This is a genomic window from Flagellimonas amphidinii, assembly GCF_013090115.1.
GTDB lineage: Bacteria > Bacteroidota > Bacteroidia > Flavobacteriales > Flavobacteriaceae > Flagellimonas > Flagellimonas amphidinii.
Genome location: NZ_JABFNN010000017.1, coordinates 1 through 115,343, shown reverse-complemented (window position 1 = coordinate 115,343; position 115,343 = coordinate 1). Strand labels below are relative to the sequence as shown.

At 39.6% G+C, this 115,343-nt stretch carries 99 protein-coding genes and 1 tRNA gene (1 of these 100 running past the window's edge); 59 read left to right on the top strand and 41 right to left on the bottom strand.

Translation table 11 applies throughout. The features are described 5' to 3' along the window. Together HJC33_RS00910 and HJC33_RS00905 are read right to left on the bottom strand one after the other, a co-directional pair. On the bottom strand, positions 1-941 hold the 5' portion of the coding sequence (locus HJC33_RS00910; RefSeq protein WP_313777721.1) for a SusC/RagA family TonB-linked outer membrane protein. It extends 2,080 nt beyond the left edge of the window; only the first 941 of its 3,021 coding nucleotides appear in the window; the start codon lies at positions 939-941; the stop codon falls past the left edge of the window. A 255-nt stretch (positions 942-1,196) separates the two neighbouring features. Next, positions 1,197-3,953 (bottom strand): helix-turn-helix and ligand-binding sensor domain-containing protein, encoded by a 2,757-nt coding sequence (locus tag HJC33_RS00905; protein WP_171656904.1) that lies wholly within the window; start codon positions 3,951-3,953, stop codon positions 1,197-1,199. A 327-nt stretch (positions 3,954-4,280) separates the two neighbouring features. Here HJC33_RS00905 and HJC33_RS00900 point away from each other — a divergent pair, with 327 nt between their 5' ends. The 16 genes from HJC33_RS00900 (at position 4,281) to HJC33_RS00825 (ending at position 24,011) form a co-directional block, all read left to right on the top strand. After that, positions 4,281-5,261 (top strand): formylglycine-generating enzyme family protein, encoded by a 981-nt coding sequence (locus HJC33_RS00900; RefSeq protein WP_313777720.1) that lies wholly within the window; start codon positions 4,281-4,283, stop codon positions 5,259-5,261. A 396-nt stretch (positions 5,262-5,657) separates the two neighbouring features. Next, the gene (locus HJC33_RS00895; protein ID WP_171656902.1) at positions 5,658-6,023 is read left to right on the top strand and encodes a response regulator transcription factor; all 366 of its coding nucleotides are present in this window, start codon (positions 5,658-5,660) and stop codon (positions 6,021-6,023) included. Positions 6,024-6,027: 4 nt separating this feature from the next. Next, positions 6,028-7,257: a sugar transferase gene (locus HJC33_RS00890; RefSeq protein WP_171656901.1), complete on the top strand. Its 1,230-nt coding sequence runs from the start codon at positions 6,028-6,030 to the stop codon at positions 7,255-7,257. Then, complete coding sequence (locus tag HJC33_RS00885) at positions 7,206-8,003, top strand: TolC family protein (RefSeq protein ID WP_171656900.1); 798 nt, start codon at positions 7,206-7,208, stop codon at positions 8,001-8,003. The genes HJC33_RS00890 and HJC33_RS00885 overlap by 52 nt, the downstream gene beginning before the upstream one ends. Before the next feature lies 1 nt (position 8,004). After that, entirely contained in the window at positions 8,005-10,236 is a 2,232-nt protein-coding gene (locus HJC33_RS00880; protein ID WP_171656899.1) for a GumC family protein, read from the top strand. Next, the gene (locus HJC33_RS00875) at positions 10,236-11,579 is read left to right on the top strand and encodes an oligosaccharide flippase family protein (protein WP_171656898.1); all 1,344 of its coding nucleotides are present in this window, start codon (positions 10,236-10,238) and stop codon (positions 11,577-11,579) included. Before HJC33_RS00880 ends, HJC33_RS00875 begins: the two co-directional genes overlap by 1 nt. Further along, positions 11,579-13,078, top strand: a complete 1,500-nt coding sequence (locus tag HJC33_RS00870; RefSeq protein ID WP_171656897.1) for an O-antigen ligase family protein — start codon at positions 11,579-11,581, stop codon at positions 13,076-13,078. Before HJC33_RS00875 ends, HJC33_RS00870 begins: the two co-directional genes overlap by 1 nt. 130 nt (positions 13,079-13,208) lie before the next feature. Further along, positions 13,209-14,099: a glycosyltransferase family 2 protein gene (locus HJC33_RS00865; RefSeq protein ID WP_171656896.1), complete on the top strand. Its 891-nt coding sequence runs from the start codon at positions 13,209-13,211 to the stop codon at positions 14,097-14,099. 15 nt (positions 14,100-14,114) lie between these two features. After that, the gene (locus tag HJC33_RS00860) at positions 14,115-16,091 is read left to right on the top strand and encodes an LruC domain-containing protein (RefSeq protein WP_171656895.1); all 1,977 of its coding nucleotides are present in this window, start codon (positions 14,115-14,117) and stop codon (positions 16,089-16,091) included. 119 nt (positions 16,092-16,210) lie between these two features. Then, a complete protein-coding gene (locus HJC33_RS00855) occupies positions 16,211-17,560 on the top strand; it encodes a UDP-glucose dehydrogenase family protein (RefSeq protein WP_171656894.1) in 1,350 nt (449 codons plus the stop codon). A 16-nt stretch (positions 17,561-17,576) separates the two neighbouring features. Beyond that, positions 17,577-18,545: a UDP-glucuronic acid decarboxylase family protein gene (locus tag HJC33_RS00850; protein ID WP_171656893.1), complete on the top strand. Its 969-nt coding sequence runs from the start codon at positions 17,577-17,579 to the stop codon at positions 18,543-18,545. Positions 18,546-18,555: 10 nt separating this feature from the next. Then, positions 18,556-19,761 (top strand): glycosyltransferase family 2 protein, encoded by a 1,206-nt coding sequence (locus HJC33_RS00845; protein ID WP_216366624.1) that lies wholly within the window; start codon positions 18,556-18,558, stop codon positions 19,759-19,761. Between the two features lie 9 nt (positions 19,762-19,770). Continuing rightward, positions 19,771-20,934 (top strand): glycosyltransferase family 4 protein, encoded by a 1,164-nt coding sequence (locus HJC33_RS00840; RefSeq protein ID WP_216366623.1) that lies wholly within the window; start codon positions 19,771-19,773, stop codon positions 20,932-20,934. Continuing rightward, the gene (locus HJC33_RS00835; RefSeq protein ID WP_171656892.1) at positions 20,931-22,136 is read left to right on the top strand and encodes a glycosyltransferase; all 1,206 of its coding nucleotides are present in this window, start codon (positions 20,931-20,933) and stop codon (positions 22,134-22,136) included. The genes HJC33_RS00840 and HJC33_RS00835 overlap by 4 nt, the downstream gene beginning before the upstream one ends. Before the next feature lie 10 nt (positions 22,137-22,146). Further along, positions 22,147-22,788: an acyltransferase gene (locus HJC33_RS00830; RefSeq protein ID WP_171656891.1), complete on the top strand. Its 642-nt coding sequence runs from the start codon at positions 22,147-22,149 to the stop codon at positions 22,786-22,788. 11 nt (positions 22,789-22,799) lie between these two features. Next, positions 22,800-24,011, top strand: a complete 1,212-nt coding sequence (locus tag HJC33_RS00825) for a glycosyltransferase family 2 protein (protein WP_171656890.1) — start codon at positions 22,800-22,802, stop codon at positions 24,009-24,011. Here HJC33_RS00825 and HJC33_RS00820 read toward each other — a convergent pair. Continuing rightward, positions 24,008-25,144, bottom strand: a complete 1,137-nt coding sequence (locus HJC33_RS00820) for a hybrid sensor histidine kinase/response regulator (protein ID WP_171656889.1) — start codon at positions 25,142-25,144, stop codon at positions 24,008-24,010. The genes HJC33_RS00825 and HJC33_RS00820 overlap by 4 nt on opposite strands. A gap of 122 nt (positions 25,145-25,266) precedes the next feature. Between HJC33_RS00820 and rfbB the strand changes: the two genes are divergently transcribed. Genes rfbB through galE form a run of 5 tightly spaced genes read left to right on the top strand, consistent with a single transcriptional unit; the run spans position 25,267 to position 29,708 of the window. Continuing rightward, a complete protein-coding gene (gene rfbB / locus HJC33_RS00815; protein WP_171656888.1) occupies positions 25,267-26,310 on the top strand; it encodes a dTDP-glucose 4,6-dehydratase in 1,044 nt (347 codons plus the stop codon). Between the two features lie 11 nt (positions 26,311-26,321). After that, a complete protein-coding gene (rfbA, locus tag HJC33_RS00810; RefSeq protein ID WP_171656887.1) occupies positions 26,322-27,182 on the top strand; it encodes a glucose-1-phosphate thymidylyltransferase RfbA in 861 nt (286 codons plus the stop codon). 3 nt (positions 27,183-27,185) lie between these two features. Further along, positions 27,186-27,746 carry a dTDP-4-dehydrorhamnose 3,5-epimerase gene (rfbC, locus tag HJC33_RS00805; RefSeq protein ID WP_171656886.1) on the top strand — a complete coding sequence of 187 codons (561 nt, stop codon included), beginning with the start codon at positions 27,186-27,188 and terminating at the stop codon, positions 27,744-27,746. 1 nt (position 27,747) lies between these two features. Next, a complete protein-coding gene (gene rfbD / locus HJC33_RS00800) occupies positions 27,748-28,617 on the top strand; it encodes a dTDP-4-dehydrorhamnose reductase (RefSeq protein ID WP_171656885.1) in 870 nt (289 codons plus the stop codon). A gap of 56 nt (positions 28,618-28,673) precedes the next feature. Then, positions 28,674-29,708 (top strand): UDP-glucose 4-epimerase GalE, encoded by a 1,035-nt coding sequence (galE, locus tag HJC33_RS00795; protein ID WP_171656884.1) that lies wholly within the window; start codon positions 28,674-28,676, stop codon positions 29,706-29,708. A 91-nt stretch (positions 29,709-29,799) separates the two neighbouring features. Here the strand turns inward: galE and HJC33_RS00790 are convergent, their stop codons facing one another. After that, entirely contained in the window at positions 29,800-30,054 is a 255-nt protein-coding gene (locus tag HJC33_RS00790; protein WP_171656883.1) for a CBU_0592 family membrane protein, read from the bottom strand. Further along, positions 30,054-30,656 carry a TetR family transcriptional regulator gene (locus HJC33_RS00785; RefSeq protein WP_171656882.1) on the bottom strand — a complete coding sequence of 201 codons (603 nt, stop codon included), beginning with the start codon at positions 30,654-30,656 and terminating at the stop codon, positions 30,054-30,056. Before HJC33_RS00785 ends, HJC33_RS00790 begins: the two co-directional genes overlap by 1 nt. 168 nt (positions 30,657-30,824) lie before the next feature. Here HJC33_RS00785 and HJC33_RS00780 point away from each other — a divergent pair, with 168 nt between their 5' ends. From HJC33_RS00780 to HJC33_RS00760, 5 genes are all read left to right on the top strand, one after another. Further along, on the top strand, positions 30,825-32,075 hold the full coding sequence (locus HJC33_RS00780; protein ID WP_171656881.1) for an alkaline phosphatase family protein: 1,251 nt from the start codon (positions 30,825-30,827) through the stop codon (positions 32,073-32,075). Between the two features lie 32 nt (positions 32,076-32,107). After that, a complete protein-coding gene (locus tag HJC33_RS00775) occupies positions 32,108-35,347 on the top strand; it encodes a SusC/RagA family TonB-linked outer membrane protein (RefSeq protein ID WP_171656880.1) in 3,240 nt (1,079 codons plus the stop codon). Positions 35,348-35,367: 20 nt separating this feature from the next. Next, on the top strand, positions 35,368-37,167 hold the full coding sequence (locus HJC33_RS00770) for a RagB/SusD family nutrient uptake outer membrane protein (protein WP_171656879.1): 1,800 nt from the start codon (positions 35,368-35,370) through the stop codon (positions 37,165-37,167). An 80-nt stretch (positions 37,168-37,247) separates the two neighbouring features. Continuing rightward, entirely contained in the window at positions 37,248-38,153 is a 906-nt protein-coding gene (locus HJC33_RS00765) for a metallophosphoesterase family protein (RefSeq protein ID WP_171656878.1), read from the top strand. A 12-nt stretch (positions 38,154-38,165) separates the two neighbouring features. Next, positions 38,166-39,089, top strand: coding sequence for an endonuclease/exonuclease/phosphatase family protein (locus HJC33_RS00760; RefSeq protein ID WP_171656877.1), 924 nt, complete (start codon positions 38,166-38,168; stop codon positions 39,087-39,089). A gap of 96 nt (positions 39,090-39,185) precedes the next feature. Here HJC33_RS00760 and HJC33_RS00755 read toward each other — a convergent pair whose 3' ends face one another. From HJC33_RS00755 to HJC33_RS00745, 3 genes are all read right to left on the bottom strand, one after another. Next, entirely contained in the window at positions 39,186-40,418 is a 1,233-nt protein-coding gene (locus tag HJC33_RS00755) for a type II toxin-antitoxin system HipA family toxin (protein WP_171656876.1), read from the bottom strand. Next, the gene (locus HJC33_RS00750) at positions 40,415-40,723 is read right to left on the bottom strand and encodes a helix-turn-helix domain-containing protein (RefSeq protein ID WP_171656875.1); all 309 of its coding nucleotides are present in this window, start codon (positions 40,721-40,723) and stop codon (positions 40,415-40,417) included. Before HJC33_RS00750 ends, HJC33_RS00755 begins: the two co-directional genes overlap by 4 nt. A 170-nt stretch (positions 40,724-40,893) precedes the next feature. Beyond that, positions 40,894-40,966: transfer RNA gene (locus HJC33_RS00745), tRNA-Met, on the bottom strand. 125 nt (positions 40,967-41,091) lie between these two features. Here HJC33_RS00745 and HJC33_RS00740 point away from each other — a divergent pair. The 3 genes from HJC33_RS00740 (at position 41,092) to HJC33_RS00730 (ending at position 44,949) form a co-directional block, all read left to right on the top strand. Next, the gene (locus tag HJC33_RS00740; protein ID WP_171656970.1) at positions 41,092-42,456 is read left to right on the top strand and encodes an alanine/glycine:cation symporter family protein; all 1,365 of its coding nucleotides are present in this window, start codon (positions 41,092-41,094) and stop codon (positions 42,454-42,456) included. Beyond that, positions 42,446-43,327 carry a GTPase Era gene (gene era / locus HJC33_RS00735; RefSeq protein ID WP_171656874.1) on the top strand — a complete coding sequence of 294 codons (882 nt, stop codon included), beginning with the start codon at positions 42,446-42,448 and terminating at the stop codon, positions 43,325-43,327. The genes HJC33_RS00740 and era overlap by 11 nt, the downstream gene beginning before the upstream one ends. Before the next feature lie 77 nt (positions 43,328-43,404). Next, on the top strand, positions 43,405-44,949 hold the full coding sequence (locus HJC33_RS00730) for a choice-of-anchor I family protein (protein ID WP_171656873.1): 1,545 nt from the start codon (positions 43,405-43,407) through the stop codon (positions 44,947-44,949). A gap of 66 nt (positions 44,950-45,015) precedes the next feature. Here HJC33_RS00730 and HJC33_RS00725 read toward each other — a convergent pair whose 3' ends face one another. Further along, on the bottom strand, positions 45,016-45,519 hold the full coding sequence (locus HJC33_RS00725; protein WP_171656872.1) for a GTP-binding protein: 504 nt from the start codon (positions 45,517-45,519) through the stop codon (positions 45,016-45,018). A gap of 76 nt (positions 45,520-45,595) precedes the next feature. Here HJC33_RS00725 and der point away from each other — a divergent pair, with 76 nt between their 5' ends. Beyond that, the gene (gene der / locus HJC33_RS00720) at positions 45,596-46,897 is read left to right on the top strand and encodes a ribosome biogenesis GTPase Der (RefSeq protein ID WP_171656871.1); all 1,302 of its coding nucleotides are present in this window, start codon (positions 45,596-45,598) and stop codon (positions 46,895-46,897) included. 3 nt (positions 46,898-46,900) lie between these two features. Here the strand turns inward: der and pbpC are convergent, their stop codons facing one another. Both pbpC and HJC33_RS00710 read right to left on the bottom strand, forming a co-directional pair. Further along, positions 46,901-49,285 (bottom strand): penicillin-binding protein 1C, encoded by a 2,385-nt coding sequence (gene pbpC / locus HJC33_RS00715; RefSeq protein WP_272620892.1) that lies wholly within the window; start codon positions 49,283-49,285, stop codon positions 46,901-46,903. A 1-nt stretch (position 49,286) separates the two neighbouring features. Continuing rightward, positions 49,287-54,845 carry an alpha-2-macroglobulin family protein gene (locus tag HJC33_RS00710; protein ID WP_171656870.1) on the bottom strand — a complete coding sequence of 1,853 codons (5,559 nt, stop codon included), beginning with the start codon at positions 54,843-54,845 and terminating at the stop codon, positions 49,287-49,289. A 223-nt stretch (positions 54,846-55,068) separates the two neighbouring features. Here HJC33_RS00710 and HJC33_RS00705 point away from each other — a divergent pair, with 223 nt between their 5' ends. After that, positions 55,069-55,485, top strand: coding sequence for a nuclear transport factor 2 family protein (locus tag HJC33_RS00705; protein WP_171656869.1), 417 nt, complete (start codon positions 55,069-55,071; stop codon positions 55,483-55,485). Between the two features lie 25 nt (positions 55,486-55,510). Next, positions 55,511-55,981 carry a nuclear transport factor 2 family protein gene (locus HJC33_RS00700; protein ID WP_171656868.1) on the top strand — a complete coding sequence of 157 codons (471 nt, stop codon included), beginning with the start codon at positions 55,511-55,513 and terminating at the stop codon, positions 55,979-55,981. 13 nt (positions 55,982-55,994) lie between these two features. Here the strand turns inward: HJC33_RS00700 and HJC33_RS00695 are convergent, their stop codons facing one another. From HJC33_RS00695 to HJC33_RS00670, 6 genes are read right to left on the bottom strand one after another with little or no spacing between them, the layout of a single operon-like run. After that, complete coding sequence (locus HJC33_RS00695) at positions 55,995-56,459, bottom strand: hypothetical protein (RefSeq protein ID WP_171656867.1); 465 nt, start codon at positions 56,457-56,459, stop codon at positions 55,995-55,997. 57 nt (positions 56,460-56,516) lie between these two features. Beyond that, complete coding sequence (locus HJC33_RS00690; protein ID WP_171656866.1) at positions 56,517-57,305, bottom strand: TPM domain-containing protein; 789 nt, start codon at positions 57,303-57,305, stop codon at positions 56,517-56,519. Beyond that, entirely contained in the window at positions 57,286-57,723 is a 438-nt protein-coding gene (locus tag HJC33_RS00685) for a TPM domain-containing protein (protein WP_171656865.1), read from the bottom strand. Before HJC33_RS00685 ends, HJC33_RS00690 begins: the two co-directional genes overlap by 20 nt. 3 nt (positions 57,724-57,726) lie before the next feature. After that, positions 57,727-58,326 carry a LemA family protein gene (locus HJC33_RS00680; protein ID WP_171656864.1) on the bottom strand — a complete coding sequence of 200 codons (600 nt, stop codon included), beginning with the start codon at positions 58,324-58,326 and terminating at the stop codon, positions 57,727-57,729. A gap of 29 nt (positions 58,327-58,355) precedes the next feature. Beyond that, entirely contained in the window at positions 58,356-58,685 is a 330-nt protein-coding gene (locus HJC33_RS00675; RefSeq protein ID WP_171656863.1) for a MerR family transcriptional regulator, read from the bottom strand. After that, positions 58,685-59,662, bottom strand: coding sequence for a M23 family metallopeptidase (locus tag HJC33_RS00670; RefSeq protein ID WP_171656862.1), 978 nt, complete (start codon positions 59,660-59,662; stop codon positions 58,685-58,687). The genes HJC33_RS00675 and HJC33_RS00670 overlap by 1 nt, the downstream gene beginning before the upstream one ends. 103 nt (positions 59,663-59,765) lie before the next feature. Between HJC33_RS00670 and alaS the strand changes: the two genes are divergently transcribed. The 3 genes from alaS to HJC33_RS00655 are packed head-to-tail and all read left to right on the top strand — an operon-like array spanning position 59,766 to position 63,955. Further along, positions 59,766-62,381, top strand: coding sequence for an alanine--tRNA ligase (alaS, locus tag HJC33_RS00665; protein ID WP_171656861.1), 2,616 nt, complete (start codon positions 59,766-59,768; stop codon positions 62,379-62,381). Beyond that, positions 62,381-63,328, top strand: coding sequence for a GSCFA domain-containing protein (locus HJC33_RS00660; protein ID WP_171656860.1), 948 nt, complete (start codon positions 62,381-62,383; stop codon positions 63,326-63,328). Before alaS ends, HJC33_RS00660 begins: the two co-directional genes overlap by 1 nt. Then, complete coding sequence (locus HJC33_RS00655) at positions 63,329-63,955, top strand: DUF4230 domain-containing protein (protein WP_171656859.1); 627 nt, start codon at positions 63,329-63,331, stop codon at positions 63,953-63,955. Here the strand turns inward: HJC33_RS00655 and HJC33_RS00650 are convergent. After that, positions 63,923-65,689, bottom strand: a complete 1,767-nt coding sequence (locus HJC33_RS00650) for an aromatic amino acid hydroxylase (protein WP_171656858.1) — start codon at positions 65,687-65,689, stop codon at positions 63,923-63,925. The genes HJC33_RS00655 and HJC33_RS00650 overlap by 33 nt on opposite strands. 10 nt (positions 65,690-65,699) lie before the next feature. Next, complete coding sequence (locus HJC33_RS00645; protein ID WP_171656857.1) at positions 65,700-66,164, bottom strand: DUF3291 domain-containing protein; 465 nt, start codon at positions 66,162-66,164, stop codon at positions 65,700-65,702. A gap of 142 nt (positions 66,165-66,306) precedes the next feature. Here HJC33_RS00645 and HJC33_RS00640 point away from each other — a divergent pair, with 142 nt between their 5' ends. Next, a complete protein-coding gene (locus HJC33_RS00640; protein ID WP_171656856.1) occupies positions 66,307-66,774 on the top strand; it encodes an Lrp/AsnC family transcriptional regulator in 468 nt (155 codons plus the stop codon). A gap of 32 nt (positions 66,775-66,806) precedes the next feature. Here HJC33_RS00640 and HJC33_RS00635 read toward each other — a convergent pair whose 3' ends face one another. Both HJC33_RS00635 and HJC33_RS00630 read right to left on the bottom strand, forming a co-directional pair. After that, positions 66,807-67,376: a DUF4136 domain-containing protein gene (locus HJC33_RS00635; protein ID WP_171656855.1), complete on the bottom strand. Its 570-nt coding sequence runs from the start codon at positions 67,374-67,376 to the stop codon at positions 66,807-66,809. 60 nt (positions 67,377-67,436) lie between these two features. Then, positions 67,437-67,598: a DUF5522 domain-containing protein gene (locus HJC33_RS00630; RefSeq protein ID WP_171656854.1), complete on the bottom strand. Its 162-nt coding sequence runs from the start codon at positions 67,596-67,598 to the stop codon at positions 67,437-67,439. Positions 67,599-67,774: 176 nt separating this feature from the next. Between HJC33_RS00630 and HJC33_RS00625 the strand changes: the two genes are divergently transcribed. The 4 genes from HJC33_RS00625 to hemL all read left to right on the top strand — a co-directional run bounded on the left by HJC33_RS00625 (position 67,775) and on the right by hemL (position 71,502). Next, entirely contained in the window at positions 67,775-68,104 is a 330-nt protein-coding gene (locus HJC33_RS00625) for a hypothetical protein (RefSeq protein ID WP_171656968.1), read from the top strand. 30 nt (positions 68,105-68,134) lie between these two features. Then, a complete protein-coding gene (locus tag HJC33_RS00620) occupies positions 68,135-69,019 on the top strand; it encodes a 1-aminocyclopropane-1-carboxylate deaminase/D-cysteine desulfhydrase (RefSeq protein ID WP_272620901.1) in 885 nt (294 codons plus the stop codon). Continuing rightward, positions 69,016-69,867 carry a glucosaminidase domain-containing protein gene (locus HJC33_RS00615; protein ID WP_171656852.1) on the top strand — a complete coding sequence of 284 codons (852 nt, stop codon included), beginning with the start codon at positions 69,016-69,018 and terminating at the stop codon, positions 69,865-69,867. The genes HJC33_RS00620 and HJC33_RS00615 overlap by 4 nt, the downstream gene beginning before the upstream one ends. Positions 69,868-70,224: 357 nt before the next feature. After that, a complete protein-coding gene (gene hemL / locus HJC33_RS00610; RefSeq protein WP_171656851.1) occupies positions 70,225-71,502 on the top strand; it encodes a glutamate-1-semialdehyde 2,1-aminomutase in 1,278 nt (425 codons plus the stop codon). On the opposite strand, the gene HJC33_RS00605 is transcribed toward hemL, so the two are convergent. The 4 genes from HJC33_RS00605 to HJC33_RS00590 form a co-directional block, all read right to left on the bottom strand. Beyond that, the gene (locus HJC33_RS00605; RefSeq protein WP_171656850.1) at positions 71,499-73,547 is read right to left on the bottom strand and encodes a M48 family metalloprotease; all 2,049 of its coding nucleotides are present in this window, start codon (positions 73,545-73,547) and stop codon (positions 71,499-71,501) included. The two genes, hemL and HJC33_RS00605, sit on opposite strands and share 4 nt — an antisense overlap. 188 nt (positions 73,548-73,735) lie before the next feature. After that, entirely contained in the window at positions 73,736-74,182 is a 447-nt protein-coding gene (locus HJC33_RS00600; RefSeq protein WP_171656849.1) for a DoxX family membrane protein, read from the bottom strand. Between the two features lie 38 nt (positions 74,183-74,220). Next, the gene (locus HJC33_RS00595; RefSeq protein ID WP_171656848.1) at positions 74,221-75,759 is read right to left on the bottom strand and encodes an HmuY family protein; all 1,539 of its coding nucleotides are present in this window, start codon (positions 75,757-75,759) and stop codon (positions 74,221-74,223) included. Positions 75,760-75,765: 6 nt separating this feature from the next. Next, positions 75,766-77,928, bottom strand: coding sequence for a TonB-dependent receptor plug domain-containing protein (locus HJC33_RS00590; protein WP_171656847.1), 2,163 nt, complete (start codon positions 77,926-77,928; stop codon positions 75,766-75,768). Between the two features lie 102 nt (positions 77,929-78,030). On the opposite strand from HJC33_RS00590, the gene HJC33_RS00585 reads away from it, so the two are divergent. Together HJC33_RS00585 and HJC33_RS00580 are read left to right on the top strand one after the other, a co-directional pair. After that, positions 78,031-78,957, top strand: coding sequence for a DUF6607 family protein (locus HJC33_RS00585; protein WP_171656846.1), 927 nt, complete (start codon positions 78,031-78,033; stop codon positions 78,955-78,957). Continuing rightward, a complete protein-coding gene (locus tag HJC33_RS00580) occupies positions 78,944-79,468 on the top strand; it encodes an FMN-binding protein (RefSeq protein WP_171656845.1) in 525 nt (174 codons plus the stop codon). Before HJC33_RS00585 ends, HJC33_RS00580 begins: the two co-directional genes overlap by 14 nt. Before the next feature lie 60 nt (positions 79,469-79,528). Here HJC33_RS00580 and HJC33_RS00575 read toward each other — a convergent pair whose 3' ends face one another. The 4 genes from HJC33_RS00575 to HJC33_RS00560 all read right to left on the bottom strand — a co-directional run bounded on the left by HJC33_RS00575 (position 79,529) and on the right by HJC33_RS00560 (position 82,901). Beyond that, the gene (locus HJC33_RS00575) at positions 79,529-80,287 is read right to left on the bottom strand and encodes a hypothetical protein (protein ID WP_171656844.1); all 759 of its coding nucleotides are present in this window, start codon (positions 80,285-80,287) and stop codon (positions 79,529-79,531) included. An 81-nt stretch (positions 80,288-80,368) separates the two neighbouring features. Next, positions 80,369-81,223 carry a helix-turn-helix transcriptional regulator gene (locus HJC33_RS00570; RefSeq protein ID WP_171656843.1) on the bottom strand — a complete coding sequence of 285 codons (855 nt, stop codon included), beginning with the start codon at positions 81,221-81,223 and terminating at the stop codon, positions 80,369-80,371. Between the two features lie 157 nt (positions 81,224-81,380). Further along, positions 81,381-82,265: an SDR family oxidoreductase gene (locus HJC33_RS00565; protein ID WP_171656842.1), complete on the bottom strand. Its 885-nt coding sequence runs from the start codon at positions 82,263-82,265 to the stop codon at positions 81,381-81,383. A 51-nt stretch (positions 82,266-82,316) separates the two neighbouring features. After that, the gene (locus HJC33_RS00560; RefSeq protein ID WP_171656841.1) at positions 82,317-82,901 is read right to left on the bottom strand and encodes a TetR/AcrR family transcriptional regulator; all 585 of its coding nucleotides are present in this window, start codon (positions 82,899-82,901) and stop codon (positions 82,317-82,319) included. A gap of 203 nt (positions 82,902-83,104) precedes the next feature. On the opposite strand from HJC33_RS00560, the gene HJC33_RS00555 reads away from it, so the two are divergent. Then, entirely contained in the window at positions 83,105-83,962 is an 858-nt protein-coding gene (locus tag HJC33_RS00555; protein WP_171656840.1) for a helix-turn-helix transcriptional regulator, read from the top strand. Here HJC33_RS00555 and HJC33_RS00550 read toward each other — a convergent pair. Further along, positions 83,952-85,016 carry an adenylate/guanylate cyclase domain-containing protein gene (locus tag HJC33_RS00550; protein WP_171656839.1) on the bottom strand — a complete coding sequence of 355 codons (1,065 nt, stop codon included), beginning with the start codon at positions 85,014-85,016 and terminating at the stop codon, positions 83,952-83,954. The genes HJC33_RS00555 and HJC33_RS00550 overlap by 11 nt on opposite strands. A 104-nt stretch (positions 85,017-85,120) precedes the next feature. On the opposite strand from HJC33_RS00550, the gene HJC33_RS00545 reads away from it, so the two are divergent. The 4 genes from HJC33_RS00545 to HJC33_RS00530 all read left to right on the top strand — a co-directional run bounded on the left by HJC33_RS00545 (position 85,121) and on the right by HJC33_RS00530 (position 89,198). Then, positions 85,121-85,528 (top strand): DUF5367 family protein, encoded by a 408-nt coding sequence (locus tag HJC33_RS00545; RefSeq protein ID WP_171656838.1) that lies wholly within the window; start codon positions 85,121-85,123, stop codon positions 85,526-85,528. A gap of 7 nt (positions 85,529-85,535) precedes the next feature. Further along, positions 85,536-86,027, top strand: coding sequence for an anthrone oxygenase family protein (locus tag HJC33_RS00540; protein ID WP_171656837.1), 492 nt, complete (start codon positions 85,536-85,538; stop codon positions 86,025-86,027). Between the two features lie 27 nt (positions 86,028-86,054). Then, the gene (locus HJC33_RS00535; RefSeq protein ID WP_171656836.1) at positions 86,055-86,891 is read left to right on the top strand and encodes an NmrA family NAD(P)-binding protein; all 837 of its coding nucleotides are present in this window, start codon (positions 86,055-86,057) and stop codon (positions 86,889-86,891) included. A gap of 567 nt (positions 86,892-87,458) precedes the next feature. Beyond that, positions 87,459-89,198: an alkaline phosphatase D family protein gene (locus tag HJC33_RS00530; RefSeq protein WP_171656835.1), complete on the top strand. Its 1,740-nt coding sequence runs from the start codon at positions 87,459-87,461 to the stop codon at positions 89,196-89,198. 59 nt (positions 89,199-89,257) lie between these two features. Here HJC33_RS00530 and HJC33_RS00525 read toward each other — a convergent pair whose 3' ends face one another. From HJC33_RS00525 to HJC33_RS00515, 3 genes are all read right to left on the bottom strand, one after another. Next, positions 89,258-89,704 (bottom strand): hypothetical protein, encoded by a 447-nt coding sequence (locus HJC33_RS00525; protein ID WP_171656834.1) that lies wholly within the window; start codon positions 89,702-89,704, stop codon positions 89,258-89,260. Between the two features lie 101 nt (positions 89,705-89,805). Beyond that, positions 89,806-89,997: a hypothetical protein gene (locus tag HJC33_RS00520; RefSeq protein WP_171656833.1), complete on the bottom strand. Its 192-nt coding sequence runs from the start codon at positions 89,995-89,997 to the stop codon at positions 89,806-89,808. A gap of 175 nt (positions 89,998-90,172) precedes the next feature. Next, positions 90,173-92,671 (bottom strand): zinc-dependent metalloprotease, encoded by a 2,499-nt coding sequence (locus tag HJC33_RS00515; RefSeq protein ID WP_171656832.1) that lies wholly within the window; start codon positions 92,669-92,671, stop codon positions 90,173-90,175. 268 nt (positions 92,672-92,939) lie between these two features. Here HJC33_RS00515 and HJC33_RS00510 point away from each other — a divergent pair, with 268 nt between their 5' ends. Then, a complete protein-coding gene (locus HJC33_RS00510; RefSeq protein ID WP_171656831.1) occupies positions 92,940-93,680 on the top strand; it encodes a hypothetical protein in 741 nt (246 codons plus the stop codon). Between the two features lie 357 nt (positions 93,681-94,037). Beyond that, positions 94,038-94,340: a hypothetical protein gene (locus HJC33_RS00505; protein WP_171656830.1), complete on the top strand. Its 303-nt coding sequence runs from the start codon at positions 94,038-94,040 to the stop codon at positions 94,338-94,340. A gap of 84 nt (positions 94,341-94,424) precedes the next feature. Here HJC33_RS00505 and HJC33_RS00500 read toward each other — a convergent pair whose 3' ends face one another. The 4 genes from HJC33_RS00500 to HJC33_RS00485 form a co-directional block, all read right to left on the bottom strand. After that, the gene (locus tag HJC33_RS00500) at positions 94,425-95,855 is read right to left on the bottom strand and encodes an SLC13 family permease (protein ID WP_171656829.1); all 1,431 of its coding nucleotides are present in this window, start codon (positions 95,853-95,855) and stop codon (positions 94,425-94,427) included. 46 nt (positions 95,856-95,901) lie between these two features. Beyond that, positions 95,902-97,593 (bottom strand): lysine--tRNA ligase, encoded by a 1,692-nt coding sequence (gene lysS, locus HJC33_RS00495; protein ID WP_171656828.1) that lies wholly within the window; start codon positions 97,591-97,593, stop codon positions 95,902-95,904. Positions 97,594-97,657: 64 nt separating this feature from the next. Then, positions 97,658-98,200, bottom strand: a complete 543-nt coding sequence (locus HJC33_RS00490) for a TlpA family protein disulfide reductase (RefSeq protein ID WP_171656827.1) — start codon at positions 98,198-98,200, stop codon at positions 97,658-97,660. A gap of 96 nt (positions 98,201-98,296) precedes the next feature. Beyond that, positions 98,297-99,346, bottom strand: a complete 1,050-nt coding sequence (locus HJC33_RS00485; RefSeq protein ID WP_171656826.1) for a response regulator transcription factor — start codon at positions 99,344-99,346, stop codon at positions 98,297-98,299. Between the two features lie 91 nt (positions 99,347-99,437). On the opposite strand from HJC33_RS00485, the gene HJC33_RS00480 reads away from it, so the two are divergent. From HJC33_RS00480 to HJC33_RS00440, 9 genes are all read left to right on the top strand, one after another. Then, complete coding sequence (locus HJC33_RS00480; protein WP_116183855.1) at positions 99,438-99,593, top strand: YqaE/Pmp3 family membrane protein; 156 nt, start codon at positions 99,438-99,440, stop codon at positions 99,591-99,593. A 10-nt stretch (positions 99,594-99,603) separates the two neighbouring features. Then, positions 99,604-100,341, top strand: a complete 738-nt coding sequence (locus HJC33_RS00475; RefSeq protein ID WP_171656825.1) for a hypothetical protein — start codon at positions 99,604-99,606, stop codon at positions 100,339-100,341. Positions 100,342-100,373: 32 nt separating this feature from the next. Next, the gene (gene lipB, locus HJC33_RS00470) at positions 100,374-101,090 is read left to right on the top strand and encodes a lipoyl(octanoyl) transferase LipB (RefSeq protein ID WP_171656824.1); all 717 of its coding nucleotides are present in this window, start codon (positions 100,374-100,376) and stop codon (positions 101,088-101,090) included. A 331-nt stretch (positions 101,091-101,421) separates the two neighbouring features. Continuing rightward, positions 101,422-103,299: a sialidase/neuraminidase family protein gene (locus tag HJC33_RS00465; RefSeq protein WP_216366621.1), complete on the top strand. Its 1,878-nt coding sequence runs from the start codon at positions 101,422-101,424 to the stop codon at positions 103,297-103,299. A 182-nt stretch (positions 103,300-103,481) separates the two neighbouring features. Further along, on the top strand, positions 103,482-104,255 hold the full coding sequence (locus tag HJC33_RS00460; protein WP_171656823.1) for an alpha/beta fold hydrolase: 774 nt from the start codon (positions 103,482-103,484) through the stop codon (positions 104,253-104,255). 39 nt (positions 104,256-104,294) lie between these two features. Beyond that, positions 104,295-105,125 carry a helix-turn-helix domain-containing protein gene (locus HJC33_RS00455; RefSeq protein WP_171656822.1) on the top strand — a complete coding sequence of 277 codons (831 nt, stop codon included), beginning with the start codon at positions 104,295-104,297 and terminating at the stop codon, positions 105,123-105,125. 125 nt (positions 105,126-105,250) lie between these two features. Next, on the top strand, positions 105,251-105,649 hold the full coding sequence (locus HJC33_RS00450; RefSeq protein WP_171656821.1) for a GlcG/HbpS family heme-binding protein: 399 nt from the start codon (positions 105,251-105,253) through the stop codon (positions 105,647-105,649). Between the two features lie 154 nt (positions 105,650-105,803). Then, positions 105,804-106,382, top strand: a complete 579-nt coding sequence (locus tag HJC33_RS00445; protein WP_171656820.1) for a Crp/Fnr family transcriptional regulator — start codon at positions 105,804-105,806, stop codon at positions 106,380-106,382. A 73-nt stretch (positions 106,383-106,455) separates the two neighbouring features. Beyond that, on the top strand, positions 106,456-107,478 hold the full coding sequence (locus tag HJC33_RS00440) for an aldo/keto reductase (RefSeq protein WP_171656819.1): 1,023 nt from the start codon (positions 106,456-106,458) through the stop codon (positions 107,476-107,478). Positions 107,479-107,527: 49 nt separating this feature from the next. On the opposite strand, the gene HJC33_RS00435 is transcribed toward HJC33_RS00440, so the two are convergent. The 4 genes from HJC33_RS00435 to HJC33_RS00420 all read right to left on the bottom strand — a co-directional run bounded on the left by HJC33_RS00435 (position 107,528) and on the right by HJC33_RS00420 (position 112,747). Beyond that, on the bottom strand, positions 107,528-108,211 hold the full coding sequence (locus tag HJC33_RS00435; RefSeq protein WP_171656818.1) for a TapB family protein: 684 nt from the start codon (positions 108,209-108,211) through the stop codon (positions 107,528-107,530). 2 nt (positions 108,212-108,213) lie between these two features. Then, the gene (locus HJC33_RS00430) at positions 108,214-109,545 is read right to left on the bottom strand and encodes an OmpA family protein (protein WP_171656817.1); all 1,332 of its coding nucleotides are present in this window, start codon (positions 109,543-109,545) and stop codon (positions 108,214-108,216) included. Between the two features lie 129 nt (positions 109,546-109,674). Further along, positions 109,675-112,122, bottom strand: coding sequence for a ribonuclease HII (locus HJC33_RS00425; protein ID WP_171656816.1), 2,448 nt, complete (start codon positions 112,120-112,122; stop codon positions 109,675-109,677). Positions 112,123-112,150: 28 nt separating this feature from the next. Beyond that, positions 112,151-112,747: a ribonuclease HII gene (locus HJC33_RS00420; RefSeq protein WP_171656815.1), complete on the bottom strand. Its 597-nt coding sequence runs from the start codon at positions 112,745-112,747 to the stop codon at positions 112,151-112,153. 111 nt (positions 112,748-112,858) lie between these two features. Here HJC33_RS00420 and HJC33_RS00415 point away from each other — a divergent pair, with 111 nt between their 5' ends. Next, positions 112,859-115,162, top strand: coding sequence for a putative porin (locus tag HJC33_RS00415; protein WP_246245448.1), 2,304 nt, complete (start codon positions 112,859-112,861; stop codon positions 115,160-115,162). Positions 115,163-115,343: the final 181 nt, after the last annotated feature.

Genomic DNA, 115,343 nt, shown 5'->3' with positions numbered 1-115,343 from the left:
AAACTATGGTTTTGAATAAGGGCCTGACGAAGGATTTGGTCGTACCAGTCTGTGTTAACATCGGGGATATTGGGATTGACCCGACTACGTCCGTAGCGTTGCATGGCATTCAAAATGAATTGAGCATCTGGGTCTGAGCCAGATTCCAAGGCCAAGGTTGTAAACTGCTCGGCATTGGCCATGGTCAATACATTTTGAGCTACTTGATACCCTGTGTATCCATCATATGTTATTTGTGGTTTTTGATTGAATTTTCCTGATTTTGTTTCAATAAGAACAACTCCATTAGCGGCACGAACACCATAAATAGCGGCAGCTGAAGCATCTTTTAAAACAGATACAGAAGCAATATCTGAAGGATTCAGGAAAGCAATGTCATTATAAAATGCCCCATCAACTACAAATAAGGGAGCACTTGGGTCGGAGTTGTCAAAGAGATTTGGGTCATATGAACCCACACCTCTTACTCTTACCGTAGGGGATTGTCCGGGACCTCCACTGTTTACGATTTGTAGACCTGCAACCCGACCTTGGAGTGCTTGCATGGGTTGGCCTACTGGCGCTAGGTCCAAAACTTCAGAATCTACAGTGGTAATAGCAGAGGTCAAATCCTTAACTTTTAGCTCACCATAACCTATTACAACAACTTCATCTAGCGCTTGGGTGTCTTCTTGTAGTGTTACATTAATGGTATTTTGACCATTAATAAAGACTTCTTGGGGCGAAAAACCGATATAACTAAAGATCAATGTGCCATTGCTGGGAACATTGTTTAGAGTGTAATTACCATCAAAATCGGTTTGTACACCCGTAGTAGTATTTTTAAGGATGACATTGGCACCGGGCATTGGGGTTCCTTGATCGTCCGTAACTGTTCCGGAAACCGTCATGTTGTTTTGGGCCACAAGTGCCATGGAAAACAACATTATAGGTATTGACAACAAGAGGTGTTTAAATTTCATAATTACATAAAAATTGAGTTAGATTTTTACCAAATTAATAATTCATGTGTTTGAAAGCTGAGCTTCACATTACATAAAAATTACATCATTGTGGAAATGAGTTTAGAAATAGGCCAGCAAAGGGTTTGCAGTAGTGAGATTGTTTATTTGAGAAATAAATTTTAACACATTGATGTAGTAATGAAGTAGTATGAATTAATGGAATAATAACGTTGATGATGTAAGATAATTCCTTTAAAATGTTATTAGAAAGTTGGATAGGTTTTTTGAATTATCAATTTGAAGCTTTTTTCTGAGTCGATAACGATGTATCTCAACGCCTCTAATTGAGATAGCCATCAATGGGGCAATTTCCTTTGTGGAAAGGTTCATTTTTAGATATGCGCAAAGTTTTAAATCCTTTGGAGTGAGATTGGGGTAGGTTTTGAGTAATCTTTCGAAGAAATCTTCATGGAGTTCCTTGAAATTCACTTCAAATCTTTTCCAATCTTCTGTGTCTTGAATGGAATTGTTCAGTTTTTTGATGAAAGATCTATATCGAAGCGAATTGGAAAACTTGTCCTTGTTCATCACCAACATATTTTTCAGTTCAAGAATCATTTCATTCTTTTTGGCAATATTTAAAGTGGTGCTTGCCAGTTCATTTTGTTTGAGTCTTATTTCCTTGGCCAGTTTTTCTTTTTCAAGGTCTGCAAGTTTCTCTTCTTGTTCTTTTTGCATTCTAAGCTCAATCTCGTGCTGTTTTCTCTTTAGCTTTTTTTGATTATAAAAACGAACTAGGAATATAGTCCCAATACCAAGGCCAACATATAGCGCAATCATTAAGTTGGATAAAAACCAGGGAGGAGAGATTTTAAATGCGATTGAACTAGTTTCGGAAATACGATTATCTATTCCCACAGTGGATATAGAAAATTGATATTGGCCATGAGGGAGGTTTTGAAATTCTATAAAACCATTTTCGGCCCTGCCTGAATATTCCTTGGCCCCTTGCAATTGATATTGGTAACGGGCTTTCATGAGCTGGGGGGCGGCCACTTCCAAAGTAACTATTCTCGAATCATTATATGGAATTAGAAGGTCATCTGAAGAAACATGACTTAAACTTGTCTCGTCATGAAGAGCCAATATTTCCGGAGCCGGTAGTACTTGGTTGATCAGCTGATTTTTCAATTCACTCTGGTCAATTTTGGCAAAACCATCATTAAGCGTAACAAAAAGAGTGGAGTCATTGATTCTTACCATTTTTTGAGAATCAGGAGCCAGACGTTCCCGAAGGGGTGTATCCGAAATCAATAAACTATCAGATTTAAGGTCGGTGTGTACAATTTCCTTGTTCTCATCACTATCCACAAACCAAAAATGCTGGTCATCAAAGAAGAAAAGCTCTTTGCCATTAAATTTTTGAAATTCATCAAAGCGTATGATACGATCTAAAATTGGGTCATATTTGAGCCATTTTCCCTCGCTATTGAAAATTATCTGGTTTTTAATGTTGAAGATTTTGATGTTGTATTCACTTGGAATACTATCCTTGGCTCCGTAGGCTTTAACATGAGATATTGAATCATAGTTTTTGGCCATATGAATTCTATACAATCCTTTGTAAGGATGAACGGCCCATAAGGTTTCTGGGTTTTCAAAACAGAACTGCTTGATGGGAAAATCAACTCCCCTTATTCTAGTGATGTCCCAAGCTTGTTGCCCTATCCTTTCAAATCGTGCAAGACCATTATAGGTGCCCTGCAGATAAAGCTGTTTCTGTTCGGGTACTTTTTTGATTTCATACCCTCCTGAAATATCCGCGATTCGGTTAAATGTATTTCCTTGGATTTTATAAGTGCCGGTATTGTGTCCGCAGAGCAAATCCCCATCTACTACTTCTAAATCCCAAACATGTCCTTGGGAAGCGTTCACAAAATTGAGTTGATTCTTTTCAAAATAAAACACCCCAGTATTACTGCCTAAATAGAGTTTGTTATCATGCCAAGCGATATCGTATACCATACCCAAAACTCCTGAATAATCTGTGTAATAGGTAATGGGATAGTCTAATCTAACTCTAGCAAGACCGTTGTCAAGACCTAACCATAGCTGGTCCTTAAAATTCAATAGAGAAAGTACCGTATTGTTTTGCAACCCGGATTCCCTATTGATGATTTTCGTGTTATTGGTACTGGGCTCATAAACATAGACACCGTTTTTAATGGTTCCCAAAATCAATTTGCCATCTTCCAGAGACAACAGCTTGTTCAATTGATGCAGTTTAAGCTCTTCATTAATGGAAGTTTCCCATGGAGTTGCATTATTTCCATCAAAAAAATAACATCCATTTAGTTTGGTGCCCAATAAAAGTCCACCATTATATTGAACGATATCTGTAATGGTTTTATCATGCAATAGTTCTTGATTGTCTAAAGGGATTATTTTATCCCCGTCGATTTTATAAAGACCCTTGTTTCCGGCAGCAACAATGACTTCTCCTTGGTAATCTATAAAGTCAGATATTACCTCTACAGGATCTAATACTTGGATTTTATCATTTTCATATTTATATATGGCCGAAAAGGAACGGAAATACACCGCATTTTCAACAGGTAATATTTCCCAAAATTCTTCGCTGGTAAACTCATGTTCTTGGATGAGATGGGTAAGGGATGTGTAGTGTAAATCACCTAAAGCATCTTTTTTCCAAATACCAAATTCTTCATAGGATCCCGTGTAAATATTGTCCCCTTGAACAGCAACTGAGCGAATTATGGTATTGTTGGGCAATTTGTTAAGCCTCCATTTTTCTCCATTATAAAATAAAAGCCCTTTGTTGTTGGCCACAAAGAGTTCACCTTTTTTGTTTACCGACAATCCCCAGTTTTTACTTCCTCCTTGATACTCGAGCAAGGTATAATTATAGATGGGGGGAAGAAGGTTTTGACCATGCAAAAAGTAAAAGCATGAAAATAGAAAAAAGGCCAATAATTTAAGGGTTCGCATTGTTTAATTAGTTCAGTGCTGCTTAGTTGATAGTTGTTTAATGAATATACAAAACTATGTCCATAGCTGAAAGAATCGCTATTTACAGGAATACATCATAAATACATCATCAATACATCATCAATAAACCATAGCTAAATATGGAACAATGCATTGTATCTTTAAATCGATGTTATAAGTTTTACAATGTTGCTCAAAAGATTCACTTTTTTTCTGACAGTTTTAGGTGCAGTTATGTATTCCTCGTGCAAAAAGGATGCAAAAAATCCAGTAAAAACTCAAAATGATGAACCAAAATGGTCAGTAATAGTTCAAAAACCTGATAGTGTGGCTACACCACTAGGAATGGTTTGGATTCCAGGAGGTGAGTTTGAGCAGGGAGCTGTGGATAATGATAGAATGGCCATGGGGCATGAAAGACCAATTCATGCTGTTGTGGTTGATGGATTTTTTATGGATACCACTGAAGTTACCAATGCACAGTTTGCCAAGTTTGTTGAAGCAACTGGATATGTCACCGTTGCTGAACGTCCAATTGATTGGGAAGAACTAAAAAAACAAGTTCCCGCAGGAACCCCAAAGCCCAATGATTCTTTGCTGCAGCCGGGGTCTTTAATTTTCAAGAACCCTAATATTCCTATAACCAACTTAAACGATTTTACCCAATGGTGGGAGTGGAAGGTAGGTGCCAATTGGAAACACCCTAAAGGATCAGAAAGTACTTTGGAGGGAAAAGAAGATTTTCCAGTTGTCCATATAGCTTTTGAAGATGCTTTGGCGTATTGTAAATGGTTGGGCAGAAGATTGCCCACTGAGGCAGAGTGGGAATACGCTGCACGCGGTGGTTTAACGGATGGAATTTTTCCGTGGGGAACAGATTACCAAAAGTTGGACCAAAATGCAAATACGTGGACAGGTACATTTCCTATGGAAAATAATTCAAGCGATGGCTATACCAATAAATCTCCTGTTGGTTCTTTTCCTCCCAATGCTTATGGACTGTACGATATGGTGGGCAATGTATGGGAATTTACCCAAGATTGGTATCATTCTGGGTATTATGCTGATTTGGCCCAAAAAGAAGCTACGATTATCAATCCACAAGGGGCAGAAATAGCTTATAATGCTTCTAATCCATTGGCAAAGGAAAAAGTAATACGAGGTGGTTCTTATCTATGCAATGCCAATTATTGTGCTAGTTTTAGGGTTTCGGCAAGAATGGCCAACTCTTTGGATTCTTCCCAAGAACATTTAGGTTTTAGAACCGTAAAATCTATTCCAGCTAGAGCAAGCGGCATACAAGATTAAACCGCTAATAATGCCTTTGCCAATTTTCTGTGTTCAACTGATTTAAGGAATTCAATTAAGAATCTCTCATCTGTGGTTTTCTAATAACTTCCGATATTCCATTTGTCGTTTCAAAAGCGTAATTCATCTACCCAAATACATCGTTTAAGCCAGATTGAGACCCAAAGAATATATGTGGATTTACTTTTAGCTGCAGGCGTTATCAACTTTAAAAACTAAAATCGAAAGGCAGTAGCTTATAGTATTTGTGGCTAACTATTGAGTGTCTTTTTGTAGGAAGGAGCACTTATATTTCTAAGCTGACAACAACTTAGAGTTGTTTTGCAACATTAACTACATAAAAAGTACTATTAATCTTACTTTACGTTACAAATAATACCACTAATCTTGTAAAAAATGGAAATCTTAGTTATTGATGATAAGAAATCGTTGAGTGAATTGGTCGCTCAATTTTTGGGACAATCTTATTCGGTTTCTACTGCTGAAAATGGCTTAAAGGCAATGGCCTGGATGCAATCTGGTAATCTCCCCGATTTAATCATTACCGATTTGGAAATGCCCGAAATGGATGGTTTTGAATTTATTGAGAAGACAAAACAAAGCGGTGTTTTTTCTGAAGTGCCCATAATTGTTCTTAGTTGTCGAGAAAGTAGCGGTGATAGAATTAGATGCCTAAAACTTGGAGCAGACGACTATTTGGTAAAACCATTTAATCCAGAGGAATTATTGATAAGGGTGGAAAAGCTTCTTGTAAGACAATAATACTATGGAGATAACTACTGAAAAGAAAATTGAAATACTATATATAGGTATAAGCGAAGAATTTGCTTCGGAGTTCCAAAGTGGAGGCCAATCGGTTGGCGTTACTATTGCTTCAACTGTTGATGAAGCTCTAAAATGGCTGCATAGTATCGCAGACTTTAATGATGGAAAATGGGTAAAAGCACCCCAATTGGTCGATGCAATTTTTTGTGAAAAATATATTGCTCCATCAGAACTTGAACAATTCAGACAATATCTTCATAAAGTATTTGATCCTGGAAAAAAGATTCCGTTTGTGCTTTTAACCCATAAAAAGCTCAAATCAGACAAATTGGAAGCCTTGGAAAAAGGATATGACGACATTTTTGTTCATCCTGTGAATATCGATAATGTATTGCAAAGAATCAGTTTTTTGCAGGACCTAAAAAAGAATTTGCGTGAGCAGGAAATAATTTCCCATTCGGCGAATATCAAAAAATACAAAATTGGCTTTTTTAAGCGCAGTTTTGATATTCTTCTTGCAGGCAGTGTTTTGCTTGTGGCAGCACCTTTTTTATTGCTTGTAATTCTTGCCATCAGGCTTGAATCAAAAGGTAAGGTGTATTACATCTCCAAAAGAGTGGGTACCAGTTATAAAATCTTCAATTTTCTCAAGTTGCGCTCCATGTATCCAGATGCGGATAAAAGGTTGAAGGAATTTGAGCACTTAAATCAGTATGCCCATGAAGATGAAAATACCATTGAAGAAGGAGCATTGGAAAATATAGTTCAGAAGAAGGGTGCAGTACTATTTGGTGATGAAGAAGAGGTGGATGAAAATACGCATAACCAAAAACGTCTTCAACAGGCTGAAAGGGCATTTGTCAAATTTGATAATGATCCAAGAATAACCAAAGTAGGTAAAATCATTAGAAAATTAAGTATTGATGAATTACCTCAGTTGATAAACGTATTAAAAGGAGATATGTCAATAGTGGGCAATAGACCACTTCCGCTCTATGAAGCAGAATTATTGACCACCGATGAATGGACCGAAAGATTCAATGGTCCGGCTGGGATTACAGGTCTCTGGCAAGTTGAAGCCCGCGGAAGGACATCAAAAATGTCCCCGGAGGAAAGAAAACAACTTGATGTGAAATATGTGGAATATGCCAACAGCAGGTATGCTTTTTTAATTGATATGTGGATAATTCTGAGAACGTTCAGGGCTGTATTCCAAAAAGAGAATGTGTAGAAGTAATGGTAAAAAGATTTGGACTCATATTAGCAATTATAGTAATTGCGAACCTTTCACACGCACAGTCTATTGATGATTTTATAAAGAAAGGGCTCGAAAAAAATGATATTTCCAAGAGTCTACCACCACTAGATAGTCTTATTGAAATTGCCAAGGATAATTCCCCTCGTCTCAAGTTTTTTGATGCGGACCATGAGTATTGGTCAGGAAACATAACATTGGCTAAGAGGGATTGGTTGCGCAACATCAATTTAGAGGCCGGTTACGGATATGGGATCTTTGATAATTTAAGCAATCAGCAAATTGCCGGTGACCCTGGCAGCCAAACTCTGTTTTCCACGGAGCAAAGTAGGTACACGGTCGGAGTGTCTTTAAAAATGCCGTTGGCCAGCATTTTCAATAGAAATAGAAACATTAAAAATGCCAAGGCAGAGGCTGATAAATCAAAATACAATAAAGAATATGCCATGTGGGAGTTGGAACAGCTCATTGTAAGGCAGTATAACGATTTGCTCAAAGCGCACCGCCTGTTTTTCATTTCCAATACCATTGTTGAAACCTATAAGGTTCAATCCCTCCGGGCAGAAAAAGATTTTACCAATGGGATAATTAATGTGGCCGAATATACGCGTCTGCAACAAATGTTGAACCAAGCAATAAGTTCATACGAATCACAACGGGCAGAATTTTTGATAGCGCTCAAGTCTTTGGAGGGTACTGTGGGCATCGAAATACCAATTTAGAATGAAAAAGTTCAACCTACTTTTTTTTATACGGCTTTTATTAAGGCATGTCACTTTGTTGATCATTGTGCCCATAATATTGGCGTTTTTGGTATTTCAGGCGACAAAGAATGAACCGAAAATTTTCAATTCCAAAGCTAGGGTCTACACAGGTATAGCATCTGGTTCTACCATTGAACTGGACAACACTAAATTAGATTTTCGAGCTACCAATACGGCCTATGATAATTTGCTGAACCTTATTCGGGCAAGAACCACTATTGAGACGGTTGCCCTTAAATTGTTTTCCCAGCACATGTCCTTGGATTCTGCAAATACGAGAATAATTTCACGGGATAAGTTTCAATTGTTGATGCAAGAGGTGCCAGCCGAGGTAAAAGCATTGGTGGTTAAGGGAGATGTTGAAAAAACCTATCAGAAATTCAAAGAACTCAAGGAATCCAATCACACCAATTACATATATCAATTGATCAATTTGGACCATCCAGATTACAGTATTGAAAAAATTGTTGGGAGGATTAAAGTAAAGCGGGTTTTGAGTAGTGATTTCGTGGATATTGAATTTGAAGCTGATGATCCAGGAATTTGTCAAAATACACTTTTGATACTTTCCGAAGTATTCGTAAAACTGAATGCGGATATAAAGGTCAACCAATCAGATGCCGTGGTAAAATACTTTGAGGGGCAATTGAATGAATCCACCAAAGACCTTCGGGATGCGGAAGATGATTTATTGGCATTCAACCAAACTCATAACATTATCAACTATTACGAACAAACAAAACATATAGCTTCAGAAAAGGAACATTTTGAGTTGGAGTATCAGAAAGTATATGTGGCGCATTTTGGTTCCAAAGCGGTTTTGGAGACTTTGGAATCTAAACTAAGCACACATGAATCAAAAAGATTATCCAGTGAACAAGTGGTAAAATTGAGGGATGAACTGGCAGAGGTCAACTATGATATATCCATGAAATCCATGAGTGCTCCAGATCAAGATGGAGTTGAGGAGAATGCTGATGAGATGGTGCAATTATCCAAAAGAGCAAGAGAACTTGAAAATGAACTCACTAAAGAAATAGGAAGAATATACTCCATTGATTACTCCGAAAATAGTTTGGCCGCGACCAAAATATTAGAAGATTGGTTGGCAAATACCATCGAATTTGAAAGTACTAAAGCCCAATTAAGGGTAATGGATCAAAAACGTCTGGAGTTTAAAAAACTCTACCAAGTATTTTCTCCACTAGGTGCTACCATGAAACGCTTGGAAAGGAAGATTGACATTGCGGAACGGGAATATCTAAGCCTTTTGCATAGTCTTGGGTTGGCCAAATTAAAACAACAAAATGTTGAGTTAAAATCCAATCTAAAACTTATTGAAGTCCCATTTTTCCCTATCAGCCCCAAACCAAGTAAACGAATGATACTGGTTTTGGTAGCTGGGTTGGCAGGTTTTATCATGGTAGCTTTCACGATTCTAATTTTAGAATTTCTTGATGGGAACATCAATACAGCACCGCGGGCGGAGGACAAAATTGGTCTCAAAGTATCTTCAATTTTCCCGGTAATAAGTACTAAAAACAAAAAAATTGATTATGCCTATTTGAAGAATAAGGCAGTGAATGCCATTTCTCGAAATATCATACTTAACCAATTCAAAAAAGAGGAAGATGGTATGCCTCAGGTGAATTTGATTTTCTCTACGCAAGAGAATGAGGGTAAAACCTATATCTGCAGACATTTGACTGAAAAGTTTTGCGAGCTTGGATACAAAACGCTTCATATTACTTACGATACGGAAGACTTCTCTCAAGATGGAACATGTTATAAAAAAATTGAATATGCCATTGATGATCAATTGTTCAGGATTTCTGAATTGAGCGAATTTGATGTCAACAATGAGATTGTTGACTATTCCATTTATGATTTTGTGCTGTTGGAAATACCAGGGATTATCAAAAACCCATTCCCTGTAAAATTGGCCTCAGTGGTAGATTATGCATTTCTGGTTACGAGGGCCAATAGAGCTTGGTCAGATGCAGATAAAAACGCATTGACTTTATTTAATGAAGCAACAACCGGCCCTGAGCCAACCATAATCCTGAACGGGGTAAAAATATTGGAGATGGAAACCGTAGTGGGCGATTTGCCAAAGGAACGCTCTTTCATCAGAGGTTGGATCAAAAGAATAGTTCAGTTCAGATTCTTCACCAAAAAATCGGTTGCCTAGTGATAAAAACGTTCAAAAATATAACCAAAGAAAAGAACATTTCGTCCTTGATTTCCAATATGGGCATTGCCGCTTTGGGTTTGATCAGCTTTATGTTGTTGACCCGGCAATTGTCAAAGGAAGATTTTGGTAACTGGGTCCTGTTCATCACATTGAGCACTTTTGTTGATTTGCTTCGGTTTGGCCTTACCCGCACTTCAGTTGTGCGATTATTGGCAGGGGCCGATAAAGAAGGATATAAGAGATTGTTGGGGTCTAGTTATAAGATTAACCTGATTTTACTGACTTTGATTGGGTTAGTGTGCTGGTCTGTTTTTACCATCACTTCTGGATTGGAAATTGAAATGAATTATGGCTACTTGCTTTTCTTTTCCTATTACCCAGTTTTAGCCCTTTTCAATTTAGGTTGGAACAACGCATCAGCACTTTTTCAAGCAGAACAAAACTTTAATAGAATGATGTATGTGAGGTTTTCCAACATTGGTGTTTTTGTGCTGTTCTTGATTTGTAACGGGTTGTATCTCAACTTAGGGTTATTGGAAATAGTTTGGGTCAATCTTGGGGTCAATCTTATTTCAAGTTTATGGTGTTCCATTAAGAAATGGGACGGTTTACTTTTTGTAAAACATGCTGATAGTGCTACAGAGAAAGAGCTCATCAACTTTGGCAAATACTCCATGGGAACTTTAATCGGTTCTAGCCTATTAAAAAGTGCAGATACCCTAATTATTGGATTAAGTCCAGTACTTGGGTCGGCAGGCATTGCCATGTATGCAATTCCATTAAAATTGACAGATTTGATTGGGATTCCTTTGAGAAGCTTCACCATGACCGCTTATCCCAGAATGTCCAAAAAAAGTATTGAAGGAGATAGAGAAGGTGTTCGCAAGACATTTTATGGATATACCGGAGCAATCACATTGCTTTTTGTTCCCATTGCCTTAGGCTGTTTCGTTTTTGCTGAGTATTTGATTCTGTTTTTGGGCGGTGCCGAATACAAAGATTCCTTACCCCTTTTGGTCACAGTTTTTAGAGTGTTTTCAATTTACATGCTCTTTTTGCCTGTGGATAGATTTACAGGGGTGTTACTTGACAGCATCAATAGGCCTAAGCTAAACCTATATAAGGTCATTGCCATGACTGTTGCCAATATTTTGATTGATTTGGTTGCGGTATTTGTATTCGAAAGCCTGGTTGCAGTTGCCATTGGAACCGTCTTTTTTACTTTTTTGGGAATTATCCTTGGATTTTACTTTCTCCGAAAAGAAATCGACCTACAATCCAGAAAAATCTTGCCCGAAGGCATTTTCTTTTTCAAAAACATTAAAACATATATCAGCTGATGAACCCTTTTGAAAGGACATATGGCCCTGATTTGTTGCATAAACCAATACCAATTGCGACACTCCTGTCCGTTGCTATTTTGAGTGCACATTTAACGGCTACAAAAGGACTATTGGCAGGTATGGCATTTATTATTCTACCTATTGCGGTCATTTATCTTGGAGTACTTTTTCTAAAACCAAAATTAGGTTTGTGGACCATTTTTGTGTTGAATTTTTTAATTCTGGGATTAGGTAGATATGTGCCTATGACTTGGGGTTTGCTTATTGATGGGCTACTGTTCTTGATGTATTTGGCATTGTTCTTTAAAGCTTTTAGAATTAAAATTCCGTGGAACAAAGCAAGTTCCCAATTAACAATTTTGGTTACGGTATGGATGGGTTATGCATTGTTTCAGGCAGTAAATCCAGAGGCTGTTAGCTTCGCTGCTTGGTTTTATGCCATGCGTGGACTGGCATTGTACCAATGGATGATAATTCCTTTGCTTTTTATACTGTATGATAAACCAAAAGATTTAAAACTGTTTTTTATCATTTGGGGAATCATGTCTTTTTTGGGTACTCTAAAGGGATGCCAACAATTGTTTTTAGGGCCAGATCCGTTTGAGCAAAGATGGTTGGACAATGGAGGTTCGCTCACCCATGTGCTCTTTGGAAAGCTTAGAATTTTCTCTTTCTATTCAGATGCTGGTCAGTTTGGGGCCTCCCAAGGACATGCAGGAGTTGTTTTTGGAGTATTGGCCTTGTTTGCCAAAAGCAAAAAATTTAGAATCTTTTGTGTCGTAGTTGCATTGGCTGGTCTTTATGGGATGTTGATTTCTGGAACGCGGGGTGCTATTGCGGTGCCGGCAGCAGGAGGAATTATGTTTTTGATACTTCGCAAGAACATCCCAATTCTGGTTGCTGGGGCTATCCTGGGTATAGGGGTCTTCGTGTTTTTCAAGCATACTACCCTAATGAACAACAATGCGCAAATAAGACGCATGCGTACTGCTTTTGATCCAAACGATGCTTCATTACAGGTGCGATTGGCAAATCAAAGAAAACTAAAAACTTATCTGGCGTCTAGGCCTTTTGGGGGTGGAATAGGTGCTACAGGGAATTGGGGACAACGATTTTCCCCCCATACTTTTTTGGCAAATACGGCCACTGATAGTTGGTTTGTTGCTATATGGGCAGATACAGGTATTGTTGGTCTTTATCTGCACCTGTTTATTCTCTTTTTTGTTTTGGTCACAGGAGCATACAATGTCATGTTCAAAATAAGGGATGGTTGGCTTCGGGGACAGATGGCCGCATTGGTTTGCGGCATGTTCGGTATTATGGGGGCTTCCTACGGGAATGGCGTTTTTGGACAATTTCCGACTTGCATATTGATGTACACCGGTATGGTTTTTATGTTCATCGCACCCAGAATGGATAGGGAACTCAGAAGAAGAGAAGGACGTCTTCATCCTGATGAACTACGGGAAACTAATGAAAATGCAATGAAATTTTAAACGAAAGAAAAAGTCCACTGATAAATGGTAACCAACCATTCATCGATAACCATCTCATCCATGAAATCTAATTAAAGAGATTTGAAGGAGAAAGGTGGGGAAGAACTTAAAATCCTAAAAAAAACAAAACATGGGTCAGCCTCTCGTTTCAATAATTACGATAAACTATAACGAAAGTAAAGTCACATTGGATATGCTGGCTTCACTTCGACATTTAACGTATGGCAATTACGAAGTGATTGTTGTGGACAATGCATCTCCAGATGATAATCCAGATGTCATAAAAGAGAATTTTCCAGAAGTTATACTTATTAAAAGCAATGAAAATTTAGGCTTTGCAGGGGGTAATAATCTCGGGACAAAAGAGGCCAAGGGAGAATTTCTATTGTTTGTGAATAACGATACGGAGCTTCCGCCCAATTTTATTGAACCTCTTGTGGGAACCTTGCAGAAAGATGAAACCATCGGAATGGTGAGTCCTAAAATCAAATTTCATTGGGACTCCTCTTTGATTCAATATGCGGGATATACGCCCATGAATCATTGGACCATCCGAAACAACAGTATTGGATACCATCAAAAGGATGATGGACGATTTGACAAAGAAGGTGAAACTGAATCCATCCATGGAGCAGCAATGATGGTGCCCAGAAGAGTAGTAGATGAGGTTGGCATGATGACGGAAGTTTATTTTTTGTATTACGAGGAGCACGATTGGGCAGAAATGATCAAAAGGGCGGGTTACAAGATTTACTATCAGCCAAAATCATACATTTTGCACAAAGAATCCCTTTCAACCGGAAAAGTAAGTCCGTTGAAGACGTATTATATATCTCGGAACAGAATTGTTTTTGCAAGACGAAACTTTAAGCCTGAACAACTTTTTGTTAGTCTGCTCTTCCAAGTTTTTGTTTCCATCCCCAAAAACAGTTTAAAATACTTGTTCAAGAAACAGTACAAACACTTAAAAGCACTTTGGCAGGCACTATTATGGAATGTGACACATTACAAACTTGTTTAATTAAATCTAGGTATTATGAAAACCATTAACCTGCCGATAATTCTCGTGTTTCTAATGCTCCTAATGGGATGCGTTAGTGAGAGTGATTTAGATGCTCCTAATATAGAAGATGTCTCTGATGCTACAGATGACGATACTGATAACGATGATAATTCAGTTTTGGCGAGCTTTGATGTTCCTGATGATTTCAGCTATAACACCTCCAAAAACCTTAACATCTCCTTGAGAGCACCTGATTTTCTGAAAAATGCTGTGTTTGACTTATACGCGAAAGTGGCCGATGAAGATAGTGTAGCCATCGGGAGAGGTACTTTTGATGATAACGGGCTATTTGAGCGTGAATTCACGGCATCTTCATTGGTAGATAGTGTGTTGATTTTCACGGATTATATTGGTTTAACAGATAACATCAGGCTACCTGTGGAAAACAATGCCATAAATTTTGACTATCGACCATTATATGAAAGAGATGGTGGAAGCGGAAAGGGCTATAAGAAGAAACCCGAAAGAAAAGGTTTTTCAATGACTGCAAAAGCTGATTATACCTATATTGATACCTATGATTCCAATGGGGTTCCTGAAAACCTTGCTTTTCCAGATGTCATTCAACAAAACCTACTGGATGATGTGAATGCATCTTTACCAGAAGGTTATAATGGAGGTATACCAGTTACACATCCTGAATATCTCGCAGATACCGAAACAAATATTATCCTTACACAAGAAGCAGACGTTTGGGTCACTTTTGTGTCTGAAGGAGCTGGGTATAGAAATGTATTGGGGTATTATTCGTATCCCATTGGCGAAGAACCTGAAAGTGTAGACGATATTGTGGAACATAAAGTGGTCTTTCCCAATGTTTCAATGTCTGGTTCAGGTGGTGGTTTAATACCTGGAGACCGTGTTTATTTGGGAAGGTTTCCTGCCAACACGGTAATCTCGTGGTTTTTGGCCTCGAACGGATGGAATGGTTCAAGCGTAAGTGATGGTAAAGGCTTGTATTATTCAAATTCAGATTTTAATCCAGAATCTACTGAGGCGAACCGAAGACATATGGTGTTGCTAAATGATGAAGCTAGAGAACTTAATATTTTAGGTTTTGAAGATCTTTTCCGTGATGGAGGTTCTGATGATGATTTTAATGATGCTGTCTTCTATGCCAAGGCTAATCCGCCAGAAGCAATTCAAGTTGGCAATTTGGCCAAAATTACAGCCTCCAACGATTCAGATGGAGATGGAATTAATGATGAATTGGATGATTTTCCATTTGATGTGAATAAAGCATTCAACAATTTTGGATCTTCAGCAAATTCTTCTGGAAAACTGGTGTATGAAGATTTATGGCCAAGCCAGGGAGATTATGATTTCAATGATTTGGTAATCGATTACTCGTTCAACCTAATTGCCAATTCAGACAATTTAATAACTGCCATCGACGGAGAGTTTACTGTAGAGCATATTGGAGCATCTTTTCATAATGGATTTGCTTTTGTTTTGCCCATTGACCCAAGTTTGGTTGAAAGTATTGAAGGGCAGCTGTTGAATGGTGATTATGAAGATGTGGCTTCCAACGGTGTTGAGAATGGAACCCTGTCTGATGAATCCGTTATTATCGTTGCTGGGGATACTTTTGGGATGACCGGGGAAACTGTATCGATTTCCATAGAATTTAATACGGCAATAGTAGCAGAAACGTTGGGAGCAGTACCTTTTAATGCTTTTTTGATTGCCAATGCAGATAGACAAAGAGAGGTGCATCTTCCAGATTTTGCACCAACAAGTAAAGCAAGTTATCTGGGAACATCAGATGATTACAGCGATGGGAATATGGGCAGGTATTACAAATCAAGCGAAAATTTACCATGGGCACTGAACATCTATGGGGATTTTGTAGCTCCGCCGGAAAGTGTGCCTATTTCACTGCAATATCCACGATTTGTAAACTGGGCAAATTCTGGGGGAACTCAAGACCGGGATTGGTATGTAAGATAAGCTCTTGCATCTAGTAAAAAAGGGCTCTTACAACGTAAATGTCCTTTTTTACAACATAATTTTCTATTTCACATTAATAGAGTTAATATTTACAAATATATTAAGTAAAAACCTACAAAATGAAAATAGCCGTCATTGGAACGGGTTACGTGGGACTAGTAACCGGAACTTGTTTTGCAGAAACTGGAGTTAACGTTGTCTGCGTGGACATTGATAAAAGAAAAGTGGAAATGCTTCGCAATGGTGAAGTTCCAATTTATGAACCTGGTTTGGATACACTTCTGGAGCGCAATATTGAAAAGGGGAGGATTTCCTTCACTACCAGCCTCCAAAAGGGAATTACAGATGCAGATGCCGTATTTATAGCAGTGGGCACCCCGCCAGACGAAGATGGTAGTGCAGATCTTAAATATGTTTTGGGTGTTGCCAAGGAAATAGGTCAGCACATGGAAAATTACAAAGTAATCATTACTAAAAGTACTGTTCCGGTAGGGACTTCTTACAAGGTTAAATCCGCTGTACAGGAAGAGCTGGATAAGAGAGGGCAAAACATTGACTTTGATGTGGCGTCAAACCCTGAATTTTTAAAGGAAGGTAGTGCTGTTGATGATTTCCTGAAGCCAGACCGTATAGTTGTAGGTATTGAAAGTAAACGTGCCGAGAAAGTGATGCGCCGTCTATACAAACCATTTCTAATGAATGGCCACCCATTGTTGTTTATGGACATATTCTCTTCAGAAATGACCAAGTACGCAGCGAATTCAATGCTGGCTACCAAAATCAGTTTTATGAATGACATTGCCAACCTGTGCGAATTGGTTGGAGCCAATGTTGATTTAGTAAGAAAAGGAATTGGCTCCGATACCCGAATCGGTAATAAATTCATTTATCCGGGTACCGGCTATGGAGGTAGTTGTTTTCCAAAAGATGTACAGGCTTTGGTGCGTACTGCTGATGAGTATGGACACTCTTTGGAAGTGCTAAAAGCTGTTGAAGCAGTGAATTACCGCCAAAAAACAACATTGGTTGAGAAAATTAAAGGTCATTTTGGCGAAGACCTAAAAGGAAAACAATTTGGAATGTGGGGCTTGGCTTTTAAGCCTAAGACCGATGATATGCGAGAAGCACCATCGTTGGTGATAATAGAACAATTGACTGCTTTGGGAGCAAAAGTTAGAGCATATGATCCTGTGGCCATGCATGAGGCCAAGCGCATTTTGGGAGACAAAATTGAATATGCACAAGATGAGTATGATGCTTGTATTGATGCAGATGCCCTTGTCGTGGTTACCGAATGGCCAGAATTTAGAATGCCAAACTATAGAATCCTTGAGAAACTGATGAATGAGAAAACCATTTTTGATGGAAGAAATATTTATGATCCAGAAGAGATGGAAGATGAAGGATTCAATTATTACAGTATTGGGCGAAAAGTGATTAAAAATACTGAAAAGGTGGCGATGGCCTAATCTTAAATCAATAACAATGAAACGAATCTTAGTTACTGGTGGTGCTGGCTTTGTTGGCTCACATTTATGCGAACGATTATTGAATGAAGGCAATGAAGTCATTTGTCTGGACAATTACTTTACTGGAAGAAAAAGTAAGATTATCGACCTTTTGGATAATCCTTATTTTGAACTTATCCGTCATGATGTAACCCATCCTTTTTTTATAGAGGTGGATGAAATATACAACTTGGCATGTCCTGCTTCCCCTATTCATTACCAATATAATCCCATAAAAACAGTAAAAACCTCTGTAATGGGAGCCATAAATATGTTGGGTTTGGCAAAAAGAGTGAAGGCAAAAATCCTTCAAGCATCAACAAGTGAGGTGTATGGAGATCCTGAGGTTCACCCGCAACGCGAAGATTACTGGGGCCATGTAAACCCCATTGGTATTCGTTCTTGTTATGATGAAGGAAAACGATGTGCTGAAACTTTGTTTGTCAACTATCATAATTCAAATGATGTTTTGGTAAAAATTATCCGAATTTTCAACACCTACGGTCCTAAAATGGAGCCAGATGATGGCAGGGTGGTGTCAAACTTCATTATGCAGGCATTGCAGGGTAAGGATATCACGGTTTATGGAGATGGTACGCAGACCAGAAGTTTTCAATATGTAAGCGATTTGGTGGAGGGAATGATTCGGATGATGGATACAGAAGATGAATTCATTGGCCCTATCAATATTGGAAACCCTAACGAGTTTACCATGTTGGAGCTTGCTGAAAATATTATCGATTTAACCGGGACAAGTTCAAAAATCATACATATGCCATTGCCGTCTGACGACCCTTTGCAAAGACAGCCGGATATTTCACTGGCCAAGGAAAAATTACATGGTTGGGAACCTACTGTTGAGCTGCGTGAAGGACTGCAAAAAACCATTGAATATTTTGATGGACTTCTTAAAGATAAGTCAATAAAAGAATTGATCAATTCTTAAAAATCTGGTTATGATGGAAACATTGCAAATTTTGGTAAATGTTCTAGAAGCTGTATTGGTAGCTTACTTCGGATTTGCCGCTTTTTATGTTTTCATTTTTTCTTTGGCAGGATTGTTCAAGGCTAAACAAAAGAGTTCCATTCAAACTGAAAAGCGAAAGTTTGCAGTTTTGATTCCGGGCTATAAAGAAGACAATGTTATAGTACATGTTGCCCAAAAAGCATTGGAGCAGAGCTATCCCAAAGATTTATTTGATGTAGTTGTTATTGCGGATTCATTTCAAGAAACAACACTTGATAAATTAAACAAGCTTCCCATAAAACTGGTTGAGGTTTCTTTTGAGAAAAGTACGAAGTCAAAAGCCTTGAACAGAGCCATGGCGGTAATTGGGGATGATTATGATGTTGCTTTGGTTTTGGACGCAGATAACATCATGGCATTTAACTTTGTTGAAAAGCTCAATGAAGCTTTCAATAAGGGATACAAAGTGGTTCAAGGGCATCGCATTGCTAAAAATACCAATACCCCTATGGCCATTTTAGATGCCATAAGTGAAGAAGTCAACAATCACATTTTTAGAAAAGGACATCGTGTTTTAGGACTTTCCTCTGCACTCATTGGTTCAGGGATGGCTTTTGATTACCACTTTTTCAAATCAACAATGGTGGAAGTCAATGCTGTTGGGGGTTTTGACAAAGAATTGGAGTTGAAATTACTTCGGGATAAAAATACCATTGAGTACTTGCACAATGCATTGGTTTTGGATGAAAAAGTTCAAAACACTGAAGTCTTCGCCAATCAACGAAAACGATGGCTATCTGCACAATTCGTGTATTTCAGACGTTTTGTGGTTTCTGGTCTGCGACAATTGTTTCTTAACGGTAATGTGGATTTTGCCGATAAGGTCTATCAAATGATTGCTCCGCCGCGGGTATTGTTATTGGGTTTGGTCGTATTGTTTTCACTAGGCTATTTCCTTGCTGATTTTTTTATGGAGAATTGGTTACTGGTCCAGCCTTGGGCATGGTATGTAACCGCCACATTGACTCTGGTGTCCTTTGCAATGGCAGTTCCCAGAAAATTCTACAACATTCAAACGATCAAGGCATTTCTTACCCTTCCAAAAGCATTTGCCATAATGTTCTTGTCCCTATTTAAACTTAAGGGGGCCAACAAAAAATTTATCCATACCCAACACGGTACGGTCAACAGTTAAAGCTTACAGATGAGAATCGGAATTGAAGCACAACGACTTTTTAGAAAAAAGAAGCACGGGATGGACATGGTGGTTTTGGAACTCATCAAAAACCTTCAAAAAATTGATGCCAAAAACGAATATGTCATTTTTGTCAAACCAGATGTTGACAGTACATGTTTGCCCAAGGCACCCAACTTCAAAGTAGTAGAGTTGCGTTCTAAATTGGGTTATCCAGGTTGGGAGCAGATAGCATTGCCCAAAGCAGCTTTGGCAGAAGGTTGTGATGTATTGCACTGTACCAGTAACACCGGCCCCTTATTCTGTAAAGTTCCTTTGATTACCACCTTGCATGATATTATTTATCTGGAAAGCATTAGTATTTTGAACAAGGCGGGAACTTGGTATCAAAAATTGGGCAATATGTACCGAAGGTACTTTGTGCCACCGGTCATTAAAAAAAGTAAAAAGGTCATCACTGTTTCCAACTATGAAAAGGCCAGAATAGCAAAATTCTTCGGATTTAAGGATAACCGCTTAACGGCAATCTATAATGGAGTTGGAGAGCACTTTAAAAAGTTGGTCGACGGAGATGAACTCCAAAACATCAAACAAGAATTTAATTTACCTGATAAGTACTTCTTCTTTCTGGGGAACACAGACCCAAAAAAAAATACAATAGGTGTTTTAAAAGCCTTCTCCAATTTCAATAAAGTGTATCCCAACAAATACAGTTTGGTGATGTTGGACTATGCTGAAGCCGAACTGAAAAGATTATTACAAGAAATAGAAGACGTTGAACTTCGAAAGTTGATACATCTAACAGGTTATGTGCCCAACCAAAAACTACCGGCCATCATCAACTTGTGCGAGATCTTTCTGTATCCATCATTACGTGAAAGTTTTGGCATTCCAATTTTGGAGGGAATGGCCTGTGGGGTACCGGTGATCACCTCAAATACTTCATCGATGCCCGAAGTGGCAGGGGATGAGGCCGCAATGATTGTTGACCCATTCAACCCTACCGAAATCTCAAATGCCATGCAGACCCTTGTTGAGGACAAGATGCTGGCCAAGGTGCTTGCCGAGAAAGGGATAGAACGCGCAAAAAATTTCTCATGGAAAGCCATGGCGCATAACGTACTTGAACTTTATGAAAATGTTTATACGGAATTAAACAATGCTTCATCATGATCAAGGATAGGGATATAATTGTAATGGGCATTCAGGCTTGGGATATTGAGATTGGGAGCAATTGTAAGAACATTGCCGTTGAAATGGCCAAAAACAACAGGGTTCTCTATGTGAACCCACCCATGGATAGAATCAGCCGTTATCGGGAGAAGAATTCGGAAAAAATCAAAAAACGACTTCGAGTAAAAAAAGGGTTGGATGCCGATTTGGTTCAGTTAGAGGATTCGTTGTGGAATCTTTATCCAAAAACAATTACCGAATCAATCAACTTTTTGAAGAACAAATCCCTCTTTGATTTTTTCAATAAAATCAATGCCAAGCGATTTACAAACGATATACAATCTGCCATTGAACGTCTGGAATTTAAAGACTATATCATTTTCAATGATAGTTCAATGTTTTTGGGACAGCATATCAAGCAATTGTTACAACCGTCATTCTATGTGTATTACATGCGGGATTATCTCACCAAGAATCCCTATTGGAGAAAAAATGGAGTGCGACTGGAGCCAAAACTCATTGAAACTGCAGATTGCGTCGTGAACAATTCAACATTGTATACTGAGTATGGCCGCCAGTACACTGAGCATTCCTATATGGTGGGGCAAGGATGCGATACCACTCTTTTTAATGACAGTCTAAGAGCCATAAAGGTGCCAAAAGATTTAGAAAATATACCAGGTCCCATAATTGGGTATGTGGGATTTTTGACGAGTCGCAGATTAAGCATTGATATTTTGGTCAAGGTAGCAAAAGCCCGCCCAAAGTGGAGTATTGTTTTGGTGGGGCCAGAAGATGACAATTTCAAGGAATCCGAGCTTCATAATATGTCCAATGTGCATTTTTTGGGAAGCCGTGATGCATCAGAATTGCCCAATTATATCAAGGGATTTGATGTAGCCATTAATCCACAACTGATCAATGATGCCACCATGGGCAACTACCCCAGAAAAATTGATGAATACCTGGCTATGGGGAAACCAACGGTAGCTTCGGCCACCAAGGCAATGGAATATTTTAAGGACTATACGTATTTGGGTGAAACCGCAGAGGATTATGTGGCATTGATTGAAAAAGCACTCGAGGAAAATTCAAAAGAACTAGAAGAAAAGCGTCGCTTTTTTGGACTGTCACACAGTTGGGAAAACAATGTGAATGAAATCTATAACTGCATTTTAAAAGTAAAAAAGGCTTCGGCTTAAATGGTTTTTTATGGGAATCGTATCAAAAATAAAGTCAAATCCGAAGCTAAAACAACTGGCAATTAGATTGATTGCACCTCAAAGAAATCCAAGACCAAGACTTTGGGTGCGGTGGTTTTTGAATCCCTTGAAACACAAAAGGGGAAAAGGATCTACCATACGACGTAATAGCCGTATTGATGTTTTTCCATGGAAACGATTTGAAATAGGAGAACTGACCACTATTGAAAGCTTTTGCACTGTAAACAATGGTTCTGGAGATATAATCTTGGGAGATAGGGTGCGTGTGGGCATTGGGAGTGTGATTATTGGCCCGGTGAAGATGGGAGATGGTTCAGGACTTGGCCAACATGTTTTCGTGTCTGGTTTCAACCACGGCTATGCAGATGGAGGAAAAAATTCCAGTGAACAAGCCTTGGATATTCGACCCACCATTATTGAAGAAGAAGCACATATTGGTGCAAATTCGGTGGTTTTGGCTGGTGTTACTATTGGTAAACGATGTCAAATAGGTGCTGGCAGTGTGGTTACCAAGGATATTCCCCCATTTTCGGTGGCCGTTGGCAATCCAGCCAAAGTCATTAAAAGATTTAACCACAATACAGGTGAATGGGAACGGGTGGTTGACAAAAAAGCGCAAATGGCACACTAAAAAACTAGATTATGAAGGCATTGGAAATTATTTTTTGGATAGCACTTTTTATTATTTTCTATTCGTATTTGGGCTACGGTATGCTATTGTTTGTCATTATCAAAATAAGGAGAATCTTTGGTATTGGGAATAAATCTGTAATAGATGAAGCCTATGAGCCCGAAGTAACTCTTTTTGTAGCAGCGTATAATGAAAAAGATTATCTGGAAGAAAAAGTGTCCAATTCCAGAAGCCTCAATTATCCGGAGGAAAAAGTGACCCAACTTTGGGTAACTGATGGTTCTGATGACGGAACACCAGAATTGCTCAAAAAACACAAAGATGTTATCGTTCATCATGAAGCTGCTAGAAATGGCAAAATTGCAGCCATGAATCGGGGGATGCAGTTCGTTAAAACACCAATAGTTATTTTTTCTGATGGAAATACGAGCTTAGGTAAAGAATCAATACGGGAAATAGTGCGCTTGTTCAGTAATCCGAAAGTGGGCTGCGTTTCTGGGGAAAAAAGAATTTATTCCAAAGAAGCAGATACTGCCGCCGGTGCCGGTGAGGGCATGTATTGGAGATATGAATCCCAATTGAAAAAATGGGATGCAGAACTGTATTCTGTTGTTGGAGCTGCTGGTGAGCTTTTTGCCATCAGAACCGAGCTTTGGCAAGAGGTGGAAAAAGATACGTTGTTGGATGATTTTATGATTTCATTGCGTACAGCCATGAAAGGTTTTACGATTCAATATAACCCTGAAGCATATGCCATAGAAAATGCCTCGGCAAATGTAAAAGAAGAGTTGAAACGAAAAATTAGAATATCCGCAGGAGGTATACAATCTGTGGTGCGGTTGGCCCCATTATTGAACCCTTTTAAATATGGGGTGTTGTCTTTTCAATATATTTCGCATCGTGTGCTTCGTTGGACGTTGACCCCTTTATTGTTGTTATTGATCATTCCGATGAATTTTGGTTTGGCGCTTAACGAAGGACTTTGGAGTTTTGGAATTTACAATCTATTGTTGTGGGGACAGATTATGTTCTATTTAGCAGCGCTTTTAGGTTGGTTTCTTGAAAATAGGCAGATTAGACTCAAATTACTTTTCATTCCCTACTATTTCTTTATCATGAACCTATCTGTTTATCTTGGCTTTGCTAGATATTTAAAAGGAAACCAAAGCGTAAATTGGGAACGTGCCAAAAGGGGAGGTGAAACAAAAGAAGCTTTTGTTTAGGCAGGTTCTTTTTGAGCAATGGCCAAATCAAAATAAAAAGTTGTGCCTTTACCAACGGTACTGTCAACTTTAAGTTCACCACCATTTTTACGAACAAAGTCTTGACAAAGAATCAATCCAAGGCCAGTACCTGGTTCATTTTCAGTACCTAATTTGCTGAAATGCAAGTCGGGATTTAGGATTTTTGGAATGTCTTCTTTTGGAATACCTTGACCATTATCTTGAACTTCAACGAAATGTCTATCGTCTTTAATTACGGCATTGACCACTATTTGACCATCTGATGGCGTAAATTTTATAGCGTTCGAAATTAAATTTCTAAATACTGTCATGGTAGTATTTAGATCGGCATGGGCGAATGCGTCAGCGGGAACGTTATTAATGAGTGTAATGCCTTTTCTTTCACTGGCGATACTCAAAAGTCTAAAAACTTGCTCCACAATTTGGTTCAATTCAAGTATTTCTGGTATTACTTCCACCTGATTGCTTCCAGATTTTCCCCAAGCCATTAAGTTTTGAAGTAGGTTCAAGGATTCGTCCATCGTTGTAAGCAATTCAAGAACCGTTTCATCTTTGAAATTATCCGCCGCAGGGTCTATAATCCCTCTTCGTATAAAATCCATTTTAAGTTTTGCTGCGCTTAATGGCGAACGCAGGTCGTGTCCTATTATGGAGAAAATACGGTTTTTAAGAGCATTGGACTGCTGGAGTTTTTTTGCCTGAGTCTCAATTTTGGCTTTTGCCATTTTAAGGTTACAGTGTGTTTTAACCCTTGCAATCAATTCATGTTCATTAAAAGGTTTGGTAATGTAATCCACACCACCGGCTTCAAATCCTTTTACCTTGTCATCAATGTTTGTTTTTCCAGTAATAAAAATGACCGGAATATCTTGATATTGGGGAAACTCTTTGAGTTCTCTACATAAATCGAATCCATTTTTTTTAGGCATAACAACATCCATTAGGATGATGTCAGGTGCAAGGGATTCCAAAGCTTCTAAAAAATCGGATATGGTATTGACCCCCTTATAGGCTAAACCCTGACGCTCTAAAAAATACTTCATGAGTTCAATGTTCAATAGCTCATCATCAATGGCAAGAACATATGGCTTTTCCTCAAATTGTTGATTCATAAGGGTCAATATTTAAATAGAGGGAAAATACCTACAAAATATAGGCTTTCACAACATAAATTTAAACAAAAAAATACGTAAGTATATATTTACAATAATAGTAATACTAAGATTAAACAAGCATGGATCATGTTTTAATAACCGGCGGGGCTGGATTTATTGGATCAAATTTCATACCCTACTTCCTTGATCAGAATCCAGATATTCATTTGGTCAATTTAGACGCACTAACATACGCTGGTAATTTGGATAATTTAAGTGAAGTTGGAGGTCATGAAAACTACACATTTATTAAAGGAGATATCTGTAATAGAGCTTTGATTGAGGATGTATTTGAAAAGTACGATATCAAAGGTGTGATACATTTCGCGGCGGAATCTCATGTTGATAATTCAATCACAAATCCAGATGCATTTATGCAGACCAATATTATTGGCACATTCAATTTAATTGATGTGTCCAAGAAGCGATGGATGGTTGGTCCTGATATTTATAAAGAGGCTTATAAAAACTCACGTTTTCACCATGTTTCCACCGATGAGGTTTATGGAACTTTAGGTAACGAAGGATTGTTCATGGAGACCACTCCCTACGCACCCAATAGTCCATATAGTGCTTCAAAGGCTTCTTCAGATTTTATTATAAGAAGCTACCACCATACCTATGGTATGAACGTGGTCACAACCAATTGCTCTAACAACTACGGACCCAAACAGCATGATGAAAAACTAATTCCTACCATCATAAGAAAAGCATTGAGCGGAACGCATATTCCCATTTATGGCAATGGCACAAACATAAGGGACTGGTTGTATGTCTTGGACCACTGTAAGGGTATTGCCTTGGCATATGATACAGGGGTTTCTGGTGAGACCTACAACATTGGCGGTAAGAATGAACGCAATAATCTATACATCGCCAATAAAGTTTGCGAACTCTTGGATAAAAAGTTTCCGAAAGAAAATGGAAGTTCATACAAAGAGCAAATCACTTTTGTGAAAGATCGTGCTGGACATGATTTTAGATATGCCATTGATGCTTCTAAAATTGAACAGGATTTAGGCTGGAAAGCAGATGAAAACTTTGAAACCGGGATAGATAAAACCATTGATTGGTACTTGGCCAAATTCAAGGAAAAAATGAACTCAAGTATCGCTAAAAATTAAAAAACCTAGTCATGAAAGGAATTATTTTGGCCGGCGGGTCTGGGACCAGATTGCACCCTTTGACCTTGTCCGTAAGTAAGCAGCTTATGCCTGTTTATGACAAGCCCATGATTTATTATCCATTATCCACACTTTTAGAATCTGGGATTTGGGAAATTTTGATCATTTCAACCCCTCACGATTTACCTTTGTTTCAAAAATTGTTGGGTGATGGCCGAAAATATGGATGTCGATTTGAATATGCGGTCCAAGAGCATCCCAACGGATTGGCGGAGGCTTTTATCATTGGAGAAGAATTTATTGGGGATGATAAAGTGGCTTTAATTCTTGGCGACAATATTTTCTATGGTTCTGGTTTGGACGTATTGTTGCAGTCCAACAATGACCCAGATGGTGGCATTATTTATGCCTATCATGTTACAGACCCTGAACGTTATGGGGTGGTTGAATTTGATGAAGACGGCAAGGTCATCTCCATAGAGGAGAAACCAAAGCAACCAAAATCAAACTATGCAGTTCCAGGGATTTATTTTTATGATAATGATGTGGTAGAAATAGCGAAAAACATTCAGCCCAGCGCCCGTGGGGAATTGGAAATAACAGATATAAATCGCGAGTATTTAGAAAGAGGTAAGCTGAAAGTCAGTATTATGGACCAAGGTACCGCTTGGTTGGATACAGGTACCTTTAATTCATTGATGCAGGCAGCACAATTTGTACAAGTGATTGAGGAACGTCAAGGTCTAAAAATAGGTGCTATTGAAGCTTCGGCCTATAAAATGGGGTATATTACCAAAAATCAATTCAAAAAAGTAAGCGAGCCATACCTGAAGAGTGGGTATAGCAAGGCAATGCTCAAAGCCATTTCTTAAGTTATGGATGTACTAGAAACAAATATTGATGGTTGTTTTGAACTGATTCCTCGAGTTTTTGAAGATGAAAGAGGGTACTTTTTTGAAAGTTACAACCAAGAAAAATTTGAACGGACCACTGGGGCAAAACCATATTTTGTTCAGGATAATCAATCCTTTTCAACCAAAGGAGTCTTAAGGGGATTGCACTTTCAAAAGGGAAGACATGCTCAAGCAAAATTGGTCAGGGTTTTGGAAGGCGAGGTTTTGGATGTTGCAGTGGATTTACGTGAAAATTCAAAAACCTATGGAAATATAGTGCGGACGGTACTGTCATCAAGCAACAAAAAACAGTTGTACATTCCCAGAGGTTGCGCCCATGGTTTTGTTACCTTAAGCAAGACGGCTTTATTTTTCTATAAGTGCGACAATTTTTACAACAAAGATTCAGAAGCAGGAATAGTGTATGATGATCCTAGCCTTAACATTGATTGGATTTTAGATAAAGACGAACTGATAATTTCAGAGAAAGATCAGGTTTTGTCAACCTTGGAAAAATTTGCCTTAACCCTTAAAAAAGAATAAAATGAAAGTCTTGGTTGCCGGAAGTAATGGACAATTGGGGAAATGTTTTCAAATATTGGTGTCAAAACAGGGCGATCATCAATTTGAATTTGTTTTCAAATCATCATCAGAACTTGACATTTCTAATGGAAGGGAAGTAATTCAGGATTTTAAAAAGAATCGATACGGATACTGTATCAATTGTGCGGCCTATACCCAAGTCGACAAAGCAGAGACAGAAGTTGAACGGGCCATGAAGGTCAATATTATTGGCGCTAAAAATCTGGCGATAGCTTGTGAAAAATTTGATGCCACGATGATACACATCTCTACAGATTTTGTTTTTGATGGAAGGAGTGGTAAACCTTACCAAGAAGAAGATGAGTGTAATCCTTTGAGTGTTTATGGGGGAACAAAATTAGATGGAGAGATGAGTGTTCAAATGACTTTGAAACAACATTTTATTATTAGAACGTCCTGGTTGTATTCAGAATATGGGAACAACTTTATGAAAACCATGCTTCGGTTGAGTGAAGAACGCAAGGAACTTTCGGTTATTGATGATCAGTTCGGCACCCCTACCTATGCCAAAGATTTGGCAGCTTTTGTTTTAAAGATTGTGTATTCCCAGGAAACATCATACGGAGTATATCATTATAGCAATCAAGGTGAAACCACATGGTATAGCTTTGCTAAAGCAATTTTTGAGTTGTCAGATACGGGAATCGAATTATATCCCATTCCCACTGAAGCTTATCCGACACCTGCCGAGCGTCCAAAATATAGTGTTTTGGATAAATCAAAAGTTGAGCAAACATTTGGAATTCAGATTCCAGATTGGAGGGATAGTCTAAAACAGGCTTTAAAAATGCATCAAACCCGGGTCGCTTAAATTATTCAACGATTGAACCGACCTTAAAGGAAAAATAAAAACCTTATTTCGTATTCATGAAAAAGAAAATATTAGTAACGGGAGGACTTGGATTTATAGGGTCCCATACCGTAGTGGAATTGCAGAACGAAGGCTATGAAGCCATCATAATAGATAATCTTTCAAATTCTTCAGAAGATGTAATTGAGGGTATTGTTGCCATAACCGGGAAACGTCCTATTGTTGAAATTTTTGACCTTCGTGACAAAGCAAAGTTGCAGGATTTCTTTTCAAAATATGCAGATATTGATGGGGTTATTCATTTTGCAGCTTCCAAAGCAGTAGGCGAAAGTGTTGAAAACCCATTGTTGTACTACGAGAATAATCTTGGGGTTTTGACTTACATCTTACAAGAATTGACCCAAATGGAAAAAGCAAATTTCATTTTTAGCTCTTCATGTACCGTTTATGGCCAGGCTGATACCATGCCAATTACAGAAAATGCTTCGGTAAAAGCTGCAGAATCACCTTATGGAAATACCAAACAGGTGGGAGAGGAAATAATAAAGGATACATGCAAGGTCAATAGCAATTTGTCTGCTATAGCTCTGCGCTATTTTAACCCGATAGGCGCACATCCTACGGCACATATTGGTGAATTGCCCATTGGAGTTCCACAAAATCTTGTGCCCTATATTACGCAGACCGCTGCTGGTTTGCGTGAACAACTTTCAGTTTTTGGAGATGATTACCCAACTTCAGATGGAACCTGTATTCGGGATTATATCCATGTTGTTGATGTGGCCAAAGCGCATGTAGCTGCTATGGAACGTTTGGTCAATGTAAGAAATGAAGAAAATTTTGAAGTATTCAATTTGGGTACTGGAACAGGTAGTTCTGTTTTGGAGGTTATTCAAAGTTTTGAACGTGTTTCAGGTGAAAAATTGAACTACAAAATTGCTCCAAGAAGGCATGGGGATGTGGTTCAGGCCTATGCGGATACGGCAAAAGCAAATTCTGTGCTGGGCTGGAAGGCAGAATCAACTTTGGACGATGCCGTGAAATCTGCTTGGGAGTGGGAAAAGAAGATAAGAAACTACGCTGAAGTTTAGAGGATTATAAAGGGAAGAATACTGGATTTTAACCATTGTTGTGTTTGAATGGACATTGAAGCTTTCTAAAAGCACCATGGTCTTAGATAGTTTAGTTTTGCGAACTGGATTTTGTGTGATATTTATACAGACCATAACAAGCAATACAACCCCAAGCAAAATTGATGAAAATTACGGCCCAAGCCTTATAGTAAGCCCCATTGGCGACAAACAAAACACTTCCAATAACATTGTACCAATGGTATATAGGCTGATTTGAATGCCATTTTCCTTTAATGAGCATATAGTAGGAAAAAAGAAAGCAAAAAGTGCCGATCCAACCTAAAGACTCAAAAAAGATATTCATTATTCAGGGTATTTGAGAAGACTTAAGCAGTGGGATATGTATAGATCTTGTTGCTTTTTGTGCGCTTTGTCATTTTGGTCGAACATGCCCATATAATAATAAGACCCATCAATTAGAGCGAAAATAATTTCAGTAAGTTCATCAATATTGGTGTTGCATATGATGCCATTGTCATAAGCTTGTTTCAATTCTTCCCTCAATATTTCATGTAATTTCAAAAGGTATTGTTTGAAACTATTGTTGAAGTTCATATTCCGGTAAATCATGGCATAACAACTGTAAAAGACCCCATCATCAAAATATTGGTTCCATTTTCTGGAAAAAAGGTTGTGGACCAAATTTTCCAAATCTTGTCTGGTTTTAATGGTTCCTTGGTTGCCTTCTATGAATACATTGATGTGTTGTTGCAAGATATATTCATTCAATCCTATCAAAAGCTCATCCTTGGTGTTAAAATAATGCATTACCAATCCATTACTGATTCCCATGGCATTGGCAACCTTTGCTATAGAAGCATTTTCAAGCCCAATTTCCTTGGCAACTTCGTAAAAAGCCTTAACGATTTCCAACCGCCTTGTCGGTCCCAAACTCTTTCGACCCATGGCTATTCTTGTTAAAATTTGAACAACAATAATACTCTTTTTTTTTAAAATACATTTATTGAACATTCGTTCAATTTATTTTACGATTCCGTAACAATCACTTAAATATTTTTTAATTGAACACTTGTTCAATTTATTTTTCTTTGACGGGTCTTTTAAAACCATTTTATGAAAACTTTTCGCCTTTTTTTGTCCATAGCTCTTTTAGGCTGTTCCATAGTAAAAGCAGGTCATTTTATATCGAATGATACGCTTCGTAAAAAAGTGGTCTTCATTATTGTTGATGGTATTTCTGCGGATCAACTTAAGTCTGCCAATACACCATATCTGGACAGTATTGGTAAGGAAGGCGGTTATTCTGATGCTTATGTAGGCGGAGGAAAGGGAACCTACTCTGAAACACCTACTATTTCGGCTGTGGGCTATAACAGTCTTCTTACAGGTACTTGGGCAAACAAGCATAACGTATGGGGCAACGGTATTAAAGCACCTAATTATAGGTATCCTACCGTATTTCGATTTTACAAGGACCAAAACCCTAATGGAACCATAGGAGTATTCTCATCTTGGTTAGATAACCGCACCAAATTGGTCGGGGATGGCCTTGAAGAAACCAACAACATAAAAGTCGATTACTTTTTTGATGGTCTTGAGCATGATACAATCAATTATCCACATGATAAACAGCGCAACTTCATGAAATTGATTGATTACACAGTTGCTGACCATGCTTCCAAAACCATTTTGGAAAAGGCTCCAGATGTTTCTTGGGTGTATCTAGAATTTTCAGATGATGTGGGCCATGGTTTTGGAGATAGCGATCGCTTTAATGCAGCAATCCATTTTGAAGATGGACTTGTTGGAAAAATATGGCAGGCCATCAAAAAAAGAGAACAAGCCTATAATGAAGACTGGTTGTTACTGGTGACCACAGACCATGGAAGAGGGCCAAAAGATGGTAAGCATCATGGAGGCCAAAGTGATCGAGAGAGAAGCACCTGGATTGTGACCAATACCAAAAACACCAATACCTATTTTAAAAACCATACGACTGGGATTGTAGACCTTCTTCCTACAATGACTGATTTTATGAACATTGATGTGCCTTTGGAAATAAAAAGGGAATGGGATGGTGTCTCTCTCTTAAAATCTGTTGATGCCATAAACCTCCAAGCCAAGAAAGAAAAACGAAACCTTGTTTTAACCTGGAGACCCTTATCGGAAGGAGAAGGCAATCTATATGTGAGCGGAACCAACAATTTTAATACTGGTGGCCAAGATGTATATAAGCTTTTGCAAACAATTTCCTTGAAAAGTGGAAAGGCAGTAATTCCCTTAAGAAAGATTCCCAAAGGTTTTTGTAAGGTAGTGTTGGAAACCACCAACACTGTTTTGAATACCTGGCTAGTTGAAAAATAAACCAATTTAACTTGATAATCAACACTATGAGAATGAAACGCAATTTGTTTTTAGTACTGTTTTTGACCATGGCCTCGTTTAGTTTTGCCCAAAAAGAGGTTTCAGGTGTGGTCACTGACAAATCAGAAGCACCTCTACCCGGGGTCGCAGTCGTGGTAGAAGGGACCACGAACGGAACTACAACCGATTTTGATGGAAACTATACCATTATAGTTGGAGAAGGGCAAACATTGGAATTTTCCTATATGGGTTTTTCCACTAAAAAGATTACCGTGGGAACATCTACTACTATCAATGTGGTACTTGAAGAAGACGTGCAGAGTTTGAACGAAGTGGTTGTAGTAGGTTTTGGAACTGAGAAGAAAGTCAATCTCTCTGGGGCCGTAAACAGTGTTTCGGTCAAACAACTGAACACACGACCCATAAATAATGTTACTCAAGGTCTGCAAGGAATGTCCCCAGGATTGAACGTTGATTTTTCCAGCGGAGCGCCGGGAGGTAACCCTAAAATCAATATTAGGGGATTCACATCGATAAATGGAGGTGACCCTTTGGTGTTGATCGATAATATTCCTTCGGATGTTTCCTATCTTAATCAAATTGCCCCTGAGGACATTGAGAACATCTCTGTATTGAAGGATGCCTCTTCTGCGGCCATATATGGTGCCCGTGCCGCTTTTGGGGTGGTATTGGTGACCACAAAGAATGGTAAGGAAGGTAAGGCCAATATTAAATACAATACCTACCTTACCGTAGGTACTCCAACAGTATTGCCAGAAAAGATTATCGATCCTTATATCTATTCCCGTCTTCAGTATACTTATTCGGTGAATACCCCGTGGCATAACCAAATTTTTTCAGACGATTTTTGGCAATGGGCACGCGAACGTAGTGATAATCCAAGTGGTACCGAAGGAGTTCGACAAAACTCTTCTACAGGAATGTGGGAGTATATGGGGAACCAAGATTGGACGGATTACTTTTTATCAAGCACCACGTATTCACAAAACCATAATGTCAGCATAAGTGGTGCAAGTGATAAAGTAAATTATTTTGTTTCCGGTTCGTATAATAAGGACAATGGCTCGTTGATTCTGGCGGATGATTTCTTTTCCCGTATGGGTATACGAACCAAATTGAATGCTCAACTGAACGATTGGTTGAGCTTGGGGAACAATACTTCCTACATCATCGGGAAACGGAAAAATCCTTCATATTTTGATATCAGTACCCTGTTCAATTTTAACACGTATGAATATGCTGAAAACCCTGATGGCAGCTGGGCAAATACAAGCGTGGGCCGAATGGCAGCCCAATTGACTGATGGGGGAAAAGAAAAAAATCAGACAAGTACCTTTCGTACCAATTTTACGGCACAAGCATGGTTGCTGAGAGATATCCTAAAGATCAATGCAGAGTTCACTTATGAACAGGAAAATCAGAATTACGATGCCAATTATGCCAAATATAGAATTGGTTTTGCCCCAGATGACATACGTGAAGAGGGAGAAAACAAGGTTTGGAAAGGTATTGGAGAGGAAAAGTACAATGTTTTCAATATTTATACCACATTCACCAAAAATTTTGGAGAGAACCACCGTTTGACGCTTTTGGCTGGTTATAACCAAGAAGAGTATCATGATGAATATCTCTATTTAAATCGTAACGGGGTGATTTCCGCTTCACTGCCTGCGTTTAATTTGGCTACGGGTACTATACTACTGGATGATGACAATACCTATAATTATAGTTGGGCGGTTCGTGGTGCTTTTTATAGGGCCAATTATATCCTTAAAGACAGATATATTTTAGAATTGAACGGTCGATATGATGGTTCTTCGCGTTTCCCAAAAGATAAACGTTTTGGTTTTTTTCCTTCAGTATCTGCTGCCTGGAATGTATCACGTGAAAACTTCATGAATGCTTTGGATCCCACCGTCAGTCTTTTAAAGTTTAGAGCTTCCTATGGTACTTTGGGCAATCAAGATGTTGATGCTTTTGGCTACATTCCAACAATGACTTCGGCCAGCGGAAACTATATTCTTGGCGGTGAATTGCCCTTGCAGGTAAAAGCGCCTGGATTGGTATCGGACAATTATAGTTGGGAAACGGTAACTACCTTGAATTTTGGGGTGGACCTTGGCCTTTTTAAAGATAAACTTAGCGCCAGTTTTGATATTTACAGAAGGGACACCAAGGATATGTTGACCTTGGGCAGGGACCTGCCTGGAGTATTAGGTGCAAGTGAACCATTGGAAAATGCAGCAGATTTAAAAACAGAAGGTTGGGAATTGTCATTGACCTATCAAAACAGTTTTGGAACCAATAAACCTTTTGGTCTCAGTGCAAGCTTTGTTTTGAGTGATAGCCGATCCTACATTACTCGATTTGATAACCCAACCAACAGCCTTACCCAGTATCGAGAAGGAATGGAGCTTGGTGAGATATGGGGGTTGACTTCCGATGGACTGTTCCAATCACAGGCAGAAATTGATGCCTTGGATGAAACCTCTATTATTCCTTGGGGGGCTTTGGAAATTGTGGAAGGATGGCCCAAGTATGTAGATCGTGACGGAAACCAGGCCATTGAAGTGGGTACAACTGCTGATGACCCTAAAGATGCAAGTGTAATTGGAAATATGATGCCTAGATACCGTTTTGGATTGAACCTGAACATGGACTGGAATAATTTTGACTTAGGTATCTTTTTGCAAGGTGTTGGCAAAAGAGACTATTATCCAAAAGATTACCTCTATTGGGGATTCTATCAACAACCATATGCTGGGGGTTATGCGCATTTGAACGATTTCTACAGAGCTGCTGATGATTCAGCAGACATAATGGCCCAACATTCCCAAGCTTATATTGATGCTGGTCTGGCAAGTGCCAATACTGATGCTAGGTACCCAGTTGCACAGGCGTGGCTTGCCGACCGAAATTTGGGGGAGCGAATTGATCAGGCCAAGGGCTTGGCCATACCACAGACCGCATATATGTTGAATGCAGCTTATCTAAGACTTAAGAATATTACTTTCGGATATACCATTCCATCAGAGTATACCCATAAAATGGGTATTTCTTCCATGCGGATTTATTTTAGCGGGGACAACCTATTTGAATGGTCTGAAATTGCTGACTTCTTCGATCCCGAATCCATCTCCGATATCGATGAACGTCTTAACCCATCACATGAACCTGAACGTACTGAAACCAGTGGTTATCAATACCCTTATCAACGTAAATATGCCTTAGGGATCAATGTTAGCTTTTAATGAAAAACAAGTTTAAAAAAATGGAAAACATCAAAACATATCTTAAGAGAACATTATCGGTTTTGGCCATTGTTTCCTTGGCAGCCTGCAACGATGATTTTTTGGACAAACTGCCCGAAACGGAAATAGGGGCAGAAAGTTTCTTTAATACTGAAGAGGATTTATCAATATACATCAACAGTTTGTACAATTTTCCTGGAACCAGTATCTACTATGCAGATGAGGCAACTGATAATACGGCCACTACAGGGAATCGTGAAATCAAGACCATTATGATGACCGATGCGAACTCAACGACCATTACCGGAGGCTGGGAATGGGAGGATTTAAGAAATATCAACTTTTTTTTGGAGTATGCGGATAAAGCAAATGTAACGGATGAAATCCGTAACCATTATATAGGAGTGGCCCGTTTTTTTAGAGCCAACTTTTATATGCACAAAGTAAAGCGCTATTCCAATGTACCTTGGTACGATTTTGTATTGGGAACTTCAGACGAAGACTTGTTCAAAGCCAGTGATTCCCGTGAGACTGTTGTACAACATATTTTTGAAGATTATCAGTTTGCGTTTGATAATGTTATGACCGATCAGCCTGATGGCGCAGTTAATAAATGGGTTGTGGGAGCCATGTACAGTCGTAATGCCCTCCATGAAGGTACATTTAGAAAATATCATAGCGAGTTGGGCTTGGAGTCCTCTGCCAATACCTATTTGCAATTGGCAGCAACAGTTTCAAAAGAAATCATGGACAGTGGAAGTTTTTCTATTTACAATACTGGAAATCCTGAAAGTGATTATCATTCTCTTTTTGAAAGTCAGGATCTGACATCCATTTCAGAAATAATCCTGACCAATATCCATGAGACAGATGTTAAGGATGCTAGTGATACCCAGACCATATTTGGAGGTTATGAAATGAGTCCGGCTCGCGATCTTTTGGAAACCTACCTTATGGCAGATGGCTCATATTTTAGTGACCAGCCTAATTCAGATACTATGACTTTTGTTGAGGAATTCCAAAATCGTGATCCACGTTTGTCTCAAACGTATGCTTATCCAGGTTGGGAATTATATTATACATCAACCTATAGTCCAGGGAATACACTTTATGTACAAGAGTTCAAAAAGAACTTTACGGGTTATCACCAAATCAAGGGGTTTGTTAATGACCCATCAAATAATGTGCAGAACAATATAGATATTCCAGTATTGCGTTATGCAGAGATACTCCTCAACTATGCTGAAGCTAAAGCAGAATTGGGAACCTTAGCTCAATCTGATTTGGATATTTCAATAAACGTGTTACGAGATAGGGCAAATATGCCCCATTTGACCATGGGAGTAACTGCCGACCCTATACAGGCGGCCAGATATTCGGAAGTCTCCAGCGCGGTGCTTTTAGAGATTAGAAGGGAGCGCCGAGTAGAAATGGCTTTTGAAGGGCGTCGTTTGGACGACTTGAACCGATGGGGTGCGGGAAAACTGATGGAAAAAGAACCTATAGGGATGTATTTTCCTGGTTTAGGTAGATATGATCTTACTGGTGATGGTGTGGATGATATTGTACTTCTTGATTTATCTGACGCTGTGCCTGATCCCAAGGAAACCAATTCGTTGGGTGCGGAATTAATCTATTACACAGTGGCCGAAGTCGGCAATACTAGTGCCAATGTATACCTCACCAATGGTACAAGTGGGTATATTGTTGGAACTCGAGACAGGGGTGCCTTTGATGCGCCTAAACATTATTACAGACCTGTTCCAGCATCAGAGGTTGCATTAAACCCTAATTTAGATCAAGTTTTTGGATGGGAATAATTTCAGTAGTTTTAATAGTTTGAGTTAGTAGAAAAGGAGGTTTTTATGGCCTCCTTTTTTGCCCATACAATAATGGAAAAATGGATTTTAAACGTAGAAAATTAATCAAGGGAATAGCCTTGACAGGATGTGGGGCTTTGGTCTCCAATCCAATGATGGGGCAAAAGGAAGGTGTAAACAAGCAAAGAGTCTTGAGGATAGCCCATATCACCGATGTGCATCTGAGTGCCGATAACAATGCCCCCGATAGATTTGCTTCATGTATAAATGAGATCAAAAAGAGGGAAATCGATTTCTTCTTGAATGGCGGGGATAGCATTATGGCGGCGGATTATGATAATATTGTTCGTGAACAAGTACATGAGATGTGGACGTTATGGAAAGCAGCACGCCAGAAATTTGCCGGTTATAAGATGTACAGCTGCTTGGGCAACCACGATATGTGGTGGGCCGCCCCTAACAAAAAGGATTCCATGTACGGGAAAAAATTTGCCATGGAGCAACTGGATATGCCCTCGACGTACTACAGCTTTGATCAAAATGGATGGCACTTTGTGGTGTTGGACAGCAATAACAATGGTGGTGGAGCCTTGGGTAGGGAACAGCTCCAGTGGTTTTCGGATGACTTGGCCAAATTACCCAAGGACACTCCGGTTTTGGTAATGTCACATTACCCCATTTTATCGGCCTCTACCCATGCTGTTGGAGGTAACCACAAAGATTCGTTACCCATCACTAAACTTTTGTACAAGCACCAAGATAAGCGTATACATTGTATTAGTGGTCATGTACACCTGTTGGATACCGCTATCTACAATAATGTGCATTATTATTGTAACGGATCTATGAGTGGTTTTTGGTGGGGTGAGGGCGATAAGGATTCTGCCCAAAAATATTGGTACCATGAAACCCCGCCAGGGTATACCATTTTGGACTTATATGAAGATGGCTCTTTGCAGAACACCTATTATCCACATCAATATTGAACAATGTAACAGATGAAAAGAACAATCAAGATAATACTTTGCAACATTTTTTTGATGATGGTGGGCTTAGGTATGGCCCAGGCCACAAAAAAGACCCTAAAGGTTATGGCATGGAACATACTGCATGGGGGCAATGACCTAAAGGATGGTCCACAACGGGTCATCGATATTATCAGGGAAATTGACCCGGATGTCATCATGATGGTCGAAACCTATGGTTCGGGACCCCAAGTAGCCAATGCTTTGGGATATAATTTCCATCTGGTTGCTCCTGAAGGCACTCCTTTGGATGATAAAAGGATTAATCTGTCCATCTATTCAAAATATCCCTTCGGAAAGCGTATAGATACTGATTTCCCGTTTTATTTGGGCGGTCGTGAAGTTGTGGTCGATGGAAGGAAGATTAACTTCTTTTCCAACTGGTTCTATTACTTGCCCTGGAATGATGCTCCCGAAGATATGGGGAAGTCGGTCGAGGCACTACTGGCATGGGAGGCTGCCGGAAAACGTGCCGAAATGATTGAAAAAGTAATGCCCTATCTCCAAGAATATACTTCCAAAACCGATTCCATACCCATGGTATTGGGCGGTGATATGAACTCCCCTTCTCATCTCGACTGGAACGGGGAAACCAAGAGTATGCACAATGGATTGGTTGTGCCCTGGTATTCCACAAAGGTACTAGCGAGTATTGGGTTTAAGGATTCCTATAGAGAAACACATCCCAATCCCATTTGGCATCCCGGTATTACATGGGATACAAAAGAAAAAGTAGATTCTCATAGGATTGACTACATTTTTTATAAGGGAAATATCACTCCAATAAGTTCAGAATCCTACATGGCCTTTTTTGGGGAAACTATCCATATAAATGGTAAGGAAATTGAGTATCCGTCCGATCATGGTTTTGTTGTAACCACCTTTTTATTGCAATGAGTTAATGGTAAGATTAGAGTGCTTTCAAAAACAGTTTTATAGTCATTGGGAAATGCTATCTGGTCAAGAAAAGGATTAGAGAATGTGCTATTTCACCTATAGCATTCTGGATTTTATGAGCTTGATATTGGTTTTTGTGACGCCGTAATTTGATGCTAAATCTTCCCATTGACTTAGTACATGTTTGGTCTGCTCTATTATTTCTTCAATTTTTTTCTTTTTCAAATTTGCCTCTGTGCCCAAACTAATCAGGTGTTCCAGAGTAGGAGACCCACCTTCACCCATAACCATGGTACTTTGATGCCCTCTTGGGCCGGATGAAAAGGTCAAATCATAGGCTGGGGAGAATTTCCATTTTCCTTTTGCATCCATCAGGAATGAAAAGTTTTTTCCATGGTCGTCACGGTTATGAGACATGACATTAAAGACCGCCAGTCGGTACATTTTTTCCACTTCGCGGATGTCTTGGGTCAATACACCCGTTAGGGTGAGCAAATCTTCATAATCCAAGGAGGGAACTCTGAAATTGGAATGCAGTACGCCGCTGGCGGTATGGACATGTAATCTTTGATTGCCGTTCCTGTCAAAACGCTGCGTAGCAAAATAACCAGCCCCTTTTTTGGCCTCAAACAAGTGAACGGGCATCATTTCAACGCCTGCTTCCTCGGCCATAAGGGCATAGACATATTCAATAGCACCTGCATCCGCCCCGTCATTGCTATTGGCAAATTTTACAAGCCAATGCTCATAACCATCAATCAAGTTGTGTTTACCGGAAATAATATTCTTTTTTGAAGCATCCAGTCCAATCAGTGCCTTGGGGCGCGCGCCAGCAGAAGAACCGTTCAAATCAATCAACTCTTGTAAGACCTCGTTTGCTTCTCCTTCCAAAACATCCTGTGTCTGCTGTGAAAGGATATCAAGATCAACGGCCTCATGTTCTTTTTCTAGATTGGAATGGTCAGGCTCATATACAAGTGCACCTAGCCCGCCCATCCCCACATGGGCCAAGCGATCTAACGGCGTGAAATCTTCCGGTAATAGATTTTGGCTGCGTATATATCTATCAAAAAGCAATCTGCCCCAACCATCAGGCAAACTATCGTTAAAAACACCGGGCAAACCCTCAAAAGGTCTATAATCAAAAACATGCAGGCCGCTATCCAGGGGGAGCTTTAGTGGTGATATTTCTAGGTCGGATTGAAGAAAGCCCGCATCATATTCAAAATATATCTTATGGTCTCGTTGCGCCAACCGGCCAACAGGTATCACTTCAGTATCAAATTGAAGCCCAACCTTTAATTCCTCTATAGATATATAACTGCTCATTTGCGCCAGCCCCGTTTAGGCTTCTTTTCTTGCTTTTTGTCCAAGACCTCATCAATGGATGAAAATTCGTTTTCTATGGGCTGAGTGGCTTCTATGAGCTTTTCTAAGCAACCTAGCACCATCGCCAACTTGAAAAAAGACTCCAGTGAGATAATACCCGTTTGCTCAAACTTTCTTAAAGAGGCATAGCTTACGCCTGAGCGCTCGGACAATCCTTTTTGGGTGTATCCTTTTTCAAGGCGCAGCGCCCTTATATTTTGGGCCACCTTGTTCTGCGCTTTCTTTGATGTAATAAGTGATATCATAATAGCAATAATATACAAATATAATTATTAATTGTCATTATAATAGCACTTATTGATAAAAAATAAAGCAAATAAATGTTAGGAATGGAAGTGCGGATTAATAAACCTATTTGTTTCACATGAGAAATAAAAAAAGGGTTCCCTTTTTTGGAAACCCTTGTTTTTGCTAGTAGCGGGGACTGGACTCGAACCAGCGACCTTCGGGTTATGAGCCCGACGAGCTACCTACTGCTCTACCCCGCGATGTGGACGGCAAAGATACAACGGTTTTCCTATTACTTCCAAATTTGAAGACTCTTGTTTTAAAAAGCACATGGAAATGCCCACTGTCGCCTAAACTTTTGGACGAAATGGCTACCTTCGGTCCCATGGAAGTATTGAATGACTTTTTAGTGAATGCCAATTCATGGGCAAACTGGCCCATGTTCATTTTATTGATAGGAGGGGGCTTTTTCTTAATATGCTATTCTAAATTAACTCCTTACCGATTTTTTGGCCATGCCATTGCCATCACCCGTGGAAAATATGATGATAAAAATGCAAAAGGAGATGTGAGCTCGTTGCAAGCACTGTCAGCAGCAGTTGCGGCAACAGTGGGGCTAGGGAATATCTCTGGAGTTGCCATAGCCATTCATGATGGGGGACCGGGAGTGGTGTTTTGGATTTGGATGACAGCTCTTATTGGTATGTGCATCAAATTTTATTCCTGTAGTTTATCCATTATGTTTAGAGGAGAGGATTCTGAAGGAAAGTTACAAGGAGGCCCCATGTTTTATATTACAAACGGACTAGGCAAAAAATACAAGCCATTGGCTATTTTCTTTTGTCTTTCCGGGATTTTCGGATTCTTGGGTGTTTTTACCGCCAATCAATTCACCGAAACATTCATGAGTGTGGTGCAGCCTTCAGAATCGTTGTTTGCCATGAGTGATTACAACTGGAAATTGACCATTGGTATTGTTTTGGCCATCATAACATCTTTTGTGATTTTTGGTGGATTGACCAAAATAGCCAAAGTGGCAACGGCTATAGTTCCATTTATGGTGATGGTATATTTGGTTGCGGTTGTCATAGTTATGGTATTGAATTCTTCACAAGTATTACCGGCATTGAAATTAATTATTTCCGAAGCGTGGGATTTTAAAACAGTGGTTACGGGAGGCTTTTGGGGATTGGTCATAATTGGGGTGAAACGGGCCATGTTCTCCAATGAAGCCGGTCTTGGTAGTGCTCCAATGTACCATGGTCAATCAAAAAATGATGAACCCATACGTGAGGGTCTTGTAGCTATGTTAGGTCCTTTTATCGATACCATTATAGTGTGCACACTTACAGCAGTAGTCATTATTTTGAGTGGCGCCTATTTGGATGATTCTAGTGGCATTGTCATGACATTAAAAGCCTTTAGGACGACACTGTTCGGATTTGGAGATGATTTACTCATGATCATTGTTGCAGCTTTTGCCCTCTCAACTCTCTTTACCTATTCGTATTATGGCGTAAAGTGTCTTTCCTTTTTGACCAATGCCAAAATTGGAAGGTTCTATAACCATTATTTTGTGATTATGATTGTTTTTGCGGCAGTGGCCTCGCTTGAACTGGTTAAAAACCTAATAGACTTATCTTATGCCCTTATGGTGATACCTAATATGATTGCTGTATTGCTATTGGCACCAAAGGTGAATGCCCAAGCGAAAATTTATTTTTCTAAAATGAAAAAAGATGGTGCATAAAGCTGGTTTTGTAAATATCATTGGTAATCCCAACGTAGGCAAATCTACGTTGATGAATACCTTTGTGGGCGAAAAACTATCCATTATCACTTCCAAGGCGCAGACTACCCGTCACCGGATATTGGGCATTGTCAATGGAGATAATTTTCAAGTGATTCTTTCAGATACCCCTGGAATCATCAAACCTGCCTACGAATTGCAGTCATCCATGATGGATTTTGTAAAATCTGCTCTTGAAGATGCCGACGTATTGCTTTATATGGTAGAGATTGGGGAGAAAGCCCTGAAAGATGAAGCTTTTTTCAAAAAGATTCAAAATAGTAAGATCCCTGTTTTGCTGTTGCTCAACAAAATTGATGCATCTGACCAAGAAATGTTGGAACAGCAGGTACAACATTGGCAACAACAACTTCCAAAAGCAGAAATTCATCCCATTTCGGCATTGGAGAATTTTAATGTAGAAGAGGTTTTTAACCGAATATTGGAATTGTTGCCCGAAGGACCACCGTATTATCCTAAAGATCAGCTAACAGACAAGCCTGAGCGATTTTTTGTCAATGAGACCATTCGAGAAAAGATATTGCTCCATTATAAAAAGGAAATTCCTTATTCCGTAGAGGTGGAAACCGAAGAGTTTTTGGAAGATGAGGATATTATCCGTATTCGCTCCGTAATTATGGTGGAGCGCGATACGCAAAAGGGAATTATTATCGGACATAAAGGGAGTGCCTTAAAAAGGGTGGGCGTAGAGGCCAGAAAGGATTTGGAAAAGTTTTTTGCAAAACAAGTACATATAGAACTTTATGTAAAGGTCAATAAAAATTGGCGCAGCAACTCCCAGCAACTCAAGCGCTTTGGTTACAATAACTAAAACTTAACTTACCTTTTAGCTAACGTTTATTTCATTTTGAATTTAAATCTTGGTAAATGAAATTTAAACCAAGCAAAATGAAGAATTATTTAAAACTAGTAGTCCCCACAATCTTACTATTCACCTTCTTTTCTTGTGATAAATTAGATGATTATTACGGAGGAGGTTCCGATGACGATCATTCAGACGATGACGGCCAAATGGTCGAGGTCGATTTCAGTTTTCACAGTACCCTTCAAGTTGGAGGAGATGGTGCTTCAGAAATTTCTGCCTTTGACCCGTCTACCAACAAATTGTTCGTGGTGAACGTGGAAAGCAATGAAATTTCAGTCTTTGACATTTCCGATTTGAGCAATCCTGTTCGTTTGAGCTCAATTGTAATCGGCTCTGGATCACCAAATAGTGTTGATGTAAGCAATTGTAAACTAGCTGTGGCCGTGGAAGCGGAAGACAAGCAAAGCAATGGTTACATTCAGGTCTACGACACAAAAGACCATACACTTAAAGATAGCTATATGGTAGGGGCCTTGCCAGATATGGTGGCTTTCTCTCCAAATGGAAAGTACATTGTTAGTGCCAATGAGGGTGAGCCCAATGATGACTATACGGTTGACCCTAAAGGATCAATTGCAATTATTAAAGTTGCAGCTAAACAAACCACTATTTTGGATTTTGAAAGCTTTAATGCTGACGAGGCTGCTTTGGAAGCTCAAGGTTTCCGTGTATTTGGACCAAACGCTACTTTGGCCATGGATGTAGAGCCAGAATATGTTGCAATTTCCGATAATTCAAAAACAGCATGGGTTACGTTACAAGAAAACAATGGAGTTGCCAAAGTTAATCTTCGTAACAATAAAATAGAAGCCATTCTTCCTTTGGGATATAAAGATTACTCTTTGCCAGGCAATGAGATTGATCCAAGTGATAGAGATGATAAGAAAGAATTGCGCAGTGTGCCAGCCTTTGGAACTTATCATCCCGATGCCATTGCTTACTATAAAGTCAACGGAATGGATTATATCGTTACCGCTAACGAAGGTGATGCAAGAGAATATGAAGGAGATCCAGGATTTGTGGAAGAGGATCGTGTAAAGGATGTGGTTTTAGATCCAACCGTTTTTCCAGATTGGGAAACCTTACAAGAAGATGAAAATTTAGGGAGACTAAAATTGACTCTGACGCAAGGTGATATTGACAATGATGGTGATTATGATGAAATATACAGTTTCGGTGCACGCTCCTTCTCTATATGGTCTGGTAATGGGCAGTTGGTCTATGATAGCGGAAATGATATTGCTACCAAAACTTTGGAATTGACTCCAGCTGCTTTCAACGGTGATGATGGCAGAAGCGATGATAAAGGTGCAGAACCAGAGGCAGTGACCATCCATGAAATAGGAGGGAAACAAATTCTTTTCCTTGGCCTGGAAAGAAACAATCAAGTTATGATTTATGATATTTCCGATCCTTACGCTCCAGAATTTATTGAAATCTTGGAAAATTCAGGTGATGTAGGCCCTGAAGGCCTTTTGATAATTGATGCTGAAGATAGCCCAACCGGAAAAGACCTACTTGTGGTCAGTAATGAGGTTAGTGGCACTGTTACCTTTTACGAAAACTAAATTTTTTCCAGCTCAACAACCAAATATGGAAGTTTAAGTTAGAAGCGGGGTCATTGGCCCCGCTTTTTATATTCTGACAAAACTTGCGATACGTTCTTTTAAAAAAGACTTTAGTTGATCCATTTGGTCCTTCCCTTTTGATTTTCCCATTCGTCCAAAGGCGTACAGTGCAAACCAAATAAGTACTAAAAATACCATCCCTGCCAGCCAAAAAGTAATATCATGTCCAAGAGAATAATTGGAATAAGCAAAGACCCCTAGGATAATAAATAGGGTGCCAACACCAAAATGAAGGAACATGAAAAAGGTCCATAAAGTAGGGTTGGGCCCAAAAACTCCATGGATTTTAGTTATTCCTTCCTCAAAAGACAGTAACTCTAAATGCAGTTGGGGTGACCAAAAGGTGGTTTTGGATTTTTGAAAGCGAATATAAACATGCTCATCCAACCGTTTTACCAAAAAAGGATCCTCTGTACTCTGGTCAAATATTTGTTTTAAGCGATCAATGTCGGTTTTCAAGTTGAGTTGAAAACGGGGTCGAAGCACTATTTCATTGGTGAGCTCGCTCATAACTGATTGAAATTGATTAAAAAAGGTATCAATTTTTCTTCACAATAAATGGTACTTTTGCCAAAATTTCATGCTGATGAGTGCTATTGTGGCCATAGTGGGGAGACCCAATGTAGGGAAGTCTACTTTTTTCAATAGGTTGATACAACGCAGAGAAGCTATTGTGGATGCCGTAAGCGGGGTTACACGTGACCGTCATTATGGAAAAAGTGATTGGAATGGAAAAGAGTTTTCATTGATAGATACCGGTGGATATGTGGTTGGGAGTGACGACATTTTTGAAAAAGAGATTGACAAGCAGGTAGAATTGGCCATTGATGAAGCAGATGCCATCATTTTTATGGTGGATGTGGAATCTGGGGTTACTGGTATGGATGAAGATGTGGCCAAGTTGTTGCGAAAAGTCAATAAGCCCGTCTTTTTAGCAGTGAACAAAGTTGACAACTCCCAAAGGCAGGCTGATGCCGTTGAGTTTTATGCCCTTGGTCTGGGCGAATATTTCCCGTTGTCCAGTATTAATGGTAGTGGTACAGGGGAGTTGTTGGATGCCGTTGTGGAAGTATTGCCAGAAATTGAAGAAGAAGAAAGCGAACTCCCAAGATTTGCGGTGGTGGGAAGACCCAACGCGGGAAAATCCTCGTTCATCAATGCATTGATCGGTGAAGACCGATATATTGTGACCGATATTGCTGGAACGACTAGGGATAGTATCGATACCAAATACAATCGGTTTGGGTTTGAGTTCAATTTGGTGGACACAGCGGGTATCCGGAGGAAATCCAAAGTAAAGGAAGACTTGGAGTTTTACTCCGTAATGCGTTCAGTTAGGGCCATTGAACATTGCGATGTCTGCATTTTGCTATTGGATGCCACCCGTGGTTTTGATGGACAGGTACAGAACATTTTTTGGCTGGCCCAACGAAATAACAAAGGGATTGTCATTTTGGTGAACAAATGGGATTTGGTGGAAAAAGAGACCAATTCTGTTAAAGAATATACGACCAAAATCAAAAAAGTTATCGAGCCCTTCGTGGATGTTCCGATTCTATTTATCTCTGTATTGACCAAACAACGCATCTATAAAGCTATTGAAACGGCAGTGGAAGTGTTTCAGAACCGTTCCAAAAAGATACAGACCCGTAAGTTGAACGATGTAATGCTTCCAATTATTGAAAAAACTCCTCCACCGGCTTACAAAGGGAAATATGTGAAAATCAAGTTTTGTACACAGTTGCCAACACCCTACCCTCAATTTGCTTTTTTCTGTAACCTGCCACAATATATTAGAGATCCCTACAAACGGTTTTTAGAGAACAAGCTTCGGGAAAACTTTGATTTTACAGGAGTTCCTATTACTATTTTTATGCGAAAAAAGTAGTAGCTAGCTTTCTGAGGCCAATCGCACCTGAATGTTTTGTTGGATGCGATTGCCTTGGTTGTCTACTGTGGTAAGGGTGTACTCACCGGGCTCAATTTGATAGATCAATTCATGAAATTGAGTGGTAATACCAATATATTTTTCATCTAAATACCAGTATACCGTACTATTGGCTTGTTGGTGCGCCAATTTAAAAACAATTTCTGTAACTGTATTGCCGCCCAAATCCTTTGGAAGCAAAATTTCCTCATTTTTTTTGGGATGAATGAATTCCATGGGCTGGTTCTCCAATACCGAACAGCCATCTAGGTAAGGTGGTAGAGGTTTATAATTTGGATTAGACTGGGCATAATAATATTCGATGGTAGGAGGAAGTGAAAACCAATTTTTTACAATCATATCTTCCAAGGGATAACACTCAGAATTTACCCTAAAACGTTCTGAAGCATCCAAAAACACTTGCTGGTGGTACGGACATGGATTGCTTCTTTTTCCGTGAGTGGGGACCAGTTTTTTTTGCACATTTTCACAAAAAACAGAAGCACGATGGCCACTTTGAGAGCAAACTTCCAATTCCACCAAATCATCAAAAGGTTCTTGAAACCAATCGCTTTGGGGAAGGGCATCTAGTACATCAAAAAGTAGTGGTGCTGCTGCCGTTATCCCCGTGAGACCGGGCCTGCCTTCGCCATCGGCATTGCCCACCCATACACCAATGGCATACTTTGGGGTCACTCCCACCGCCCATGCGTCCTTATATCCAAAACTGGTGCCCGTTTTCCAGGCTATGGGTTGGGCGGCATCAAAAAAGTGCCAGTTCTCGTCCCCTTCCGGTCTATTCACCTCGTACATGGCCTGAAAAGTGCTGTAGATGGCGCCGGCACCAACAATGGGAGGCTCAAATTGCTCTTCTCCGAAGGAGATTTCTTTTTGTGATAAATAAGTTGGCTCTATAAATTCATTGGAAAAATAGGTGCTGGAGTTGGACACAAAGTGGTTCAATGTTGAAGCTAGGGAAGCATAGGTTTTGGTAACATCCCATAACGAACTTTCGCCACCACCCAAAATAAGGGACAGACCGTAATGCGAAGCTGGTCTGTTCAACGATTTCAAGTTCATTTTATGGAGTTTGTTGTAGAATTTTTGGAGTCCATACCTCCGCAACAAACGAACGGCAGGAACATTCAGGGAGCGAGAAAGCGCTTTGCTGGCCGGTACTGCCCCCGTATGTTTTTTATCAAAGTTTTTTGGGTTGTACCCATTGATCACCGTTGGAATGTCCTTGACCAAGCTATGGGGCAATACCTTTCCCTCATCCAAAAGAGAAGCAAATAGTAGGGGTTTCAAAGTACTTCCGGTACTTCTGTTTTTTGAAATGATGTCCACATAGCTTCCATGTGCTTTTCCAGATGGAGAATTGCCCACATAGCCCAAAACCTTTCGGTTTTCCACATCCAGAACCAAAATGGCCAGATTATGGATTTCATTGCTCTTTAGTTGTTGAAAGTGTCTTTCTGCCAAATTGTTCAACTGTAATTGTAATGTTCTATCAATTGAGGTTGTAATACGTTGCCCGGGATGCTCATTTCGAATGCGCTCCGTAAGATGCGGGGCAATATTGGGGAGCTGAAGTGGTTTTTGGGGCAGAGGTTCCTCTAGGGCCAGCTCATAAGTGATTGGGTCAATGATTTCTTTGTCCTTCAATTTTTGAAGGAGCTGATCGCGCTTCTGTAAAAGGTCACCCGCATTCTTGCCTGGAAAAATTAAGGAAGGAGCGTTGGGCAAAACGGCAAGCGTAGCAGATTGTGCCCAGCTGAGCTCGTGGGCAGGAATACCAAAATAGCGCCAAGCTGCTGTTTCCAGTCCAACAACATTACCACCATAAGGGGTATGACCTGCATATAGTTTAAGAATTTCTTCTTTGGAATAACGAAATTCGAGTCGGGTGGCCATGAAGATTTCAATGCATTTTTCCCAATAGGTCCGACTTTTGTTTTTTCTGCTGAGTCGGATAAGCTGTTGGGTAATGGTGCTTCCGCCCCTTCGGGTATCTTTGGTGAGGTTGTGTTTGATGGCTTTTCCAATAGAAATGGGATTGAATCCGGGATGGCGATAAAAATATTCATCTTCAAAAAGCAAGATGCACTGCTTGAAACGCTCCGGAACGGAATCCATTTGTGGAAACCGCCATTGGCCATCATCAGCAATGCGCGCCCCGATCAAAACGCCATCGGAGCTATTCACAACGGTAGAGGTAGGGTCTTTAAACAATTTTTTGGGCAGACAGAACAGCCACAAAATCAAGATAAATGCCAAAACACCAATCTTGATTTTATGCTTCCAGGCAAATCGCCTTGCCTTCAAAATGAAAACGTCGATTCCAATCACATTATCGCACTACTTTAATCCATTGTCCTTTGTTTCGAGCTTGGTAATTGTTGTCGTACATAGCTTCGACCTGTGCTCCGGGCAAATAATAATCCCCAAGGAAGGAAGCGTTTAACTTTATGGTAAATGTCTTGGATTTTCTACCACCCAGATTAAAATAGAGGTGGGTACGGTCATCCCTAGTATCCACATAATCCGCTTTTGTGCTGTTGGAATTGCTTCCTCCGACATACGAAGTGTCCACAATTTCCCATCCGCTGGGTACAATATGGGTCAGTGCCAAATTATCCACATAATCATTGGAACTATTGTAGACCCTAATCTGGGCCTGAAGTTCCGTGCCTTGTCGTAATTGACTCACATCGATTGAATTTCCAGAAGCGTCTAAATACTTCACGGAAAGGTTCAGGTTTTGTTGTTGGGCCAGTTCTTGCCCCACCGGAAGCTTTCCAGATTGGGTCAATGTGGCATAAATGGTATTGCCTTGGTTGTTCTTCACCACGATTTCATTTTTAAATGAAGTGATTGTAATATCTCTCTGTGCAATGGCCCTATCGGTTTTTACTGCGACTTCTTTTCCGTTGTTGGTAAAGGTCAGATTGATGGATCTACCCCCATTTTTAGTCACCATTTTAGCCATGGCGAGCAGCGCATACGCAGTTTCTTGCGTGCTGAACCACCGTTGTGATGATAGGTTTTTGGCCAAGGATATAGCCAAATCGCGCTGTTGGGTGTCGCCCAATATCACCAAAGTTTCCAAGGCCATGGCTCTATTTCTGAACACAGAACCATAGGTTCTGTAGTTGTAATTGTTGGGCACAAAGTTGATGTTGGCTTTTTGTGCGATTTCTTTCGCTACTTCTTTTTTGCCAACTAGTGCATAGGCGGCAGCCAATCGCCATTTGGCCTCATTGCTCAGGTTTTTGGTTTCACGGAGGCGGTTCATGGCAGCCAATTCCGGTTGTTGCGCCAAAGCCAAGGTGTACAATCTGTAGGCTTGTGCCATGTCATCATTATACCGTGTATTTTGATTGCTCCACTGACGGGCGGTACTTTTTTGATACCGTAACCAGTTGCTCAAGAAAGTCAATGGCAGTTGATAACCTTGTTGTTTGGTTTCCAACATGAAGTGACCTGCGTAGGAAGTGCCCCAATCATCAGCATTTCCGTAACCGGGCCAATAACTTAGTCCGCCATTGGGCGTTTGAAAGTCTCCTAATCTTTTGATGGCAGCTTTGACATTTTTTTCAATTTCCTTTTTCTTTTCAAAAGTGATGTCAAGAACATCAGCCAAGAACAATTGTGGAAAAGCTGCAGAGGTGGTCTGTTCCACACATCCATGCGGATAACGAAGGAGATAATCCATACGTTTGGAAAAATCCATGGGAGGTAGCGTGGAGAATTCAACAAATGCCTCGTTGGTGCCAGAAGTCCCGAAGGTTTCAAACGGAATGGTCTGGGAACTATTCGCATCCAAAGTATACAATTCACTTTTTGTGGTGATGGGATTGGGATTCTCCACATCAATTTCCGTTTCACTACTGGCACGTTCCCCTGCTCCTGACGCAGTTACTTTTATGGTTTGAAAAGAAGCGGTTGGGTTGACTTTGAAATCAAAATTCACAATTTGCTCTCCCACAGCATTGAAAGTGATGTTTTTTGAAGTTCCGTTAAGAGGCTCCAATGCTTTGCCAGCATCAATGGAGACTTTGACATTTTTCACTTTCTTTTCCATGGCAAAGACAGTCACGGGAATGGTCACTTTTTCACCCGGCGACAATTTTCTGGGGATAGAGGTCAGTACCATTAAAGGTTTGCGAACTGGAGTGGTAGCTTCGGTATTGCCATAGGCACTATGCTGATTTCCGGCTATGACCATTGTACGGACGGAACCCACATAATTGGGCATATTGATGGTGTGTGATGCTTTTTCTCCTGCTTTCAAGGAAAATGGACCTAAATAGGTGACAACAGGTTTAAAGCGCTGTGCTTTTCTGTTTTTGGCACCTTGCCCGATACCACCACCTCCAATAGCATAAATATTATCCACGCTGATGGAGTAAGCACCCATAACATCATCAAAAATGTCGAAGGTTTTTACACCCAATGCTTGTCTGGCATAAAAGGAACTATGGATATCCGGGGTTTGGAAACGGGTCAAATCCAACAGACCTTCATCAACCACGGCCAAAGAATAGGTCATGGGCTTGTCGTTGGCCTCTGAAACGGTGACCTTGAACGATTTTTCAGGTTCCAGAACCTTGGGCATTTGCAATTCTGGTTGTAGAATGGTAGCCGGATTTTCAACCAACAAGGGTACAACGCCATACAAACGGATGGGTAAATCGTTCTTTACCTGTCCGTGGGGTTGTAACAGCGAAATGTTGATATAGACATTTGGAGCCATTTCCTCAGTTATCGGAATGGAGGCCTTGGTTTCCTTAGCCGAGGTTTCAACCCATTGTTGTGATAATACTTCGGTGCCGTTTTCAATGCTGAGCAGTGCCCGTCCACCTCTGTCAGAAGGGAAAGTCACAATGGCTTCTTCACCGAGTTGATATTTTTCTTTATCCGCAGAGAAAATGAGGATTTTAGAACTTTCTGCATCCCCCGAAGCTGGTCTTCTCCACCAATTTCGGTAAAAGTATGCTGTGCGCCCTGTGGCATGACCAGAAACTTGGTCGATGACCCGAATGAGGAAACGACCTCCGTCATCGTCAGGAATGTTAAGGTTGAAATTTGCCTTGCCATCAGAGCCTGTGGTAACGGTCATTTCTTTGAACGGACGATGCACAGTGGCATTTTCGTATCGGGAGAGATTATCATACCCCCGGTTCCACCACCAGCGCCATTCAATCTTAAAGACCTGCACCTTTAGTTTTCGGTTTCCAGATGGATTTCCTTGGTCATCCACGGTCACTAAATCAAACGTATTGTTTTCATCGGTCAAAAAAGAACCGTATTGTTTGGCTTTTGGAGAACGAAGCCCCACAAAGTGGGTAAAGGGGGCTAGATTTTTGGAAAAAACATCGATGGAGAAATCCCCTCCTCCTTCAAAAACCTTTGTGGTAAAGGTGGCTTGGAGCATTCCAGGGGCGTTTTTATTGACATTGATTTTTTCGTTGATGTCCAGAATCCCATTATCGTTCAATTTAGAGGAAATCCATTGCAATTCCGTTTCAGAAAAATAACGTACCGGGTCTTGAAAGGTATAACCCTTGAATTTATGGAACGCATTTGAAGCCTGTCGCAACTGGGCATTGATATCGATTTTCAAGTTTCTGGCGGGTGCACCATGTAACCATTGTACTGTTACTTTTCCTTTGTTGCTGGTGTTGGCCTGCAATACTTCCTTCTCGAAGGAAACATCCATTTTTAGCCTGTTGGGCTTTACCGTGGCAATCTTGAGACTTTTGTTGAACTCAGCTCCACCTACCACAATTTTGGCATTCCAAGTTCCAGTTGGTGCTTTGGAATCCGTAGGAATGGGGAAATAGTAAAATCCTTTTTCTTTTTTTGCATAAAGATTATCAGATACGGGAACAGAACCTTCTTTGATTACGTTGCGCTGCACTAATTTGCCACGGGCATCGGTGACTTCCAGGCTTACCGGATGATTTTCCGGAAGGGGATTCCCAGAATCATCCAATACAAAAGTAAGGTGTACGGTATCTCCTGGCCTGTGCACGCCTCTTTCCGTATAGAGAAAACCTTGTAGGCCACTTTGTAATTGCTCTCCAGAAATATCAAATTTACTCATGGACAAGGCATGTCCATCGGTCAGCTTGGCGTATGCGAAATTGTTGTCTTTTTCGGCTACGGCAAAAGCTACTGTTTTTTCTCCGTCGTAAATTCCGAAACCAGAGGCATCGGTTGTTATTTCTCCCAGTAGTTGTTGCTGGTAATTGTAAAGTTTGATGCTAGTGTTTTCTTCAGGCTTTGTGGTAAGGAGATTGGTGGCACTAAAATGATACGTTCTATTGTTTCCCTTTTTTACGATAAGTCCTAAATCGCTTCCCAAAAGGTTGGTGGTAACGATACGATTATCATTGTAGTAGGCCTCGTGGCAAGGATTATCGCGTTCCTCCCAGTTGTAATTGTAGTTTCTCCAGTAATAGATTTCATTGTCCCAATAGCGTTCTTCCAAAGATTCATCAGAAGAATTTTGCGAGGCGTATTCTTCGGTTGTGTCTTCGGCGTTATAAGAATTGCCACAATCGTAGGTGGTGTGCTCCTTTTTAAAGCTAAATTCCACCCGATACAATGAACCAGGATGTATGTTGATCAATTCTGACAAATCCAAAGCATGCGCCTTCCAATAACTGCTGTTCCCCTCACCGGCATTATCCAAGGAAATTACTTTGTATGCAACTCTTCTTCCCACCGGGCGTAAATCCGAGTTGTATTCTTGGGTGAGGTTGTTGTTCTGAAGGAATTGCAGCATGTTATTTTCAAATACCTGAATCACTCGAACTTCAACTGCAGAAAGATTGACTGTTTCAAAATAAATAGGAGTGGAGGAGGCATTGGGAAGAATGGTTCCTTTGGAAATCAATCGGACATTGGGTTTCAATTGTTCAAAAGAGACCAATTCCGAAAACATGTTTTTAAGTGTAAAACCATATTCACTTTTGATGCCTTCGTGGATATTGACACGCACTTCGCCTAGAATACGGTTGGAAGGGTAAACTCGGAGCACATTGCCATCAATTTCATAACGGAGGCTGTTGGCATTTTCAATCGTTACCAGTCCATTCAGGTTCTGATTTTGCTTAAGTGGTTCTGAAAAATTGAGTGTAAGTACTGCGTTTGGAGCTGAGGAAGTCTTGGCATCCATGACCACAAACTTGTTTTTTCCAGGAATAGGATAGGTCTCAGAGCCTTCGTTTTCTACGCCAAATTCTTTTCCGTTCCATGAAATGATCAACTCACTGTCCTCGGTTTTTCTAGAAATACTATCTATTTTAAAACTGAAATATTGAGCATCCTGTTCGGTATTGTCCCATTGTATGGGAATGGATTTATCACCTTGTTGTACAGCGATGGTGGTATTGATTTTTGATCCATCCAGAATGTCCGAAGCATTCAAGGTTCCTGTCAAATACTGCCAATCTTTACTGTAAGATTGTAGATTTCCAAGATTTATTTTGAAGTTGGGTGTTATGGTCTTAAAGCTGAAGGTGTATTTTTTGAAATCCTTTTCAATGTCCTCAAAAAGTTCGTCCAGGGCGAGTGTTACAACATACTCCGTATCTGAATTTAAATATGCAGCAGGTTGAAAATGAAGTTCCCTGCCATTTTCTATGGATAATTTCCCATCAACTTTTGGTGAAATTTTAAGGTATTCCGATGGAAGCTCCTGAGTCAGTTCAAATTGTTCCAGTTGTTGGGACAAAATGATGGTAATCGGAGAGGCTATACTTTGGTTGCCATGGGTATGGGAACTAATATAATCCTTAAACTTAAAAAGATTGTCAGTTTCTGATTCGGGAGCTTTCTTTTTACAGGAAACCACTACGATTAGCAGAGAAACCAGAAGAAATTTGAGAGACCTTGTCATGGTAAAAATGAGTGTTTATGATACAGATAATATTAGCCATAACCAAGATAGTCAAAATTAGGAAGGAGGGGCTTTTGGATGTATGAATGGTTTGTTTGGATTTACGAACAATAGCAAAGAAATAGATTAAATCTTAGGAAATATTTATGATTTCGCCTTATATATTTCGGATTTAAAAACAATATCTTGAAATCATCAAAAACAATCAAAAAACTACTACATCATGAAACAAAATTTCATCTTGTTGATTTTAGCAACAACTTTTTTTGGAACCATTACCGCTCAAGAATCTGATTACCAATTAGTGGAAAAAACTGTAAACTTCTATTTAGATGGTGGTACCAATAATGATTTTGAAACTCTAAAAAAAGCATTTCATGAAACTGCCACCATGAAATTTATTAGTGGTGAAGGGTACAAAGAGGTGAATGCATTGGAGTTTTTTGGAAAGGGAATGAAACCTGGTCCAAAGCAGAACCGGAAAACAAGAATTGCAGATATTACTATAGCGGGTAATGCGGCGAATGCTCGATTGGAAATAGAGTATCCGGATTTTACTTTTATAGATTTTATGAATTTGTTGAAAGTTGATGGGGAGTGGAAAATTGTAAGCAAGATTTTTTATAGAAAAGTTGACTAACCTAAATACCAATTTCACCTTAATCATGAAAAAAACTATTTTTTGTCTTGGTTGCATGGCTATGCTTGCTAGTTGTAACCAAGTAAAAACACCAAAAGAAGAAACGCAAGCTGAAGAAAAAATCACTAAAGAAGAAGCACTGGAATTATTGCACGGGTGGACCGATGCCTACCTCAAAGGAAATGCAGACAAGTTGAATGATGTATTGGACGATACTTGGGAATATTCTGGGTCACCAGATGGCTCTACTTCAAACAAAATGGCAACGATAGAAGAATTTAGTGCTGCGGATTATTCCTTTGATGAAATCAAGTACGAAAATTTGGATGTTCGCTTGTACGGGGATATAGCTGTGGTAAGAGGCAGCGAGACCATGGCTATTTTGGATAGTGCAAAGTTGGATACGACAATTCTTCGACTTCGATTTACTGATGTCTACCAAAAAAAGGATGGAATAATAAAGGCTATCGCTACCCATAGCTCGCCCATAGAGTGAATTTTGGACTGAATTAGTCCAAAGTGACCGTGTAGATACCGCTTTCATCCGTTATCGAAGCACCTTGGATGGCTATGGTTTCTACGAATACAAGGATTCCACAGCAATCCGAGGCCTTCCCTTCTTGTGCAAATTCTCCTGTAATTTGAAAGGAATCTTCGGTTCCTAAGTTGATAGTATATTCATATGGCCCCTTAGACCAATTCACATTAATGAAATTTAACAAGGCTTCTGTTTTGCCAGGAAGGTCGGTCAAAACATCTATGATAAGGTCCTCGGAATCCTGACCTACAATACTCACATCTTCTTTGGTATAGGTGCCATTGGCAAATACATCTTCTCCATTTTTAATGATTTCCAGGTAAAATCCTGAAGAAGCTTCGCATAGCACTGTACTACAATCTATGACATCATCATCGTTGAGGCAGCTTGTAAAACAAGTCACTAGCAAGATAAAGGGGATGAAAACTTTTTTCATGGCGAGAGTTTTCCATTAGATGGCATTTCGTCCAAAGGTTGCGAAAGTAGTACGGTATTACCAGCCTCCTGAGGCGCCGCCGCCGCCAAAACCACCTCCGCCGAAGCCGCCCCCAAAGCCTCCGCTTCCGAATCCACCACCTCCAAAGCCACCGGAAGACCCAGAACTTCTTCCCATGTTGCTAAGGATGATCATGTCCCAGATGTCCATTCCTTTTCGATTACCTCCAGAGCCTCTACCTCCTCTATTATTTCTGTTTCTTCGGGAAAGGATGATTAAAATGATGATGAAGATTATAATGGGCAACAAAGACTTCAAGGGAAATTCTTCCCCATTGCCAAAAGTGCGTTCTTCTTTGAATTCGCCATTCAGCACTTGAAAAATAGCGTCGGCCCCTTTGTTCAATCCACCATAATAATCCCCTAATTTGAATTCTGGGATGATTACAGACTCAATGATTCGTTTAGACATTAAATCTGTTAGAGAACCTTCCACGCCATAACCGGTATTGATGGCAATTCTACGGTCGTCCTTAGCAAGGAGGATTAAAATACCGTTGTCTTTTCCTGCTTGTCCAATCCCCCATTTTTGACCCCATTGTGCTCCTAAGAAGTTAATATTTTCCCCCTCGGTGGAACTTATGATTGCCACCACTATTTGCGTTGATGTGCTGTCAGAGTATCGAATAAGCTTTTGCTCCAAAGCTCTGGTTTGCGAAGCCGGGAGTAAATCCACATAGTCATAGACGCTAGTCTGTTTTTGTGGTTTTTCAGGAATAGTGAACTGTCCCCAACAAAAGGAAACGAACAAAAAGGCAATAAGCAAATTAACCTTTGGATATGGCATCGTTCAATTCATTGGTGTCGTTATGGTCCCACGGAAAATGATTCTGCAATTCCTTTCCAGCTCTTAGAATACCTTCAATAATCCCCTTTTTAAACTGACTTTCTTTAAAATGGGATGAAATTACATCTTTAGTGCCATCCCAGAATCCTTTTGGGACAGCATTATCAATGCCGGTGTCTCCATAGATTACAAATTTTTTGTCGTCCACTGCAACATAGATCAAAACCCCGTTTCCATCTTTGGTATTGTCCATTTTTAAAATGTGGAAAATCTGCTGTGCCCTGCTGAAATGGTCAATTTTTGCAGTTGCTTCAATATGTACACGGATTTCCCCTGAGGTATTTTTTTCTGCCTCAACAATTGCACTGACAATTTCTTGCTCCTCTTCAACTGTTAAAAATTCCTCTACCTGCGACATGGGTTAATCAAAATCGAAATTGATATCTGGAGCGTTTTCCGCACCTGGGTTGGAACTGAACAATGCCAATGGGTCAAAATTGGCAATGCTTGCGATAATGTTGGTTGGGATTTTTTCTATTTTGATATTGTACTCTCCAGCCAAATTGTTGAATCGATTTCTTTCTACATTGATGCGATTTTCAGTTCCTTCCAATTGCGATTGAAGCTCCAAGAAATTTTGATTGGCCTTTAGGTCAGGATAGCGTTCCACCGTGACCAAAAGCCTGGAAAGAGCAGAGGAAAGCCCTGTTTGGGCTTGTTGAAATTCAGCCAATTGTTCTGCTGTAATATTGTTGGCATCAATGGTGGTGGAAGTGGCTTTGGCACGAGCTTCAATGACATCAGTTAATGTTTCACGCTCAAAATCTGCAGCCCCTTGAACAGTTTTTACCAAATTTCCGATAAGATCGCTCCTACGCTGGTATGAACTTTCCACATTGGCCCATTGTTTGGTGGCCTGGCCTTTCATATCTACAAGTGTATTGTTGGTTCTTACATACCAGCTTCCAAGAATAACAGCCAGGACTATCAAAATGATGATGGCAAGAATTCCTTTTTTCATTTTCTAAGGTTTTGTGTTTATAGTAATTATTATAGTTGTTCTTTTATTTTCAAGAGTTCGGCCCTTACTTTTTGCAGCTTTTGAATCACATCAAAATTGGATAGCGTTTTTTGCTTTTCCTCTTTGAGGTGGGTTTTGGCTCCTTCCAAGGTGAATCCACGTTCTTTGACCAAATGGTAAATCAATTGTAGATTTTTGATGTCCTGTGGAGTGAATTTCCGGTTGCCCTTGGCATTCTTTTTAGGTTGAAGTACATCAAACTCCTTCTCCCAAAAACGTATCAAAGAAGTATTGACCCCAAAGGCTTTCGCCACTTCGCCAATGCCATAATATCGTTTTTCGGGAAGATCTATGTGCATTAATCCAAGGATTGATTCTCTTGATTGGCAAACTTGAGCATGTTTTCAAACTCTTCTGCCGTCAAACTTCCGTAGTAGAAGTTAATGGGGTTGATACGCTCTCCGTCTTTGTGAACTTCGTAGTGCAAATGTGGAGCTTGGGAACGACCGGTGTTTCCAACAAAACCGATAAGATCACCTCGCTTTACCTTTTGTCCAACAGTTACATTATACTTGCTCAAATGCGCGTAGATGGTCAAATACCCATAGCCGTGATCGATGCGAATATGTTTTCCAAATCCTGATGCTTTATTGTCTGCTCTTGTCACTTTACCATCTCCAGAGGCATAAACAGGAACACCCCTAGGAGCTGTAAAGTCCATTCCATAGTGCATTTTCCGTGCTTTGGTGAAAGGGTCGGAACGCCATCCAAAACCAGAGGCCATTCTGGTAAGGTCCTCATTCCGTACAGGTTGGATGGCAGGAATGGAAGCCAATAATTTTTCTTTTTCTTCAGCTAATTTGGCAATTTCATCCAAAGATTTGGATTGAATGACCATTTGCTTTTGAATGATATCCAATCGTTTGGTGGCGTCAATAATAATTTCTGAATTATTGAACCCTTCTAAGGATTTATAACGATTGATTCCTCCAAAACCGGCTCTGCGTTGCTCTTCAGGAATGGGGTTCGCTTCAAAATAGAGTCGGTAGATATTATTGTCCCTGTCCTCAATGTTGCCCAATACCTGCTCCATTTGCCCCATTTTTTTGTTGAGGATATCAAACTGAAGCTCATAGTTCTGTACTTCCCTTTCCAAAGAAAGTTCTCGAGGAGTATTAAGCCAACTGGTGTTCAAAAGAATGATAAGGCCAAGTAATCCAAACAATGCAGACCCCAGTAGAAAAAAGAAAAGATTTCGATATTTCCTTGACTTTTTCGGTTCTATTTTCCGATAGGAAAGTGTATCTGGGTCGTAATAGTACTTAACTTTAGACATGAATGGATTTTATCCTATTTTTGCTCACTCATTAAACAAAACAAGCAAATATAAAAATTGTTTCGGTTAAAGTGTTAAATTTAATAAAACCCTAGCATTTCCAATGACATCCCAAGAAGTCAGAACCCGATTTTTAGAATTTTTCAAGGGAAAAAACCATAAAATAGTGCCCTCTGCACCTATGGTGATGAAAGATGATCCAACCCTGATGTTCACCAATGCGGGAATGAATCAATTTAAAGAATTTTTCTTAGGAAACTCAGTATCAAAAGATAAACGGGTTGCAGATACACAAAAGTGTCTTCGGGTGAGTGGAAAGCATAACGACTTGGATGAAGTGGGCAAGGATACCTACCACCATACCATGTTTGAGATGTTGGGGAATTGGAGCTTCGGGGATTATTTCAAGAAAGAGGCCATTCAATGGGCTTGGGAATTGTTGACTGAAGTTCTTAAGATAGACAAGGATAGTCTTTATGTTTCGGTATTTGAAGGTAGTGATGATGCTGATAAACTGGAAATGGACAAAGAAGCTTTTGATTTTTGGAAAGCCATTGTGCCGGAAGACAGGATTATCATGGGCAATAAAAAGGATAATTTTTGGGAAATGGGCGACCAAGGTCCGTGCGGTCCCTGTTCTGAAATCCATGTAGATATTAGGTCAGCGCAAGAAAAAGCAAAAGTTTCTGGAGCTTCATTGGTGAATCAAGATCATCCGCAGGTAGTGGAAATATGGAATCTTGTTTTCATGCAGTACAACAGAAAAGCTGATGGAAGTCTGGAGAACCTTCCCGAAAAACATGTGGATACTGGAATGGGCTTTGAACGTTTGTGCATGGTGTTGCAAGGAGTTCAGTCCAATTATGATACCGATGTTTTTACGCCATTGATTCGTGAAATCGAAACAATCACGGCGCATAAATACGGTAAGAACGAGCAAACAGATATTGCCATTAGGGTTGTTGCCGACCATATTCGAGCAGTTGCTTTTTCCATTGCTGACGGACAATTGCCCAGCAATACAGGCGCTGGCTATGTCATCCGTAGAATTTTGAGAAGGGCCATACGGTATGGATTTACCTTCCTCGATACCAACAAGCCTTTTATTTACAGACTGGTAAAAGTGTTGGGGGAAACCATGGGCAAAGCTTTCCCAGAGCTTCAAGAACAGTTGCATTTGATTGAGAATGTAGTGAAAGAAGAGGAAAGTTCTTTTTTAAGCACCCTAGAACAAGGATTGGTGTTGTTGGATTCCGTTATCAAATCCTCCAAGGATAAAACTATAGATGGAGAAAAAGCCTTTGAACTCTATGATACATTTGGTTTTCCAATTGATTTAACTTCTTTGATTCTTGAAGAAAAAGGCTATCACTTGGATATGGAGGGCTTTGAAAAGGCCTTAAAACAACAAAAGGACCGTTCTAGGGCAGCTTCAGAAGTTTCCAAAGAAGATTGGACGGTTTTGCGTGATGATTTTGAGCAAGAATTCATTGGGTATGATAGTTTGGAGGTTGAGGTGAAAATGGTGAAGTATCGAAAGGTGACCAGTAAAAAGGGAGGGGAACAATATCAAATGGTATTTAATCTGACCCCTTTTTATGCTGAAGGAGGAGGTCAAGTGGGAGATAAAGGTTATTTGGAAGCTTCGAACGGAGATGTGATTTATATTTTGGATACGAAAAGGGAAAACAATGAAATTGTCCATTTCTCCGAAAGTCTTCCCAAGGATGTTTCGGGAACCTTTAAGGCCGTGGTAGATAAAAAGCAGCGTTGGAGAACCGCTAGTAACCATACGGCCACGCATTTGTTGCATCAAGCATTGCGTGAAGTTTTGGGTAACCATGTAGAGCAAAAAGGTTCGGCGGTACATTCCAAACACTTACGTTTCGATTTTTCACATTTTTCCAAGCTTACCGTGGAGGAGCTTCGGGATGTGGAGAATTTTGTCAATGCCCGTATTGAAGGACAATTGCCTCTTGAAGAAAATAGAAGTGTATCCATGAAGGAGGCCATGGAACAAGGGGCCATTGCGCTTTTTGGTGAAAAATATGGTGACACGGTACGGACCATTCGTTTTGGGCAGTCCGTTGAACTTTGTGGAGGTACGCATGTTAAAAACACTGCGGATATATGGCATTTTAAGATTGTTTCCGAAGGTGCGGTCGCAGCCGGTATCCGAAGAATAGAGGCCATCACTTCTGATATGGTCAAAGAGTTCTATTTCAAGAATAATCGAATGCTCTTTGAAATCAAGGACCTTTTGAACAATGCTAAAAATCCTGTGAAAGCCGTAACCAGTTTGCAGGAGGAAAATACAGTGCTTAAAAAACAAATAGAGCAATTGTTGAAGGCTAAGGCCAAAGGGCTTAAAAATGAATTGATTTCTGAAATAGAAGAAGTCAATGGAGTTCAGTTTTTGGCCAAAAAGGTGGATTTGGATGCAGCTGGCCTTAAGAATCTTTCTTTTGAAATAGGGGGGCAGTTTTCCAATTTATTTTTGCTTTTAGGTGCTGAAAAAGAGGGTAAAGCTTTGCTTTCTTGCTACATTTCCAAAGAGTTGGTGTCCAATAATGGATTGAATGCGGGAGCCATTGTCCGAGAGTTGGGCAAGCACATTCAAGGTGGTGGGGGCGGACAGCCCTTCTTTGCGACTGCAGGAGGTAAAAATGCGGCAGGTATCCCAGAAGCTTTAGAGAAAGCCAAGGAGTATATTTCCTAATGAAACTTCAAACCACCATACCACTTCAAAATGCAGGGCATCAAATCGATTATGGAAGTAAACTGCTATTGTTGGGGTCATGTTTTGTGGAAAACATAGGCGGCAAACTCAATTATTATAAGTTCCAACAGCTTCAAAATCCTTTAGGGATTTTATTCCACCCCTTGGCTATTGAAAATTTGGTGGAGCGTTCCCTTGCTAATCGCTTTTTTTCAGAAAGCGAAGTGTTTGAACGAGATGGGATTTGGCAATGTTTTGAAGCCCATTCAGATTTACGGGCCAATAGTAGTAAAGAATTGGTGAAAATGCTGAATGAAAGTTTGGCTAAAACAAAGAATGCCATTGAAAATGCTTCCCATGTTTTCATAACCTTGGGTACTTCATGGGTATATCATCACAAAGGATTGGATAAAGTGGTGGCCAATTGCCACAAAGTGCCTCAAAAAGAATTTTCCAAAGAATTGGTATCGGCAGCAGTTATCAAAAAAAGTTTGGAGAAGGTAGTTGCTATGGTCCAAGGAGTGAACCCCAATGCGCAATTGGTTTTTACCATTTCACCAGTTCGGCACCTTAAGGACGGATTTGTTGAAAACCAAAGAAGCAAAGCCAACTTGATTACAGCAGTGCATGAATTTCGAGAAGAGCTGGCAGTGTCTTATTTTCCAGCATATGAAATTGTCATGGATGAGCTTAGGGACTATCGGTTTTATAAAAATGATATGGTGCATCCCAATGAACTGGCGGTCGATTACATTTGGGAAAAGTTCAAGGCAGTTTGGATTTCTTCGGATTGTCTGGCAATTATGGATGAGGTAGAAGCTATTCAAAAGGGATTGCAACATCGTCCCTTTAATGCGGATTCTGAGGCTCATCAAAAGTTTAAAGAATCCTTAGCGGCGAAAATTGCGTATCTTCAAGAGAGGTATCCATTTATGAAATTCGAATAGATGAGGAAAGTACTGGTTGGAGCGATTATTGCCTTGACTTCTATATTGATTTATAAATCGTGCACGGATTATAGAAGCGAGCAAAAAATCCTTGAGGAAAATTCTATGCTTATCCAACAGGAGCTCAAAAATGTTTCTAAACTTGTTGTGACCGAAGGCCATTTTGTGGAGGTCTATAATTACAAGGACTCCAAAGAACTTTTTGGTTCCTTCCTAACGGCAGATAAAAAAGCTCTGGTGGTTGTGAATGCAGAAGTTACTGTGGCGTACGATTTGTCAAAAATCAATTACGAAGTAGATGAGATCAATAAGCAAGTTCGAATTACACAGATTCCCCAACCAGAAATCAAGGTCAATCCAGATTTTGAATATTATGATGTTACCGCGGACTATTTTAATCCGTTTAACGCTGATGACTATAATGAAATCAAACGAAACGTAAACGCTTCCTTACGGCAAAAAATAGAGGTCTCTTCCTTAAAATCCAATGCGGAAAATCGCTTGATTAGCGAACTTTCAAGAATTTATGTGCTCACTAATTCTTTGGGGTGGACCTTGGTTTACAATTCAACCGATATTACTTCCCAGCAAGAATTATTGGATTTGGGAAAAACTCTTGTCGATTAGTAGTGCGCCATCATCAATCAGATGCCCTATATCCGGTCTTGTTTTTTTGATTTCCTCCAAATGTAATTTAATGTCATTGGCCAAATGCTCTTTCTGTCCTTGCTTGGCCAATTCATAGAGCTCTACGGGCAATAACCAATCTTCTGGGAATTGATTTTGAATCTCTTCAAAAAGTTTGCTTCGGGATATAAAAGTGTTGATATCCTCACGATAATCCCTTACCCTTTGGTAATATTCTTCCAGTTTGGTTCTTTCCAAATCTTCCTCCCTTTTAATGGTGGTTTCAGAAAGTTCGTGCGAAATCAAATTAAAACTCGCCAAATCTGCTGGTCCATTGTAAGCTGATACTACTTCTTGTCCCACTGCCATATCGTATTGCCCCCATTCAGGCAGAAATAAGATGTCATCATTATGGGTAACCTTGCAATTTTTAAAAGTGATGAGTATGATTTTGCCCATAAGATTTCTGGTGCCGGTTACAATGGTTCCTTCAACCTTAACGCCTCCTTCAAATTCCAGACAAACGTGTTCCCCTTCATAAATATTATAAGCCCTCAAATCTCTTGGGGCCATATCTTCAATGGTCAAATTGATGCCTTTGAGCTTTCCAATGGGCGTTCCAAAACCTTCAGAATGGTACAAAGTTCCATGACCTACAAGTTCTTTATCTCGATAGGCCAATGCGGTAGGCCCTTTTGTTTTGAGATAAATGGGGTTTCCATTATGCTCAATGACCTCATGAAACTTTCCTGAAATTTGGATTCCTGTACTCAGTTCCATCGTACCCAAAGCTTTGGAATCAATCAATTTTTTTGCTCCAGAAAGTCCCCCGGTACGAAGGGCCATGGTGTTGGCAAAATCTTCCAAAACCTGACTTAAAAAGGCAAAATCTGGCGTTACAAACAATTGTGGTTGAGGTTTGGTTATATCAAAACCAGTACGGGCCGCTTCAATGGAGTATGGAAGTTTTTTGACTTCATCGGTCATACACCATGCGCTTTCTCCAATGGAAGAAAGGAGTCCAGCTCCATAAATTTTTGGGTTTTCCACGGTGCCGATGAGTCCGTATTCTACAGTCCACCAATGCAGATTGCGGATAAGTGCCATCTCACTGGGCTCTCCCATATTGTTTTGAAGGTCTTCAATCTTTTTTTCAGCAGCTTCAATTTCCGATTTAGGGGTGCCATGTGCCTCTTTAATGATAGAGAGATGTCGTACAGCATCATACAACTCATAATCCTTGGCACTGGAAATGGCCTTACAGCCAATTTCACCAAAACGTCTTAGATATTCAGCATATTCTGGATTGGCAATAATAGGGGCATGTCCTGCGCCTTCATGGATAATATCCGGGGCCGGAGTGTACTCAATATTTTCAAGTTGGCGAATGTCCGAAGCAATCACCAATACATTGTAAGCTTGAAATTCCATAAAGGCCGAAGGGGGGATAAATCCATCCACGGCTACGGCAGCCCAGCCTATTTCCTTCAAGATGCGATTCATTCCATACATATTGGGAATATGGTCAATGGAGATTCCTGTCTTCTCTAACCCTTCCACGTAAGATTTATGGGCCACTTTACTTAAATAGTCCACATTTTTACGCATCACATAGCGCCAAACAGCTTGGTCAATAGCAGAATAATCCTCATAGTTCTGAGGTTTGATGTATTGCTTTAGATGTTCTGGGAGTTTATCCAGAATGGGATTGGATTCGTATTTGGATTTAGTCATGACCTTTGATTTATTCGATTTTCTTCCCATGTTCATTATACATCTCCTTTATGGAAAAGGCTTCAGGTGAAGACCCGTTGATTTCCAATAGTTCCAATTTTTTCTTGGCCATTTTTAATGAGGGGATTTCACCTTGTGGAATCCACCACATTACAAACTGCGAAGGGCCTTTTAAGTTGAACCATCTTTTTTTGTTTCTCAGAAAATAACTGTGCACTGTGCTGTATACAAAGTCTTGCAATGCTTCCAGGTTTTCCCAGACAGAAATGTTCACGGCCATCATCTCATCTCCAAAAGGAGATTCAATGTAAGATGCCGATCTTCCTTGTTCATCTTTAAGCCTCCATACAAAGCCTGGACTTTCTTCGGCCAATTTGTTGACAGGTTCTAGGAAATCGACAAATTCCTTCATGATTGGATTGTCCAAACTAGCTTTGAAACGTGCAATATTGGCTTGGGCCAGATAAAAATTCATCGCAATATATTTCTATAAAATTAAGAATATAGTTTTAAAAGAACTATAGATATAATAATCATAGGAAAAATCACTTTAACTAGACTGATATATGGGAATAAGTAGTAAATTGAACAATGAATAATAATATAAAAAGGAAAACATGCAGCAACGATTGGATGAGATTGATCGCAAGATTCTTAGAATTTTAGAAAAGGACGCCAAAACGGTGGCCAAATCCATTGCAAAACAATTGAACATGACCAAAACTCCCGTCTACGAGCGAATAAGACGTTTGGAGCAAGAGGGGTTCATTAAACACTATGCTGCCATAATCAATAAAGAGCAGGTGGAGCAGAGCATCACAGTATTTGGTTTTGTATCACTGGAGGCTCAAAAAGGAGAATTGATGGACGATTTTTTGGCTCAGGTTAAGGAATTTCCCGAGGTGGTGGAATGTTTTGTGGTGGGAGGGGAGTTTGATTTTTTGCTTAAAGTAATGGTCAAAAACCTGGACGCTTACTACGATTTTGCAAAGCAGAAGATAGCCTCACTGCCTAACATTGGGGCAGTTAAAAGTGCCTTTGTGCTCAAAGAGGTAAAAAACGAGATTGGATTTCCGTTGCTATGAAAAAAACCGCCCAAAGGGCGGCTTTCAATATTTTAGTTTGAGGCCAACTCGTGGCCAGGAGGATATTTTTCCAGTATTTGTGCTACAAATTCCTTGATACGCTCTTCTTTTTTCTCAATATTGCTCGTATTGTTCAAGGTGCCAACGCCACGTCCCTGCCAAACCAGTTCTTTGTTTTTGGCATCGATGACATCAATATATAAAGAGCCTTCGGTGCGGGTGCTTACATTGTTTCCCCAGCCCCAGCCCCAACCGGGACCCCAGACCCAGGGATTGTAAAAACCGCCCCAGCCCCAGCCAAAGTTGTTGTTGTAAACGTCCACACGTTCACGTTCTTTGGTAAATATACTGATGAGGACATCTGGGTCCTTTGATTTTACAAAGCCACGGGAGCTTAGTTCGGAATCTATAGCTCTTAAAATGCGTTTTTTGTCCAAATCGGAGATTTGGGCTTTGTCAATACCTGTTTTATAAAAAGCATAACTTTTGTAAGTGTTAAAGTCAGCCTGTTTGTCGTAGTCGGAAATCACCCTTACTGAGCTGCAGGAAGCCAAGAAGGTAACTGCTAGGGCAACGAGAGTAAATAATTTTAAATTTTTCATAGTACTTTTTTCAATTCTTTGAGATTACCCAAATATCATCACAAATATTATGCCGAATGCTTAGTTTTTCCTATGAGTTTTTTGATTGAATCCATAGGGACAATGTCGGCAACCACTTTCACAGCAATACCCTCTTTTTAAATGGTATTGTTCCGTGAATACCCGATACCCCTCTTCAGAAAGATAATAGTCGCCCTCTTCCAGGGGAATCCGTTCCTTCATGCGTTGTAAAACTGTTTTCGCTATATAAAATTAAACTATTCAGACCAATATGCCTTGTGGAAGGTAAGGAACGGAAAACAGGTTATTCAACGAAATTGTTAAAAACAAGGAGGGTGCAATCCAATTTTCTGGAATTTGAAAAGTTATATTTGTAAGAATACTTTGATGGATTGCAAGTGATTTTAGTTTTTAAACACTTTTTTTATCGCAATTACGTAGGCCTGTCCCTATGGCCGTTTATCATTCTAAAGGAAGATTCCCTTAAGACTGATGCGGTGCTTATAAATCATGAACGTATCCATCTAAAACAACAACAGGAATTGTTGATTATACCCTTTTATATCCTCTATGTAGCTGAATGGTTGCTGCGCACCCTGTTGTATTTGGATAGCTATCGTGCTTATCAGAACATCAGTTTTGAGCGGGAGGCCTATGCCAATGAAAGAGATATGGAGTATCTTTCCAAACGTAAAAGTTTTGCTTTTTTCAATTATTTGACGCAATAAGCCTATAATTTGAACATTCCGAACCAAAAAGTGGATTTTCCCCTGCTTCGGGAAAAGGAAGTGACCCTTTACATCAAAAGGGAGGATACCATTCATCCTTTAATTTCCGGAAACAAATATCGAAAGCTCAAATACAACGTATTGGAAGCGAAAAAACAGGGGCAAACCACCTTGCTCACCTTTGGTGGGGCTTTTTCCAACCATATTGCTGCGGTGGCCTGCGTGGGTCGTGAACAAGGTTTTAAAACTATTGGAGTGGTTCGGGGAGAGGAATTGGAAAACCGTTGGCAAGACAATCCGACCTTGCAATTGGCCCATCAACATGGGATGCAGTTTCATTTTGTATCCCGTAGTGCTTATCGCGAAAAAACAACCCCATCCTTTTATCAACAATTAAAGGAAACCTTTGGAGAATTTTACCAGTTGCCCGAAGGCGGTACGAACGCTTTGGCCGTTCAGGGCTGTGAAAAGATTTTAACGAATGCGGATGCTGATTTCGACATGATTTGCAGTTGTGTAGGTACTGGGGGTACTTTGGCCGGACTCATCAATGCATCCAAACCCCATCAAAACGTGTGGGGCTTTCCGGCATTGAAGGGCAATTTTCTACAGGAGGATATCCGTAAATTTGCCCAAAATAATCGCTGGAAGCTTCAATTGGAGTATCATTTTGGCGGTTATGCCAAGGTGGACCAACAACTGATTGATTTTATCAACGATTTTAACACTGAAACCGGAATTCCATTAGATCCCATTTATACGGGAAAAATGCTTTTTGGTATTTTTGATTTGATAAAAAGAAATGTGTTCGAGCCTGGCACCCAAATTTTGGCCATCCATACCGGAGGGCTTCAAGGCATAAAAGGCATGAACCTTGTATTGAAAAAGAAGAATTTACCCTTATTAATGGTATGATGAAACGTTTGGGATATATGGTATTGTTGGTTGTATTGGTCACGGGCTGTAAGTCTAAAAAAAGAACGGTTACCAAGGAACGTAGGCCTGTAGTGGAATCCCGAACCCCTCGTAATCCCAATGCCAATCTGCCCAAAGATGGTCCAAAAGAAGCGGAATTATACCCGCTTCCGGAGAATCCAGGTCGATTTGTGCGTTTTCCCATAGCCGATACCCAAGAATACATAGAGACCTTTGCCGAAATGGCCCAATACGAGATGCGTGCCTTTGGTATTCCGGCAAGTATCACTTTGGCTCAAGGTATTTTGGAAAGCGGTTCCGGTAGAGGAGAACTCACCCGAAAGACCAATAATCACTTCGGTATCAAATGTCATACTGGTTGGGATGGGGAATTCGATTTTCATGATGATGATGCCAAAGGGGAATGTTTCAGAAAGTACAACCACCCCATGTATTCCTTCCGAGATCACAGTATTTTTCTGTCCACACGGTCCAGATATAGTTTTTTGTTCAATTACCGGAGAGATGATTATAAAAAATGGGCTTATGGATTGCGTCAGGCGGGTTATGCCACTGACCGTAAATATCCACAGAAGTTGATTGCGCTGATTGAGCGTTACGATTTGGACCAATATGACGAAGAGGTGGTGCGAGGAGGTTTGGATACCGTTCGGGAGCCTAAAAACTATGAAGTGTTCACCCATGTGGTGGTCAAGGGCGATACCCTCTACGGCATATCCAGAAAATATAGTATTTCAGTAGGAGAGTTGAGGCGCCTCAATAATTTGAAGAGCAACACCATTTCCATTGGGCAGGTGCTCAACATCCGAAAAGAAAAAACCAAATAATACCCCGTGGTGCATTTTGAAATAAAATCTTGTAAAATTGCGTCATGCCGAACTTGTTTCGGTATCCCATTATCCATTTATCGTCTGGAATCCATCAAATGCGACCCTGAAATAAATTCAGGGAAACGAAAATGATGTTCCATAATAGCAGCATATAGATATTGAATATCTCTTTAGTGTTGAAATAACAAAATGCACTAAGGTTCATGGAATGTCAGTTCGAGTGCAGTCGAGAACTAGATAATTTTGAAGATTCCAAATTGACTCTCTGTAGTAATTGGAGTTCTTTTACATTCTGAGGATGCTTATTTTTGCACTTCAATTAGTATTCTGTACCTGAGCATTCAAAATAAACACATGATTTACCAAAGAAGTAGCGCCCTTTTTGCAGCGGCTAAAAAATACATCCCCGGAGGGGTAAATTCCCCCGTGCGGGCATTTAAGGCAGTAGGGGGCGACCCCATTTTTGTAAAAGAGGCCAAAGGTGCCTACCTATATGATGAAGATGGCAACCAATTGATCGATTACATTGCCTCTTGGGGGCCGCTGATTTTGGGCCATGCCTATGAACCCGTGATCAATGCGGTAATTGAGCGTGCTAAAAAGGGTACTTCCTTTGGAATGCCGACAGAAATTGAGACCGAGTTGGCTCAATTGGCCGTTTCCATGGTGCCGAATATTGATAAAATTAGATTTGTGAATAGCGGTACCGAAGCCTGTATGAGTGCAGTGCGTTTGGCACGTGGCTATACCGGGAAGGACAAAATTATCAAGTTTGCGGGTTGCTACCACGGTCATTCCGATGCTTTTTTGATCCAAGCGGGGAGTGGAGCAGTTACTTTTGGAAGTCCCAACAGTCCGGGTGTGACCCAAGGAACTGCAAAAGACACCCTTTTGGCGACTTATAACGATTTGGAAAGCGTAAAAGCCCTGACTGAAGCCAATAAAGGTGAAATTGCAGCCATTATTTTGGAACCCGTAGCTGGAAACATGGGCTGCATTATCCCTACCGATGAATTTATTCATGGATTGCGCAAGCTGTGTGCGGAAGAAGGTATTTTGTTGCTCTTTGATGAGGTGATGACAGGTTTTAGATTGGGCCAAGGAGGCGCACAAGAGGCTTTGGGTGTTGATGCTGATATGGTGATGTTTGGAAAAGTGATAGGAGGTGGACTCCCCGTAGGTGCATTTGCTGCCAAGGCTGAAATCATGTCGCATTTAGCTCCCGAAGGGCCGGTGTACCAAGCAGGGACCCTAAGTGGTAACCCTTTGGCCATGAGCGCTGGTTTGGCTATGCTCACCGAATTGAACAACAACCCCGAAATATTTACCAGTTTGGCCCAAAAAACGGAGCATTTGCATAACGGCATTGCTGAAGTACTGACCGAAAAAGGTGTAGCCCATCAAATCAACCGATATGGTAGTATGATCTCTGTGCATTTTACTGAAGAACCTGTAATGGACTTTGCATCTTCTGCCAAAGGCAATAACGATACTTTTAAAACGTATTTCCATGGCATGTTGGAGCAAGGAGTGTATTTGCCACCTTCAGCTTTTGAAAGCTACTTTTTAAATGATGCCTTGAGCTACGAAGATTTAGATCGGACGGTTGAGGCGGTGAAGACTGTTTTTTAGTTTTCAATCAAACTTTCTTGATAATCCAAGAGTTCTTTTTTTGTCAAGAAGTAACCTCTGGAAAGCAGATATTGATAATTTCCAATCGCTCCTAGTAGTATGCCTAGGTTTTCTTCAAAATAAGTTTGACTACCGAAATAGGCCCATTCCTTAGATAGGTATTTGTCAAAGTTATCTTTAATGTTGTCCGTTATTTCGGTTTCGAACTTGGGGTTGGCCAGTAGATTTTTTATTTCTAACTTAAGTTCTCTTTCCAAAGAAGTCAAATGACGAAAATTACTTTTAATGTCTTCATAAGGTGTTGTATAGTTTATGAACTGTAATTTCTCGTTCATTTTATTGGGCAACTCCATTTTTTTATCGAAGGTAACGTCATAGTCAAAAAGTTGTTGATAAAGTCTTTTTAGCGTTGACTGATTTCCTACATTTTGTTCTTTTGACTTGAAATGGTAATAAATTTCACTATCATTTGATGCGATTTTTTCATTCAACAGAGCAAGTTCCTTGCTAAGAGTTTCAGCTAACTTTTTACTTTCTCTTCGTTTGTGTTTTTTCCCATCATAATCGAATGTTTTAACTCCGAAAGATTTGTCTTCGACAAGTTTTAAGGATTCAATGTCATTTTGGAGTGCAATGCTCGTGTACACTTGTCCAACATGGGTATCGGAAAACAGAGAATCCAACTCTTTGATATTTTCGGTTGCTAAAGTATCCAGGTCTATTGGCATTGGGTTTTTATTATCGTAATAGCCATTGTACACTTTAGAAAAACTGTTCTTTAGAAAATCTGATTTATATTCTTCCTGAAACTTATGATAGGGAAGTAATAATGTTTCTCCTTCAAATTTTACATTTTTGAACAGCTCTGAGGTTAATCTTTGCTGTGTTGCTTCAATGTTCTTGAACAGCAAGTTTGCAGATTCCTTGTTTCCTCCTTCAATTTGGATGTTCGTTTTCTCTAATCTCTCAATTCTGTCCTCGGTACTAGGGTGGGATGCCCATTGGTCTTTAATCACCAATTTTGATTTGTTGAGTTTATTTAACTCCTCAATGGTAACATCGGGTAAATCATTTATTATTTTGAGGTTACTGTTCTTGGCTAAAAACTGCATAACATAATGCTGCTCTGCAAATACATTCTTGCTTAGGGTGTTTTTAGATATTTTTCCATCATAAAATGAGAGCACGTCATTCAAAGAATGGTCTGCGAGCTGAAATCTAAGAAGAGCACTTTTAAGTGGTGCATAACCGGTAATGTGTGCAGCAATTTCGTCAGCATGAAATTCCATTTCTCGTGAAAGCCCCATGTAACTCTTGTTAACAATACCATACATTTTGATGAGTATCCATTTGATACCATCAATAATTTTTACAGCTAAAATCACAAAAATTGCAATATAACTACTTACATTGGCCCAACTTTGAACGGCTTTATCGTAATTATCATTATCATATAGCATGTTGAATATAACTTGGTTTACATTGTAAACATAGCTGCCAACTTTCATGGTTTTTTGTGAAAAATGTCCAAACTCATGTGCTAATACTGCTTTAAGTTCTTCTTGTGTAACAGAATTGACCAGACCAATGCCAATATGTAGGCTTTTTCGAATAGGAAAGAACATGCTCCAAAAATTTGAGTCGTAAAATACTGATGCGTTTACTTCAGACGATAGGTAAACTTTCTTAGGGAATTTGGTGTCGACATTTTTAACTATATCGTCAATCATTTTAAACAGTTCAGGTTCGTCGTTTTCAGTTATTTCAACCAAGTGAGAACGGTCTATTTTGTGTGATTTAAAGATAAATTTGATTAGAAAAAACAGGATTAGAAAACCTAAACTTGCTAGGCCAATTCCCAATGCAATGGTTATGAATCTTGGTGCAGAAATCACGAGCATAACACCCCCGTATACGCATATAGTCGTTAAGGCTATGGCTAACAGGAAAATAATGGCGTACACGATGGCAAAAAATACAATGGAAATTATGGCTTTGCTTGTATTGGACTTGAACTCTTCTGTAGGTTTGATTTGTTGAATCATAGTTGGTTTAATACATTGATTGGTCAAATAATAAGTAGCGATAATTTAGGAGAATTATTGTTTTTAAATTAAGAAATTTCTCATCTCCAAAATGGAAAACACACTTTTGATTTGAGATATATTAAAAAACGGGGCAATTTGCCCCGTTTTCCTTTCAAACTCACTTCAAGTAACCTTAAAAACTAAAACTAAAAGGGTTTGATCCAAAGCAAATGCCTCCACTTGCTTTTTTCATTAAGTACCAATAATATATTGATCAAGAACAGGGCAGCGGTCTGCAATAGTTCACTGAGTTCATCTCCTTCCAAAAATAAATGGAACAAAAAAATGTGCAGGGTGATGGGCAGTAAGAACACGGCACCTATAAAACTGGTTCCTTGTAGCAATACCAACAGGCCAAATAACAGTTCACAAATTCCCAGTACTTGCCAAAAGTATCCGGTTTGCTTGGCACCACTAATGTACAGTATCTTCTGAAGGGTGCTTTCCTTTTCTGGCGATGAGAATTTTTCCACCTTTTCCACTACTTCAACTGGAGAGGGGATAGGTTTTTGGAATTTCTGGATACCTCCGTAGACCATCATCCCGCCCAAAATGAGGCGAAGGATGACTAGAATTATATTTTTTATCTGCATGTACTTGAAGTTTTGGATTAGCGATTATGAAATGCTAATTAAAGTCGTTCATAGGTAAACTGTGCATTACCACGTTCTCCTTCATTACTTACATAGGCTGTGAACATCATTTTATAGTAGTTGCCCGCAGCGTCTTTTAGCACATAATATCTATCGTCTTTAAGTACTCCTCCAAAAGCATCTCTCCAACCACTCGCAATAATTGCTCTGTCATCATAAACAAACGAGGATTCTTCTACATTTTCACGTGCAAAATCAGTATAAGATGGAACGTCAAATTCGGTGACAACGTCACCCACTTCTTCATAAGTAGTAACTTGATATAGTCCTACACCACCTAACGTGTTGTGGACAGTATAATCTGAATAAGTCAACCCTGCCAAAGTAGGGCCTTGATAACCATAATAAGAGAAAACACCGCTAAAGTTAACATCCCACTGTTCTGCTGCTGGCTCTACACTTACACTTTCCCCATTAGTCAGGCTAAAAGCAGTTAGGTTGTAAGTATCATCTTTGGGAATGGTTACCTCTGAAATAGTAGTGGTTTCATCCAAAGCAGCATATTGAATGGTATATTCATTGCCATCAGTCAAAATACGAACTTTCATAAAGCCTCTATGGTCTCCTGTAATATCAATACTACCGGGGTCTGCAGCTTCAGTAGGGATGGAGTTGCCTAGTCCAACAATGTAAACATTATTGTCTTCGGCAGTAGTGGAAATTTCAGCAAAAGCAGTTCCATCCAAATCACCTTCTTTATTATCAGTAAATACAATGTTTTCTGATAAGTTACCATATTGGAAATAACCTACTGGAAGTCCTTGGGTCAATTCAGCAACTGTATTTACAGTTACAGGGGTTGATTGGAAAGTCATGGGATCCAAAGTGTTAAGCTCTAAAGGTTCTGTTAGTTCGGTGCTTTCTGTGACCGAAAGGAGATCAGTAATGCCAGATAGCTCTGCGGCAGACACTAATAAAGATGCATTTAGATATATGCGGTTTTGTGTTCCATTATAAAGAGCAATTTCCCAAGTGTCTCTCTGAACAGCTGTTTGTACCCCGGTACTGAAATCGAAATACACTTGGTTGGGCATATTTGAGCCACCTGTTTCCAAATCTATAATACCACTCAGTGCAGCAATGGGAGAGAAACTAACAGTAGATGAACTTACGGACCCTGTACTCCAATCGGTAACGTCAAACCCATCTATGGAAAAAGTCACAGATTTGGTATTTCCTTCAATAGGATCTAATATTTTGGTAAAAGTGATGGTGGCGCTCAGGTCTCCCTCAGCAACTGGTACAGCAATTGTCCCTGAGTTACCAGCCGGAGAAGTAGAAAAGTCGGTGCCGTATACGGTGTTTTCACCTTCAAAGGAAACATTGATGGTGCCAGTTTGGGTGGCTGCCCTTGAAAAATTCAAGGTGATTTCCTTTGTAGTGTCCTCTTCAGTAGTGCTGATGGTTGCTGAGCTAAAGCTAACTGTAAAATCAATCAGCTCTTCTGAATCGTCGCTACTACAGGAATTCAGAGCTATCAAAAATAAGGTTGCGTATAAATAAGATAACTTTTTCATTGGTTTTTAATTAAAGTTTAAATTGTATAAGAGTTTTAAGTAATATGATCTACCATTACCAAATAGCCTACTTGAACCTGCAGAGGAACCATGTGCACCAGTGGGCACATCAGAAGCATTTACGGTAACAATATCGAAGATATTTCTAGCGCCAAGGGTGATTGCCATATCCTTGGTTACATTGGTTTTTATAGAAGCGTCCATCCAAGTGAAATCATCTGTTCGCCCTACAACAAGCCCATCAGTGCCTTCTAATAGCACTTGTGTTCTCCCGCTATATTTTAGTTGAGCGGATACTATGGTGTTCAAAGAAGGTATAGTGTAACCTAAATTGGACTGAAGGTTAAAACTCCACAGATAATCAGTGTTACTTTCTGAGGATTCATTTATGGAAGTTGATTCTCCCATGTAAGTGGCTCCAAGTCCTACTTGCCATTGCCCTATTCTTAGACTGTTCTCCCAAGAAAATCCAAGTATTCTAGAGTAATCCACATTGTCAAAAGTGAATAGACTTCTGTCGTTCTCATCTGTGGTTGCAACACTTGCAATTTTATCCTGAATGTCAAAATAGTAGGATTTTATGGCTGATTTCAACAATCCATTTTCCTTGATTTTAAACTTGTTTTCTAGATTTAGGAAAATGGAAATACCATCTTCAGGCTGAAGTTCTGGGTTCCCTTGTACATTGTGATTGGCATCGACAAAATAGAAGAACAATTCCTCAAAGTTTGGGGCTCTAAAAGCCGACCCAAATACTGCTTTTAGTTTTAAAGTATTTGTGAAATCATAGGTGGATGACAAGGACCAAATCAATTTATTGCCAAATTGGGTGTTGTTGGTGAATCGAGCACCAGGATAGAATGATAGTTTATCCGTTAGGTTAAAGTCCATCACTCCGAAAAAATCATAGTTTTCCAGTGTGTTTTCTACTACATCTGTGGAGTATTCACCAGTGGCTATGGCATCAAAACCGGTTTGTCGAGTAAATTCATAGCCCAGCTGAAGGTTATAGAATTCAGATTTGGGGACTATATTCGACACAAAACCTTTCGAATATAAGATATCACTGGATTGACTGAGGTCATCTGCAATGAACGATTCTATTCCTCGTTGTAAGATGTTGTATACGTATTGCTGAAAATATCTTTTTTGGGTTTGGTAAGAGAAAGACAAGTTATAAGTGGTTAACCCTTTTACAGGCCCGGAAATATTTAAATTATTGACTAAACGGTCGGTGTCATAAATTTCGTCCAATGCCGTTGGGTTGACCAGTCCAGTTCCTGAGTCCAACCTTCCGGTAACATTACGGTCATACACATTAACAGACTCATCAAAATACTGCAGTTTGTAAAAGATGTTGTGTTTTCCAAGAGTAGCATTAAGGTTACCAAAAGCGGTGAGTTGTTCTTTTGGATTCCATTCCGTTCCTCTAAGCCCATCATTAACTACTGCATTATCTTGAATGTTTACGTAATCCTTGCCTTTATAAGTATTGTAAAATCCAGCATAATCATTTCTTGATGCACCAACGGAGTAGCCAATTTTATCATTTATTTGATTACTGACCTTAAAATTTTGGATGTGTCGTCCACGATTGAATAATGAAAATTCATTCCCTACTGTTTCTTCTTGTACTGAAACCTGAACCTGCCATGCATAATCACCTTCCAGACCTCTTTTGGTTACAATATTGATAACCCCGGCTACTGCATTATCCCCATAAAGGACACCCATGGATCCCTCTACAATTTCTATACGCTCTACATCTTCTAGATTGATTTGGGTAATGTCAATGTTATTACCAACCCCATTATCACTGGCCATGGGGATACCATCAATAAGAATTTTTACATATTGGGCATCCAAACCGAACATAGTAACAGTTGACCTCCCCGTAGAAGCATCTGGAGTGATGGTGATGTTGAGGTTGTAATTAAGGATATCGGCTAGGTTATTACCGGCAACTTTTGCAATGTCCTGCTTGTCCACTACACCAACAGCAAACAACTTTTTGCTTAAAGACATCACTTTGCTTTCGCCAGTTAGGATAACTTCATCCAATTCATTTATATGTATGGAATCCTTGGGAAAAGAATTTTCTTGCGCGTATGTGCAATGCCCTACAAATGTGAGGAGTACAACAATGAAATAATTCTTATTTAGACTCATTATGAATTAAAAAGTGAGCAAATATATTGTTTATTTTAATTGAATCTAAATAAATTTAATATTTTTGTATCTCAATTTTTGAACACGATTAACAACACCATTATGAAAAAATCAATTCTTTCCATAGCCTTAGTTGCGATGGGAGCTTTTATGGCTAACGCCCAAAACAAACACGAACAGGATAGAAAGGCCATCTTGGACATGTGCGGTTGCTACGATATAACTTTTAAGTATACCGAGACCTTTGCTCCTGAAATAGATTACGAGAAGAAAATGGATTACACCGCAGGTGCTTTAGAACTGGCTCTTCCCATTGCGGATGAAAATGATAAAATATCCATTCAGCATTTATTGGTGGTGAATGATACTATGGTAATCAAGCACTGGAGACAGGATTGGTTGTATGAAAACCAGAATGTTTTTTACTATGACAAGGACAACAATTGGGTTTTTAAACAATTACCGAAAGATGCCGTAAAAGGACAGTGGACACAAAAAGTTTATCAAGTGGATGATAGTCCTCGTTACTCAGGTTCCGCCACTTGGGTTCATTTTGATGGCAAACATTACTGGGAGAACAAAACAGATTCTCCACTTCCAAGAAGGGAGTATACCAAAAGAAGCGATTACAATGTGATGAAGCGTGGAAATCGCCAAGAAATTACTTCTTATGGTTGGGTTCATGAGCAGGATAATGATAAAGTTATCCGTAAAGATGGTAAAGAGGATGTATTGTTAGCACAGGAAAAAGGTATGAATGTCTATACCAAAGTAGATGACAGCAAATGTCAAGTTGCTTTAGATTGGTGGAAAGCACACAAGGATTTTTGGGCCAATGTGAGAACTTCTTGGGATACAGTTTATGATAGAAAGGGTGATTTAACCTTGTTGAAGAAAGTAGATGACAAGCCTATGTTCATGCACTTTTATCCATTGGAGAAAATGAACGCAGATACCTCAAAGATTACTGAACTTCTAGGCAAATTTGTTGCTGATAAAGAGGAAAATTCTGGTGTTGAAGGCAAATAAAAATATAATTTTAGGTTTGGCCGTGATTTTCACGGCCTTCTTTTTCTTTGGATTTACCAATACACCCAAGATATCCCCAAAACTTCAAGAAAAACTGAACAATGCTGTGCAGACCACTTTTGAAGTTGAAGGTTTTGAATTGCAACCTCTTGAGTTGAATCTTGGAGAAGACAGTTTGTTCAAGATTCAACTGGAATCCGAAGTATTGGGGTATGCCTATTTGGGAAAAGCACCCAGTATGAAGGATATATTTGACTACGTGGTGCTTTTTGACCCAGAATTGGATGTGAAAAAAGCCAAGGTTTTGATTTATCGTGAAAACCATGGTCGTCAAATTGGAAGCCAGCGCTGGTTAAAACAGTTTATAGGCAAAAAACCGGGAGATACTATTGAGTACGGCAATGATGTAGATGCAATTTCTGGGGCTACCATCTCAGCAAAATCCATGACCCAAGCGGTAGGTAAGGTGCTCACCCAGATGAAAGAATTAAAAGCAAAGGGTTTACTTTAAATTAATACAATGAAAAACGGGGCAATTTGCCCCATTTTTTGTTCCAACAAATTGATTGTCCTATTGCAGAGCCTCTCCGATGATGAAAACCAAGTTCTTCAAACTGGCATCACGTTTTGGAAAAAGAGCCTGCATTCTTGGGTCACTTACCATATTTTGCATTCCCTCTGGACTATCAAAATAGAATCTATGGATTTCGCTGGGCTGCTCCACCAAATCGTTAGCTGCGCCAAAAGGAATCAGAAAACGCTCAAAATGGGTGCCGAACTCGGGAATGATTTCGCATGCTGCGTTATGGTATTCTGTAAACTGCTCTTGGTATTGTTTTCCTTCTTTGTAATAGATTAAGGCTACACCATAGGTTTTAGTAGCGTCGCCTATTTCTCGGAAAAACTTAAAATCAGGATCGTTATTGGTCACAAATCCAAACATTTTTTCCACGGAAGTGGCCAAATAATCCTGTTTCAGTTTTAGGAATTCAGGATCCTTGTCAAAAGCTTCCTTGGCAGCTTGGTTGGGATAGACCGCAAAGTGAATTTCATCCGGTAGGTCCAGTTCGCCCACGGCAACCATTTGTGGTTTGATGACACGCTCTATTTTAGCACCATATTTTTCCAATAGAACGTTGCCTCTGCTACGGAGCATTTCAAAATCTTTTTCTTTTCCATCTTTGATGTAAAAAAATCCGGTGTTGATGATCAACTCATCCTTTTTTTCAACTGTTTCCATGTTTTTTGCCTTTGAATTTTTAGAAATGATAAATCCGCTCAATACCGCTACTCCCAGCAGTAATAAACTAAGTGTGATTGTTTGTTTCATAATACACTGATTATTAGTAGTTTTGAACAATGATGCAAAGTTCTCTCAGTGCCATGGAAATCTTTTTGATGTGGAGTTCAACTATTTATCTGATAAGCTCAATCTGTACTGCGAAGGTGAAATTTGATAGCTTTCCTTGAATTTTTTAGAGAAATGATTGATGGTTTTAAATCCACATGAAAATGCAATATCTCCAATGGATTTGTCGGATATGGCCAAAAGATTTTTAGATTTTTCCAACCGTCTTGAAAGAATATATTGAAGTGGGGGATGACCGTATGTGGCCTTAAATTTTCGCTTGAAGGAAGAAATACTCATATGGTTGAGTTGGGCAAGTTCATTGATTGAAATTTCAGAAAATAAGTGGGATTCTATGGTAGATTTAAAATCCACGGTGCGTTTCGTGAATAAGTTTTCCAAAATTTGGAGCACCTTTGGAGCATTTTGGGTCTGCATCAACAAAAGAATGATTTCCTTGGTCTTTAATATGAGGATGTCCTTGTTGACCAAATGCGGATTGGCAAAGTAGAAAAGAATATCTTCCACATATTTGTCCACAGGGATTGAAGCTTCCATCAAGGCCATGTTGGAGACAGAAGGTTTAGTATTGGAGTTCACCAAAAAACTTGGAATGTCATTGGCATAAATTTTTTTGAGTACTTCTGGATGAAAATGCACGGCTACAGCCTGGTATTTGCCCGTTTTTTTGTCTGGTAGCATCTGTCCGACATAATTTCCACATTTCATCAACACGGATTGCCTGGTATTTATTGTGATGAATTCGTCTTCAGAAATGGAATTGTAGCCTCCTTCTTTTATATGTAGGAAGCAGGCTTCATTGTTCATGGGATTGGGTACCTTGAATGGAGGTTGAATGGTCGCTGTCTCAAACAGTAACTTCCCAAAAAGATCAATACGTTTATATTCCAACATCATTGGGTGGTCTCTTTGTAAGATGAAATAGGAAACAAGTGGGGCGCGAAGCCCCACTTCCTCACAAATAAAACATCGCATTCGAACCTATCACAAAAGAATGCACCATCCAAAGCCAAAACCTAGCGATTTTTGGCTCTATTTCATTTGCGTTCTGGTTTCAGTTTTGTGCTACCTGCAGCAAGTTCCCCATTTGCAGTGCTTCACTTACCAATGCATCTTGGATGGGCTGTGTCTTGGCATTGTATTCCACGGTACCATAATCAATTCCAGATACGGTTCTGATAGGTCGATCACCTTTGGGCATCTCAATGAGGTTTAAGATGTCATCCGCAACCAATTGAGGATCTAATGCATCTTCCGTTTCATAAAAACTTTCAAAATTTTTGAGCATTGCCAAGGGGACATCCTTATATTCGCCATAACCCTCTAAAGCATTCTGGTCGGCTTCTTTGGGTCCTGTGAACAACAAATTAGTACCAAAAGGACCTGGCTCAACAATGCTGACTTCCACACCAAATGGAGCTAGTTCATAGCTTAGGGATTGCGAGTAAGCTTCAACGGCATGCTTGCTTGCACAATACACTCCGAAATAAGGGAAGGCCAATCTGCCCGCCAACGATGTGGTATTGATGATAAGTCCGTTCCCTGCTTTACGCATGTGTGGCGTTACTGCTTTAACCATTCTTGCAATGCCAAAAAAGTTCACATCAAACTGTTTTTGTATTTGCTCCAAACTATAAGCTTCGGTAATACCTACGAACATGACCCCGGCATTGTTGACCAAGACATCAATTTTTCCGTCTTGGGCCACGATATGGGCAATAGCTTGATCCACGGAGGCAGAGTCGGTCACATCCAGTTCCAATACGTTAAGGAGTAAGTTATCATCCTTTGCCAATTGTTCCAATTCTTCTTTTTTTCCTGCGTTCTTTCCGTTGGGGCTTCGCATGGTAGCCCATACTTTATGACCTTGTTTGGCGGCTGATATTGCCGTTAAATATCCAAAGCCACTGCTTGTTCCTGTGATTACAATGTTTTTCATAATAAATGTGATTTAAAGTAGACCAGTCGTCTACTAAATAAATAAAAAAAATTAGATTAACAACTCATTTGTAAATTCTATAAAGAGGGAGAGTGGTTTTTCACTTTTTTGTGATTTCATTCTTAAAATTGCCCCTTCCCAATTGTTCAATATATAGCTGGCCAGTTTTCTGGAGTCGGATTGATTTCCAATACTTCCATCCCTTTGACCTTCTTGGATACATTCCTCAAACAAATCTTCCCAACGTTTCAACTCGTTGGAAACCCCAAAAGCATAACTTGCCTTCACATCACTAAGTTCCAAACTGCAATTCCCCAACAAACATCCCTCTGTAAATTGTTTTTGAACGTAAACTGATTTGATATCCTTGAAAAAACCCATAAAACGCTCTTTTGGATTTTTGCTCTTGTCCCTGAGGTAAGAAGCAACCAATGTATAGGATTCGTTGCCATAATTCTTGATGACTTGTAACCCGAAATCTTCTTTACTTTTAAAATAGTAGTAAAAAGAACCTTTGGGAATATCCGCTGCACTCAAAATCTCATTGAGTCCCACATTATTGAAACCTTTTTGTATGATAAGATTGCCTCCTATGGTTAAAATACGATGTAAAGTTGATTCTTTTGCTGTTTCCATATTTATATTAGACCAGTCGTCTACAAAAATAGATGTTTTTTTCTTACCTCAAAAAACTATTTTCATTTTACGGAATTTTTAGCAATTTGCCTTTGATGTGATATATCGGTCTCGAAGTGTTGGTAAAAAAGAATCCAGGTGAATTTTTGGGGTTGAAGGATCAATTCAAAATGTTTAATTTTAAATAGTTAATAAGAATTGGGATGGTTCGTGAGTTATTGAATATCAATGATTTTATCGTGTTGGTTGAGGAAGCTAACTCTAATCAGGTAACCATTGATACCTGTGCCTTTGATGAGCCGGTCATTGCTGTTGCATTTTATGGATCTGGAAATGTGGATTTAGCTGTAAAATACAAAGGAAAACGGAAAGATTACGAACACAGTAAGGGTTTGGCACTTTCCTTTTATGCGGATGCAGAAGTTAATTTTGAACATACTGTTTCGGCGGACAAACCGCTGGAATGTATTTTGATTGCAACGTCACCTTCCAACCTTGCCCAGTTGCCCAATGAAGAAGGCGAGTTATTTGCCCAGATGTTGGAACAATTGGTAAACCCTTCGGATCACTACGTGGAGGGTCCTAAGTTTTATATGACACCTGAAATGGAATCCATCGTTAATCAAATTTTTCATAACACGTATGAAGGGAAGACCAAAATGATGTTTTTCAGAAGTCAGGTCACCGCATTGCTTTCGCACTTTTTTGGGCAGTTGGCAGCCATGGAAAAGCAACCCGTAAAACAATCAGAACGTGAGAAGTTGTTCTATGCTAAAGAAATTCTTTCCAGTAATTTAGAGAACCCTCCATCATTATCTGAACTTTCTAAACAGATCGGACTCAACAGTTTTAAACTGAAGAAGAATTTTAAGGAGCTTTTTGGGGTTCCAGTATTCAAATACCTTCAGAATGAACGAATGACCAAGGCGCACGAGCTTATTCGTAATCAAGAAGCTACAGTACAAGAAGCAGCTTGGCATGTGGGTTATGACAGTTTAAGCTCTTTCTCCAATGCCTTTGCCAAAAAATATGGTTTTAGGCCAAGTGAAATCAGGAGTTAATTCCATTTTGATGTACAGCAGAAATACCAACTTTGCCTTTTTTCCCTTTTAAAGGGACACTGCCTTTGGTTGTAAATTGAAATTTATCGGTTTTCAATTTTGATTTGAGGAAATCGGACAATAACAACTCACTTTCTAGGGTGTTGCATTGCCCCTGTATTCGTGCTGCGGTATTTATGGTGTCCCCGTGGTAGGCAATCTCCTTTTTATATTTTCCAACCTCAGTTACGGTAACAATGCCCGCATGCATCCCAGCTTTAAAAATAGGTTGGCAACCGTATTTTTCTTCGTAATAATTTTTTTTATGCCCCAGTTGCTTTTTAAACTCGTAAAACGTGGCTAGACAATTTTGATTTTTTAACCCATCCCTCATTTTCCAGGTCAAGACAGCTTCATCACCAACATATTGATAGATTTCAGCATCATCTGAAACCGCAATGCCTAGATCGTTAAAGCAGTCCTGTATCAATCTACTGTATTCAACGTGGCCTAACTTTTCAGCTAGTGGAGTGGAAGATTTTAAATCTAAAAACATAAAAATACGTTCCTCTTCACGTGGAGTGTAAAATTTACCAAGCAGTAGACCTCTTAAATTACCTTCACCCAGCATTAAATTTACTTGTCTGGTAACCGTAAGAAAGAAATCAACAGAAAGCATGTAAAAATAAATGGCCCCACTTCCTCTATCAAAAGCAAAGTTGATGATACCTAAATTGGTCCCAAAAAGCAATTGATATATACTATAGGCCGCAAAAACCATGAATACGATGAAAATGATAATGTAAACAAACCGAATCAATATCAGTTTATAGATGGACATGAACTTGTATATGCGCTCTTCAATAATTATCTGTGCCAGTCCAGAGACCAACCCTAATACAGGGCCAAGGGTAAAGGCAATGAGCATACTGGAAGCGAAATCGAATTCTAGACTGCCCAATTCTTTTGTGCCAACACCTCTAACAATGCTCAAAAACACACAGCCCAATGTCCAGCCAACAATATAGAATCTAAGAATGCGCCACCTGCGGATATTTATGAGGGTAAATGCCATGATGACCAAAGTTATCCTTTTCGAACAAATCTTCCTCCGTTTTGAACAAATGCCTGCATAGTTCGTAAAGTAGTTTTGTCCTGTAATCATTAAAAACAGGTGAAATGAAAACAATAAGAGCACTTTTAATCGGAACCTTGGTTTGGGTTCTTGGGGTTTCAGCCTTTTCGACCATTTATGAGTTGCCGTTAATGGAAGATCGTTATTTACAGGCCAACATTGGTTTAGCTTTGGTTGTACCTCCATTGGTATGGATGGGTGCTTGGCTTTACTATAAGAAAGTAGAACCCATGCATGGGGTAAAATTGGGGCTTTTAATGCTTCTTACCAGTGCCACTTTTGATGCATTGATCACGGTTCCCGTGTTGATCGCTCCTTTTGGAGGAAGTTATGCCAGCTTTTTTGGTTCTGCTGATTTTTGGCTGATTGCCTTTGAGTTTGTGTTGGTTGCCGTCCTGTATTGGTATATAAAAGTTCGTCCACGCCGTAAAGTATCATTAACCCATTCATAATAGTATCATGGAAATCAGTTTTGGAAATATAATCTTGGTTCTGGCAATTGTTTTGACAGGAATGACATCTGGACTTTGTTTTACGTGGGGCAATGCCGTGACCCCAGGGATTGGAAATCTTGACGACTTGGCTTATCTAAGATCTTTTCAACAAATGAACCGGAGCATATTAAACCCGACCTTCTTTGTGGTGTTTTTTGGCCCCGTATTTATGTCCTTCTTAAGTGCATTTGCAAATAAATCAGGATACGGTAGTGTGTTTTGGTTGAGTTTGATTGCAGCTACAATTTATCTGATAGGAGTGGCATTGGTCACCATATTTGGCAATGTTCCTTTGAATGAAATACTGGATAGAACAAATCTTTTAAATAGTGGAACCGAAGAGTTAAAAAATCTTCGCAAACAATTTGAGGAACCTTGGAACCGCTTTCACGGAATCAGAACCATAACATCAACCATTGCATTTGGATTATTGGCTATAGCAGCCATCATTAAATAAAATAGTAACATCAAAAATTTAAAAATCATGAAAAATAACATTTTAGTTTTGGGAGGTACTGGAAAAACAGGCCGCAGAATTGCAGAGCGATTGACATCTTTAGGGCACAATGTGCGAATTGGTAGCCGTGGGACCAACCCTTCCTTTGACTGGGACAGACCAGAAACTTGGTCAACAGCTTTGGAAGGAATGGATAAGGTTTATATCACATTTCAACCTGATTTGGCTGTGCCGGGAGCCTTGGAAGCCATTGAGGGATTGATTAAAGAAGCTAAAAGACATGGCATACAAAAAGTAGTTCTTCTTTCAGGAAAAGGTGAGCGAGAAGCGGAACTTTGTGAGCAAGTGGTTATCAATTCTGATTTGGAGTATACCATTGTACGAGCTAGTTGGTTCAATCAAAACTTTAGCGAGAGCTTTTTTCTAGAGCCAATTCTCCATGGCTTCGTGGCATTGCCACACGCAGATGTAAAAGTTCCTTATGTGGATGCAGACGATATTGCTGATGTAGCTGTGGAAGCTTTGTTGAAGGAAGAGCACAATGGAGAAATTTACGAGCTTACAGGATCCAGATTATTGACCTTTAAAGAAGTTGTGGAGGAAATTGCACAAGCTTCAGGTAGGGAAATAGCCTTTACACCTATATCGCTTCCGGCTTACGTTAAAATTATGGAAGAACAGGGGGTGCCAGCGGATTATGTTTGGTTGATCAATTATTTATTTTCTGAAGTATTGACCAATCCAGAAAACCAAATTATAAAACATGATATTGAAAAGGTTTTGGGTAGAAAACCCATCGATTTTTCAGATTATGTAAAGCGGACCGTGGCCACTGGGGTTTGGAACCCTGTGGTTGAGGCATAAATTAAATTCAATCAAAAAACGATCAAATAGGGCAGGCCATTGGTCTGCCTTTTTTAGAGTAGTTGTAGCAAGTGTAGGTAAAATATTCCAAATTTGATTTTTTGAGTGCCTCAAAACTTTTTCCTGAGTTGACAAATGCCTCTCCATTGGATTCAGTTGTTTTTTGGGCAGCGTATGTTTTTTTACCTAATCCAATAGCTATTCTAACATCTATATTCCGAAACTGTTTGATGCATGCCTTAATATAAATACTCGCTTCCAAATTGGGTTAATGCCGTTATCAGAATGGGCAACCACTCAGAGGCGTTGTATTGTGTAGAGTTTTTGATGTCGCCGGTTGTGCAACCATTAAGTTGATTTTAGATATTTTCTAAAAAGTAGATATTTTAAATAATCTGTTTGTTTACTGATAAATAAAGATATTCAAGTAATTCTGGTTGTTAAGACACTATGAAGACTTAACATAAAGCCCAAAAAACGTCTCAAGCTTAATTTTCTGGTAATATACAGCTAACCAAAAAGGTACCTATTGGTCTTAGTTTTCAGTGTAACCTTAGAACATTAAAAATGGAAAGAAAAACTGAAACAAGAAGAGCCTTCTTGGCTAAATCCATATTGGCCTCAGGAGGTGTTATTTTAAGTTCACAATTAGCAGCTTGCGAGCATTTAGATGATTTTTTTGGAGATGGTCCCAAAGATGGGATTCCAAGATTCTTGCACGGAGTGGGTAGCTTCGATCCAATTGCCACAGCAGTTATGATTTGGACTCGTTTTACTCCTACGACTTCCGAAGTTGGGGATTACATCAAAATCAATTGGCAGGTGGCCACTGATAAAGACTTTAAGCGTATTGTGAAAAAAGGAACGTGTTATGCTTCTGCCGAGAATGATTTTACCATAGTACAGGACGTGACCGGACTGGAACCCAACGGTAAATACTACTATAGATTTATGCAGTTGGATTTAAGGGAGAGATCGGTAATAGGAGAGACCATCACACTGCCACAAGCTAATGATGCTTTGGATAATTTAAAATTGGCCATCTGTTCCTGTAGTAATTTCCCAGCGGGGTTGTTCAATGTTTATGATGCGATAGCCAATAGTGATGCGGATGTGGTCCTTCACCTCGGTGACTATATTTATGAGTATCAAGTTGGAGGTTATGGCACCAATGAAAATACTGCTTCCTTAGGACGTGAACATGACCCATCCAATGAAATTTTGACCTTGGAAGATTATCGCTTGCGATACAGGCAATATAGAACAGATGAAGGTTTGCAATTGGCACATCAGAAAAAACCATTTATAGTGGTATGGGATGATCATGAGATTACCAATGACGCTTATAAGGATGGAGCTGAAAACCATGATGCATCCGAAGGGGATTATCAAGCCCGTTTGCAACGAGCCATCCAAGTACATAGCGAATACCTTCCTGTGCGCACTGATCAACAAGGAATAATTTATAGGAATTTTGAATTTGGAAACTTAGTTAATCTGGTCATGTTGGATACGAGAATTGTAGGGAGGGACCAACAGTTGAGTTTCACAGGTTTTTTTAATGCAGATGGAAGTTTTGATTTTGCTGGATTCTCAACTGCATTATTGGACCCTTCCAGAAGATTGATGGGAGCTGAACAACTGGCATGGACCGCTGGGGCTGTAGGAGGTAGTTCTGCAAAATGGCAGGTATTGGGGCAACAGGTATTGATGGGTAAAATGTTGGTGCCAGCTGAATTGTTGATTTTGATTGGGCAGGTAGCAGGAGGAGATACCTCCCCTGAAACTTTGGCAGCATTGCAAACCGCAATAACAGAGCTTTCCACTCTTAAAGCTAGAGCATTGGCCGGTGACCCAACTTTGACTGATGCAGATTTAGCGCGTTTGGGAGCTCAAGTTCCCTATAATTTGGATGCATGGGATGGTTATTTTGTTGAGCGTGAGCAATTGTTTGCATTACTTAAAGGAAAAAACACGGTGGTTTTTGCAGGAGATACACATAATGCTTGGCATAATGTATTAACTGATAGTAATGGTGACAAGGTTGGTGAAGAATTTGCATGCCCATCTGTTACTTCACCAGGTTTTGAAGGAATTTTTGGTACTGATCCAACCACTATTGCAGGAATTCAACAAGCATTTGCATTATTGATAGATGGTCTTCAATATTTTGATGCTGCACAACGAGGTTATGTATTGGCAGAATTTAGCCATGGATCGGCTCAGGCCTCTTATAGGTTTGTTGACAATATAGCATCTTCGGTGTATACAGAAACAGAAGGTTTCAATACTACGTTTACAGTTTAGAATTATAAAAAAGAAGCCGCGTACATGGCTGGCGCGGCTTCTAAAATCAACAAAAAACACTATCCTCTTCTTCCCTTCTCCTGCATTTTCTTTTTGCTATACATAGCTTTCCTATGTTTCATTTTTTTCCAAGTTTGGTATTGTTCATCAGATAATACCTCTTTCATTTTTTGTTGATGGGCAATTTGACGGTCCAAACGTGCATTTTCCATTTCAAATCGCTCATCAGGTGTAGGTTTTGTCCATTCCCCACCTTCTTTTTTGACTTTAACTTCTTCCCATTTGCTTTTTCGAGCTTCTGCATCTTCCAAACTAATTTGCATAATCTGGTTTTGTTGTGCTTGACTCAAATCAAGGGCTAATGTTAATTTTTTGGTATGAAGGGTTGCCATTTGTTCAGCGGTCATATCCATTTTTTCGACTTCCCGCATTTGGCGTCCTTCATGTCTTTGTGCCATGACCCCTACTGTGGTCAAAAGCATCAATGCTACTGCTAATCGTTTCATATGTTTATTATTAAATGATTTGGTTATTGGACATGACTTGTGACCAATGGTTTAACCATCATTCAAGGTTTATGAAGCTTTTAACAGAGGATTGTAGAAGACTACTTTTGGTCCTCTTCAAAATCATTTTGGGTTTCTTCCAAAAGTTCGTCAACATCCTCATAATCAGCTTCAACGAAAGTTTTGGAATCTAATTGATTTGTGAAGTTTTCTTGCTCTTCTATACCATAATAGAATAGACAGGCGGCAAAAAAGCAGGCAAAATAGATAAGGCTTTTTGTTTTGTAGGTCATGATTTTGAGATTTGGGACTACTAAATTAGGGAAACCATTTTTTAATCCCCATCATATGTTGCGAAACGTTCATTTTTAGATGTGAAGGGGATGAAATGTATGGTATAATCGACAAAATGCATGGTCTTCTGAAAAACCTGCTTAACATGAAGTAAAAACCTACAAAAAAGAATACTTATTTTGGATTCAAAATGGCATCTATACGTTCCAACGCGTCCTGAAGGTGATACCTGCTCATGGTATCTGAAATTCTCCCAAGACCGTTTCTGATATCTCTTTTAAGATTGTTAAGTTCTGCTCGTGCCACAGAACGAATGTCAGATTGACTTGTGTTGACCACTGTGGATTTTCTGTAACCTCCAAAATCTGATAATTTTTTCTGATTTTCCGCAGTCATTAAGTATTCGAGGCGATCAATATGGGCTTTTTGCAAATTTCTTCGGTATGTATCTATGGTTTTACCATTGCGTAGTTCTGACCATAGACCCTGACGTAGGTCACGCGTCATTTGCAATAACCCGTAGGCATCATTTCCGTTGATGGTTTCATTTTCAATGATTCTTGCCATTTTGCCCAAATGAAGAATGTTGTTCAAATATCGGACCTGAACTGCCCTGATTCGTTCCACGGAACCAGAATATTGTACTTTATTAAAAATTTCTTGGTCTATCAACCATTCAGGTGTTGCAAAAAGTTGCTCCTGCATAAAGGTCATACAGTTTTTTTGATGGTCCTTGTCCACATGGGTATATACGGCCCCTTCTTGATCTGCAGTTTTATGGTACTCATAAACACCTCCAATATTATTGGAAACATGTCCCATATAGCGTTGAAACTGACCTATCACTTGGCCATATAAAGTTTCAAGGTCATCATAGTTTTTGCCATCCTCTGTGGTCCACTCCATCAGATTTGGGACTATACGTTTTAAATTTTCAATACCATATATACTAGCTTTAATGGCATTATCCCCTAAATCTTCGGTTTGTGAGCTGGGGTCATGTATATCTCCTATCTGTTGGTGTCCAAATCGGTACATAGGGTCATTTTCATGAGCACGTATCCAACTGTTCAAAATAGGTTTTTCTTCCTCTGCTGATACATCCAATATGGGTTTATAGCCCCATCTGATGGAATATTTATCGTACAAGCCAATATTGGGCATCAAAGCTACCCCATCATCACCCGGCTGTGCCACATAGTTGAATCTTGCATAATCCATGATGGATGGAGCGGTGCCATATTTTTGGGTAAAACTTGCAGACCTGAGTGAATCCACAGGATATGCTACACTACTTCCCATATTATGTGGAAGACCGAGGGTGTGGCCCACTTCATGCGAAGACACAAACCGAATCAAACGTCCCATAATTTCATCTTTGAATGCTACATTACGTGCATTAGGGTTGATGGTAGCTGTTTGTACAAAAAACCAGTTTCGCAACAAAGTCATTACATTATGATACCAATTGATATCGGATTCCAAAATTTCACCACTCCTAGGATCGCTTACATGGGGGCCGTTGGCATTGGGAATGGGGGAAGCTAAGTAGCGGACCACCGAATACCTTACATCTTCTGGCGACCATTCGGGATTTTCCTCAGGAGTAGGCGGGTCTTTGGCAATAATGGCATTTTTAAAGCCAGCTGCTTCGAAGGCCACTTGCCAATCTTCTATACCTTGTTTTATATAAGGAACCCACTTTTTAGGCGTAGCTCTATCTACATAATATATGATAGGTTTTTTGGGTTCCACCAGTTCACCAGCTTTATATTTTTCAATATCCTCTTCTTTGACCTCCAAACGCCAACGGTCCAAATACCTAATCGTTTTGCTTTCCTGGGCATCTAAACCATAATCTACTTGACCTCTGGCAAACCATCCCACACGCTCATCAAAGTACCTACGTTTCATAGGTTCCTTGGGCAACAGAATCATAGAATTATTAATTTCTATGGAAATAGAGCCCGTACTGGCATTGCTTGGGGGTTCTTTGGCTATGTAGGTTTTTACATGACGTGCTTCAATATTTAAGGGATAACTTTTTAGGGACTCAATATAGCTTCGTTCCCCATCTAAACGGCTCACTTTGTAACGTTTTCTATGCCCATCTGGCATACCAATGGCATTCACATCCTTTGAAAACAATGGATCTACTTCTATGACTGTAGCAGGATTGAGGGAGTCCTTTTTGTTGAGGGCCTTTATGTTGAAGGCAAAAAGAACGGGTTCAAAATTGGAATTGACCACTGCCTCATGAACAGGTAATGAATCAGCGGCAACATTTCCGTAAGAAACTACACGTAACAAGACCTTTTTTGGTTTTTTCTCCCAACGCAATACCTGCGTGTTGATTTTACCTCCACCAAAACCAATTCCAGTGGCAGTCTTTGAAATTCTGCTCACCATTAACATTTCCCTATTAAATAAGGAATCGGGAATTTCATAGAAATATTTGTCATCAACTTGGTGCACACTAAAAAGACCATTATCTGTTTTGGCCTCTTTGGTAATCACTTTTTCATAAGGTTGAATATCCCCTTTTTTGGGTTTAGAATCTTTTTTTTGTTCAGCAGTGTTTTTTTTCTTTTTGAAAAGTTGTGCTTGGGCGGGTTGAAAAGTTCCTATGAAAATGATGAAACAAATATATCTGAAGAGCTGTTTTTTGATCATTTTTTAGTCGGTTTGTGCATTCTGGTAGAACCAAAGAACTTAAAAAACATGAAAATTGACTGTTAAATAATTATTAACACTCAATTTTTTATGAAAACCACTAACCTTTGGGAGTCCTGAATTTTACTGATGGTTTCCGTTGAAACCCCACCTATAGCTGGGCTGAGAAAGATTCTAATTTTTATAAAAATTTCAAAATAGGTGTAACAAAAGAATATTTGGCCAGTCTTATAAGCATACAATATCAATCAAAAAATTCAATCAAAAAATGAACAAGTTATTAATGATTTACGGATGTGTTCTCTTAGGTAGTTCCGCCGTAGCAAACGATCAACAAAGTACGCTGGAGGAGGGCTTACAGACCGCCCCGCAAACAACCATCAGTACGTTTGAGAACGAAATTACTGCATTGACTATCAATGCAGAGGGTAGTACAGAAACCTTCAATCTTTATAATGATATAAGTGGAGGATTCTATGAGTTGAATTTAGATGAAATAGAGTTCATTGAGGATGACTCGGAGTTGGATCTTGGGTTTAATACTTCCGAATATCTTCCCGAGGGTTTTAATCCCTATGAACCTTATTTTGATTTGAATTCCATTATATATCTAGAAAACGAAGTTGAATTGGAACCAGGTTTTGAAACCGAGGCATATTTGCCCGAAGGTTTTGACGCTTACACTGAAATAGTGGACGTTCACGGGCTGAACTTTGTGGAAGAGGAAGACATGGAATTGGGTTTTAATACAGCAGATTATCTTCCAGAAGGGTTTTCTCCATATGAGCCTTATGTGGATTTGAATGCAATTCCATATATAGAGGAAGAAGTGGAATTTGAATTGGGTCTAGATAGCAGCTATACACTGCCAAAAGGATTTGATCCATACACTGATGTTTTGGAAGTTGCATCTTTCAACTACATAGAAAGTGAAGAAATAGATTTGGGTTTTGATACCTCAGCGCATCTCCCTGAAAATTTTGATCCGTACGTAGGGTCAATTAAGTAGTAGGATGTTTTAGTTTTCATTTTACAAATTTTGAGTTAGTTAGTTAAAAAGCCCTCTTTGAGGGCTTTTTTTATTGGGATTCATCTCTTTTTTTGAATGAACTGGCCTGCCTGCTTCAGATTAACAAAAAAATAACACCGATAATCATAAAATGTAAATGTTAAAAAAACCGTTTTAACAGTATCAATCTGACAAGGTTTGCTACTGGAAGCTATAGGTTTTACAATGAAAAGCACAAAGTGTTAAAAATCTGTCTTTTGACCTATTTTACTAGGTTCGTTAACGAAAAACTAATTGTAATAATCTTAGGAATTTGTGGTTATACCTTTGTATTGTAAATCAAGTAAAGCGGCAATCATGAAACAACGAAATCTAATAATGGCAATGCTGGTAGGAACCATGATGGTAACCATAACCAAGGCCAACGAAAAAGAAATGTCCCTTGAGGAATTTGATATTAATAAAGTAGAATTTATTGAAGACGACCAATCTTTGGATTTAGGGTTTGATACTGCAGAATACCTTCCAGAAAATTTTGATCCTTACCAAGGTAAGTTTTCAGTATCTGCCATCAATTTTATTGATGAGTGTGAAGAAATCGAATTAGGATTTGAGACGATGGAATTCCTTCCATCAGACTTTGACCCCTATACAAGTTAAGTTAGTTGAGTTAGTTTTTTACATTTTTTTGAGTTAGTTTGTCAAGGGCCCCAGCTTTTATGGAAGTTGGGGCCTTTTGTATTTTTAGAACAGTAAAGGCAGTACAAACTGGAAGACCAAAATCAATAGGACCACGGAAATGAGGTTCAAAATAACCCCGACCCTGGCCATTTGTGAGACCCTTACATGGCCACTGGCAAAGACTATAGCGTTGGGGGGAGTAGCCATCGGTAACATAAAGGCACAACTACTAGCTATGGTAACGGGTATTAGCAAATAGAGAATGGGAATATCCAGACCTATGGCTATACCGGCTACAACAGGTGCCAAAACAGCCACAAGTGCCACATTGCTCATCAATTCTGTCATAAACAACATTAGGAGGATAAGCAAAGAAGCTGTAAAAAGAACACTGATTTCACTATTTGCAATAGCATTGGCAACAATATCTACAATACCGCTTGAAGACATCCCTTTGGCTAGTGCAAGTCCTCCCCCAAAAAGAATGAGTATACCCCATGCCAGTTTAGAAGTATCTCCCCATCGAATGATAAAATCCCCTTTTTTCAAGTTGTATGGGACAGCAAATAAGGCTATGGCGGCAAAAATACTGATCATGGTATCCGATAGCCCAAGACCGGGAAAAATATTGTTGATCAACGTTCTAAAGATCCAAAGGAATACGGTGACCCCAAAAATGACCAAGACCAACTTTTCCTTCCCTGAAGTTGGCCCCAATTTGTAAAGTTCTGTTTGTATGACCTCTTTGGATGCATTGAATTGTAAGTCCCGATTAGGAAACATCCATTTGACCAAAACCAGATAACTGATTCCGATTAGAATGATGGAAAGGGGTAGTCCCAATGTCATCCATTTTAAAAAAGAAATCTCAGTATTGTATTCATTTTCCAAGAGTCCGATCAAAACAGAATTTGGAGGTGTTCCAATTACAGTTGCAATACCACCTGCATTTGCCGAAAAGGCTATGCCCAACATGACACTTAGTGCAAAGTTTCTATCGTTTTTGGTAAATCCATCCTCGTCATTGATCAATAAATTAATTACCGATAAAGCAATTGGTAGCATAACCACAGTGCTTGCCGTATTACTGATCCACATGCTTAGTGAGCCAGTGGCAATCATAAAACCCAGTATGACCTTGTTTGGCGTGGTGCCCGTAAGTTTAATAATGTTCAATGCAATGCGCTTGTGAAGATTCACCTTCTCCAAGGCGAGGGCCATGACAAATCCACCGAAGAACAAAAACACAATGGGACTGCCATAATTGGCGCCTACCTCCGCAATGGGCAACACTTTTAAAATTGGGAATAGGAGCAGGGGCAATAGTGCAGTGACCGAAATGGAAACGGCCTCTGTAATCCACCATATGAGCATCCAAACTGCTACGGCAATTACAGGGTCTCCTTTTTCTGAAATGAGTTCTATCGGTAAGCTAACGAGAAGTAGAAATATGACAGGGCCCAATAGCAGCCCTAGTTTTTTGCTTAGTTCCATTGGGTTCTAAGCTATAATTTTTTATGAAAATTTAAAAATTTTCGAATTATTGTTTCAACAGGGCGATGAGCCCCTCTTCATTTTTTTCTACTGCGAGTAAGCCCAATTTTGATAAGTTCTTTGTGCTCTTGTCCCATTTTTTGCCACTCAGGCTAGCTTTTGCCTTGAGGTCGGCCAAGGGCATTTCACCAATAGGCTTAAGAATATCCATGATAATTTTTTCCTCTTCAGTAAGCTCTACCTGCTTTTTCTCTGGTCGCATCTGTGGGAAGAACAACACCTCTTGAATGGAGGAATTGTTCGTCATCAACATTACCAAACGATCTATGCCAATTCCGATGCCAGAAGTTGGCGGCATACCATATTCCAGGGCACGTAGAAAATCCTGATCAATGAACATGGCCTCGTCATCCCCTTTCTCTGAAAGTCGCAATTGATCCTCAAAACGTTCCCGTTGATCTATGGGGTCGTTAAGCTCAGAATAGGCATTGGCCAATTCTTTGCCGTTTACCATCAATTCAAAACGCTCCGTAAGGGCAGGGTTGCTTCGGTGTTCTTTGGTCAAAGGGCTCATTTCCTTGGGATAGTCCGTAATGAAGGTGGGTTGAATGTAATGGTGCTCACATTTTTCCCCGAAAATTTCATCAATGAGTTTTCCCACGCCCATGGTTTCGTCCACCTCAATATCCAGTTTTTGGGCCACTTCGCGGAGTTGGTTTTCATCCATTCCGGCCACATCATATCCTGTATGGATTTTTATGGCTTCCAAAATTGGAACTCTTGGGTAAGGTGCCTTGAATTCAATTTCATGGTCACCGACCTGTACTTTGGTGCTTCCGGTGGCATCAATGGCCACTTTTTCCAAAAGTGCTTCGGTGGTATCCATCATCCAGTGGTAATCTTTGTAGGCTACATAAAGTTCCATTACCGTAAATTCTGGATTATGGGTACGATCCATACCTTCGTTCCGGAAATCTTTGGAAAATTCGTAGACTCCGTCAAATCCACCAACAATCAATCTTTTTAGATATAATTCATTGGCAATTCTCAAGTACAACGGGATGTTCAATGCATTGTGATGGGTCAAAAAAGGACGGGCCGCAGCTCCGCCTGGAATGGGTTGCAAAATTGGAGTTTCCACCTCCAAGTATCCTCTTTCATTATAAAACTCACGAATACTATTAGTAATCTTCGTCCTTTTAATGAAAGTATCCTTCACGGATGGGTTGACCACCAAATCCACATAACGCTGACGATAGCGAAGTTCTGGGTCATTGAACTCATCATAGGTGTTTCCTTCCGCATCTACCTTCGGTAGTGGCAAAGGACGCAACGCCTTGCTCAACAAGGTGAAATTTTTGACCATAACGGTTTTTTCACCAACTTGGGTGGTGAAAAGCTCACCTTCCACACCGATAAAATCCCCAATATCCAGCAATTTTTTGTAGACTTCGTTGTAGTGGGTCTTATCCTCACCCGGACAAATTTCATCTCTATTGAAATAGACCTGAATACGACCTTCACTGTCTTGCAACTCGGCAAAAGAGGCCTTGCCCTGAATTCTACGCGACATCAATCTACCGGAAATCACCACCTTTTTACCCTCTTCAAAACTGTCCTTGATGCTCTTGGAAGTAGCATCAACTGGATATAACGGTGCGGGATACGGGTTGATTCCCATTTCCCTGAGTTTGGCCAATTTTTCCCTTCGAACGATTTCCTGTTCCGATAGTTGCATAGTCTAATAAAAATTAAAGCGCAAAATTACACTTTTGCGCTTTAATTCCTTGTCTTGGATAACCTTATTGCATATAATTGGCCGTATACGCCTTGTTATTCACAATTTGAAGGATATCTTCCTCCAAAGATTCAATAGGACTTTCCACAATGCGGTTGACTTCTTTTCCATTTTTATAAAAGAGCATAGAGGGTACCCTTATGATGTTCAAACCTTTTTCTTCAAAGGTGGGGCTGGTCTTTACTTTTCCTTTTCTGCGGTCTAGGGCTACAATTTCAATATGGTCCATTGGGAAATTGGCCGCTTTCAAGATTTTTAGGAACCGGGGGACCTCCCTTTTGCTGTCCCCGCACCAAGTGCCCAAAAACAATTTAATATAATGCCCTTTTAAGGATTGTTCAAAAAGGGAAACCATTGTTTTGTCCACGGCATAGGATTCAAAATTGGGTTGGAACCAAGTCTTGTAGGGTTCGCTTTCCAGTCCTTCCAAATTGATTTTTCCCAACAGAAACTTTTTGCCATTTTCCAATTGGATTTCTTGATTGAAGGTTTGTGCGTAAGATAGTGATGTGCATAAAAATAAAAATGTCGCTAAAATGGATTTCATGATTTTCAGTTTAAAAGTTGCAACCGAAAATGGCCCAAAATCAGACTGAAAATGGATTTTGTAGGATGGAAATAGGGACTAGACCGGGGTTGATTTTTAATTTTTGAAGAGGCCAACGATTTCTTCACGGGATGAAACCTCCAGTTTTTTGTACAAGTTATTGATGTGCGTCTTTACCGTGCTATGACTCACAAAAAGGTCAGCGGCAATTTCCTTGTTGCTTTTATCTTGAAGAATATACCGTACAATTTTTTGCTCTTGTGGAGTGAGTTTCTGGAACTGTGCATCGGTTTTGGCCTTCAGGGAAGCTTTCCTGTTGACCAAAAAATAAATGTTCCCTGTCAATGAAAGGAGTAAAAGTGCCGCTAAAACCCATTTCCAATCCCACGATTTGGATTGGTTAAAGGAAGCTAATTGTTGATCCGTACTGATTTCGGCTTCATATTGCTGGGTGAATTCTGTGTTGGGATACGTTGTTTGCAGTCGATTTAGCAACTCTTGGTAATATGTGTTGTTTGGGACATCCTTAAGGTAGAAACCATAGGTTTCGTTGTGTTTGTCCGATAGAAAATCATATATATAAAGATCGACCAAGGGCTCATTGGAGGCCTTTCCAAAATCGTGAAGGGCGGAAAACCATTTTTCCAGATTGAGTTTTTTATTGGTTTCACTGGGGAAATCCATAAAGTCGACCACCATTTCCTCTTTCAGCAAGTCCACTTCCAGCAATAAAGAAGATTTGGGGTTGGTAGAAGTGATGGTACAAAGGGATTGGTCTTCAAAAGATGTGGGAAATTGAATGGTATCCCGATTGTTGGCAATGAAAAGCACGCTTTTACTGTGGTCGCACTGCCCCAAAAAATGCCCGGCACCAAAATCCTCGGCACAGCCATCCAAATGAATGCGGTACATACGGTTCCCTTCCAAGAGATTGTCCCCATCAAACTGAAAAAAACCAAGGGAATCCACTTGCGTCTTCCGAACAATTTGATTGAGATAAATACGTGATGATTTTCGGTAATCTTCGACCAGGGACAGATAAATCGCCTTTCCTGCATTGCTCTGGGATACCTCTCCGGAGAAACTGTACTGCCCAAAAAGGGTCGCAGTGTTCAAGATCAGAATCAAAAAGAAGCAAATCCGCATAAATAGATAATATTCCAAATAAAAATAAAGGTTTTTGTAACAAATTTGCTTTTTCTGGGACTTATAAAGTGTCATCGATCAAAATCAAACCATGAGTTTTTGGAGAGTTTTATTGGCTATTATTTTCCCTCCCCTGTCCGTCATCGGAAAAGGTTGTGGTTCTTTTGTTATTGTGTTACTTTTAACCCTATGTGGATGGGTGCCCGGAGTAATAGGAGCACTTGTCATTTTAAATAACACTAACTAAAAACGACCACATGAGAAAAATCCAAATCTTGGTAGCGGCGTTCGCCATTGCCCTAACATCGTCATGTAATTTTACAGAGGAAATCTTTTTAGAAGAAAACGGTTCTGGCAAGCTGTCCATTAATTTTGATGGATCTGAATTGATGGAAATGGCGGGTGAGGAGATGATGAAGACCGAAGAAAAAGCTGTGGATTCCCTAATTTCATTCAAAGATCTCCTAGAGGAGAAAAAAGATAGCATTGCGCAATTACCACCAGAGGAGCAGGCCAAATTGAAACGTTTGGAACCTTTCAATATGCATATGGTCATGAATCCAGAGGAAAAAGTGATGAAATTTGACCTTTTCAGCGATTTCAAGGAAATCACCGAGGTTAATGATGCCTTCAATGCCTTTCAAGGAGCAAGCTTGTTGGGTCCCAATACAGGGCAACAACAACCGTCGGTGGGTTCGGGGGAATCTACTTCTGAGGTGACCTATTCTTTCAAAAAAAATACCTTCACCAGAACAGCAAAAATTTTGGATGAGGAAATGTTCCAACAAAGTTTGGACAGTATGCAAGGTGCCGAAATGTTCCTTTCAGGGTCTACCTATACTTTAAAATATCATTTTCCAAGAAAGGTGAAATCTGCCAATGTTGAAGGGGCCACCTTCAGTGCCGATGGTAAAACCATGTTTTACGAAGTAGGTTTTCTGGAATTGATGAAAGACCCATCTGTATTGGATTTGGAGGTGGAACTGGAAGACTAGTTTAGGGGCAAAGAGCTTTGTATCTTTGCACCATGAACAAAAAAGTTGCTTTTCAAGACTTAGGACGGCGAGATTACAAGGAAACTTGGGACTACCAAGAACAGTTGTTCCGTAACATTGTTGATGTGAAAATAAAGAACAGAAGAGAAGCGGCCAACCTAGAAACCCCTAACCATTTTCTTTTTGTGGAGCACCCTCATGTATATACCTTGGGGAAAAGTGGCGACATCAATAATTTATTGGTGAGCGAAGCACAACTGAAACAAAAGGAAGCGTCCTTTTACAAAATTAATAGAGGTGGGGACATTACTTATCATGGCCCTGGGCAGATTGTAGGCTACCCCATCTTGGACTTGGACAACTTTTTTACCGATATCCACAAGTACTTGCGGTTTTTAGAGGAGATGGTCATTTTGACCTTGGCGGAATATGGGCTTGAAGGCCAACGCTCCGAAGGGGAGACCGGGGTTTGGCTGGATGTGGGCACCCCATTTGCCCGAAAAGTATGTGCCATGGGTGTGCGGGCCAGTCGCTGGGTGACCATGCACGGCTTTGCACTAAATGTGAATACCGATTTAGGTTATTTTGACTTCATGGTTCCTTGTGGTATTAAAGACAAGGCAGTGACCTCTTTGAATGTGGAGTTGGGCAAAAAAGAAGTGGATATGGAAGAGGTGAAGCAAAAACTGCTAAAACATTTTCAAACCCTTTTTGAAAATGAATGGGTCAAGGAAAAAATGGAGGGATAAGCCTCCATTTTATTTTGAAGCAAAGCAGTTATGGCCAAAAGGTCTCGATGCCAAATTCCTTTGGAATTTCACTCGACCTGACACCATTTCCCTGAAAAATTGTCGATTCGAGTGATCTTACCTTTAAAAGGGCTTGTTGAACCCTAGGAAAACTGTATCGGGAATCATTTTTCAAAAAGTTTAAATCACTCCTTATAAAATATGATGAGGTATTTCAATCCATATGGTTTGGGTTTTGATGGAAAAGAGATAACTTTCCGTCTTCAAAAAATAGAATAGGGAATAACCAAGTAACCAAACCAAAATGATTGTAAAGCACAAAATCCAAAAAATGAATTTTCCTTCACTTTTAAAGGCCGTGGATCCAAAATTTTTGGTAGTTCTGGTTGTTTTACATTTTCAAATAACAACGGCACAGACCGGGAGTACTTCAGAACCCATCCGTTATATGGAAGGGGTGCATATTGACCGATTTTCCCACGAGGCTGGTTTGCGATATGCCATGGGAGTGGAAAATATCCAGACCGTTAGGGCCAACCGAACCCATCCTGAACTGAGTGACAATTTTGGCTGGACCTATAGCCATGCTTCCAACCTGGCCTATTGGAACGGTCAATTCTATCAACAGTACATCAGTGGCGAATCCGACGAGCACATTGCGCCCGTGCAGACCATGTTGACCACGTCCAAAAATGGAAGGGACTGGAGCTTTCCCCAAGTGATCTTTCCTCCATACAAAGCTCCCGAAGGGGTGGAAATTCCCGAAGGCTCCACAGGGTACATGATGCATCAACGAATGGGGTTTTATGTGGCGCCGAACGGCCGATTGTTGACCTTGGCCTTTTATGGCCATACTGAAAATCCCTTTAGGGAAAATGGTATTGGCCGGGTGGTTCGTGAAATTTATAAAGATGGAAAGATGGGCCCGATTTATTTTATTCGGTACGATAGTCAAACCGGCTGGAACGAATCCAATACATCTTACCCATACTATAAAAAATCCAAGGACAAAGGGTTTGTAGCGGCTTGCGACGCATTATTGGGCAATACCTTAATGACCTTACAATGGTTTGAAGAAGATAATGGTGATGATGGCTTTTATTCGTTCACTAAATCGAAACAAGCGTTCAATTGGTACGAGCGCAAGGATGGAAAGATCGTTGGATTGTGGAAGAAATCCTTTGCGGCCCTTTCTGAAGACGGCGGCAAAACCTTTTCAGACCCTGTAAAGGTGAATACTTTTGTAATGTCCGGCGGTAAAGTGTGGGGCCAACAAACCGAAGATGGTAATTATGCCATTTCGTACAACCCCATAGATCAGACCCAATATCGCTTCCCCATGGCCGTTGCCACGAGTGAGGACGGAATTTTGTATGACAATTTGTTGTTGGTACAGGCCGAAGTTCCGGCAAGACGTTTTACAGGTAGATGGAAAGATTTCGGCCCCTGTTATATGCGCGGCATTACCCCGGGGAATGGAAACCCTCCGGGCGATGACATGTGGATGACCTACAGTATGAACAAGGAGGATATCTGGATATGCCGAATCCCGACCCCCATCAAATATGAGGTCAAAGAAGACGTCAAGGACGATTTTGAAAACATGGCGATAGGTGGAAACATAACCGATTGGAACACCCATTCCCCCAAGTGGGCAAAAATAGGATTGGTCAAGGAAAGCAATGGCAACCAATGTATGCAGATGGATGATAGTGATCCCTATGATTACAGTCGGGCTATACGTGTTTTTGAAGAAGGAACAACGGCCACGATAAGCTTTAAAGTCAAGGCGGTGGCTATTGATACCACCCAATTTGATATCGATATCGCCGACCGGTTTGGCAACAGGCCCGTGCAGTTGTCATTTGCCAAGGACGGTTACATTAAAGCGGTGGAAGGCGCAAGCATGAAAAGCTTATTAAAATATGATGCCGAAAAGTGGTATGACTTCAAAATTGAATATGATGTTAAAGGCCTAGGGAATTATTCTATTTCCATTAATGATACAGTGATGACCGAAAATATTCCGGCAACGATGGCGGTAAAATCTGTGGAAAGGATTTCATTTAGAACAGGTGCTTACAGAAATTTGCCAGACAGAAAGACTCCTAATGAAACCAACGATCCTCCATTACAAGGGGCGGATGGAAAGCAAAAGCTCACCCGGTTTTATGTTGATGATGTGTTTGTGTCATCAAAGGTGGAGTAGAAGGCAATAGAGATTCACTTTATATCGTCATTTTTTACGTTGGATTTATCAACTCTTTAGGGTTGGGTTGTTCAATAGAGTCAAAATTTTAGTATAAAAATATCTAACTTCACGGTTGTAGGATAACGGTATCTAAAACAGAATAGTTTTTTGATGGTTTTGTACTGTGAAAAATAAGAGAATTGCAGATTCACATTCGGCATAAATTGTTCATTAGAACCAACCAACTAGATAAGGAAAGGCAATCTATATGGTTTTTGCACGGATTTGCAGATTCTGGACTAGTCTACCAAGAAGCATTTGAATCATCCCTTAATGATGATTTTAATCTTTACGTAATTGATTTGCCAGGCTTTGGCGTGAGTCCATTAAATAAGGAATACATATCCATAAGAGAGCAAGCTGACCTAGTAACAAAAATAATTGAGGAAGAGGCACTCAATAATCAAAAGGTGAGTATAGTTTCACACTCCTTAGGTTCATTGATTGGAACGTGGATTTGTCAAAATTTAAAAGAGAACATCAACTATTTTTTTAACATAGAGGGTAATTTGACCAAAGCTGATAGTTATTTCTCAAGTAAACCATTAAATTTCAAAACAGCTTATGAGTTTGCTGAATCCTTCGAAAAGGAAATTTTTGAGATTGCAAAATCGGATGAAAGATATAGAAGATACTACAGCAGTCTAAGATTTGCAGATCCAGAAGGAATGAGAAATTGGAGTTTAACCAGTCAGGAACACATTAATGGTAATAAATCTGGGATGGAATTCAAAACATTGACCTGTAATAAAGTATATATATGGGGAGATGTGGATACTCCTCATGAAACACAAAAATTCCTTTTAGAAAATGTAATCCCGAATCAATTGTATAAGGGAGTTGGCCACTGGCATATGGTGGAAAATTCAGAGCAATTGTATAACGGAATAAATAAAAAAATTAAATCGGTGTAACACAATTGCCAATAGTTAGATTATAAGTAGAAGTAGTTGATGCAAATAACAAACATTCCCGAAATTTATTTCAAGCACAAAAAGGAAAACCCAGATGTGTTTGTTTACGACCTTAAAATGACCAAAGACGTGGTCAAAAGCAAGGTGATTTTAGGAATGAACATGTTTAGTTTTTTACAAGTTGGAAAAAAGCAGATACACTTTGCAGGAAAAGCCGTAGCGGTGGACAAGGACCAATCATTATTACTTAAAAAAGGTAATTGGTTGTGGACAGAGCTGCTGGATACAGAGGCCATTTATTATTGCAAACTCTTCTTCTTTTCCGAAAAAAAGCTGCTGGGTTTTTTAAAGAAACACGCTAAAGTCAATGACTCGGTTGAAGAAGTGCCATATTTTATCATAAGGAATGACGCCTATATTACCTCTTTCCTAAATTCACTATCAACAATTAATGGTGCGCCAACCATATTTATGGAGAATTTACTTTCGGTAAAGTTTGAAGAACTCATGCTTTATCTCCTTCAGAAATACGGTAGAAAATTTGAACACTATCTGCATTCCTTGATCAAAAAAGAAAGCTCTCCATTGAAACGAATAGTTGAGAGCAAAATACATTCCAACTTAAAATTGGAGGAAATGGCCTTTTTGTGCAATATGAGTTTATCCACTTTTAAGCGGCACTTTATCAAAGAATATAAAGTTTCGCCTGGGAAATGGTTAAAGGATAAGCGACTTCAAAAAGCAAAAGAGTTGTTGGAAGAAGGCAACTTAAAACCTTCGGATATTTATACGGATTTTGGATACAATAATCTTTCAAACTTCAGCATAGCTTTCAAGAATAAATTCGGAGTTAGTCCTAATCAAATTTAGCGCTAAGCATAAGAAGGCAAGCTTGACCTTTTTTCATAAGTTATTGAACTGTTTTGGTAACCCGCTGTAATGCTTGACGCTATACATTTGCGCCACATCATTGACAACATTAAAACAGAAAAATTATGGACATAACATTGGCACAAGCTGAAAAAATCATTTCAGTAGCAAAAGAAAAATCAATAGAATTAGACACTAAAATGAACATTGCAATTGTGGATGCAGGGGCAAATTTGGTAGCATTCGGTCGTATGGACGGAGCATGGTTGGGTTCACTTGACATCTCAATCAAAAAAGCTAAAACCGCTCGTTTTTTCGATATGAATACTGGCATCATAGGAGAGTTGTCACAACCAGGAGGTTCTTTATACAATATTGAACATTCCAATGGTGGTTTGATTACATTCCCAGGAGGTGTACCTATTAAAAATGAGGCTGGGGAAATTATTGGTGCCATCGGTGTAAGTGGAAGTACTGTGGAAAATGACCATGCTGTTGCTGAAGCGGGGGCTGCTGCTATCTGAAAAATACACTATTATTAATATAGCATGGGGATAATTACTTGTAATTATCCCTTTTTCTTTTTTAAGACGCGGATATTTTGAACGTCAAATGTTTAACTTCACATGTGGAATCTCAAAATAGTTGTTAGTCACACAATGTGAAGAAATCCATATCATGGACGAAAGAATACAAGTTCTAATTAAACACCTTTCCCGATATATTCAACTTAATGAAAAAGATGTTGAAAGTATTAGCCGGCATACAATAATTAAGGAGTACGGCAAAGGAGATTTTTTAGTCGAGTCGGGCAAGGTTTGTCAGTATGAGAACTATATTCTTGAGGGATGCACATATACCTATTTGTTGGATGCGGATGGAAAAACACATGTGCTGAGATTTGCCATTGAGGATTGGTGGGCAACGGACCTAGGAAGTTTTATCAATCAAGAACCGGCAAATTTTAACGTGAAATGCTTAAAGAAAACAGTGGTGATTCAATTTTCATACGATGCGTTGGAACAATTGTATGCCCTTGTGCCGCCATTGGAAAGGTTTTTTAGGATTGCCACACAAAAAGCGTTCGCTCATGGTCAAAAAAGAGTTGCCCAGAACTTAAGTCTTCAGGCCAGGGACAGATACCAACTTTTCTTGAAACAGTACCCCAAAATAGGGCAGACTGTCCCTGATTATTTGATAGCTTCTTATTTAGGGGTGACCAAACAGTTTCTAAGTAAGATTAGATCGGAAGGCTAAAATAAATTTGTTCATCTAGGTGAACTTTTTTCTGCCCTTTTGTAGAGATTTTTGCCCTTTATTTCAATTTTACATGAATTTCAGACAAATAGGTAAAAGCGGTTTGATTACATCAGATATTACATTGGGAACAATGATTTTCGGTGAGAAATCCGGTCGCTCCACTCCTGAAAAAGAAGCGTTGCACATAATTGATCAATATATTGACCAGGGAGGCAATCATGTTGATACAGCAGATATTTATGCAGATGGACAAGCTGAAACAATTATTGGGAAAGCTTTGACAGGCAAAAGAAAAGATGTGGTTTTGGCAACAAAAGTAAGGCACCGAACCGGAGTGAATCCAAATGCAGAAGGTTTATCAAGGCACAATATTATAGAAGGAGTTGAAAGTAGTTTGCGAAGGCTTCGTACAGATTATATTGATTTACTGTACATACATTGTTTTGACCCCATAACTCCGTTTGAAGAAACCATTCTAGCATTGGAAGATATGATTAGAAGTGGTAAAGTAAGATACATTGGGGTTTCTAATTTTAAAGCATGGCAATTAATGAAGATACTACACCTTAGTGATGTGCTAAAAGCAAATTCCTTTATTGCGGCCCAGTACCAGTATAGTTTGGTGAGGCGTGACATTGATCATGAGTTTATGGATATTTTTAAGTATGAAGGTTTAGGGCTGCTGCCTTGGGGACCTTTAGGAGGAGGTTTTCTAACGGGGAAATATGACAAGTCCAAGCCAACCGTTGGTAGAATTTCAAATAGTGACGCTACTTCTGAAGAGGCTTGGGAACGTCGAAATCTGGATAAAAACTGGTTGATCGTGGATGAACTCAAACAACTCGCAAAAGTTTATGGGGCAACCCCTTCTCAAATAGCAATTGCCTGGCTATTGGCAAAAGAAGCTGTTTCCTCGGTGGTCATAGGGCCTAGGACTTTAAATCAACTGAAAGATAATATGGGTGCGACCCATATAAAACTAGCGGCTAACGACTTTAAAGCACTAAACAACCTAAGCGCTTTAGAAGAAATGTATCCCTATAGATTTATTGAGCAATATGGGCAAAGAAATTTATCTGAATTGAAAAGATAAGGTAGTATACATACTTCCCAATTACATTAAAACGCTAAACAATTTTACCTTATCGCTCATAGGAAGTCAGCAGGCTAATACTTCTCAGTTTTCCACCTTCCTTGCTGTAGTCTTCGGTTTTTACCATGCCTACATCTTCTGATAGCCATTGTTTGGTATAACCCATGTTCTTGATGCCCATCTTCATCTCAGAAGTGTAACTTAGGATAATGCAGGGAAACTCACCTGCTGGGGTAGTAATGGTCTCTTCACCAATAACGGTTCTATTGCTCATTTTAATGGTAGAGGTCATAGCAATTGGTGCTCCAGTAACAGTTATTGCCATTTCAGCATCAGGGAGCACGTCGCCAACATTAAGATTGTTGGGTAAATAGATATTGTTTCCAGTTATGTCCACATCCATATTCCCAAACCTGCTGGTCATACTTGAGCTCATCAGTGACTTAAAGTCTATGGAAACCCCATCCGCTTCGCATTGCATGCCATAGGAAGAATCTCCCAAGAGATTATCTTTTTTATCATACATTTCCATGGTGTATTGCACTTGATCCCCACCATCGTTTTGCACTGCGTAAACCACCTTACCTTCTTTTTTCATTTTATTTCCATAGAGGGTAATTTCAAACCGAGCCCCATCAGAGACAGGGTAATACTTGCTACAATCTGTCTGTGCCAGTATGTTTTGGCAAAAAACTAATCCTCCAAAAAGGAGGGCATAAACCAATTTTTTCATTCTTATTGTTTGATGAATTCTACTCTTCTGTTCTGGGCTTTTCCTTCCGGACTGTTGTTTTCAGCAACTGGTTCGCTTTCACCTTTGCCTTCGGTGGATAATCTGTTAGCGGCCACTCCATATACAGATACTAAAGCATTTTTAACGGATTCTGCCCTTTTTTTGGAAAGAGACATATTGTTGGCATCATTACCATCACTGTCCGTATGGCCAACAATTTTCAAATTGATGGAACCATCTTGCTGCATCACTTGGTAGATTTGCCTGATTATTCCCATGGATTCTGGTTTGATATTGGCCGACCCTGTGTCGAACAAAATGCCATTGGTGGAGATTTTACCTTCTGCGATGAGTTTTCGTCTTAAATCAACTCCACCTTCCGCAATCTTTAGATTGGAGATAAAAACCTGTTCCTTTCCATCTTTGAAACCGTTGACGTGAAACTTCAATGTGTTTAAGATAGAACCTGCTGGTACTAATTGGGGTACATCAATATATTTTACTTCATTTACCCAAAGTCTATAGCGTAGTTTATTTACGGCTATGGATACATGTGGATTGTCCAGAATTTCATCACGTAAATCCGCTTTGACCGTACTTCGTATTTCTCTTTTCCCATTAATTCTATTTTCCACGGTAACACCAATGGCCGCATATTGACAAAACGGAATTTCAGCAAATGCAAAGTTGGAGCCAACTGCAAATTTTTCATCATTACTTAACATGATTTGAAGCTGTGCTGTGGAAGAGGTCTGACGGTCCAATCCTACTGCTGCTATATCAAATTCAATGGTATATTCTTCAGGGAGTTGCGGAGCATTGGGGATATAGTAAATGCTGTAGCCAGATTTAAGCCCTAACCATTTTTGGGGTGAATCACCTAAGGTGACCACATCGCCACCTGCATTGGTATTCCATTTAGATGGGAAATCCCCAATAAATTCGTTGCCAAAGTCATCAAAAAACAACTGTTTGTCGCCCGGCACATAGTCAAATTTACTATATACTTGGATGGACTTAGGTCCAGACGCACTTGATGAGCCTGTATTTTGGGGTTTTTCAGATTGTTCGCCTTGAGTTGTTGGTTCATCACCGGTTGGCTGTGGACTTTGGGGAGTTTTTTTATCACCGCCAGAACCTGGTTCCAAAATACTGTCCAAAGCCTGGTCTGTTTTTTTTGAGGTCTCCTGTTCAACGCGGCGTTCAACAGTTCTTTCAGCTGCTTTTTCCGCTTTTTTTGCAAGCTTTTTAAAAAATTGGGCATTTCCATTTAGGGTACATCCCAAGGCAAACGCAGCAGTAAGTGCGATTTTGCCTATGTTTGAGGTTTTCATTTCTGTAGTGTTTTGATAATGTGCTTCTTACGTTTAAGATGGCACTTAAAAATACAAAAAGAACAGACCGTAATCGAGTATTTTGTATAATTCGTTTAAACCTTTGTATGAGTTGCTGCAAAGCAGGGGTCAATTCATTTTATAGACAATTATGGAATTGTCTTGATCTTTGGCCACAAGTTCCAATTTTTTGTCATTGTCCATATCGGTTAAATCAATAAGGGAATTTCCAAAAACAGGGAAATTTGGAATGGATTTGGCCTGGCTGTCAAATAGATAGATTTTTTGACTTTGAATGTCCGTTACGCTAACATAGATCTTATCGTAGATGTAGAAGATTTTTGGTTGCGTATAAACACCCAAATCCAACTCCACTTTCTTTCCTTTGATGTTTAAAATGTTGTCATCCATGAACACTAAAGTTTTGCTTGTGGCATACATGCCATGGTCTTGACTTAGGTTGAAATTGGTAGCGGTTAATTTACCTTGGGAGTCTATTTGATGCAGCACTCCTTTCTTGTTGGTCAAGGATATCTTGTTTTTATATAGAAATATCCCGTTGCCAGAAAAATTGATTTTTTCTGCAACTTTAATACGCTCCCTGCCCACCCGATGAAGAATCTTTAACATGTTGTTTTCCAATTGAAACACGAGGTAATCTTTATTGGCGATTCTAAAGTGATCTGGAGCAGTCAATATAGCACTTTGGGCTTCGGTAAAAGTGAAGCCGGATACAATTTGAGCCTGATTGTTGTACATAAATACTTTTTTGCCTTGAGTGATGACAAAACGATAGTCTTTTTTACCCTCATAATCAAAAACTGCCAATGGATTGAGATTGCCTCCTTCAAAATTGATTTTGAAAGGAGGTACATCCTCTCCGTTGCGGTCAACGATCATAAATTGATTGTTGGTACAGAAAGCCAGTTGCAAGCGACCGTTTTTATAAATATCAACTTGTTGAATAGGTGGTTGTATCCTTCCTTCCAATTGTTTGGACCAAAGTACTTTTCCTTCCGTGGAAATAAGATAGAGTACATTGTTCTGGTCCTGGACCACAATTTCTTGCTTATTGGTCCGGTGATTTTTTACAAATTGAGGGTCAATGGCAAGGTCAGTATCCAATTCCAAAGTGAAAAGCGGAGTTACAGTATTATTTTGGGCCACTTTTCCAATCTTGGAGGCCATTAAGTTAAAGTGCGCAAAATTATTGTCCGATACCAGTTGAGCGGCAAATGCGTAATCTTTAAGATTTGCTTTTTTCACAGCTTCCGAGAAATCAGGTGCAAGTTTTTGTTCAGAAAAATGCTCAATTCCGGATTCGTTTGAAATAACCAACATGCTGGATTCATTGGCCAAGGCTGTTTTAGCAGTTTGATATACTTCAGAGCCACTGAAAGAAGATGAACTGCGGTGGTTGCTAATAATGGATTGCAATGGCTCGCGCGTTTCCGAAAAAATGAAACTATTGTCCAGAATAGTGCAAAAATTGGCATCAAAATCCTGGATTAAAGGATTAAAGCTATCCGTTAGAAAGTCTTTGTCCTGCAGCTCTAAAATTTCACTGCTTTGATAAGTTTGTGAACCTGTTTTGGCATTGCTTAGAAAATTGGAGAGACTTTCTGTTCCAAAAGAACTCAGGAGCACAGCCTTTTGATCGTTTAGGTGTATGATGCCGACTTCTTCAATAGTATTAAAAAGAGAATCCACAGGTCTGATTCTATCTAAATAACTGTTTTGGTTTTTGGCAAAGACCTGATAGTCGTCAAAAGTGTAGGAAACTATTGCAGATGAGTTTAGAGGTGCATAGAGTGGTGTTTTGCTTGCTAAGGGTGCCGTTCCTTTAAAAAGGTTGATAAAGTTCTTTGTGGAATCCGTTGCCACAGCTACTCCATTAAGATTTATGGCATCAGAATTTGCTGAAAAATCCAGCGATACCCATTCAGAAAAAGGTTTTGTATTCACTTCCTCTTTAGAGGAAAGTAGAGATGGTTTTTCGGACAAGTTCAAAAATAAGGTTGCAGATTTGTCCAAAACGGCAGTCTCATACAGTTTTTTGAGCGTAGGATTTACCGGATTGTTCTTTTGGGTTCGCACCATGTTTTCCAAGAGCATTTGTGAAGAACCCAATATAATGACATCATCGGCCGTAGTGCTAAAAACCTCGTAGTCTCCAAAACTATATTTGGTGATGTTCTTATTCTGGTAGGTAAGGGTTTCTACTGTTTTATTCGCTACATCATCAATGGTATAAAAATCAGGGGTATTGCTTGTAATCAAGATAAAATCGTATTGATTTTTTCCTACTTCGTATATTGCCAAGAGGCATGTGGTTTCAGAAGAAGCATAACTAAGCCCGTCGAGTTTGTCAGCAAGTGTCCTATGAATTGAAAAACTTTCGGTTTGCTCTAAAAAACTATTGTTTTTCAGCTCGCTCTTAAAGTTGGATAAATTGTTGATTTTAAAGATTGCCGTTGCATTTGGTGGTAGGTAACCCAGCGAGGAATCTTCGGTTTTAATTTCTTTTTTGCAGGAAAGAGCAAGTAGTACAGATAAGAGCAGTATCTTAAATCTCATGGTTGAAGTTTGAACAAAGTTAGAACTTTTAGATATCCAGTGTCAACTGTTCTGGAAGCTGACGGAAGCTTTTTCTATGATATTTGGTCAAACCATACTTTTTGATGGCCTCTCTATGCTCTTTTGTAGGATATCCCTTGTTCTTTTTCCAGTTGTACATGGGGAATTCTTCATGAATTTCTGCCATGTATTGGTCCCGATACGTTTTTGCCAGTACTGAAGCGGCCGCAATACTCATATATTTACCATCTCCTTTAATAATGCACTCGTGGGCAATGGAAGGATAAGGTTTAAATCTATTGCCATCAACCAGTATAAAACTTGGGTTTTGATCCATGGTATCCAATGCTCGGTGCATGGCCAAAAAAGAAGCATTCAAAATATTGATTTCGTCAATCTCATCTTGAGATACGTGACAGACAGAAAATGAAACCGCCTCTTTTTCCAAGACAGGACGTAGCAAATCCCTTTTATGCTCAGATAATTGTTTGGAATCGTTCAGCAGCTCATTGGCAAAACCTTCAGGAAGAATAATTGCAGCTGCGGTAACGGGGCCGGCCAAGCAACCACGGCCAGCTTCATCGGTTCCTGCTTCGTTGGGATATTTGTATTGCACTCTCAGCATGGATTCAAATTTATAAAACCTTGGTTAATATGAAGAAGACTCTTAGCCCATCAAACTTTATAAATTTCTTTAGAAACAAAACTTATACCTTTGCTTCACCAAAAACATGGAATGAGGTTTTTATTTTTTGCCCTGCTCTTTTTTATGGGTCAAATGTTGGTTGCACAGCAAGATTCGCTTCCCCTGCCCAAAAAAGTGGATTCAGTAAAAGTGGCTGAAATAGATTCTTTGGGTGTGATAAAGAAGGACTCCATTGTTCTGGATTCATTGGCAAAGGATTCGCTAAAGTCCAAAAAGTTAAAACCGATACATCCTAAAGATAAGAAGGCGGCAAAACAAGACTCCCTTCCCCTGCCCAAAAGATTGGATTCGGTAAAAGTGGCAGAAATAGACTCTTTGGGTGTGATAAAAAAGGACTCCATTGTTCTGGATTCAGTGGCAAAGGATACACTAAAGCCTAAAAAATTAAAACCATTACATCCTAAAGGTAAGAAAGGGGAGAAACAAGATTCCCTTTCGCCGCCTAAAAAACTTAAACCCAAAGGCCCCCCGAAAAAGAAGGAAAAAAAACAAGATTCCATTAGTGTTCGAGACTACAAGATAATTTCTTATGCTAGAGATACCATTTTTTTGGATACTACACTTACCATCCAAAAAGAATACAAATACAATTATATAAGGGAAGATGATTTTGAGCTGATGCCTTTTGCCAACATGGGTCAGCCTTATAATGTTTTAGGGAGGACATTTTCCAAGAATTCGTATTACCCAAAGTTGGGAGCCACAGCTAAACATGCCAATTATTTTGAAGTTGAGGATATCAAGTACTATAACGTTCCCACGCCGATGACAGATTTGATGTTCAAGACTACCATGGAACAAGGACAAATGTTGGATGCCTTGCTGACCTTCAATGTCTCAAGAAGATTTAATATGTCTTTGGCCTTTAAAGGATTTAGGTCTTTGGGGAAATACAGATTTGAACAGGCCGAATCTGGAAATTTTAGAACGACCTTTAATTATAGTTCAGCAAACAATAGATATCTCTTAAGAGGACATATCGCTGCTCAGGATATCGAGTCAGAAGAAAATGGAGGAATTGCCAATCGTGAGCAATTTGAGGATGACCCTGAAGGTGATTTTGAAGATAGGTTTAGGCTTGATGTGAGGTATACCAATGCCAACAATAGAATTTTGGGGAAGCGTTATTTTTTAGACCAACAATTTAAATTGGTGAATAGCAAAAGGGATTCATTGGATAAAAATCCAACCACCTTGACCATTGGCCATGAATTCAACTATGAAACTAAATTTTATGACTTTACCCAATCGGCACAAGATGATGCATTTGGTGATGACCCGTTTTTGACACCGATAGAAGATCGTGCCAGATTGAAGACCATGTACAATAAAGGTGCTGTAGAGTTTTCCAATAAGCTGTTGGGAAGATTATCGGGGAGTGTTGGTCTGTACAATTACAATTACTTCTTCAATAGTTTGTTGATTACAGATGAAGGAACAATCCAAAATAAGTTGGAAGGAGAAGAAATAGTTGTAGGGGGAGCTTATTCCAAAAAAATAGGGCGTTTGTTTATTGATGGCAATGTTGACTATACTGTGTCAGGAGAACTAACAGGAAATAGATTTGATGCTATGGCCAATTACCAAGTGAACGAAAATAATTCCGTTTTGGGGTCAATTCATGTATCCTCTCGAATGCCAGATTTTAATTTTTTGCTCTATCAAAGTGATTATCGAAACTACAACTGGCAGAATTCAGAAACTTTTGAGAAACAACAAGTGCAAAGTATCAAATTTGCCTTTAATTCAAAATTTATTGGGTTGCTGGAAGCTGAATACAGCGCCATTGACAACTATACCTATTTTGCTTCAAATGCCACACAAGAACAGATAGATGCAGGTCAGGAGACAGCATTTATCAAACCATTTCAGGAAACCAGTACCATTAACCACTTACGAGTAAAGTATACCAAAGAATTTAAATGGAGAAAGTGGGCATTGGCCAATACAGTATTGTATCAAGAAATTACGCAGGATAATCAAGTGCTTAATCTTCCACAAGTATTGACCAGGAACACATTGTATTTTTCAAGCGATGTTTTCAAAAAAGCAATGTTTTTGCAAACAGGGGTGAACTTCAAGTATTTTACTTCATATAATATGAATGCCTATAACCCATTGCTGGGCGAGTTCTATATTCAAAACAATGAAGAATTTGGAGCATATCCTTTGTTGGATGTATTTATCAATGCCAAGGTTAGGCAGACCAGGATATATTTGAAGGCCGAACATTTGAATTCCATTTTTTCAGAACCCAAATATTACTCGGCTCCAAACTACCCTTACAGAGATTTTGTAATTCGTTTTGGACTGGTTTGGAATTTCTTTTCTTAAAGTTATCATAACAATCAAATAATTGACAGCTGAAAAACAAGGGTTTACAACTTTAGTTGTTTTTTAGTCAAAAAATAAGCCAAAACTATTTGCGGAGAAAAAATAACCTCTTTATATTTGCACCCGCTTAGCTGATAAGGCTGGGTGTTGACGGAGGGGATATTTGGTCATGAGGGCCAAT

What these genes read in the sequence shown, in the direction of transcription:
- HJC33_RS00905 (WP_171656904.1), bottom strand. Translation starts at nt 3,953, where the DNA reads ATGCGAACCCTTAAATTATTGGCCTTTTTTCTATTTTCATGCTTTTAC.
- HJC33_RS00895 (WP_171656902.1), top strand. Translation starts at nt 5,658, where the DNA reads ATGGAAATCTTAGTTATTGATGATAAGAAATCGTTGAGTGAATTGGTC.
- HJC33_RS00890 (WP_171656901.1), top strand. Translation starts at nt 6,028, where the DNA reads ATGGAGATAACTACTGAAAAGAAAATTGAAATACTATATATAGGTATA.
- HJC33_RS00880 (WP_171656899.1), top strand. Translation starts at nt 8,005, where the DNA reads ATGAAAAAGTTCAACCTACTTTTTTTTATACGGCTTTTATTAAGGCAT.
- HJC33_RS00870 (WP_171656897.1), top strand. Translation starts at nt 11,579, where the DNA reads ATGAACCCTTTTGAAAGGACATATGGCCCTGATTTGTTGCATAAACCA.
- HJC33_RS00865 (WP_171656896.1), top strand. Translation starts at nt 13,209, where the DNA reads ATGGGTCAGCCTCTCGTTTCAATAATTACGATAAACTATAACGAAAGT.
- HJC33_RS00860 (WP_171656895.1), top strand. Translation starts at nt 14,115, where the DNA reads ATGAAAACCATTAACCTGCCGATAATTCTCGTGTTTCTAATGCTCCTA.
- HJC33_RS00855 (WP_171656894.1), top strand. Translation starts at nt 16,211, where the DNA reads ATGAAAATAGCCGTCATTGGAACGGGTTACGTGGGACTAGTAACCGGA.
- HJC33_RS00850 (WP_171656893.1), top strand. Translation starts at nt 17,577, where the DNA reads ATGAAACGAATCTTAGTTACTGGTGGTGCTGGCTTTGTTGGCTCACAT.
- HJC33_RS00845 (WP_216366624.1), top strand. Translation starts at nt 18,556, where the DNA reads ATGATGGAAACATTGCAAATTTTGGTAAATGTTCTAGAAGCTGTATTG.
- HJC33_RS00840 (WP_216366623.1), top strand. Translation starts at nt 19,771, where the DNA reads ATGAGAATCGGAATTGAAGCACAACGACTTTTTAGAAAAAAGAAGCAC.
- HJC33_RS00835 (WP_171656892.1), top strand. Translation starts at nt 20,931, where the DNA reads ATGATCAAGGATAGGGATATAATTGTAATGGGCATTCAGGCTTGGGAT.
- HJC33_RS00830 (WP_171656891.1), top strand. Translation starts at nt 22,147, where the DNA reads ATGGGAATCGTATCAAAAATAAAGTCAAATCCGAAGCTAAAACAACTG.
- HJC33_RS00825 (WP_171656890.1), top strand. Translation starts at nt 22,800, where the DNA reads ATGAAGGCATTGGAAATTATTTTTTGGATAGCACTTTTTATTATTTTC.
- HJC33_RS00820 (WP_171656889.1), bottom strand. Translation starts at nt 25,144, where the DNA reads ATGAATCAACAATTTGAGGAAAAGCCATATGTTCTTGCCATTGATGAT.
- rfbB (WP_171656888.1), top strand. Translation starts at nt 25,267, where the DNA reads ATGGATCATGTTTTAATAACCGGCGGGGCTGGATTTATTGGATCAAAT.
- rfbA (WP_171656887.1), top strand. Translation starts at nt 26,322, where the DNA reads ATGAAAGGAATTATTTTGGCCGGCGGGTCTGGGACCAGATTGCACCCT.
- rfbC (WP_171656886.1), top strand. Translation starts at nt 27,186, where the DNA reads ATGGATGTACTAGAAACAAATATTGATGGTTGTTTTGAACTGATTCCT.
- rfbD (WP_171656885.1), top strand. Translation starts at nt 27,748, where the DNA reads ATGAAAGTCTTGGTTGCCGGAAGTAATGGACAATTGGGGAAATGTTTT.
- galE (WP_171656884.1), top strand. Translation starts at nt 28,674, where the DNA reads ATGAAAAAGAAAATATTAGTAACGGGAGGACTTGGATTTATAGGGTCC.
- HJC33_RS00790 (WP_171656883.1), bottom strand. Translation starts at nt 30,054, where the DNA reads ATGAATATCTTTTTTGAGTCTTTAGGTTGGATCGGCACTTTTTGCTTT.
- HJC33_RS00785 (WP_171656882.1), bottom strand. Translation starts at nt 30,656, where the DNA reads ATGGGTCGAAAGAGTTTGGGACCGACAAGGCGGTTGGAAATCGTTAAG.
- HJC33_RS00780 (WP_171656881.1), top strand. Translation starts at nt 30,825, where the DNA reads ATGAAAACTTTTCGCCTTTTTTTGTCCATAGCTCTTTTAGGCTGTTCC.
- HJC33_RS00775 (WP_171656880.1), top strand. Translation starts at nt 32,108, where the DNA reads ATGAAACGCAATTTGTTTTTAGTACTGTTTTTGACCATGGCCTCGTTT.
- HJC33_RS00770 (WP_171656879.1), top strand. Translation starts at nt 35,368, where the DNA reads ATGGAAAACATCAAAACATATCTTAAGAGAACATTATCGGTTTTGGCC.
- HJC33_RS00765 (WP_171656878.1), top strand. Translation starts at nt 37,248, where the DNA reads ATGGATTTTAAACGTAGAAAATTAATCAAGGGAATAGCCTTGACAGGA.
- HJC33_RS00760 (WP_171656877.1), top strand. Translation starts at nt 38,166, where the DNA reads ATGAAAAGAACAATCAAGATAATACTTTGCAACATTTTTTTGATGATG.
- HJC33_RS00755 (WP_171656876.1), bottom strand. Translation starts at nt 40,418, where the DNA reads ATGAGCAGTTATATATCTATAGAGGAATTAAAGGTTGGGCTTCAATTT.
- HJC33_RS00750 (WP_171656875.1), bottom strand. Translation starts at nt 40,723, where the DNA reads ATGATATCACTTATTACATCAAAGAAAGCGCAGAACAAGGTGGCCCAA.
- HJC33_RS00740 (WP_171656970.1), top strand. Translation starts at nt 41,092, where the DNA reads ATGGAAGTATTGAATGACTTTTTAGTGAATGCCAATTCATGGGCAAAC.
- era (WP_171656874.1), top strand. Translation starts at nt 42,446, where the DNA reads ATGGTGCATAAAGCTGGTTTTGTAAATATCATTGGTAATCCCAACGTA.
- HJC33_RS00730 (WP_171656873.1), top strand. Translation starts at nt 43,405, where the DNA reads ATGAAGAATTATTTAAAACTAGTAGTCCCCACAATCTTACTATTCACC.
- HJC33_RS00725 (WP_171656872.1), bottom strand. Translation starts at nt 45,519, where the DNA reads ATGAGCGAGCTCACCAATGAAATAGTGCTTCGACCCCGTTTTCAACTC.
- der (WP_171656871.1), top strand. Translation starts at nt 45,596, where the DNA reads ATGAGTGCTATTGTGGCCATAGTGGGGAGACCCAATGTAGGGAAGTCT.
- HJC33_RS00710 (WP_171656870.1), bottom strand. Translation starts at nt 54,845, where the DNA reads ATGACAAGGTCTCTCAAATTTCTTCTGGTTTCTCTGCTAATCGTAGTG.
- HJC33_RS00705 (WP_171656869.1), top strand. Translation starts at nt 55,069, where the DNA reads ATGAAACAAAATTTCATCTTGTTGATTTTAGCAACAACTTTTTTTGGA.
- HJC33_RS00700 (WP_171656868.1), top strand. Translation starts at nt 55,511, where the DNA reads ATGAAAAAAACTATTTTTTGTCTTGGTTGCATGGCTATGCTTGCTAGT.
- HJC33_RS00695 (WP_171656867.1), bottom strand. Translation starts at nt 56,459, where the DNA reads ATGAAAAAAGTTTTCATCCCCTTTATCTTGCTAGTGACTTGTTTTACA.
- HJC33_RS00690 (WP_171656866.1), bottom strand. Translation starts at nt 57,305, where the DNA reads ATGCCATATCCAAAGGTTAATTTGCTTATTGCCTTTTTGTTCGTTTCC.
- HJC33_RS00685 (WP_171656865.1), bottom strand. Translation starts at nt 57,723, where the DNA reads ATGTCGCAGGTAGAGGAATTTTTAACAGTTGAAGAGGAGCAAGAAATT.
- HJC33_RS00680 (WP_171656864.1), bottom strand. Translation starts at nt 58,326, where the DNA reads ATGAAAAAAGGAATTCTTGCCATCATCATTTTGATAGTCCTGGCTGTT.
- HJC33_RS00675 (WP_171656863.1), bottom strand. Translation starts at nt 58,685, where the DNA reads ATGCACATAGATCTTCCCGAAAAACGATATTATGGCATTGGCGAAGTG.
- HJC33_RS00670 (WP_171656862.1), bottom strand. Translation starts at nt 59,662, where the DNA reads ATGTCTAAAGTTAAGTACTATTACGACCCAGATACACTTTCCTATCGG.
- alaS (WP_171656861.1), top strand. Translation starts at nt 59,766, where the DNA reads ATGACATCCCAAGAAGTCAGAACCCGATTTTTAGAATTTTTCAAGGGA.
- HJC33_RS00660 (WP_171656860.1), top strand. Translation starts at nt 62,381, where the DNA reads ATGAAACTTCAAACCACCATACCACTTCAAAATGCAGGGCATCAAATC.
- HJC33_RS00655 (WP_171656859.1), top strand. Translation starts at nt 63,329, where the DNA reads ATGAGGAAAGTACTGGTTGGAGCGATTATTGCCTTGACTTCTATATTG.
- HJC33_RS00650 (WP_171656858.1), bottom strand. Translation starts at nt 65,689, where the DNA reads ATGACTAAATCCAAATACGAATCCAATCCCATTCTGGATAAACTCCCA.
- HJC33_RS00645 (WP_171656857.1), bottom strand. Translation starts at nt 66,164, where the DNA reads ATGAATTTTTATCTGGCCCAAGCCAATATTGCACGTTTCAAAGCTAGT.
- HJC33_RS00640 (WP_171656856.1), top strand. Translation starts at nt 66,307, where the DNA reads ATGCAGCAACGATTGGATGAGATTGATCGCAAGATTCTTAGAATTTTA.
- HJC33_RS00635 (WP_171656855.1), bottom strand. Translation starts at nt 67,376, where the DNA reads ATGAAAAATTTAAAATTATTTACTCTCGTTGCCCTAGCAGTTACCTTC.
- HJC33_RS00630 (WP_171656854.1), bottom strand. Translation starts at nt 67,598, where the DNA reads ATGAAGGAACGGATTCCCCTGGAAGAGGGCGACTATTATCTTTCTGAA.
- HJC33_RS00615 (WP_171656852.1), top strand. Translation starts at nt 69,016, where the DNA reads ATGATGAAACGTTTGGGATATATGGTATTGTTGGTTGTATTGGTCACG.
- hemL (WP_171656851.1), top strand. Translation starts at nt 70,225, where the DNA reads ATGATTTACCAAAGAAGTAGCGCCCTTTTTGCAGCGGCTAAAAAATAC.
- HJC33_RS00605 (WP_171656850.1), bottom strand. Translation starts at nt 73,547, where the DNA reads ATGATTCAACAAATCAAACCTACAGAAGAGTTCAAGTCCAATACAAGC.
- HJC33_RS00600 (WP_171656849.1), bottom strand. Translation starts at nt 74,182, where the DNA reads ATGCAGATAAAAAATATAATTCTAGTCATCCTTCGCCTCATTTTGGGC.
- HJC33_RS00595 (WP_171656848.1), bottom strand. Translation starts at nt 75,759, where the DNA reads ATGAAAAAGTTATCTTATTTATACGCAACCTTATTTTTGATAGCTCTG.
- HJC33_RS00590 (WP_171656847.1), bottom strand. Translation starts at nt 77,928, where the DNA reads ATGAGTCTAAATAAGAATTATTTCATTGTTGTACTCCTCACATTTGTA.
- HJC33_RS00585 (WP_171656846.1), top strand. Translation starts at nt 78,031, where the DNA reads ATGAAAAAATCAATTCTTTCCATAGCCTTAGTTGCGATGGGAGCTTTT.
- HJC33_RS00575 (WP_171656844.1), bottom strand. Translation starts at nt 80,287, where the DNA reads ATGAAACAAACAATCACACTTAGTTTATTACTGCTGGGAGTAGCGGTA.
- HJC33_RS00570 (WP_171656843.1), bottom strand. Translation starts at nt 81,223, where the DNA reads ATGATGTTGGAATATAAACGTATTGATCTTTTTGGGAAGTTACTGTTT.
- HJC33_RS00565 (WP_171656842.1), bottom strand. Translation starts at nt 82,265, where the DNA reads ATGAAAAACATTGTAATCACAGGAACAAGCAGTGGCTTTGGATATTTA.
- HJC33_RS00560 (WP_171656841.1), bottom strand. Translation starts at nt 82,901, where the DNA reads ATGGAAACAGCAAAAGAATCAACTTTACATCGTATTTTAACCATAGGA.
- HJC33_RS00555 (WP_171656840.1), top strand. Translation starts at nt 83,105, where the DNA reads ATGGTTCGTGAGTTATTGAATATCAATGATTTTATCGTGTTGGTTGAG.
- HJC33_RS00550 (WP_171656839.1), bottom strand. Translation starts at nt 85,016, where the DNA reads ATGGCATTTACCCTCATAAATATCCGCAGGTGGCGCATTCTTAGATTC.
- HJC33_RS00545 (WP_171656838.1), top strand. Translation starts at nt 85,121, where the DNA reads ATGAAAACAATAAGAGCACTTTTAATCGGAACCTTGGTTTGGGTTCTT.
- HJC33_RS00540 (WP_171656837.1), top strand. Translation starts at nt 85,536, where the DNA reads ATGGAAATCAGTTTTGGAAATATAATCTTGGTTCTGGCAATTGTTTTG.
- HJC33_RS00535 (WP_171656836.1), top strand. Translation starts at nt 86,055, where the DNA reads ATGAAAAATAACATTTTAGTTTTGGGAGGTACTGGAAAAACAGGCCGC.
- HJC33_RS00530 (WP_171656835.1), top strand. Translation starts at nt 87,459, where the DNA reads ATGGAAAGAAAAACTGAAACAAGAAGAGCCTTCTTGGCTAAATCCATA.
- HJC33_RS00525 (WP_171656834.1), bottom strand. Translation starts at nt 89,704, where the DNA reads ATGAAACGATTAGCAGTAGCATTGATGCTTTTGACCACAGTAGGGGTC.
- HJC33_RS00520 (WP_171656833.1), bottom strand. Translation starts at nt 89,997, where the DNA reads ATGACCTACAAAACAAAAAGCCTTATCTATTTTGCCTGCTTTTTTGCC.
- HJC33_RS00515 (WP_171656832.1), bottom strand. Translation starts at nt 92,671, where the DNA reads ATGATCAAAAAACAGCTCTTCAGATATATTTGTTTCATCATTTTCATA.
- HJC33_RS00510 (WP_171656831.1), top strand. Translation starts at nt 92,940, where the DNA reads ATGAACAAGTTATTAATGATTTACGGATGTGTTCTCTTAGGTAGTTCC.
- HJC33_RS00505 (WP_171656830.1), top strand. Translation starts at nt 94,038, where the DNA reads ATGAAACAACGAAATCTAATAATGGCAATGCTGGTAGGAACCATGATG.
- HJC33_RS00500 (WP_171656829.1), bottom strand. Translation starts at nt 95,855, where the DNA reads ATGGAACTAAGCAAAAAACTAGGGCTGCTATTGGGCCCTGTCATATTT.
- lysS (WP_171656828.1), bottom strand. Translation starts at nt 97,593, where the DNA reads ATGCAACTATCGGAACAGGAAATCGTTCGAAGGGAAAAATTGGCCAAA.
- HJC33_RS00490 (WP_171656827.1), bottom strand. Translation starts at nt 98,200, where the DNA reads ATGAAATCCATTTTAGCGACATTTTTATTTTTATGCACATCACTATCT.
- HJC33_RS00485 (WP_171656826.1), bottom strand. Translation starts at nt 99,346, where the DNA reads ATGCGGATTTGCTTCTTTTTGATTCTGATCTTGAACACTGCGACCCTT.
- HJC33_RS00480 (WP_116183855.1), top strand. Translation starts at nt 99,438, where the DNA reads ATGAGTTTTTGGAGAGTTTTATTGGCTATTATTTTCCCTCCCCTGTCC.
- HJC33_RS00475 (WP_171656825.1), top strand. Translation starts at nt 99,604, where the DNA reads ATGAGAAAAATCCAAATCTTGGTAGCGGCGTTCGCCATTGCCCTAACA.
- lipB (WP_171656824.1), top strand. Translation starts at nt 100,374, where the DNA reads ATGAACAAAAAAGTTGCTTTTCAAGACTTAGGACGGCGAGATTACAAG.
- HJC33_RS00465 (WP_216366621.1), top strand. Translation starts at nt 101,422, where the DNA reads ATGAATTTTCCTTCACTTTTAAAGGCCGTGGATCCAAAATTTTTGGTA.
- HJC33_RS00455 (WP_171656822.1), top strand. Translation starts at nt 104,295, where the DNA reads ATGCAAATAACAAACATTCCCGAAATTTATTTCAAGCACAAAAAGGAA.
- HJC33_RS00450 (WP_171656821.1), top strand. Translation starts at nt 105,251, where the DNA reads ATGGACATAACATTGGCACAAGCTGAAAAAATCATTTCAGTAGCAAAA.
- HJC33_RS00445 (WP_171656820.1), top strand. Translation starts at nt 105,804, where the DNA reads ATGGACGAAAGAATACAAGTTCTAATTAAACACCTTTCCCGATATATT.
- HJC33_RS00440 (WP_171656819.1), top strand. Translation starts at nt 106,456, where the DNA reads ATGAATTTCAGACAAATAGGTAAAAGCGGTTTGATTACATCAGATATT.
- HJC33_RS00435 (WP_171656818.1), bottom strand. Translation starts at nt 108,211, where the DNA reads ATGAAAAAATTGGTTTATGCCCTCCTTTTTGGAGGATTAGTTTTTTGC.
- HJC33_RS00430 (WP_171656817.1), bottom strand. Translation starts at nt 109,545, where the DNA reads ATGAAAACCTCAAACATAGGCAAAATCGCACTTACTGCTGCGTTTGCC.
- HJC33_RS00425 (WP_171656816.1), bottom strand. Translation starts at nt 112,122, where the DNA reads ATGAGATTTAAGATACTGCTCTTATCTGTACTACTTGCTCTTTCCTGC.
- HJC33_RS00420 (WP_171656815.1), bottom strand. Translation starts at nt 112,747, where the DNA reads ATGCTGAGAGTGCAATACAAATATCCCAACGAAGCAGGAACCGATGAA.
- HJC33_RS00415 (WP_246245448.1), top strand. Translation starts at nt 112,859, where the DNA reads ATGAGGTTTTTATTTTTTGCCCTGCTCTTTTTTATGGGTCAAATGTTG.